General features: G+C 59.8%; 115 protein-coding genes, 4 tRNA genes and 1 rRNA gene (1 of these 120 running past the window's edge). 38 read left to right on the top strand and 82 right to left on the bottom strand.

What is annotated here, in order from left to right; genetic code table 11:
• On the top strand, window positions 1–429 hold the 3' end of the coding sequence (locus tag J5M72_RS05955; RefSeq protein WP_207864625.1) for a hypothetical protein. It extends 2172 nt beyond the left edge of the window; only the last 429 of its 2601 coding nucleotides appear in the window; its start codon lies beyond the left edge, outside the window; the stop codon is at window positions 427–429.
• Window positions 430–472: 43 nt separating this feature from the next.
• Here J5M72_RS05955 and J5M72_RS05950 read toward each other — a convergent pair whose 3' ends face one another.
• The 4 genes from J5M72_RS05950 to J5M72_RS05935 all read right to left on the bottom strand — a co-directional run bounded on the left by J5M72_RS05950 (window position 473) and on the right by J5M72_RS05935 (window position 4826).
• Window positions 473–757, bottom strand: a complete 285-nt coding sequence (locus tag J5M72_RS05950; protein ID WP_169432080.1) for a YceK/YidQ family lipoprotein — start codon at window positions 755–757, stop codon at window positions 473–475.
• On the bottom strand, window positions 750–1397 hold the full coding sequence (gene ubiX / locus J5M72_RS05945; RefSeq protein WP_207864623.1) for a flavin prenyltransferase UbiX: 648 nt from the start codon (window positions 1395–1397) through the stop codon (window positions 750–752). Before ubiX ends, J5M72_RS05950 begins: the two co-directional genes overlap by 8 nt.
• The gene (gene mpl, locus J5M72_RS05940; protein ID WP_007958628.1) at window positions 1394–2743 is read right to left on the bottom strand and encodes a UDP-N-acetylmuramate:L-alanyl-gamma-D-glutamyl-meso-diaminopimelate ligase; all 1350 of its coding nucleotides are present in this window, start codon (window positions 2741–2743) and stop codon (window positions 1394–1396) included. Before mpl ends, ubiX begins: the two co-directional genes overlap by 4 nt.
• Before the next feature lie 166 nt (window positions 2744–2909).
• Window positions 2910–4826, bottom strand: a complete 1917-nt coding sequence (locus tag J5M72_RS05935) for a sigma-54-dependent Fis family transcriptional regulator (RefSeq protein WP_207864621.1) — start codon at window positions 4824–4826, stop codon at window positions 2910–2912.
• Between the two features lie 298 nt (window positions 4827–5124).
• Between J5M72_RS05935 and J5M72_RS05930 the strand changes: the two genes are divergently transcribed.
• From J5M72_RS05930 to J5M72_RS05885, 10 genes are all read left to right on the top strand, one after another.
• Complete coding sequence (locus tag J5M72_RS05930; RefSeq protein WP_134020938.1) at window positions 5125–6645, top strand: aldehyde dehydrogenase family protein; 1521 nt, start codon at window positions 5125–5127, stop codon at window positions 6643–6645.
• Window positions 6646–6878: 233 nt separating this feature from the next.
• Entirely contained in the window at window positions 6879–8249 is a 1371-nt protein-coding gene (gene eat, locus J5M72_RS05925) for an ethanolamine permease (protein WP_207864619.1), read from the top strand.
• Between the two features lie 102 nt (window positions 8250–8351).
• A complete protein-coding gene (locus J5M72_RS05920) occupies window positions 8352–9746 on the top strand; it encodes an ethanolamine ammonia-lyase subunit EutB (RefSeq protein WP_169432083.1) in 1395 nt (464 codons plus the stop codon).
• A gap of 5 nt (window positions 9747–9751) precedes the next feature.
• On the top strand, window positions 9752–10576 hold the full coding sequence (eutC, locus tag J5M72_RS05915) for an ethanolamine ammonia-lyase subunit EutC (protein WP_207864617.1): 825 nt from the start codon (window positions 9752–9754) through the stop codon (window positions 10574–10576).
• A 115-nt stretch (window positions 10577–10691) separates the two neighbouring features.
• Window positions 10692–11153, top strand: coding sequence for a GNAT family N-acetyltransferase (locus J5M72_RS05910; RefSeq protein ID WP_207864615.1), 462 nt, complete (start codon window positions 10692–10694; stop codon window positions 11151–11153).
• Between the two features lie 237 nt (window positions 11154–11390).
• Window positions 11391–12041 (top strand): DedA family protein, encoded by a 651-nt coding sequence (locus J5M72_RS05905; RefSeq protein ID WP_169432086.1) that lies wholly within the window; start codon window positions 11391–11393, stop codon window positions 12039–12041.
• A gap of 4 nt (window positions 12042–12045) precedes the next feature.
• A complete protein-coding gene (locus tag J5M72_RS05900) occupies window positions 12046–12858 on the top strand; it encodes a zinc-dependent peptidase (RefSeq protein ID WP_207864613.1) in 813 nt (270 codons plus the stop codon).
• Between the two features lie 112 nt (window positions 12859–12970).
• On the top strand, window positions 12971–13498 hold the full coding sequence (gene ppa, locus J5M72_RS05895; RefSeq protein WP_007933577.1) for an inorganic diphosphatase: 528 nt from the start codon (window positions 12971–12973) through the stop codon (window positions 13496–13498).
• Window positions 13499–13719: 221 nt separating this feature from the next.
• Complete coding sequence (locus tag J5M72_RS05890; protein WP_169432088.1) at window positions 13720–14460, top strand: helix-turn-helix transcriptional regulator; 741 nt, start codon at window positions 13720–13722, stop codon at window positions 14458–14460.
• A 439-nt stretch (window positions 14461–14899) separates the two neighbouring features.
• Window positions 14900–15388, top strand: coding sequence for a hypothetical protein (locus J5M72_RS05885; protein ID WP_347709515.1), 489 nt, complete (start codon window positions 14900–14902; stop codon window positions 15386–15388).
• 9 nt (window positions 15389–15397) lie between these two features.
• Here the strand turns inward: J5M72_RS05885 and J5M72_RS05880 are convergent, their stop codons facing one another.
• The 6 genes from J5M72_RS05880 to J5M72_RS05855 are packed head-to-tail and all read right to left on the bottom strand — an operon-like array spanning window position 15398 to window position 25587.
• Complete coding sequence (locus J5M72_RS05880) at window positions 15398–16210, bottom strand: DUF2135 domain-containing protein (protein WP_207864611.1); 813 nt, start codon at window positions 16208–16210, stop codon at window positions 15398–15400.
• A 3-nt stretch (window positions 16211–16213) separates the two neighbouring features.
• On the bottom strand, window positions 16214–17833 hold the full coding sequence (locus J5M72_RS05875) for a DUF2300 domain-containing protein (RefSeq protein WP_207864609.1): 1620 nt from the start codon (window positions 17831–17833) through the stop codon (window positions 16214–16216).
• A gap of 1 nt (window position 17834) precedes the next feature.
• Window positions 17835–22400 carry an alpha-2-macroglobulin gene (locus J5M72_RS05870; RefSeq protein WP_207864607.1) on the bottom strand — a complete coding sequence of 1522 codons (4566 nt, stop codon included), beginning with the start codon at window positions 22398–22400 and terminating at the stop codon, window positions 17835–17837.
• Window positions 22397–23062 carry a DUF1175 family protein gene (locus J5M72_RS05865; protein ID WP_207864605.1) on the bottom strand — a complete coding sequence of 222 codons (666 nt, stop codon included), beginning with the start codon at window positions 23060–23062 and terminating at the stop codon, window positions 22397–22399. Before J5M72_RS05865 ends, J5M72_RS05870 begins: the two co-directional genes overlap by 4 nt.
• A complete protein-coding gene (locus tag J5M72_RS05860) occupies window positions 23032–24744 on the bottom strand; it encodes a DUF2138 domain-containing protein (protein WP_207864603.1) in 1713 nt (570 codons plus the stop codon). The genes J5M72_RS05865 and J5M72_RS05860 overlap by 31 nt, the downstream gene beginning before the upstream one ends.
• Before the next feature lie 51 nt (window positions 24745–24795).
• Complete coding sequence (locus tag J5M72_RS05855; RefSeq protein ID WP_102716662.1) at window positions 24796–25587, bottom strand: DUF2135 domain-containing protein; 792 nt, start codon at window positions 25585–25587, stop codon at window positions 24796–24798.
• Between the two features lie 276 nt (window positions 25588–25863).
• Between J5M72_RS05855 and J5M72_RS05850 the strand changes: the two genes are divergently transcribed.
• The 5 genes from J5M72_RS05850 to J5M72_RS05830 all read left to right on the top strand — a co-directional run bounded on the left by J5M72_RS05850 (window position 25864) and on the right by J5M72_RS05830 (window position 32250).
• Entirely contained in the window at window positions 25864–27009 is a 1146-nt protein-coding gene (locus tag J5M72_RS05850) for a Fic family protein (RefSeq protein WP_207864601.1), read from the top strand.
• Between the two features lie 88 nt (window positions 27010–27097).
• Entirely contained in the window at window positions 27098–27340 is a 243-nt protein-coding gene (locus tag J5M72_RS05845) for an exodeoxyribonuclease VII small subunit (protein WP_007894317.1), read from the top strand.
• Window positions 27337–28224 (top strand): (2E,6E)-farnesyl diphosphate synthase, encoded by an 888-nt coding sequence (ispA, locus tag J5M72_RS05840; protein WP_207864599.1) that lies wholly within the window; start codon window positions 27337–27339, stop codon window positions 28222–28224. The genes J5M72_RS05845 and ispA overlap by 4 nt, the downstream gene beginning before the upstream one ends.
• Window positions 28225–28315: 91 nt before the next feature.
• Window positions 28316–30214 carry a 1-deoxy-D-xylulose-5-phosphate synthase gene (gene dxs / locus J5M72_RS05835; protein ID WP_169432096.1) on the top strand — a complete coding sequence of 633 codons (1899 nt, stop codon included), beginning with the start codon at window positions 28316–28318 and terminating at the stop codon, window positions 30212–30214.
• A 152-nt stretch (window positions 30215–30366) separates the two neighbouring features.
• The gene (locus J5M72_RS05830) at window positions 30367–32250 is read left to right on the top strand and encodes a TonB-dependent receptor (protein ID WP_207864597.1); all 1884 of its coding nucleotides are present in this window, start codon (window positions 30367–30369) and stop codon (window positions 32248–32250) included.
• A 111-nt stretch (window positions 32251–32361) separates the two neighbouring features.
• Here J5M72_RS05830 and J5M72_RS05825 read toward each other — a convergent pair whose 3' ends face one another.
• The 12 genes from J5M72_RS05825 to nrdR form a co-directional block, all read right to left on the bottom strand.
• Window positions 32362–33162 (bottom strand): cobalamin-binding protein, encoded by an 801-nt coding sequence (locus J5M72_RS05825; protein WP_207864595.1) that lies wholly within the window; start codon window positions 33160–33162, stop codon window positions 32362–32364.
• Window positions 33162–33581 (bottom strand): MFS transporter, encoded by a 420-nt coding sequence (locus J5M72_RS05820; RefSeq protein WP_114885795.1) that lies wholly within the window; start codon window positions 33579–33581, stop codon window positions 33162–33164. The genes J5M72_RS05825 and J5M72_RS05820 overlap by 1 nt, the downstream gene beginning before the upstream one ends.
• Window positions 33578–34195 (bottom strand): GTP cyclohydrolase II, encoded by a 618-nt coding sequence (ribA, locus tag J5M72_RS05815; RefSeq protein ID WP_207864593.1) that lies wholly within the window; start codon window positions 34193–34195, stop codon window positions 33578–33580. Before ribA ends, J5M72_RS05820 begins: the two co-directional genes overlap by 4 nt.
• A 123-nt stretch (window positions 34196–34318) precedes the next feature.
• Window positions 34319–35053, bottom strand: coding sequence for a transporter substrate-binding domain-containing protein (locus J5M72_RS05810; RefSeq protein WP_169432099.1), 735 nt, complete (start codon window positions 35051–35053; stop codon window positions 34319–34321).
• Between the two features lie 28 nt (window positions 35054–35081).
• A complete protein-coding gene (locus J5M72_RS05805) occupies window positions 35082–35585 on the bottom strand; it encodes a phosphatidylglycerophosphatase A (RefSeq protein WP_169432100.1) in 504 nt (167 codons plus the stop codon).
• Entirely contained in the window at window positions 35582–36547 is a 966-nt protein-coding gene (thiL, locus tag J5M72_RS05800) for a thiamine-phosphate kinase (protein ID WP_207864591.1), read from the bottom strand. Before thiL ends, J5M72_RS05805 begins: the two co-directional genes overlap by 4 nt.
• 27 nt (window positions 36548–36574) lie before the next feature.
• Window positions 36575–37075, bottom strand: coding sequence for a transcription antitermination factor NusB (gene nusB / locus J5M72_RS05795; RefSeq protein WP_169432102.1), 501 nt, complete (start codon window positions 37073–37075; stop codon window positions 36575–36577).
• Entirely contained in the window at window positions 37072–37548 is a 477-nt protein-coding gene (ribE, locus tag J5M72_RS05790; protein WP_003228649.1) for a 6,7-dimethyl-8-ribityllumazine synthase, read from the bottom strand. Before ribE ends, nusB begins: the two co-directional genes overlap by 4 nt.
• 91 nt (window positions 37549–37639) lie before the next feature.
• Window positions 37640–38731, bottom strand: coding sequence for a bifunctional 3,4-dihydroxy-2-butanone-4-phosphate synthase/GTP cyclohydrolase II (gene ribBA, locus J5M72_RS05785; RefSeq protein ID WP_169432103.1), 1092 nt, complete (start codon window positions 38729–38731; stop codon window positions 37640–37642).
• Between the two features lie 16 nt (window positions 38732–38747).
• Window positions 38748–39410 carry a riboflavin synthase gene (locus J5M72_RS05780; RefSeq protein WP_085712322.1) on the bottom strand — a complete coding sequence of 221 codons (663 nt, stop codon included), beginning with the start codon at window positions 39408–39410 and terminating at the stop codon, window positions 38748–38750.
• A 47-nt stretch (window positions 39411–39457) separates the two neighbouring features.
• On the bottom strand, window positions 39458–40591 hold the full coding sequence (gene ribD / locus J5M72_RS05775; RefSeq protein WP_207864589.1) for a bifunctional diaminohydroxyphosphoribosylaminopyrimidine deaminase/5-amino-6-(5-phosphoribosylamino)uracil reductase RibD: 1134 nt from the start codon (window positions 40589–40591) through the stop codon (window positions 39458–39460).
• A complete protein-coding gene (gene nrdR, locus J5M72_RS05770) occupies window positions 40588–41052 on the bottom strand; it encodes a transcriptional regulator NrdR (RefSeq protein WP_003228656.1) in 465 nt (154 codons plus the stop codon). Before nrdR ends, ribD begins: the two co-directional genes overlap by 4 nt.
• A gap of 128 nt (window positions 41053–41180) precedes the next feature.
• Between nrdR and J5M72_RS05765 the strand changes: the two genes are divergently transcribed.
• The 3 genes from J5M72_RS05765 to trxA are packed head-to-tail and all read left to right on the top strand — an operon-like array spanning window position 41181 to window position 43210.
• Window positions 41181–41645: a YbaY family lipoprotein gene (locus J5M72_RS05765; RefSeq protein WP_169432105.1), complete on the top strand. Its 465-nt coding sequence runs from the start codon at window positions 41181–41183 to the stop codon at window positions 41643–41645.
• Window positions 41642–42298, top strand: a complete 657-nt coding sequence (locus tag J5M72_RS05760; RefSeq protein ID WP_169432106.1) for a 50S ribosomal protein L11 methyltransferase — start codon at window positions 41642–41644, stop codon at window positions 42296–42298. The genes J5M72_RS05765 and J5M72_RS05760 overlap by 4 nt, the downstream gene beginning before the upstream one ends.
• Before the next feature lie 39 nt (window positions 42299–42337).
• The gene (gene trxA / locus J5M72_RS05755) at window positions 42338–43210 is read left to right on the top strand and encodes a thioredoxin (RefSeq protein ID WP_207864587.1); all 873 of its coding nucleotides are present in this window, start codon (window positions 42338–42340) and stop codon (window positions 43208–43210) included.
• A gap of 4 nt (window positions 43211–43214) precedes the next feature.
• Here trxA and J5M72_RS05750 read toward each other — a convergent pair whose 3' ends face one another.
• The gene (locus J5M72_RS05750) at window positions 43215–43574 is read right to left on the bottom strand and encodes a hypothetical protein (RefSeq protein ID WP_169432107.1); all 360 of its coding nucleotides are present in this window, start codon (window positions 43572–43574) and stop codon (window positions 43215–43217) included.
• 135 nt (window positions 43575–43709) lie between these two features.
• Here J5M72_RS05750 and J5M72_RS05745 point away from each other — a divergent pair, with 135 nt between their 5' ends.
• The 5 genes from J5M72_RS05745 (at window position 43710) to J5M72_RS05725 (ending at window position 47757) form a co-directional block, all read left to right on the top strand.
• Window positions 43710–44312 carry a DUF2796 domain-containing protein gene (locus J5M72_RS05745; RefSeq protein WP_169432108.1) on the top strand — a complete coding sequence of 201 codons (603 nt, stop codon included), beginning with the start codon at window positions 43710–43712 and terminating at the stop codon, window positions 44310–44312.
• Between the two features lie 14 nt (window positions 44313–44326).
• The gene (locus J5M72_RS05740) at window positions 44327–45037 is read left to right on the top strand and encodes an ABC transporter ATP-binding protein (protein WP_169432109.1); all 711 of its coding nucleotides are present in this window, start codon (window positions 44327–44329) and stop codon (window positions 45035–45037) included.
• A 1-nt stretch (window position 45038) separates the two neighbouring features.
• The gene (locus J5M72_RS05735) at window positions 45039–46304 is read left to right on the top strand and encodes an ABC transporter permease (protein WP_074691637.1); all 1266 of its coding nucleotides are present in this window, start codon (window positions 45039–45041) and stop codon (window positions 46302–46304) included.
• Between the two features lie 11 nt (window positions 46305–46315).
• A complete protein-coding gene (locus J5M72_RS05730; protein ID WP_207864585.1) occupies window positions 46316–46834 on the top strand; it encodes a DUF3299 domain-containing protein in 519 nt (172 codons plus the stop codon).
• 224 nt (window positions 46835–47058) lie between these two features.
• Window positions 47059–47757 carry an OmpW family outer membrane protein gene (locus tag J5M72_RS05725; protein ID WP_169432111.1) on the top strand — a complete coding sequence of 233 codons (699 nt, stop codon included), beginning with the start codon at window positions 47059–47061 and terminating at the stop codon, window positions 47755–47757.
• 189 nt (window positions 47758–47946) lie between these two features.
• Here J5M72_RS05725 and J5M72_RS05720 read toward each other — a convergent pair whose 3' ends face one another.
• Together J5M72_RS05720 and J5M72_RS05715 are read right to left on the bottom strand one after the other, a co-directional pair.
• Complete coding sequence (locus tag J5M72_RS05720; RefSeq protein ID WP_207864583.1) at window positions 47947–48876, bottom strand: NAD-dependent epimerase/dehydratase family protein; 930 nt, start codon at window positions 48874–48876, stop codon at window positions 47947–47949.
• Window positions 48869–49753, bottom strand: a complete 885-nt coding sequence (locus tag J5M72_RS05715; RefSeq protein ID WP_169432113.1) for a sugar nucleotide-binding protein — start codon at window positions 49751–49753, stop codon at window positions 48869–48871. The genes J5M72_RS05720 and J5M72_RS05715 overlap by 8 nt, the downstream gene beginning before the upstream one ends.
• Before the next feature lie 178 nt (window positions 49754–49931).
• Here J5M72_RS05715 and J5M72_RS05710 point away from each other — a divergent pair, with 178 nt between their 5' ends.
• Window positions 49932–54227, top strand: coding sequence for a DEAD/DEAH box helicase (locus J5M72_RS05710; RefSeq protein WP_207864581.1), 4296 nt, complete (start codon window positions 49932–49934; stop codon window positions 54225–54227).
• A 152-nt stretch (window positions 54228–54379) separates the two neighbouring features.
• On the opposite strand, the gene J5M72_RS05705 is transcribed toward J5M72_RS05710, so the two are convergent.
• Window positions 54380–56485 carry a mechanosensitive ion channel domain-containing protein gene (locus J5M72_RS05705; protein ID WP_207864579.1) on the bottom strand — a complete coding sequence of 702 codons (2106 nt, stop codon included), beginning with the start codon at window positions 56483–56485 and terminating at the stop codon, window positions 54380–54382.
• Between the two features lie 189 nt (window positions 56486–56674).
• Between J5M72_RS05705 and J5M72_RS05700 the strand changes: the two genes are divergently transcribed.
• The 5 genes from J5M72_RS05700 (at window position 56675) to J5M72_RS05680 (ending at window position 61976) form a co-directional block, all read left to right on the top strand.
• Window positions 56675–57886: an MFS transporter gene (locus tag J5M72_RS05700; protein ID WP_169432116.1), complete on the top strand. Its 1212-nt coding sequence runs from the start codon at window positions 56675–56677 to the stop codon at window positions 57884–57886.
• A 103-nt stretch (window positions 57887–57989) separates the two neighbouring features.
• The gene (locus tag J5M72_RS05695; RefSeq protein ID WP_169432117.1) at window positions 57990–58916 is read left to right on the top strand and encodes a DUF72 domain-containing protein; all 927 of its coding nucleotides are present in this window, start codon (window positions 57990–57992) and stop codon (window positions 58914–58916) included.
• Window positions 58913–59710, top strand: coding sequence for an endonuclease/exonuclease/phosphatase family protein (locus J5M72_RS05690; protein ID WP_169432118.1), 798 nt, complete (start codon window positions 58913–58915; stop codon window positions 59708–59710). The genes J5M72_RS05695 and J5M72_RS05690 overlap by 4 nt, the downstream gene beginning before the upstream one ends.
• Window positions 59707–60993 carry a cardiolipin synthase ClsB gene (gene clsB / locus J5M72_RS05685; protein ID WP_207864576.1) on the top strand — a complete coding sequence of 429 codons (1287 nt, stop codon included), beginning with the start codon at window positions 59707–59709 and terminating at the stop codon, window positions 60991–60993. Before J5M72_RS05690 ends, clsB begins: the two co-directional genes overlap by 4 nt.
• On the top strand, window positions 60990–61976 hold the full coding sequence (locus tag J5M72_RS05680) for a lysylphosphatidylglycerol synthase domain-containing protein (RefSeq protein ID WP_207864573.1): 987 nt from the start codon (window positions 60990–60992) through the stop codon (window positions 61974–61976). The genes clsB and J5M72_RS05680 overlap by 4 nt, the downstream gene beginning before the upstream one ends.
• Before the next feature lie 114 nt (window positions 61977–62090).
• Here the strand turns inward: J5M72_RS05680 and J5M72_RS05675 are convergent, their stop codons facing one another.
• From J5M72_RS05675 to J5M72_RS05665, 3 genes are all read right to left on the bottom strand, one after another.
• Window positions 62091–62849, bottom strand: coding sequence for an alpha/beta fold hydrolase (locus tag J5M72_RS05675; RefSeq protein WP_039771958.1), 759 nt, complete (start codon window positions 62847–62849; stop codon window positions 62091–62093).
• Entirely contained in the window at window positions 62839–63948 is a 1110-nt protein-coding gene (locus J5M72_RS05670; protein WP_207864571.1) for a DUF3182 family protein, read from the bottom strand. Before J5M72_RS05670 ends, J5M72_RS05675 begins: the two co-directional genes overlap by 11 nt.
• Window positions 63949–64126: 178 nt before the next feature.
• Window positions 64127–65122, bottom strand: coding sequence for a GlxA family transcriptional regulator (locus J5M72_RS05665; protein ID WP_207864569.1), 996 nt, complete (start codon window positions 65120–65122; stop codon window positions 64127–64129).
• Window positions 65123–65222: 100 nt separating this feature from the next.
• On the opposite strand from J5M72_RS05665, the gene J5M72_RS05660 reads away from it, so the two are divergent.
• From J5M72_RS05660 to J5M72_RS05630, 7 genes are all read left to right on the top strand, one after another.
• Window positions 65223–65777 carry a cysteine hydrolase family protein gene (locus J5M72_RS05660; protein WP_207864567.1) on the top strand — a complete coding sequence of 185 codons (555 nt, stop codon included), beginning with the start codon at window positions 65223–65225 and terminating at the stop codon, window positions 65775–65777.
• Between the two features lie 154 nt (window positions 65778–65931).
• Entirely contained in the window at window positions 65932–66600 is a 669-nt protein-coding gene (locus tag J5M72_RS05655; RefSeq protein WP_169432125.1) for a YjfI family protein, read from the top strand.
• A gap of 17 nt (window positions 66601–66617) precedes the next feature.
• Complete coding sequence (locus J5M72_RS05650) at window positions 66618–67316, top strand: PspA/IM30 family protein (protein ID WP_169432126.1); 699 nt, start codon at window positions 66618–66620, stop codon at window positions 67314–67316.
• 124 nt (window positions 67317–67440) lie between these two features.
• A complete protein-coding gene (locus tag J5M72_RS05645; protein ID WP_207864565.1) occupies window positions 67441–68079 on the top strand; it encodes a DUF2491 family protein in 639 nt (212 codons plus the stop codon).
• A 13-nt stretch (window positions 68080–68092) separates the two neighbouring features.
• A complete protein-coding gene (locus J5M72_RS05640; RefSeq protein ID WP_207864563.1) occupies window positions 68093–68518 on the top strand; it encodes a DUF350 domain-containing protein in 426 nt (141 codons plus the stop codon).
• 17 nt (window positions 68519–68535) lie between these two features.
• On the top strand, window positions 68536–69222 hold the full coding sequence (locus J5M72_RS05635) for a DUF1190 domain-containing protein (RefSeq protein WP_207864561.1): 687 nt from the start codon (window positions 68536–68538) through the stop codon (window positions 69220–69222).
• The gene (locus tag J5M72_RS05630; protein WP_207864559.1) at window positions 69222–70379 is read left to right on the top strand and encodes a glutathionylspermidine synthase family protein; all 1158 of its coding nucleotides are present in this window, start codon (window positions 69222–69224) and stop codon (window positions 70377–70379) included. Before J5M72_RS05635 ends, J5M72_RS05630 begins: the two co-directional genes overlap by 1 nt.
• Window positions 70380–70454: 75 nt before the next feature.
• Here J5M72_RS05630 and J5M72_RS05625 read toward each other — a convergent pair whose 3' ends face one another.
• The gene (locus tag J5M72_RS05625; protein WP_003228709.1) at window positions 70455–70973 is read right to left on the bottom strand and encodes a single-stranded DNA-binding protein; all 519 of its coding nucleotides are present in this window, start codon (window positions 70971–70973) and stop codon (window positions 70455–70457) included.
• A 9-nt stretch (window positions 70974–70982) separates the two neighbouring features.
• Window positions 70983–72380 carry an MFS transporter gene (locus tag J5M72_RS05620; protein WP_207864557.1) on the bottom strand — a complete coding sequence of 466 codons (1398 nt, stop codon included), beginning with the start codon at window positions 72378–72380 and terminating at the stop codon, window positions 70983–70985.
• Window positions 72381–72571: 191 nt separating this feature from the next.
• Here J5M72_RS05620 and uvrA point away from each other — a divergent pair, with 191 nt between their 5' ends.
• A complete protein-coding gene (uvrA, locus tag J5M72_RS05615; RefSeq protein ID WP_207864555.1) occupies window positions 72572–75406 on the top strand; it encodes an excinuclease ABC subunit UvrA in 2835 nt (944 codons plus the stop codon).
• 65 nt (window positions 75407–75471) lie between these two features.
• On the opposite strand, the gene bfr is transcribed toward uvrA, so the two are convergent.
• The 51 genes from bfr to rrf form a co-directional block, all read right to left on the bottom strand.
• Window positions 75472–75939: a bacterioferritin gene (gene bfr, locus J5M72_RS05610; protein WP_065259514.1), complete on the bottom strand. Its 468-nt coding sequence runs from the start codon at window positions 75937–75939 to the stop codon at window positions 75472–75474.
• A 149-nt stretch (window positions 75940–76088) separates the two neighbouring features.
• Window positions 76089–77543, bottom strand: a complete 1455-nt coding sequence (locus J5M72_RS05605) for a catalase (protein ID WP_207864546.1) — start codon at window positions 77541–77543, stop codon at window positions 76089–76091.
• A 237-nt stretch (window positions 77544–77780) separates the two neighbouring features.
• A complete protein-coding gene (gene rplQ / locus J5M72_RS05600) occupies window positions 77781–78167 on the bottom strand; it encodes a 50S ribosomal protein L17 (RefSeq protein WP_007955635.1) in 387 nt (128 codons plus the stop codon).
• 42 nt (window positions 78168–78209) lie between these two features.
• On the bottom strand, window positions 78210–79211 hold the full coding sequence (rpoA, locus tag J5M72_RS05595; RefSeq protein ID WP_003186012.1) for a DNA-directed RNA polymerase subunit alpha: 1002 nt from the start codon (window positions 79209–79211) through the stop codon (window positions 78210–78212).
• A gap of 22 nt (window positions 79212–79233) precedes the next feature.
• A complete protein-coding gene (gene rpsD / locus J5M72_RS05590) occupies window positions 79234–79854 on the bottom strand; it encodes a 30S ribosomal protein S4 (RefSeq protein ID WP_003176404.1) in 621 nt (206 codons plus the stop codon).
• 18 nt (window positions 79855–79872) lie between these two features.
• Window positions 79873–80262 (bottom strand): 30S ribosomal protein S11, encoded by a 390-nt coding sequence (gene rpsK / locus J5M72_RS05585; RefSeq protein WP_002555466.1) that lies wholly within the window; start codon window positions 80260–80262, stop codon window positions 79873–79875.
• Between the two features lie 30 nt (window positions 80263–80292).
• A complete protein-coding gene (gene rpsM, locus J5M72_RS05580) occupies window positions 80293–80649 on the bottom strand; it encodes a 30S ribosomal protein S13 (RefSeq protein WP_003186020.1) in 357 nt (118 codons plus the stop codon).
• A gap of 130 nt (window positions 80650–80779) precedes the next feature.
• On the bottom strand, window positions 80780–80896 hold the full coding sequence (gene rpmJ, locus J5M72_RS05575; RefSeq protein ID WP_002555468.1) for a 50S ribosomal protein L36: 117 nt from the start codon (window positions 80894–80896) through the stop codon (window positions 80780–80782).
• A gap of 27 nt (window positions 80897–80923) precedes the next feature.
• Window positions 80924–82252 carry a preprotein translocase subunit SecY gene (gene secY, locus J5M72_RS05570; protein WP_003228718.1) on the bottom strand — a complete coding sequence of 443 codons (1329 nt, stop codon included), beginning with the start codon at window positions 82250–82252 and terminating at the stop codon, window positions 80924–80926.
• Window positions 82253–82690: a 50S ribosomal protein L15 gene (gene rplO / locus J5M72_RS05565; RefSeq protein ID WP_003228720.1), complete on the bottom strand. Its 438-nt coding sequence runs from the start codon at window positions 82688–82690 to the stop codon at window positions 82253–82255.
• Between the two features lie 3 nt (window positions 82691–82693).
• Window positions 82694–82870: a 50S ribosomal protein L30 gene (gene rpmD, locus J5M72_RS05560; protein WP_003176408.1), complete on the bottom strand. Its 177-nt coding sequence runs from the start codon at window positions 82868–82870 to the stop codon at window positions 82694–82696.
• 2 nt (window positions 82871–82872) lie between these two features.
• Entirely contained in the window at window positions 82873–83373 is a 501-nt protein-coding gene (rpsE, locus tag J5M72_RS05555; protein WP_007955637.1) for a 30S ribosomal protein S5, read from the bottom strand.
• Window positions 83374–83376: 3 nt separating this feature from the next.
• Complete coding sequence (gene rplR / locus J5M72_RS05550) at window positions 83377–83727, bottom strand: 50S ribosomal protein L18 (protein ID WP_003186037.1); 351 nt, start codon at window positions 83725–83727, stop codon at window positions 83377–83379.
• Between the two features lie 10 nt (window positions 83728–83737).
• Complete coding sequence (gene rplF, locus J5M72_RS05545) at window positions 83738–84271, bottom strand: 50S ribosomal protein L6 (RefSeq protein ID WP_065259511.1); 534 nt, start codon at window positions 84269–84271, stop codon at window positions 83738–83740.
• 12 nt (window positions 84272–84283) lie between these two features.
• Window positions 84284–84676, bottom strand: a complete 393-nt coding sequence (rpsH, locus tag J5M72_RS05540; RefSeq protein WP_011336171.1) for a 30S ribosomal protein S8 — start codon at window positions 84674–84676, stop codon at window positions 84284–84286.
• A gap of 208 nt (window positions 84677–84884) precedes the next feature.
• Complete coding sequence (gene rpsN / locus J5M72_RS05535; RefSeq protein WP_003228726.1) at window positions 84885–85190, bottom strand: 30S ribosomal protein S14; 306 nt, start codon at window positions 85188–85190, stop codon at window positions 84885–84887.
• A gap of 13 nt (window positions 85191–85203) precedes the next feature.
• Window positions 85204–85743, bottom strand: coding sequence for a 50S ribosomal protein L5 (gene rplE, locus J5M72_RS05530; RefSeq protein WP_003210069.1), 540 nt, complete (start codon window positions 85741–85743; stop codon window positions 85204–85206).
• 20 nt (window positions 85744–85763) lie between these two features.
• Window positions 85764–86078, bottom strand: coding sequence for a 50S ribosomal protein L24 (rplX, locus tag J5M72_RS05525; protein ID WP_003186046.1), 315 nt, complete (start codon window positions 86076–86078; stop codon window positions 85764–85766).
• Window positions 86079–86089: 11 nt separating this feature from the next.
• A complete protein-coding gene (gene rplN / locus J5M72_RS05520) occupies window positions 86090–86458 on the bottom strand; it encodes a 50S ribosomal protein L14 (protein WP_002555479.1) in 369 nt (122 codons plus the stop codon).
• Window positions 86459–86481: 23 nt separating this feature from the next.
• Window positions 86482–86748, bottom strand: a complete 267-nt coding sequence (gene rpsQ / locus J5M72_RS05515) for a 30S ribosomal protein S17 (protein ID WP_003194644.1) — start codon at window positions 86746–86748, stop codon at window positions 86482–86484.
• Between the two features lie 2 nt (window positions 86749–86750).
• Window positions 86751–86942, bottom strand: coding sequence for a 50S ribosomal protein L29 (rpmC, locus tag J5M72_RS05510; protein ID WP_002555481.1), 192 nt, complete (start codon window positions 86940–86942; stop codon window positions 86751–86753).
• A complete protein-coding gene (gene rplP, locus J5M72_RS05505) occupies window positions 86942–87355 on the bottom strand; it encodes a 50S ribosomal protein L16 (RefSeq protein WP_003228729.1) in 414 nt (137 codons plus the stop codon). The genes rpmC and rplP overlap by 1 nt, the downstream gene beginning before the upstream one ends.
• Before the next feature lie 12 nt (window positions 87356–87367).
• Window positions 87368–88054: a 30S ribosomal protein S3 gene (gene rpsC / locus J5M72_RS05500; protein ID WP_085688068.1), complete on the bottom strand. Its 687-nt coding sequence runs from the start codon at window positions 88052–88054 to the stop codon at window positions 87368–87370.
• 13 nt (window positions 88055–88067) lie between these two features.
• The gene (gene rplV / locus J5M72_RS05495; RefSeq protein ID WP_003103908.1) at window positions 88068–88400 is read right to left on the bottom strand and encodes a 50S ribosomal protein L22; all 333 of its coding nucleotides are present in this window, start codon (window positions 88398–88400) and stop codon (window positions 88068–88070) included.
• A gap of 11 nt (window positions 88401–88411) precedes the next feature.
• Complete coding sequence (gene rpsS, locus J5M72_RS05490; protein ID WP_011336172.1) at window positions 88412–88687, bottom strand: 30S ribosomal protein S19; 276 nt, start codon at window positions 88685–88687, stop codon at window positions 88412–88414.
• Window positions 88688–88703: 16 nt separating this feature from the next.
• Entirely contained in the window at window positions 88704–89528 is an 825-nt protein-coding gene (gene rplB, locus J5M72_RS05485) for a 50S ribosomal protein L2 (RefSeq protein WP_016772943.1), read from the bottom strand.
• Between the two features lie 14 nt (window positions 89529–89542).
• Window positions 89543–89842 (bottom strand): 50S ribosomal protein L23, encoded by a 300-nt coding sequence (gene rplW / locus J5M72_RS05480; protein WP_002555488.1) that lies wholly within the window; start codon window positions 89840–89842, stop codon window positions 89543–89545.
• Window positions 89839–90441: a 50S ribosomal protein L4 gene (rplD, locus tag J5M72_RS05475; RefSeq protein WP_003228735.1), complete on the bottom strand. Its 603-nt coding sequence runs from the start codon at window positions 90439–90441 to the stop codon at window positions 89839–89841. Before rplD ends, rplW begins: the two co-directional genes overlap by 4 nt.
• A gap of 12 nt (window positions 90442–90453) precedes the next feature.
• Window positions 90454–91089 (bottom strand): 50S ribosomal protein L3, encoded by a 636-nt coding sequence (gene rplC, locus J5M72_RS05470; protein ID WP_007955641.1) that lies wholly within the window; start codon window positions 91087–91089, stop codon window positions 90454–90456.
• Window positions 91090–91169: 80 nt separating this feature from the next.
• Window positions 91170–91481 carry a 30S ribosomal protein S10 gene (gene rpsJ, locus J5M72_RS05465; protein ID WP_003186070.1) on the bottom strand — a complete coding sequence of 104 codons (312 nt, stop codon included), beginning with the start codon at window positions 91479–91481 and terminating at the stop codon, window positions 91170–91172.
• A gap of 157 nt (window positions 91482–91638) precedes the next feature.
• The gene (gene tuf, locus J5M72_RS05460; RefSeq protein WP_207864544.1) at window positions 91639–92832 is read right to left on the bottom strand and encodes an elongation factor Tu; all 1194 of its coding nucleotides are present in this window, start codon (window positions 92830–92832) and stop codon (window positions 91639–91641) included.
• A 31-nt stretch (window positions 92833–92863) separates the two neighbouring features.
• Window positions 92864–94969: an elongation factor G gene (gene fusA / locus J5M72_RS05455; protein ID WP_085712351.1), complete on the bottom strand. Its 2106-nt coding sequence runs from the start codon at window positions 94967–94969 to the stop codon at window positions 92864–92866.
• A 30-nt stretch (window positions 94970–94999) separates the two neighbouring features.
• Complete coding sequence (gene rpsG, locus J5M72_RS05450; protein WP_007957592.1) at window positions 95000–95473, bottom strand: 30S ribosomal protein S7; 474 nt, start codon at window positions 95471–95473, stop codon at window positions 95000–95002.
• Window positions 95474–95582: 109 nt separating this feature from the next.
• Window positions 95583–95954 carry a 30S ribosomal protein S12 gene (rpsL, locus tag J5M72_RS05445; protein ID WP_003186084.1) on the bottom strand — a complete coding sequence of 124 codons (372 nt, stop codon included), beginning with the start codon at window positions 95952–95954 and terminating at the stop codon, window positions 95583–95585.
• Window positions 95955–96169: 215 nt separating this feature from the next.
• Entirely contained in the window at window positions 96170–100369 is a 4200-nt protein-coding gene (rpoC, locus tag J5M72_RS05440; protein ID WP_169432134.1) for a DNA-directed RNA polymerase subunit beta', read from the bottom strand.
• A gap of 63 nt (window positions 100370–100432) precedes the next feature.
• Complete coding sequence (gene rpoB / locus J5M72_RS05435; RefSeq protein ID WP_169432135.1) at window positions 100433–104506, bottom strand: DNA-directed RNA polymerase subunit beta; 4074 nt, start codon at window positions 104504–104506, stop codon at window positions 100433–100435.
• Window positions 104507–104727: 221 nt separating this feature from the next.
• Complete coding sequence (gene rplL / locus J5M72_RS05430; protein ID WP_007957596.1) at window positions 104728–105093, bottom strand: 50S ribosomal protein L7/L12; 366 nt, start codon at window positions 105091–105093, stop codon at window positions 104728–104730.
• Window positions 105094–105172: 79 nt separating this feature from the next.
• Window positions 105173–105673 (bottom strand): 50S ribosomal protein L10, encoded by a 501-nt coding sequence (gene rplJ, locus J5M72_RS05425; RefSeq protein WP_169432136.1) that lies wholly within the window; start codon window positions 105671–105673, stop codon window positions 105173–105175.
• A gap of 198 nt (window positions 105674–105871) precedes the next feature.
• Window positions 105872–106567, bottom strand: coding sequence for a 50S ribosomal protein L1 (rplA, locus tag J5M72_RS05420; protein WP_207864542.1), 696 nt, complete (start codon window positions 106565–106567; stop codon window positions 105872–105874).
• A complete protein-coding gene (rplK, locus tag J5M72_RS05415) occupies window positions 106567–106998 on the bottom strand; it encodes a 50S ribosomal protein L11 (RefSeq protein WP_003228756.1) in 432 nt (143 codons plus the stop codon). The genes rplA and rplK overlap by 1 nt, the downstream gene beginning before the upstream one ends.
• A 117-nt stretch (window positions 106999–107115) precedes the next feature.
• A complete protein-coding gene (gene nusG / locus J5M72_RS05410; RefSeq protein ID WP_007957598.1) occupies window positions 107116–107649 on the bottom strand; it encodes a transcription termination/antitermination protein NusG in 534 nt (177 codons plus the stop codon).
• 9 nt (window positions 107650–107658) lie between these two features.
• Window positions 107659–108027, bottom strand: coding sequence for a preprotein translocase subunit SecE (gene secE / locus J5M72_RS05405; protein ID WP_007916493.1), 369 nt, complete (start codon window positions 108025–108027; stop codon window positions 107659–107661).
• A 45-nt stretch (window positions 108028–108072) separates the two neighbouring features.
• Window positions 108073–108148 (bottom strand) — tRNA-Trp (locus J5M72_RS05400).
• 53 nt (window positions 108149–108201) lie between these two features.
• Window positions 108202–109395 carry an elongation factor Tu gene (gene tuf, locus J5M72_RS05395; protein WP_010220303.1) on the bottom strand — a complete coding sequence of 398 codons (1194 nt, stop codon included), beginning with the start codon at window positions 109393–109395 and terminating at the stop codon, window positions 108202–108204.
• A gap of 84 nt (window positions 109396–109479) precedes the next feature.
• Window positions 109480–109555: transfer RNA gene (locus J5M72_RS05390), tRNA-Thr, on the bottom strand.
• Window positions 109556–109581: 26 nt separating this feature from the next.
• Window positions 109582–109655 (bottom strand) — tRNA-Gly (locus J5M72_RS05385).
• Between the two features lie 25 nt (window positions 109656–109680).
• Window positions 109681–109765, bottom strand: a tRNA-Tyr gene (locus J5M72_RS05380).
• Between the two features lie 142 nt (window positions 109766–109907).
• Entirely contained in the window at window positions 109908–110345 is a 438-nt protein-coding gene (locus J5M72_RS05375; RefSeq protein WP_169432137.1) for a hypothetical protein, read from the bottom strand.
• Between the two features lie 7 nt (window positions 110346–110352).
• Window positions 110353–111102 (bottom strand): pantothenate kinase, encoded by a 750-nt coding sequence (locus J5M72_RS05370; protein WP_207864540.1) that lies wholly within the window; start codon window positions 111100–111102, stop codon window positions 110353–110355.
• Window positions 111092–112045, bottom strand: a complete 954-nt coding sequence (gene birA, locus J5M72_RS05365) for a bifunctional biotin--[acetyl-CoA-carboxylase] ligase/biotin operon repressor BirA (RefSeq protein WP_169432139.1) — start codon at window positions 112043–112045, stop codon at window positions 111092–111094. The genes J5M72_RS05370 and birA overlap by 11 nt, the downstream gene beginning before the upstream one ends.
• 131 nt (window positions 112046–112176) lie before the next feature.
• Window positions 112177–112292, bottom strand: a 5S ribosomal RNA gene (gene rrf / locus J5M72_RS05360).
• Between the last annotated feature and the right edge of the window lie 9 nt (window positions 112293–112301).

The raw sequence follows: 112301 nt of genomic DNA, 5'->3' as shown, positions 1-112301 counted from the left end.
TACCTGCTCGACACTCGCAATGTGGAGGTCGTTCCGGGACAGGAAAATCGCGCCTACAATCCAATGCGGCCCAACCAGAGCCTCGCTGACGGCAAAATCCTGTTCCCGAGCATGAAAATGGAGGGGCATGTCTCGACGTCTCCGATCGGGCTCACCTCCAGACGCGTCTGGCTCGTCAACTCGACCATGACCCGCGCGGCCACCGTGGAGGATATCTATCTGCAGGCACAGTCACGCGCCACCGGATCGAATCAGAACCACACTGACGCCATCGAGGCCCGCACGCGTGCAGGAGACTTGAACCGTGACGAATATGACGCGCTGATCGATGAAGTGGCGAGCGCCGGCAAGCGCGTTATCGAGTTGCCGACGGGACAGGACATCTTCTCCGACGACATCGTCTTTCCACCCGAAACGATCACGTTGTAGGCAGTTTCAATGGCTCGATCCTGCGTGGTCGAGCCATTGATTTTCACAGCCCGCCAGTGGCCTGAAACCCTACGCCCAGCACCGTCAGCAACGACAACGGCAACAGCAGCGTATCGAGCAATGCGCTGGCCGGCAGATCCACTGCGGGATAGCTCGGCGCTTCGGCGCCGAATCGATCCATCGCGCAACAGCCACCATTCATGGCGTACAAGTCCAGTCGGGTGCCGGAATACACCACCGGCGCGCCGGGCTTGGCGGCATCGAGCGTGCGCGCCGTGGCACAGCCGGTCAGTTGCAAGATCAGCAGGATCGCCAGCAGCTTATTCATCGCTGCTCAGATGGTGTTCGCCCCAACGCGGCAGCATGTCCTGGGGAATGCCCAGCAGATTGAGAATCCGCGCCACCACGAAATCGATCAGGTCATCGATGGTCTGCGGCTGGTGATAGAAACCTGGCGAGGCCGGCAGGATGGTCACGCCCATGTTCGACAGCTTGAGCATGTGCTCCAGATGAATGCTCGAATACGGCGCTTCGCGTGGCACCAGAATCAACTGGCGACGTTCCTTCAGCGTCACGTCTGCTGCCCGTTCGATCAGGTTGTTGCAGGCGCCGGTGGCGATGGCCGACAGCGTACCCGTCGAGCACGGCACCACCACCATCGCCGCCGGTGCCCCGGATCCCGAGGCCACCGGCGACATCCAGTCTTCCTTGCCGTACACGCGGATCTGCCCGGCAGCGGCACCGGTGTATTCAGTGAGGAACGCCTGCATCAACTGCGGCTTGGCCGGCAGCGACACATCGGTCTCGGTGGCCATGACCAGTTGCGCGGCCCTGGAGATCAGGAAATGCACCTCGCGATCCTCGCGCACCAGACAATCCAGCAGGCGCAAGCCGTACTGGGCGCCGGACGCGCCGGTCATCGCCAGCGTGATGCGTTCAGGGCCATTGCTCTGCAGACGAGTGTTCATTTCAGCGCCTCGGCGAGTTTGCCGTGCAGGCCGCCGAAGCCGCCGTTGCTCATGATCACTACATGAGTGCCGGGCTGGGCCTGGCTCTTGACGCGTTCGATGATGCCTTCCAGCGAATCGCTGACGATCGACGGCACAGTGCACAACGCGGCGGTGCCTGCCAGATCCCAGCCGAGGTTGGCCGGGGCGTACCAGATCACTTGATCGGCATCGACCACGCTGTCCGGCAGGCCGTCACGGTGCGCGCCGAGCTTCATCGAGTTGGAGCGCGGTTCGATGATCGCGATCAGCGGCGCATCGCCAATGCGTTTGCGTAGACCGTCGAGGGTGGTGGCAATCGCGGTCGGGTGGTGAGCGAAATCGTCGTAGATGGTGATGCCGCGCACTTCCGCGACTTTTTCCATCCGGCGTTTGACGCTCTTGAACGCACTCAAACCGGCAATACCCATCGACGGCACAACCCCGACGTGACGCGCGGCGGCCAGAGTGGCCAAAGCGTTGGCGACGTTGTGCTGCCCCGTCAACTCCCACTCGACGACGCCTTGGGACACGCCCTCGAACATCACTTCGAACGCCGAGCCGTCGTCTTTGAGCAATTTGACCTGCCACTGACCGCCGGCACCGGTGGTTTGCACCGGGGTCCAGCAGCCCATCTCGATCACGCGCTGCAAGGCCGGCTCGGTGGTCGGGTGGATCACCAGGCCTTCGCTCGGAATGGTCCGCACCAAGTGGTGGAACTGCCGCTCGATGGCCGGCAGGTCAGGGAAGATGTCAGCGTGATCGAACTCGAGGTTATTGAGGATCGCCGTGCGCGGACGGTAATGGACGAACTTCGAACGCTTGTCGAAGAACGCGCTGTCGTATTCGTCGGCCTCGATCACGAAGAACGGCGTGCCGCCCAGACGCGCCGACACCGAGAAGTTCTGCGGAACGCCACCGATCAGGAAGCCCGGGCTCATGCCGGCATGCTCCAGTACCCAGGCGAGCATGCTGCTGGTGGTGGTCTTGCCATGAGTACCGGCAACCGCCAGCACCCAGCGACCTTGCAACACGTGATCCGCCAGCCACTGCGGGCCGGATACATACGGCAGGCCTTTGTTCAGCACATATTCCACTGCCGGGTTGCCGCGGGACATGGCATTGCCGATCACCACCAGATCCGGTGCCGGATCAAGCTGGGCCGGGTCGTACCCCTGAGTCAGCTGAATGCCCTGGGCTTCGAGCTGGGTGCTCATCGGCGGATAGACGTTGGCATCGGAGCCGGTCACGTGATGGCCCAGCTCTTTGGCCAGAACCGCCATCGAGCCCATGAAAGTCCCGCAGATACCCAGAATATGAATGTGCATAGTCGACCTCGTAAAACATGGCCGCAGGTTAGCGCAGGGAGGGGGAAATCGCACTCTTTAGCTGATCACCCGACATGATCGTTCCCACGCTCTGCGTGGGAATGCAGCACAGGACGCTCTGCGTCCAAAAGCGGACGCAGAGCGTGGGAGCGATCGGCAGGAGTATTCAGGCGGTTCGGGCAATCCCGTGCTTGCGCAACTTTCTATAGAGCGTATTGCGGCTCACGCCGAGCTGTTGCGCCGTGTGGGTCATGTGCCAGCGCGTGTGTTCCAGCGCATTGAGCAACGCCAGCCGCTCGGCATCTTCCAGTGGATGTTCGGACGACGCTTCATCGACGTTGACCAGCAGCGGCTGCACCTGCCGGAGCATCGCCGGCAAGTCCTCCAGCCCGATCCGCCCTTCATCGCACAACGCCGCCAGTGTGCGCAGCACATTGCGCATCTGCCGCACATTGCCCGGCCAGTTGAACCCGAGCAAAGCCCGGCGCGCCGGCTCGTCAATCAGGATCCTTTCCCCGCCCGCCTCTTCGGCCAGCAGAAAATCCAGCAACTGCGACTTGTCACTGCGCTCGCGCAACGGCGGCAGCGCCACTTCCAGCCCGTTGAGCCGGTAATACAAATCCTCCCGGAAACTGCCGCCGCCAACCCGTTCCAGCAAATTGCGGTGAGTGGCACTGATGATCCGCACGTTGACCGCTTCGGGCTCGCCACCGATCGGCACCACCTGCCGGTCTTCCAGCACTCGCAACAGCCGGGTTTGCAGTGCCAGCGGCATGTCGCCGATTTCATCGAGAAACAACGTACCGCCATCGGCCTGCTGCAGCTTGCCGCGCATGCCGTCCTTGCGCGCACCGGTGAAACTGCCGCCGCGATAGCCGAACAACTCGCTCTCGATCAGGCTTTCAGGTATCGCTGCGCAGTTGAGGGCAACGAAAGCCTTGCTCGCACGCTGACTGGCCTGATGCACAGCCTTGGCAAATGCTTCCTTGCCGGAGCCTGTCTCGCCATTGATCAGCAGCGGCACGTCGCGCTCGAACACCCGCAGGGCCTTGCGAAAAGCCGCTTGCAGCCCGGCGTCGCCCAGGCAAATGCCGGACAGGCGCGGCGCCTCGGGAACTGCCGGTTTCGGCAGCACGGGAGACGGCTTGCGCGCTTCTGCGCGCAACACCGCAAACAGATGCCGCCCGTCTCGGGTGCGCAGCGGCCAGCTTGCGCTGGCATGGGCACTGGCGCGCCCCAGCAACTCATCCAGCGAACAATCGAAAAACGCCTCCACCGGTTTACCGAGCAAACCACCACGAATGTGTCCCAGCAGATTCAATGCGCTCTGATTGACCGCACTGATCCGCCCTTCCCCGTCAAACGCCAGCAGCCCTTCGCTGAACAGCCCGACGGATTCGGCCTGGAGATGGAAACGCAGCAACCATTGATTATCGAAACAGCGCAGGAAATAGCAGCTCTCGATCATCTTCGCCGACAGATTGACCAGCGCCATGGTGTGGAACTGGCTCTGGCGCGAAACGTCCGGCCGCGCCGAGGACACGTCGAGCACCGCCAGCAAGTCGCCGTGGGGGTCGAACACCGGGCTCGCCGAGCAAGTCAGGCCGGTGTGGCGCCCGCGAAAGTGTTCGTCCTGATGGATGGTCAAAGCCTGACGTTCAACCAGGCAAGTGCCGATACCGTTGGTGCCTTCGCAGGCCTCGCTCCAGTCGGAACCCAGCCAGAGGCCGGCGCGTTCGAAGATCTTGCGTTCGGCGGGAGCCGTGACGCAGTTGAGGATCACCCCGCGCGCATCGGTCAGCAGCACCGCGTGTCCGGCGCCGGAGAGTTGTTGATGCAGGCTGCTCATTTCGTTGCCGGCGATCTGCAACACCTGCTGCAGCCGTTCGCGGCTTTCGAGGACGCGTCCGTGCTCGAGCACGGTCGGCGCCATGGTCAGGGCCGGGTCGAGGTGATAGTCCTCAAGACAACGCAGCCACGAGCGGGCAATCGACGGGTCGGCACCGGGGCCATGCAGGTGCGGCTTGCCCTGGGTGACGGTAAGAACCTGTTGGGCATGGCGACTCAAATGGTTGTCGTGCATTTCTTATTATTCTCCCCGAGGCTCATCGGCCCATGCGTGAAGTGGTGCCCAGCATCCTCCACCCCACCGGTCTTTGCAATGCTGGCAAGACCGCCCGGTCACGGGTTGTGCCAGAAGCGGTACAAACTGTCACTCAAGCTGTACCGATACCGTCACAGACGCTTGCCACTTGTCCGACACAAACCTCGCAAGGCCTTGATTTGCCTGACCTGCACGGCAGTGGCCCGCCCTTTGCTCTACGCTTATGGCAAGCGCTCATGCGCGTTTCTCTAATAAGTACAAAGCCAAGGAGAACATCATGCGTTACGCCCACCCCGGTACTGAAGGCGCCAAAGTCTCGTTCAAGAGCAAGTACGGTAACTACATCGGCGGCGAGTTCGTCGCGCCTGTCAAAGGTCAGTACTTCACCAATACCTCGCCAGTGAATGGCCAGCCGATTGCCGAATTCCCGCGCTCCACGGCCGAAGACATCGAAAAGGCCCTGGACGCCGCCCACGCCGCTGCCGATGCCTGGGGCTCCACTTCCGCCCAGGCCCGCTCGCTGATTCTGCTGAAAATCGCCGACCGCATCGAACAGAACCTCGAAACCCTGGCGATCACCGAAACCTGGGACAACGGCAAAGCCATCCGCGAAACCCTCAACGCCGACATCCCGCTGGCCGCCGACCACTTCCGCTATTTCGCCGGGTGCCTGCGCGCCCAGGAAGGCAGCGCTGCCGAGATCGATGGCAATACCGTCGCTTATCACATCCATGAACCGCTGGGCGTGGTCGGCCAGATCATCCCGTGGAACTTCCCGATCCTGATGGCCGCGTGGAAACTCGCCCCGGCCCTGGCCGCCGGCAACTGCGTGGTGCTCAAACCTGCCGAGCAAACCCCGCTGGGTATCAGTGTGCTGCTGGAGCTGATCGGCGACCTGCTGCCGCCGGGCGTGCTCAACGTGGTGCAAGGGTTCGGCAAGGAAGCCGGCGAAGCCCTGGCCACCAGCAAGCGCATCGCCAAGATCGCGTTCACCGGCTCGACGCCGGTCGGCTCGCACATCATGAAGTGCGCCGCCGAAAACATCATTCCGTCCACCGTGGAACTGGGCGGCAAGTCGCCGAACATCTTCTTCGAAGACATCATGCAGGCCGAGCCAAGCTTCATTGAAAAAGCCGCCGAAGGCCTGGTGCTGGCGTTCTTCAACCAGGGCGAAGTCTGCACCTGCCCGTCCCGTGCACTGGTTCAGGAATCGATCTATCCGCAGTTCATGGAAGCGGTGATGAAGAAGGTCAGCCAGATCAAACGTGGCGACCCGCTCGACACCGACACCATGGTCGGCGCCCAGGCGTCCGAACAGCAATTCGACAAGATCCTGTCGTACCTGGAAATCGCCAAGGGCGAAGGTGCCGAGTTGCTGACCGGCGGCAAGGTGGAAAAACTCGAGGGCAGCCTGGCGACCGGGTATTACATCCAGCCGACCCTGCTCAAGGGCACCAACAAGATGCGTGTGTTCCAGGAAGAAATCTTCGGCCCGGTGGTGAGCATCACCACCTTCAAGGACGAAGCCGAAGCCCTGGCCATCGCCAACGACACCGAGTTCGGCCTCGGCGCCGGCCTCTGGACCCGCGACATCAACCGCGCCTATCGCATGGGCCGCGCCATCAAGGCCGGTCGTGTGTGGACCAACTGCTACCACCTTTACCCGGCGCATGCCGCGTTCGGCGGGTACAAGAAGTCCGGCGTCGGCCGTGAAACCCACAAGATGATGCTCGACCACTACCAGCAGACCAAAAACCTGCTGGTGAGCTACGACATCAATCCGCTGGGCTTCTTCTAAAAAACCGGGCGACACCGAACTATCGGTGTCGCCCTTTTAATTGCTATCGCTGGCAAGCCAGCGATGGCGTCCTTAATGACACAACACGAAGCCTGGCCGCTCTGGCACGGGCCTTGCGTACCCGTCATTCAGGATTTGCCTGAACACCGCCGCTGCGTGAACAGCATCCATCCACTCAAACCCTGCACCCGAAAGTCCAACAGATCGAACAATAAAAAAGACAGAGAGGACTTATGACTTCCACCACACAGCTCAAACCCACACTCGGCACCCTGCATCTGTGGGGCATCGCCGTCGGCCTGGTGATTTCCGGCGAATACTTCGGCTGGAGTTACGGCTGGGGCACGGCGGGAACCCTGGGTTTCCTGGTCACGGCCCTGATGGTTGCGACCATGTACACCTGCTTCATCTTCAGTTTCACCGAACTGACCACCGCGATTCCCCACGCGGGCGGGCCGTTTGCCTACAGCCGCCGGGCCTTTGGCGAGAAAGGCGGGTTGATCGCCGGGATCGCCACGCTGATCGAATTCGTGTTCGCCCCGCCGGCCATCGCCATGGCCATCGGCGCCTATCTCAATGTGCAATACCCGGAGCTTGATCCGAAAGTCGCGGCGGTCGGCGCGTATTTCGTGTTCATGACCCTGAACATCCTCGGCGTCAGCATCGCCGCGACGTTTGAGTTGGTGGTCACCGTGCTGGCCGTTGCTGAATTGCTGGTGTTCATGGGCGTCGTTGCACCGGGCTTCAGCTTCAGCAATTTCGTGCTCAATGGCTGGTCGGGCTCCAGCGAGTTCAGCCTCGGCTCGATTCCCGGGATCTTCGCCGCCATTCCCTTCGCGATCTGGTTTTTCCTCGCCATCGAAGGCGCAGCCATGGCGGCCGAGGAAGCCAAGGACCCGAAACGCACGATTCCCAAGGCTTATGTCAGCGGCATCCTGACCCTGGTGTTCCTGGCCATCGGCGTGATGGTGATGGCCGGCGGTGTCGGCGACTGGCGACAACTGGCGAACATCAACGATCCGCTGCCCCAGGCAATGAAAGCGGTAGTCGGCAACAACTCGACGTGGATGCACATGCTGGTGTGGATCGGTCTGTTCGGGCTGGTGGCGAGTTTCCACGGGATCATTCTGGGCTACTCACGGCAGTTCTTTGCCCTGGCCCGGGCCGGTTACCTGCCGAAAAGTCTGGCCAAACTCTCGCGTTTCCAGACCCCTCACCGGGCGATCCTGGCCGGTGGCGTGATCGGCATTGCTGCGATCTACAGCGACGGCCTGGTCAATCTGCAAGGCATGACCCTCACGGCGGCGATGATCACCATGTCGGTGTTCGGCGCCATCGTGATGTACATCATCAGCATGCTCAGCCTGTTCAAACTGCGCAAAACCGAGCCGAACCTTGAGCGTACCTTCCGCGCCCCGGGTTATCCGATCGTGCCGGGGATCGCGTTGTTTCTGGCGCTGGTGTGCCTGGTGGCGATGGCTTGGTTCAACACGCTGATCGGTTGTGTGTTCCTCGGGTTCATGGCCGCCGGTTACCTGTACTTCCATCTGACCGCCAAGCAACGCTCCGAAGCACCGGCAGACGCTATGCTCGAAGGTATCTAGTTGCACCGGCACCGGGCGTTTCGCCCGGTGCCCGCTATATAGAAGTGCATAAAGATCCAATGTGGGATCGAGTTATCCACAGAATCAAGAGGACACCGCCCCATGGCCGCATTTGCCCATACCGTCGGCGCCCAGACCTACCGCTTCGACAGCCTCAAGGATGTGATGGCCAAGGCCAGCCCGGCGCGCTCCGGGGATTTCCTCGCTGGAGTCGCTGCGCTCAACGATGGCGAGCGGGTCGCCGCGCAAATGGCGCTGGCCGACATCCCGCTTACGCATTTCCTGCAGGAAGCGCTGATTCCTTACGAGTCCGATGAAGTCACCCGGCTGATCATCGACAGCCACGACAAACAGGCTTTCGCCGTGGTCAGCCACCTTACCGTCGGTGGTTTTCGCGACTGGCTGCTCAGCGAAGCGGCCGACGAGTCCAGCCTGCGCGCCCTCGCCCCCGGCCTGACGCCGGAAATGGTCGCCGCCGTGTCGAAGATCATGCGCGTGCAGGATCTGGTGCTGGTAGCGCAGAAGATCCGCGTCGTCACGAAGTTTCGCGGCACCCTTGGCCTGCGCGGACGGTTATCCACAAGGCTGCAACCCAATCACCCGACCGACGAGCCGTCCGGCATCGCCGCGAGCATTCTCGACGGTCTGTTGTACGGCAACGGCGACGCCATGATCGGCATCAACCCGGCCACCGACAGCATCGCCTCGATCTGCGCGATGCTGGAAATGCTCGACGCAATCATCCAGCGCTACGACATTCCGACCCAGGCCTGTGTGCTGACCCACGTCACCACCTCTATAGAAGCAATCAATCGTGGCGTGCCGCTGGATCTGGTGTTCCAGTCGATTGCCGGCACCGAAGCGGCCAATGCCAGTTTCGGTATCAACCTCAACATCTTGCAGGAGGGTTATGAAGCGGGCCTGAGCCTCAATCGCGGCACACTCGGGCAGAACCTGATGTATTTCGAAACCGGCCAGGGCAGCGCACTGTCGGCCAACGCCCACCACGGCGTCGATCAACAGACCTGCGAGACCCGGGCCTATGCCGTGGCGCGGCATTTCAAGCCGTTTCTGGTGAACACCGTCGTAGGCTTCATCGGCCCGGAATACCTCTACAACGGCAAACAGATCATCCGCGCCGGCCTCGAAGACCACTTCTGCGGCAAGTTGCTCGGCGTGCCGATGGGTTGCGACATCTGCTACACCAACCACGCCGAAGCCGACCAGGATGACATGGACACCCTGCTGACCCTGTTGGGCGTGGCGGGGATCAACTTCATCATGGGCATCCCCGGCTCCGACGACATCATGCTCAACTACCAGACCACCTCGTTCCACGACGCCCTCTACGCCCGCCAGACCCTGGGCCTGAAACCGGCGCCGGAGTTCGAACAGTGGCTGGCGAACATGGGCATCTTCACCCAGGCGGACGGCAAGGTCCGCTTCGGCAACAACCTGCCGCCGGCGTTTCGCCAGGCGTTGGCGCAACTGGGATGAGTCAGATGGAAAAACCGCCCGTCGATCCACAAAACCCGTGGCTGGAGCTGCGTCGTCTGACCCCGGCGCGCATAGCCCTTGGCCGCACCGGCACCAGCCTGCCGACCCATGCGCAACTGGATTTCCAGTACGCCCACGCCCAGGCGCGGGACGCGGTGCATTTGCCGTTCGATCACGCCGGGCTCCGCGCCCAACTGACCGGGCGCCAGCGCGACAGCCTGCTGCTGCACAGCGCGGCGGTGGATCGCAACAGTTACCTGCAACGCCCGGATCTGGGGCGCAAGTTGAGCGATCAATCGGCGCAAGCCCTGCGCGAATACGCGCTGGCGCATCCGGGCGGGGTGGATCTGGTGATCGTGGTGGCTGATGGTCTCTCGGCGCTGGCGGTGCATCGGCATACCCTGCCGTTTCTCACCCGTCTGGAAGAACAGATGAGCGCCGACGAATGGTCGACAGCGCCGGTAGTGCTGGTGGAACAGGGCCGAGTGGCGATTGGCGATGAAATCGGCCAGTTGCTGGGCGCGAAAATGGTCGTGATGCTGATTGGAGAGCGCCCCGGCCTCAGCTCACCGGACAGCCTGGGTTTATATTTCACCTACAATCCAAAGATCGGCCTCACGGATGCTTACCGCAACTGCATCTCCAATGTGCGGCTGGAAGGGCTCAGTTACGGCATGGCGGCGCATCGCTTGCTGTACCTGATGCGCGAAGCCTGTCGGCGACAGCTGTCGGGCGTCAATCTGAAGGACGAGGCGCAGGTGCAGACGCTGGAATCGGAAGCCGGTGCAGACATGAAGAGTAATTTCCTGCTCGATCCGCCCCCCGCCTGAACCGTTTCCGCATTGCGTTTCTGCGCCGGTTTCAGGCAGGATCGATGCACGGCCGCCCGGGTTTCCCATCGCCGTCAGAGCAGTTGAAGACAGCCACTTGAAGACGAGACCTATCATGCGGATTATTCAAGCGACCCTCGAACACCTGGACCTGCTGGCCCCGCTGTTCGTCAAATATCGCGAGTTCTACGGTTCCCTGCCCTATCCGGACTCGTCCCGGGCATTCCTCGAAAAACGCCTGCGGCGCAAGGAATCGGTGATTTACCTGGCCTTGGCCGATGACGACGACAAGAAGCTGATGGGTTTCTGCCAGCTCTACCCGAGCTTTTCCTCACTGTCGCTCAAGCGGGTGTGGATCCTCAATGACATCTACGTCGCCGAAGATGCCCGCCGTCAACTGGTCGCCGACAACCTGATCCGCACCGCCAAGCGCATGGCCAAGGAAACCCAGGCTGTGCGCATGCGCGTTTCCACCAGCAGCGACAACGAAGTGGCGCAAAAAACCTACGAATCCATCGGATTCAAGGAAGACACCGAGTTCAAGAACTACGTGCTGCCGATCAGCGACGAACTCTGATTTTTTCTAACAGTGTGGATGCAGGCCTTTGTGAAGAAGGTGCAACACCCTCGCCACAAAGGCCTGCACCTCACTCCGCCCTCGAAACGCCCCGCTACAAAACCAACGCGCTTTTCACCTGTCAGATCGTATAATCCTGTGCTTTCCGGCTTGTAAGAAAAACTACAACCGCTTGTAGGCTTACACCGAATCATCCGCACAGGCCTGCCGAGTCGGGCCATCACCACAGGTGCCCACATGGATTTCAACCCGATCGATATCATCCTGCATCTCGACGTCTACCTCGACATGCTGGTGAACAACTATGGGACCTGGATCTACGCCATCCTGTTTCTGGTCATTTTTTGCGAAACCGGCCTGGTGGTCACACCGTTCCTGCCGGGTGATTCGTTGCTGTTCATCGCCGGGGCAGTCGCTGCAGGCGGCGGCATGGACCCGGTACTGCTGGCCGGTCTGTTGATGCTGGCGGCAATCCTCGGAGACAGCACCAACTACGTGATCGGACGAACCGCCGGCGAGAAGCTGTTCAGCAATCCGAATTCGAAGATCTTCCGTCGCGACTATCTGCAACAGACCCACGACTTCTATGACAAGCACGGCGGCAAAACCGTGACCCTGGCGCGCTTCCTGCCGATCATCCGCACCTTTGCCCCGTTCGTCGCCGGTGTCGCGAAGATGCCTTACCCGCGCTTCTTCGGCTTCAGCGTGTTCGGTACCGTCCTGTGGGTCGGCGGTCTCGTAACGCTGGGTTACTTCTTCGGCAACGTGCCGTTCATCAAGAAGAACCTGTCGCTGCTGGTGGTCGGCATCATCCTGCTGTCGCTGGTGCCGATGATCATTGGCATGCTGCGCAGCCGTCTCGGCGGCGCCAAAGCCCAATCGCACTAATTCGATGTGGTCACTGAGCGCCTGGCGACGCCGGCGCACTCTGGCGAAGCATCCGATTGCCGATGACATGTGGCAGCGGGTGCGTCACCACTTGAGTTTCCTTGACGGCATCAGCGCCGCGGAAGATCAGTGGCTGCGCGAAGCCTGCGTACTGTTTCTCGAAGACAAGCACCTGACTGCCCTGCCCGGCGTCGAGCTGCATCAGGAACAACGCCTGCTGCTCGCCGCTCAGGCGCAATTGCCGCTGCTGCACCTTGGCGATTTGAACTGGTATCAGGGCTTCCACGAAATCATTCTGTACCCCGACGACTTCCTCAGCCCCCAGCGTCATCGCGATGCCAGTGGCGTCGAGCATGAGTGGGACGGCGAACACAGCGGTGAAGCCTGGCAACAAGGGCCGATCATCCTTGCCTGGCCCGGAGTGATGGCCAGTGGTGGCTGGGAAGGTTACAACCTGGTGATCCACGAACTGGCGCACAAACTCGACATGCTCAACGGTGACGCCAACGGCCTGCCACCGCTGCACGCCGACATGCGGGTAAAAGACTGGGCCCAAGTGATGCAGGCGGCGTACGACGACCTCAATCGCCAGCTCGACCGCCATCCCGACGCCGAAACCGCCATCGACCCGTATGCCGCCGAGAACCCGGCCGAGTTCTTCGCCGTCACCAGCGAGTACTTTTTCAGCGCCCCGGATCTGCTGCAGGAGGCTTATCCACAGGTGTATGCGCAGCTGCAGCTTTTCTACCGACAGGATCCCCTGGCACGACTGAAGCAACTTCAGGCCACGGACCCGGTCTATCAGGCACACGAGTAAGGCCTGGTCGACCTTCGGTGCATGGCATCGCGGGTGGAATATGCCTATAATCGCCGCCACTTTTTGGTCAATCCGGCCAAGTGTTTTGGTCTACTAACGGGGGCAACGCCCAATGAGCTACAGCAAGATTCCGGCTGGCAAAGACCTGCCGAACGACATCTACGTCGCGATCGAGATCCCGGCCAACCACGCGCCGATCAAATACGAAATCGACAAAGACAGCGATTGCCTGTTCGTTGACCGTTTCATGGCCACCCCGATGTTCTACCCGGCCAACTACGGTTACATCCCGAACACCCTGGCTGACGACGGTGATCCCCTGGACGTGCTGGTCGTAACCCCTTACCCGGTTGCTCCAGGTTCGGTGATCCGCGCGCGTCCGGTCGGCATCCTGAACATGACCGACGACGGCGGCGGCGATGCCAAAGTCATCGCAGTTCCACACGACAAGCTGTCGCAGCTGTACGTGGACGTGAAGGAATACACCGACCTGCCAGCCCTGCTGATCCAGCAGATCGAGCACTTCTTCGCGAACTACAAAGATCTCGAAAAAGGCAAATGGGTGAAAATCGAAGGCTGGGACGGCGCTGACGCTGCCCGTGCCGCGATCACCAAGTCGGTTGCCGCCTACAAAGGCTAAGCCTCGCGACCTGCGACACGCTTGAAGAAAACCCCGGTTGATCCGGGGTTTTTTGTGCCTGGGCGGCAAGGGCCTAAACAGCTTGTTTATGACGGCCTACAGAAAAGTTTTAGTGTGTGTAATTTCCCACAAGAACGCCTTACATCTCGTCGCAAAATTTGCCTCGATTTTGAACGCAAGGTTTATTCAAACCGCTCTGGGCCGGCCTTAGACTCGTGTTTATGAGAAAGAACACTAGTGGTCCAAGATTCAAGGCACTCCTGGAAGCTGCGAACATCACCACCACGGGATTCGCAAAGTTCTGGGGCACGGAAGCCCAAAACGTTCATAACTGGTACACCCGGGGCGTACCCGCGTACCGCATGGAAGAGGTCTCGCGCCTGCTGTCCGTCAACAGCCAATGGCTGAAGACCGGCGAAGGCCCGAAAGAAGCCCCGCGGTTGCACACAGATCCGGGTCAGACGTTCGATACCCAAGCCATCAGTGGCGTCTACACGGTGCTCGAATCCAACGACATCGCACTGCCGCTCTACAAGGAAGCGCCCACGACTGCCGGCTCCGGCAAGACCCACGTCATCAAGGACCCGGAGCAAACCGTCCGCCTGCCCCGCAGCCACCTCGAAACCCTGAACATCCACCCCACCGACGCCATCTGCACCCACATGATCGGCAACAGCATGGCGGAGAAAATCGAAGACGGCTCCACCCTCGCCATCGACCGCAGCCTCACCCAGGTGGTGGACGGCGAAATCTACGCCATCGAACACGACGGCATGCTGCGCATCAAATACCTGCACCGCATGCCCGGCAACGCCCTGCGCCTGCGCAGCCACAACAGCGCCGAATACCCGGACGAGATCTTCCGCGCGGCGCAGATCGAGGAGCAGAGGATTCATGTGCTGGGGTGGGTATTCTGGTGGTCGACACTGAACAAGCGGCGGCCGGTGGTGCCGTTTCTCTGACCCTCCATCACTCTGTGCCCCTGCACAGAACCGGGTGAGAGCGGGCTTGGTCCGGGCGGCGATCCGACGAAGAGGCCCGGATACACGGTACAAATTCCTGCGTCCTGCCGCACAAATCGCTCTATTACGCACTTGAGACTGGGCATCCCCAACAAAACTCAGTATCCTGCGCCCCACATTCGCGCATCGACCCGCCAAGCGGCCCAGATGACGCCTGACGCGGCAGACCACTGTCTGACCAAGTCCCACAGCCGGACGCAAGATCCGGATGTACGTTTTGAAGGCTGGCGCGGTTTACCAAAAATAAACCAAGCCAGTCCCCGAGAAGCCGGCCACAAGCCGGCTTTTTAATGCCTGTTGGAAAAGTGATTTTCGAGAGGCATTCAGCCAATTTCTGATCAACACCAAATTGTGCGGCAGGTACTTGCACAATTGTTCAGTGAAAAAGCTCTTGGCAACTTCGATGCTCAATACACTACAAGGACGTTCAAGATTGTTCCCATCTGCCCTGAATTCACGCCTGAAATCCGTCGGACTGGTTTCGACCATATGCCTCAGCCTGGCAGCTTGCGTGGGAGTAGGCATCTCCCTCCCGGAAAAAGTCACACTGAAAACCGACGCCTACAGAGCGCAAAGTTACCGCTCATTCACCCCGCAGATCACCCGAACAGCAAGATCAACTCCCACCCGCGAATGGTGCGGGATCACTGTCTGGGCGCTGGTGATCCCGGTGCCGTTGAAACTGCCGGTGTGCAATTCGTACTACGAGCAATCCTTTGGCAGCGACGAATTCGGCAGGGAAGTCGTCCTCCTCAACACGCAACAAACCGTGCCCTCCCCGCTCTACGCCTGCGGCCCACTCATGGTGCTGGGACCAATCGTTCACGGTTACGAAGGCAATGCCCTGTGCGGTGTTTTTCCTAAATGAACAGATGATTCATGGATAACTAAACGACTTCACCAACGTCAACTCCCCCACCGCCCGCATCGGCACCACGAACGTCTCCATCTTCTCGCTCGGCGTCCCTTCCTCGGTAATCACCGTCACCTGTGCGGTAGTCAACGGCTGCACCGCCTCTTCCCCACCCTCGTCATCCCCGCGATAGCCACCGCCGAAGTAGTTCACATACACCAGATACTGCCCCTTGATCGGCGCCGGCATGGCGAAGATCTCCGGGCCGTAGCCGGTGGTCACGTCGACGTCCAAAGCCGCACCATTGGGGGCGACGCGGTCGCCGTACCAGATGTGCGCGCCGTCAGGCGTGATCAGGTGCAGGTCAAGGTCGGTGCCGTCGCTGTCCCAGGACAGCAGCACGCGCAGTTTGGCCGGGGTGGCGCCGCCGCTGGCGTTGAGGAATTGGGTGCGATGGCGTTGCTGGCCGTCCGGGCTGCGGACTTCGACGCTGTTGCTGCCGTTGGGAAACGAGAACGGGCGGTCGAAGCGGCCGCTGTCGTCGATTTTCAGCGGCATGCTGACGCCGTTGACGATCAGGCGGCCGGGCTCTTTGTTTTTCGGGGTGGCTTTGATTTCGCCGCTGATGCGGGCGGTGTTGGCCTGACCGACCGGGGTGTTGACCGAGGAGGCCGGGTAGTTGACAGTCTGGCGGAAACTTTCACCCTCGCCTTCGGCCGCACCGGTGCGCCAGCCGCCGACCGGGGTGTCGAGTTTGACGCCGTCAGCGGCAATCACCGGCGAAGCAGCGGCAAATACGCAGAGCAACAGCAAGACCTGTGGATAACGGAGTGTCATGGTCTATTCCAGCAAAAGGTGACGGGCGAGCCCTTCGATATAGGTTTCATCCTGACCGTTGGGGTGTGCTTCAAAGGCCAGGTGCAGGTATTCGTGAGTCAGGTCGAGGCGATCCTGCAAGGACAGCACGCCGCGCACATAGATGCGCTGGCGTTCGCGGTCGACGAAGGGGCGGCCGAAGGCGAGTTTGCACACGGCGAACTTGCTGACTTCGTTGTAGCCGGTTTCGCTTTCCAGCTTCGGACGCCAGCCACGCCGCTGTTTTTGCAGCCAGTCCTGCGCGGCAGGCAACGCTTCGCAGGACGCCACCGGGTTATCCCAGCGACTGAGGCTGGCGCGTGGATAGGCGTGCAGCAGAATCGCGTCGTAACGCTGGCCGGCATGGGCTTGTTCGACGGCCTGCTGCCAGGCGAGTTTGTCGGGCCCGGGTTGATCGGAGTGATAGGTAACGGTGCTGCCGGCCAATACCAGATCCGCCGTCCAGGCGGCGATGCTGCGCGATTCGGCGGAAGCAGGACGCGGGGCGACACGCTGGCGGGTGCTGCTGTCATCGATGCTCAAACATTCGCCATTGCGCGTGGCGTTTTGCAGCAGATACGTGCGGATTGCCACGGCCAACGCTTTAGCCGCTTCGGCCGGTTCCGGTTTCGCTTCACGCTCCAACACACGGGCGACGTATTCTTCGCGATCCAGTCGTGCCACAAGCTTGTCGTTGAGCAGAAACAGTTCACCGTCGCTGTGGATATCCAGCGCATTGCCGTTGGCGAATTCGACGCGGTAATCGCCCTGCAACGGGCCCGAAGTCACCGCCCGATCACCGGCCAGAACCCGGGTAACGGGATAACGCGAAAACAGACCCACCTCGACACATCGCCCGCCGTCCGCCGGCCAGGAAGCAGGCAACACCGTCGCCAACGCCGAACCGTAATGCCGCAGAACCATCTGACTGGTACCCCGACCACCGGCCCAGATCGGCGAGCCGTCCGCCGTCCAGCCGGCGAATCCGCCCTGGCGTGATTGAGGGTCCTGATCGCCGAGCCAGCTCCAGGTTTTCACCCGCAGGCGCCCGCCGAGTTCACCGACGACATTGCCGTCCGACGCGTTCAGCACTACGTCGAGCAGCACACGACGCATCTGATCCTGGGCCGGCAGCCACGCCAAAACCTTCAGCAAGTCAGCCACGGAAACCCGAGTAGCCGGTTGCACCGATGGCAAATCCAGCAACCACGACGGCGCCTGTCGCGCCTGCCAATAGGTTCTCCAATCGCCAGCGGTTATGCCCAACCGCGCCGGCTCGAAATACAATCCGCACGATTTCACCAGCGCCTGATCACGCTCGATCTTGCCGCCCGCGGTGCAGCAATAAACCTCTTCCTTCGACTGCCCTCGACATTCATAAGCCGGTTCCCGCGCACCGGTATCCACCAGCCACGCGTAAACGAACACCTTCCACAGACTGCCCAGCGGCGTATCCAGAGACGAAGGCAGCGGCTCGCGAGCAGTCAGTTGCGTAGTGTTCAGCGACAGCAACTCGCCCTTGTAGGCCACGCGCAGCGGTTCATCCTGCGCCGTCGCCAGCGCAGGAATCACACACATCAGCAGCCACACCAGCGGCCGGGTCATGTCAGTTGACCGTGACCTGACCGAGGGCCGCTTTCGCTTCCTGAGCCTGATGCTGCGGCGCGTAGACCTGAGTGAAGCGCACTGGCGGCAGTTTGAACTGACCCTTCTGCGAGAAGCGCACCAGATGGCGCAGACGCAATTCACCGCTCAGCGCATCCACCGGCACCGCGTAGGCCAGTTGGCCCGGTTCGAACCGCGCCTTCTCCAGCGCGGTCGGCTCGGTGCCGTCCTTGCCCTGCAACTTGATGCCCCACGTAGTTCGCTCGACATCCGCGCCCGGCGGCAGCGGCACTTCGAGCATGCCGTAGCGCAGCGGTTTCGGTGCCTTGCTGGTGAGGATCACTTCGTCCAGGTACAGGCTGTCGCTGGACAGTGGTTTAGTACCGACCGGCTCCAGTTTGAAGGTGAAGGCTTCGTCACCCGGTACCAGACGCGACAGGCGCCGAGTGATGGTCACGGCCATCGGATCGACCGCCGGCTGCTGGGTCTGGAAGCTCAGCGCCGCTCGCAGCGGACGCTCCTGAGTGCCCGACACCGTCAACACGCTCGGTACCGGCGCAGCACCCTGCCACGTCCAGTACATCTCACCGGTCGCGCCGTAGTTTTTCTTCCAGCCTTCGCCGGGGGCCAGCGCGATGGTCGGCGACGCCTGGGCGATGCTGCGTTGCAGCCAGGTCAGCGCCAACGCACGTTCAAGGGTCGATTGCTGCGGCAACAGGCGTTGCAACAACGCCGTCGCACGCGCCTGATCGAACGGTTGCAGCGACAGGTTCAGCGCTTCGGCAAACGGCTGCGAACTGACGGCCAAGCGCTGTTGCGCAGCACCCAGCTGACGATTGAACGCGTCCGGCAAAGCAACTTTCGACTGGGTGGCCAGCGATGCGGTCAAGGCCCGCGCCGCCGCCAGACCGAGCGCCGAATCCGGGTCGCTCATCACCAGACTGTCTTCGCCGTCGTCCATCAGGGTTTCGGCATTGCCTTCACCAGCCTTCGCCAGATCGTCCATCAAGCCGCTGAGCAGCGTGTTGACCGGCAAGTGCATCTGTTTGGCGAACGACAGGATCAGCGCCCGTTGCAGCAACGGCGTGTTCGGCGCTTGCTTGGCGTAAACCTCCAGCACCCGCTGCCAATGCTCCGGCGGCAGAGTCAGATCCAGCACCTGGCTGGCGTTCCAGTCGGCGTAGTAGGCGTAAGCGGTGAGGAACGCATCCGGCTCGCCGTCGAAGCCCCACCAGGTGAAGCTCGCCGACGGCCCGGCCATTTGCACCAGCCGCAGACGGCTGTTCTGCATGATCAGACGCAAGCGGTCGCGGATCTGCGGGCTCGACGCCAGCGACGGATAAGCGATGCTCAGCGGCAGCAAACGGCTGGCGGTCTGCTCGACGCCGCCGTACGGATAGCTGAGCAGATCGTCGAGGGCCGAACGGAACAACGCTTGCGGGCTGTCATCCAGACGCAGGCGAATGTCGGTGGCGTCCGCCGGCAGGCTCAACGGTGTGTCGCCGCTGGCCACGTCGAGGCCTTGGGTCTGCGTCACTTGCCAGCCTTCGCCAGTGGCGGTCAGGCGCACCGCGAGGGCGTCGGCGGTTTTGCCGTCCTGCACCAGCTCGGCGGTCCATTCGCCGGTGGCCAATGCGAAGGCCGGTAGCGGCAGATAGTTGATGCCGTTGTTGAGAGTCACCGGCAGACGCTGTTCGGCGCCGGCGTAGTGCGTCACCAACTCGGCCTTGACCGGTTTCTCGGCCTGGCTGAAGGCGAACACGCCGAGTTGCGGCTGATCGCCCTTGCGGAATTTGCTCGGCCCGCTCCACTTCAGGTACAGCGGTTTTTCCGAGCGGACGAACTGCTTCTTCTGCCCGACCTGACCGTCATCGGCAATCGCCCGCGCGGTGATGCGCCAGCGGGTCAGTGAGTCCGGCATCTTGAAGGTGAAACGGGTCTTGCCGTCGGCGTCGGTCAGCAATTCCGGCTGCCATGCAGCGGTGTCGACGTCTTCGCGACGCGGCCGCTCCAGCACTTTCACCCCACGCTCGCTGCGGTTGGCCTTGCCCGGTGCGCCGGGGCTGCCCGGCAATGCCACGTCGTAGCTGATGAACGACAGGCTGGCGCTGGTGCGCACATTGTTACGGCGTGGGTGGTAGAAGAACTGGTCGATGGTCGGCGCGACTTCCGGTTGCAGCGCATAGACCATTTCATCCACGACGCTGACCGTCAGGTGCGCCGGCACAGCCTTGCCGGCGAACTGCGTGGTCAGATCAACCGTCACGGTATCGCCCGGCTGATACGTCTCTTTGTCGGTCTTGATCGCCACATCGATCTGCGGCGCGACGACCTTGATCCCGGCGTTCTGGAAGCTGTACTGACCGCCCTTGGTGTAGAGCACCGAGAACGTCAGGTTCGGCGCGAAGTTGTCCTTCACCGGGATGCGTGCGCGGTATTGGGTGTCGCTGAGTTTTTCCAGTTTCAGCCAGTCGCCGCCCTTGGCCAGCAGCGCAGTGGCTTCGACCTTGTCGCGCTCCAGCGACAGCAGTGCATCGCTGACTGGCTCCGGGAATGTGATCAGCGCCAGCGCTTCGTCGCCGGCCTTGTATTCGGGTTTATCGAGGACGATTTCCACGGTGCCCGGCACCGCCTTGACGCCGTCGCCGGTGACCGAATGACCGGTCGCACCGAGCACTCGACCGTGCTGATCCTTCAACGACAGGTTGTAGGTCCCCGGACGATCGAACGCCACGCTGAAGCCTTTGTCTTTCGCCGCCAGTTTGCCCTCGCCGGTGGTCTGGTCTTCCAGACGCACCCAGCTGTAGCTGCTCGGCACCACGGCCTGCGCCTGTTGGCTGCCGCCCTCGTTGGCGTAGCTGAACGCGACCTTGTCACCGACCGCGCTGAAACGCTGTGGCGCGGTCAGACGGAAGCTGGCAGCGCCGCGGTCGATGAGGATTTCCTTGGTGGTCTTGACCCGATACGCCGCGCCGTCGCTGGCAAACACGGTGAGCATGTAGCGGCTAGGCTTTTCGGCGGCCGGCAGGTCGAGGGTCGCGTTGCCCTTGCTGTCGGTGGTCAGTTCGGTGCTGGTCAGCTCCACCGGGAATTGCCCGAGGTATTGCAGCTCGTTGTCGACCATCGACAGTTGCTGGGCACGCAGGCTCAGGGTCAGTTTGGCGTTGGCCACCGGTTTGCCGTCCGGGTACAGCAGCACCAGGCTGCCTTTCACCGGATCGCCGGTGCGGTAATCCTGCTTGGCCAGGTTCAGCGAGATTTCGAAGTGCGGCTTGATGTACTCCGCCACCCGGAACGCGCTGCTGTAGGCCTGATCCTTGTAATTGAAACGCAGCTCGTAACCGCCGGCCACCGCGTTGTCCGGCAACTGGAAACGGCCCTGGGTGCCGGCCTTGGAGTCGAGTTTCAGATCAAGACGCTGCAACTCGGTGCCGGTGGCATCGAGCACGCTGACATTGACGTCCGCCGCCCCCGGCAACACCGAGTCCCGCGCATTCTTGAATTCGCGCCCAACGATTTTCAGTGACACCCAATCACCCGGGCGATACAGCGGCCGATCGGTGAAGGCGTAGAGTTTGGTGTCGTAGATTTCGCTGTCGTAATAGAAGTTTTCCGAGACGAATACGCCGCCCTCTTCGTCCTCGCCGATCACGAACGAACGCTCCGGGCTGACGTGTTTCAGGCGCAGCAGACCGTCGGTATCGGTGGCGCCGCTGCTCATTACGCCGAGGCCGTCGGTCCACAGCACATTGACCTTCGGCACCGAGCTGCCTTCGTGTTTGCGCGCGGCCCACACCAGCAATTCATCACCGGCAATCTTGCTTACCGCGACGGTGTTGGAAACGAAAACCATGGTGGTCGCACGGTATTTGCCGATCAGCGCTTCAACCAGATACAGACCCGGTTTCAGATTGCCCAGCGGGATGTAGACGTTGCCCGGCGCAACACTGACGAACTCGCTGGAAGACCCGGCCAGATTGACCCCGGTCGGTGGCTGGATCGGTTTGGCCTGCCACAGCGGATAACGGAACTGGCTGACCACCGGCAGACCCGGAATCAGGGCGAACTGCGGTTGCGCGTCGTACGGCGTCGGCGCGGCGATGGCATTGCCCATCTTCAGCTCCGGCACTTCCTCGGTGACTTGCTGGCGCGACTCGTAAGAGAACGCACGCTGCATCACCCGACGGGATTTGCGGTACCAGTTGTCCCACAGGTACGCCAAGGTGTTCGACAGGCCTTCGCCCTTGAACTGGCCGTCGCTGACCACGCGGTGCAGGTTCTTCTGGCGCTTGAGGAAGTCCAGCGGCTTGTCGATCTTGTACACGCGGATATCGGCGCCGCCGTACGGTTCCATGCGGAAGCGACGATAGTCACGGCCCGGCGCTTCGAGGCGTACCACCGCCTGTTCGTCGGCGGCGAAACTGCTGTCGGCCAGCAGGAAAAAGCTTTCACCGGACACCGGCGTGTAGCCGCTTGGCTCCACGGTGTCTTCGGCATTGACGGCCGAAAACGGCAGGGTCAACAGCAACAGAAAAGGCAGTAAACGCAGCATGCGGGCACCGGTCATTGGGAGAGAAAATTCAGTCGATAGACGCCGATGAAGTTGGGGTTGGCTGCGTCGGGTATCCATCGGGTGTCCTTCCATGTCATGAGTTGCTGCAGGCTTGCCGAACGCATGCCGTTATCGGTTGGGGTGGTCGTACCGGTGTGATAGGCGATGTAGCGGCCCATCCAGATCATCAGGTGCTGGTCGTCGCCCTGATCGAAAAACATCAGATCGCCGGGCCGTGCCTGGGACACGTCGCGGCCAATCAGATGGCTGTTGAACTGAATCAGTTTGATCGCGTTGACGTAAGGCCCGACCTTGCCGCCGCCCTGCTGCCATTGCTGGGCGAGCTTGCGCTGATCGGCGCTCAGGTCCAGCTCCGGCGGCAGGTAGCGGTTGGACACGCCATTGCTGCGCAGCCATTTGTCGTCATGGACTTTCAGCGCTTCGTTGGCGGCGAAACGCACCAGTCCCGCGCAGTCCTGCTGATACCAGCGCGGGCTCGGACCTTTGCTCAATTGTTCCTGGGCGATGCGCACGAACCAGGCGCGAAAGACCTGGGATTGCTGCGGATCGAGGGCCGGGGCCTCAACGGCTCGGGCGCCCGCGCTGAGCAAAAGCGCCAGCAAGCCGAGGCTGCGAATCAGTCCGGTCACAGCGCTTTCCACTCCAGAGGCAGCCATTGCCAGTGCCCGTCAGGCTCGCTGCCTTCCGGCAAAGTCAGGGCGTATTTGCCCATGCCGCCGAGGGTGCGCAGTTTCGGGATCAGGTAGGTTTGCGCGGCGTTGTAGAACACCGGCTCCATGTCCTGCGGCAGGCTGTCGAGGGTTTCCTGCTGGATCAGTTGCGCCATCGAATCCGGGCCGAAGTAGATCGGCATCAGCACATCTTTGGGCAACACATCGGCCATCGGCGGGAAGCGTTTGTCGAGGGTGCCGAGGGCCTTGTCGACCAGTTTGTCGTCGAGGGAAAACAGCAGCGTCGAACCATGGCGTGCCAGGCTGACTTTCATGAACGCACGGCCGGTGATCGCGTCCGGATTCTCGGCATCCTTTGCCGCATACGGACCGAAATTGGAACTGACCTGACGCTGCCAGAGATGGCTCTGGCCTTCCTGTTTCTCGACCACCGGGAACGCGTGCTCTTCGACGTTGCCTTCATAGGCGCCGACCATCGAATCGAACAGCGTGCCGATATCCGCGTCGAGTTTGCCGTTGTCTTCATCGTTCAGACTGGCCACCAGCAAGGGCGTGTACAGCCGCGAATCGGCGTACCAGCACAGGCCCGCCGCGCCGGCCACGTGTTCGGTGAGTTTCTGCGCCACCGCTTCTTCGGCGCCGAGTTTCACCAGCAGCGGTTTTTGCGGCTCGGCCGCAATCGGCAAGGTCACGCAGGCACTGGCGCCCAGCGGCATGGCTTGCCAGACCGGTTTGAAATCGAAGTCCGGCTGGTTCTCCAGCTCGTCCATCGCGAGATAGCTGTGCCAGCCCTTGTCGTCCATGTCGAAACGCAGACCGGCGAAATTCGGGATGAAACGCTGGTAACCCATGGCCAGGACGCTGGAATTGACTGACAGACGCTGCTTGGTTTCAGGTGTCTTGGCCGTGAGCCCGAATGCCTCGGGGAACAGTTTTTCGCCGTTGAGCAAAGCCGCCAGCGCTTGCGGCGAAACGTGGCCGGATTCCTCGGAAGCGCCACTTTCCGGGTCGTAGAACTTGCTCGGGTTGGACAGCACCACCAGTTTGTCGCCACGGGAAGCAAACAACAGGGATTTGCTGGCGTTGTAGGTCAGCTGATACAGCGGCACTTCGTCACCGCCGACTTTCAGGGTGCTTAACACGCTCAGTTGCGAATCATCCAGGGCGACTTTCGCCAGCGGCTCCAGCAGCTTGGCCAGACCGCCGCGATCCATCACCAGCAGGAAGTCCTTGAGGCGACCATCGGCGCCACGCCACAGCGCGACGTCTGCCGGTTGATCGAAGAGTTGCTCGATCAGGCTGTCCTGCAGCTTCAAGTCATGCTCGTAGATGATCCGCCGCAGACTGCCGATCAACCCGAGGCGGTCGGCGTGGGTTTCGTAATAGAAGACGAAATCCTCGGTGAGCGTGGCCTTGAGGAACGGCACCGTCAGCAGGTCCTTGGGCAACTGGCTCAGGGAGCGGGTCTCCAGCAGCGCATCCGGGCGGCTCAGACCGAGTTTGTCGCTGGCCAGTGCCGCCGCCGGTAGCTTGGGCTTGTGCATCAGCCAGCCGAGCCCGCCCGCCACGCCGGCCACCAGGCACAGCCCGGCCACCAGCAACGGCCAGCGCCGGGAAGGTTTGGCGGTGGGTGCGGCGGTCGCCGGGGTCTCAGTGTTTTCGCTCATCTTCTCGCTCATGTTCCCAAAGCTCGGCAGTTCATCCGTGGTGCGGGATGCTTAATAGTTGAAAGTCTTGACCAGCAACAGATCACCGATGGCCCGCAGGGGCACGATGAACGTTTCGCGTTTTTCGTCGACAGTGTTTTCGTTGAGCACCAGCGTTATCTGCGAGGTGATGACCTCGTTCTGGTTGCTGGTCTCCTCGAAGTTATAGCCGCCGTTACCGAAGTTGCCCCAATAGTTGACGTAAACCAGATAGGTGCCATGCAGCGGCGCGGTCATGGTGAACATTTCCGGGCCGGGACCATCGACACCGTCCGGATCGAGCCCGCCGCCGTTGCTCATCGCCGGTCGCGCCCAGAAGGCGTGCTGGCCGTCAGGCGTAATGACGTGCAGGTCGAGTTCGGCTTTAGGGTCATCCCAGCCGAGCACCACGCGGATCCGCGCCGGCGTGCGCAGGTTATTGGCTTCGTAGAATTGAACGCGCTTGAGCGACTGGCCGTCGGCACTGATCACCTCGACGCTGTTGGAACCGGCGCCGAACGCGTACGGCCGGGCGAAACGGCCCTGGTCGTCGGTGTATAGATTCAGAGGATTGCCATTCACCGCCAGGCTGTGGGGCGGGCGCAGATGCCCGATTGCCTTGAGCTGGCCCTCGATCATCGTGCGATTGCGCTGGATGCCGCGATCAATCGGCGGCGTGGGATAGGCGACCTGCGGGTTTTCCGTGCGATCGAGCAGCCCGTGATAGCGCCAGCCGCCCACCGGCTCCGACAGCTCCGCGCTCGGCGCCGCCAGCAGCGCGGGCGCGCAAGCCAAGCCGATCAGCAGCAAAAGAAGTGAACGCATGTGATGCCTCCTGCCATGCCTGACGAAACCTTGCACCCGATCCTCGGCGCTTCACAGTGGGCGATACTGCGTTTCGTCTGAAAGACCCGTGACTGTCGGGTCGTAGAAGGCGCGAAGGTTAGCGATTCGGCAGTTTTTTAACAATCGGATACATCTGGATTTGCGGTGGGAATCACGGCGCCCAGTGGACGATGAGCCGAATAGGCGTCATATTCGGCTCACGAAATGAGCCGAATAGCATTTCTATTCGGCTCACGCACTCAGGAATGGCATTGCATGGCAACTCATTGGATCTGGCAACAGCCCGATTGGCCCGACTTCAACTGGCAGTCAGAGCGTCTCACTGCACTGTTGCGCGAATGCGTTCAGGCGCAGGGACAATTGATGGGCATGGCGGGATCAGTGGGCAATTCACTGAGCGCTCAGACTGAGCTGGACGCGTTGCTGCAAAACATCGTGACCTCCTCGGCCATCGAGGGGGAACAGTTGAATGTTGAATCCGTGCGCTCCTCATTGGCACGACGTCTGGGGCTGGAATCGCCTGATGGCGAGCACGTCAGCAAGCGCAGCGAGGGGCTGGCACAGCTGATGCTCGATGCCACTCAGCGCTTTGCCGAACCGCTGACGCTGGAACGATTGCTGGAATGGAATTCATGGCTGTTTCCAGAACAGGAGAGTGGTTTCCTTTCGCGAGCAATCAATGTCGGCACATTACGCGGCGATGAGCCAATGCAGGTGGTTTCCGGACGAATCGAGCGTCCGACCGTGCATTTCGAAGCGCCACCGCGACAGGGCCTCGAGCGGCAACTCGACAGTTTTCTTAAATGGTTCGACGCCAGTCAGCATCAGGCGGGCCTCGATCCTTTACTGCGAGCCGGTATCGCACACTTCTGGTTCGTCACCTTGCACCCATTCGACGACGGCAATGGGCGCCTGACTCGCACCCTCACCGATCTGGCACTGGCTCAGGGCGAAGCGCAGGCGATTCGTTTTTATGCGATGTCCGCCAGCATCCTCGATGATCGTGCGGGCTATTACCGGATTCTCGAATCCAGCCAGAAAGCCACGCTGGACATTACCGACTGGCTCATATGGTTCCTGCAAACCTTGCTGCGCAGCCTGCAGCAGGCCATCGCGCGGATTGAAAGTGTGTTGGGAAAATCACGCTTCTGGCAGGCGCACCGGGAATCCGGGCTGTCGGCGGAGCAGATCAAAGTGCTCAATCGTTTGCTCGACGGTGGTGAGCGCGGTTTCGAGCACGGTATCAGTGCAGCGCAATACCAGAGTGTGGCCAAGGTCTCCAAAGCCACGGCCACCCGACATCTGGCGGAGCTGCTGGAAAAGGGTTGCCTGCAACGTCTTCCGGGCGGCGGACGCAGCACTCGGTATCAGATTCAATATCCGGGCGAATCGACCGACTGACACCCTTGTCCGTCGGCCCGCTCATTTGCCCATACCCCCCCTATCTGCTAGTGTCGCGCCGGTTTAACGTCAACCGGAATTAGCCGCCATGGCCCGCAAAAAAGCTGCACTGGATTTCGAACAGTCCCTCGCCGACCTGCAAACACTGGTCGAGCGTCTGGAGAACGGTGAATTGTCGCTGGAAGACTCGCTGACCGCTTTCGAGCAGGGCATCGGCCTGACCCGTGACTGCCAGGCGGCGCTGGCCCAGGCCGAGCAGAAGGTCCAGGTGTTGCTGGAGCGCGATGGCGAACTCGCCGAGGAACCCTTCGACGCGGATCAGCCAGAATGATTGCAGCGTATTCGGCCACCAGCCAGGCGCGGGTCAACGCGGCACTGGAAACCCTGTTCAATGCCCCGCTGCCGGAACTGGCGCGCCTCTATGAAGCCATGCGCTACAGCGTGATGAACGGCGGCAAACGCGTGCGTCCACTGCTGACCTACGCGGCGTGCGAAGCCCTTGGCGGCAAGGCCGAACAGGCCAACGGTGCGGCCTGCGCAGTTGAGCTGATCCACGCGTATTCGCTGGTGCACGACGATTTGCCGGCGATGGACGACGACGATCTGCGTCGTGGCCAGCCGACTACTCACAAGAAATTCGACGAAGCCTGCGCGATTCTGGCCGGCGACGGCTTGCAGAGCCTGGCCTTTAGCGCCCTGCTCGACCCGCGCCTGAGCGACCTGAGTGCGGACATCCGCCTGCAACAGGTCACGGCGCTGGCGCACGCGGCGGGCCCGGCCGGCATGGTCGGCGGTCAGGCCATCGACCTCGGTTCGGTCGGCCTCAAGCTCGATCAGAAAGCCCTCGAACAGATGCACCGGCACAAGACTGGCGCGCTGATCGAGGTCAGCGTCAAGCTCGGCGCCCTGGCCAGCGGCCGCGCCGAGAAGGATGAACTCAAGGCTCTGCAAAGTTATGCACAGGCCATTGGCCTGGCATTCCAGGTGCAGGACGACATCCTCGACGTCGAAAGCGATACCGAAACCCTCGGCAAACGCCAGGGCGCCGACATCGCCCGCGACAAGCCGACCTATCCGGCCCTGCTCGGCCTCGACGCCGCCAAGGCCTATGCCCTGGAACTGCGCGATCAGGCCCTGCACGCGCTGCGACCGTTTGACGCGGCCGCCGAGCCATTGCGCGATCTGGCCCGGTATATCGTCGACCGGCGCAACTAAAGGCTAATCAGCCAAAAAAGCCCAACGCGTGGGCAGGGGACGATGCATCAGGTAAACTGCCGCATCTTTTATACCTATAACGATTCGCCTGATGCCCACGACGTTTCATGAGATTCCCCGCAAGCGCCCGACCACGCCCCTGCTCGACCGCGCTAACACGCCGGACGGCCTGCGCCGGTTAGGCGAAGCCGAGCTGGAAACCCTGGCTGATGAGTTGCGCCTGGAATTGCTCTACACGGTCGGCCAGACCGGCGGGCATTTCGGTGCCGGCCTGGGCGTCATCGAGCTGACCATCGCGTTGCACTACGTCTTCGACACCCCGGACGACCGGCTGGTGTGGGACGTCGGTCATCAGGCCTATCCGCACAAGATCCTCACCGGTCGTCGCGAGCGCATGGAAACCCTGCGTCAGAAGGACGGCATCGCCGCTTTCCCGCGCCGCTCCGAGAGCGAGTACGACACCTTTGGCGTCGGCCACTCCAGCACCTCGATCAGTGCCGCGCTGGGCATGGCCATCGCCGCCCGCCTGCAGAACAGTGATCGCAAGGCGATTGCCGTGATCGGTGACGGCGCGCTGACCGCCGGCATGGCCTTCGAAGCGCTGAACCATGCGCCGGAAGTGGACGCCAACATGCTGGTGATCCTCAACGACAACGACATGTCGATCTCGCGCAACGTCGGCGGTCTGTCGAACTATCTGGCGAAGATCCTTTCCAGCCGCACCTACGCGAGCATGCGCGAAGGCAGCAAAAAAGTGCTGTCGCGCCTGCCTGGCGCCTGGGAAATTGCCCGTCGTACCGAAGAATATGCCAAAGGCATGCTGGTTCCCGGCACCCTGTTCGAAGAGCTGGGCTGGAACTACATCGGCCCGATCGACGGCCACGACCTGCCGACCCTGATCGCCACCCTGCGCAACATGCGCGATCTGAAAGGTCCGCAGTTCCTGCACATCGTCACCAAGAAAGGCAAAGGCTTCGCCCCGGCGGAAGTCGACCCGATCGGTTACCACGCCATCACCAAGCTGGAGCCGCTGGACGCCCCGGCCGCCGCACCGAAGAAGGCCGGCGGGCCGAAGTACTCCGGCGTATTCGGTGAATGGCTGTGCGACATGGCCGCTGCCGATCCGCGCCTGGTGGGCATCACCCCGGCGATGAAGGAAGGTTCGGATCTGGTGGCGTTCAGCGAACGCTTCCCGCTGCGCTATTTCGACGTGGCGATTGCCGAGCAGCACGCCGTGACCCTTGCGGCCGGCATGGCCTGCGAAGGCGCCAAACCGGTGGTGGCGATCTACTCGACGTTCCTGCAGCGCGGTTACGACCAGTTGGTGCATGACGTCGCGGTGCAGAACCTCGACGTGCTGTTCGCCATCGACCGCGCCGGTCTGGTGGGCGAAGACGGCCCGACCCACGCCGGCAGCTTCGACCTGTCTTATCTGCGCTGCATCCCGGGCATGGTCATCATGACCCCGAGCGATGAAAACGAACTGCGCAAGATGCTCACCACCGGCCACCTGTACAACGGCCCGGCGGCGGTGCGTTACCCGCGCGGCACCGGCCCGAACGCAACCATCGAGAAAAACCTCGAACCGATCGAGATCGGCAAGGGTGTGATTCGTCGTCAGGGCGGCAAGGTCGCCCTGCTGGTGTTCGGCGTGCAGCTGGCCGAAGCGCTGATTGTCGCTGAAACGCTGGACGCCACCGTGGTCGACATGCGTTTCGTCAAACCGATGGACGAAGCGTTGGTGCGTGAAGTGGCCGCCAGCCACGACCTGCTGGTGACCATCGAGGAGAACGCGATCATGGGCGGCGCCGGCGGCGCGGTCAGCGAATTCCTCGCCCGTGAAAATATCCTCAAATCAGTGCTGCACCTGGGTTTGCCGGACGTTTACGTCGAGCACGCCAAGCCGGCGCAGATGCTGGCCGAGTGCGGGCTGGATGCGGCCGGGATCGAAGCGGCGGTGCGTGAGCGCCTGGACCTGCTTAACCGCTGACTCGCTGGATAAACGCAAAACCCCATGTGGGAGCGGGCTTGCTCGCGAAGGCGTCGGACCAGTCGACAATGAGTTGACTGACACACCGCCTTCGCGAGCAAGCCCGCTCCCACATTTGATTTGTGTACACCTGAAAGACCTACGGAATGCCGATGAACCTCTCGCGCCTCGCCCTGCCCTTCTTGCTGCTGCCCTGCGCCAACGCCCTCGCCGACACCTTCGAACGTGACCAGGCCCTGAAGCTGCCGGACATGCTGATCAGCGCCAACCGCCAGGTCGAAGCACGCAACGACAGCAGCGCCGCCAACACCGTGTTCACCCGCGAAGACATTGAGCGCCTGCAACCACGCAGCGTTACCGACCTGCTGCAACGGGTACCCGGCGTGCAAGTGGCGCAAACCGGCGGACGCGGCAGTCTGCCGGGAATCTACATTCGCGGCACACAGTCGGCGCAAAGTCTGGTGCTGGTGGACGGCCAGCGCATCGGCAACTCCACCTCCGGCGACAGCAACCTGCAACACCTGAACATCGAGCAGATCGAACGCGTCGAAGTGCTGCGCGGTTCGCGCTCGGTGATCTACGGCAGTGATGCCATTGGCGGGGTGATTCAGATCTTCACCCGGCGCGGCGGCGAACAAGGCTTGCAGCCACGGATGCATGTGGGCTTCGGCAGCAACCAGACCTGGGAGCGAAGTGTCGGCCTGTCCGGTGGCGATGAGAAAACCCGCTTCAACCTCGGCGCGAGTCTCGATGAAACCGCCGGGATCGACCGCACCCACGAGTCGTATCCCAGCGACAGCGATCATGATGCCTACCGCAACAAATCCGTCAGCCTGAGCCTCAGCCATGCGCTGACCGATGACATCGAAGTCGGCGCCAACCTGCTGGATAACCGTGGCAAAAGCGAGTTCGACAACCCGTTCGGCCGCTTCGACCCGGTGACCTTCGACTCCCTCCAGCAGCAGCCTTACAGCGATTTCACCGTCAGCAGTTTCAGCAGCTACATTGATGCGCGGGTCAACGAGCGCTGGAAGTCGCGCCTGGAACTCGGCCACAGCGAAAACCGCGAGAAGTCCTTCGACAAGCTCAGCGACGAACGCTCGGTGTTCAACACCTACCGCGACTCGGTGACCTGGCAGAACGACCTGACGCTGGATGCGCGCAACAGCCTGATCCTTGGCGGCGACTGGTACGAAGACCGGATCAACAGCAGCACCGCGTTCGATGAAGACAGCCGCTGGAATCGCGCCGCGTTCATCCAGCATCGCTTCCAGGCCGACAGTTTCTCCACCGAACTGGGCCTGCGTCGCGACGACAACCAGCAGTTCGGCGGCCAGAACAGCTGGAGCGGCACGCTGACGTTGCCGGTCAATCCGGACAACGATCTGCTGCTCAGCTACAGCGAAGGCTTCCGTGCGCCGACCTTCAACGATCTGTACTACCCGGACTTCAGCAACCCCGACCTGAAACCGGAAACTTCGAAAAGCTACGAGCTGCAATGGCGCAGCCAGTTGAGCGACAGTAGCCGTCTCGAAGCCTCGCTGTATCGGACCGATCTGGAAGACGCGATCATCTTCGGCAGCAACTCACGCCCGGAAAACGTCGCTTCGGCACGGATCAACGGCTTCGAAGCCGCCCTGAAACAGGAGCTGCTGGGCTGGCAGAGCAATCTCGGCGTGGCAATCATCGATCCCCGCGACCGCGACACCGGCCACACCCTGGCGCGGCGTGCCCGGCGCACCTTGAGCTGGGATCTGGATCGGCAATTCGATCGCCTCGGCCTCGGCGCCAGTTGGCAGGCCGTCAGCAGCAGCTATGACGACCTGAACAATCAACAACCATTGGGTGGTTATGCGCTGCTCGGACTGCGCAGCAGCTGGGCGCTGAACCGTGAGATCAAGCTGGACTTCAAAGTGGATAACCTGCTGGACAAGGGTTACAGCCGGGCGCTGTACAGCCATGACGGCAGTCAGTATGGCTATCGCGAGGAAGGTCGGGCATTCATGTTCGGCGTGACCTGGACGCCGCAACTCTGATCCAGAATTTGCGCTGCATTGACTGGCCTCTTCGCGAGCAAGCCCGCTCCCACAGGAGGAACGCATTCCAAATGTGGGAGCGGGCTTGCTCGCGAAGAATTCACCTCGGTCTCAGCGGTCTGGCGCGATCAACTGGCAGAGCTTGGCGGTCGCCTCGATCATCTGCCCGCTCGGGCGTTCCAGACCTTTGTCGGTGACCAGCAGCAACTGCCTTTGCTTGACCGCTGCCACCTGCGGCCAGGTATTCCACGCATCCAGTTGCGGCTGATCGCTGGCCAGAATCACTTCGGGATCACGCTGTAAAACCGCTTCGATGCTCACCTGCGGCGCCGGCAGGCTCAGGTCGCCGAACACATTGCGTGCGCCGCACACTTCAAGCGCATCGCTGATGATCTGCCCGCCGCCGATGGTGTACAGCGGCTTGTCCCAGACCTGATAGAACACCCGCTGCGGCGCTTCACGGCGGTAGCGCTGGCGCAGCTCATCGAGGTTTTGCCGCAACTCTCTGGCTCGCTCAGTCCCACGCTCAGGACGACCAAGCTGTGTCGCGATGGCCTCAATCTGCGCGGTCAGCTGTTCGAAACTGTGGGGTTCGGCAACGAAGGTCGGGATGTTCAAACGCTTGAGCTGATCGCGCTGGGCCGGGCCGACACTGCCGGGCCATAACAGCAACAAGTCAGGCTTGAGGCTGAGCAGCCGCTCCATGTCGAGCTGGCCATAACGGCCCACAGAAGGGAGATCCTTGATCGCAGGTGGCCGGTCACCGGCATCCAGCACGCCCACCAGCAAGTCGGCCGAATTCAGCTCCACGACAATTTCAGACAGGGATGGCGCGAGGCTGACCACTCGCAGGGCGGCCAGGGTTTCGCTGCTGACGGCCAGCAGCAGAACCGCCAGCCAGAGACGGCGCATCAACCGAGTTGACGCGGGATACGATAGAGGTAGAACAGCACCGCCGTGGACAGCGCCAGCAGCATCAACGGCACCGCTTCGAGGCCGACGAACACTGCCAGTGCGCCGATCCATGCCGGTAATCCCGCCGCCAGAAACGCCGTGCGCCGACGAGCCGCGAGAGCGATCCAGGCAGCGGGTTCATCCGGCGTATCGAGTGCTTTTTGTGTGGCGATCAGCGCATGTTTGTAGCGGCCGAAAAACTTCAGACTGACAAACATCGAGGCCACACCGGCAATGAACAACGGCATCGCCAACACCGGCATGATCGCTTCGCTCTCGCCGAACACGGCGTTAAGCACGAACAGCGGCACCAATGCCAGCGCCAGGTATTTCCACCAGGCGACCGACAGGCGGCGGCGCACCTGACCGCGGGTCACGCCCGGTCTACCTCGCCCTGATGTTCGTTGCCCATCATGTGGTCGAGCTTGCTGGCCTTGGTCGCCAGATAGAGTTTGTTGTGCGGGTTATGACCGGTGTGCAGCGGCACGCGCTCGGTGACGACGATGCCCATGTCGGTCAAGGCTTTGACCTTGCGCGGGTTGTTGGTCATCAGGCGCAGGGACTTCACGCCCAGATGCTCCAGCATCGGCAGGCACATGGCGTAGTCACGCTGGTCGGCGGCAAAGCCCAGACGCTCGTTGGCTTCAACGGTATCGGCACCGCCGTCCTGCAATTCGTAGGCGCGGATCTTGTTCAAAAGACCGATGCCACGACCTTCCTGACGCAGGTACAGCAACACGCCACGGCCTTCACGGGCGATCGCCTTGAGGGCGGCCTCCAGTTGCGAGCCGCAGTCGCAACGCTGGCTGAACAAGGCATCGCCGGTCAGGCATTCGGAGTGCAAACGGCCGAGTACCGGGGCACCGTCGGCAATCTCACCCAGGCTCAGCACGACGTGCTCGCGGCCAGTGGCTTCATCGAGAAAACCGTGCATGGTGAATTGCGCAAAAGGCGTTGGCAGCTTGGAAGCGGCGACAAAAACGACAGGCACCGGTGTGCTCCTGATCTAAAAAGTCCGAGATTCGCTGGGCGGCATTGTAACAGCAGGTTCCTGCAGACGCTTAGGCTGAATTATCGGCCATAACGATCAAAAAGTTTGATGGCAGGCCTGCCTTCATTGCCCTCGCTCGAACGGATACGGCTGTTTCCAGCGTTCGAAGATGGGCTTCAATTCGCCGCTTTTCACCAGTTGATCCATGCGCTGGTCGTAGATCGACATCAGTGCACGGGCCTGAGGGGTGTCGGCGAAACCAAGGTAAAGGGGCAACTCCGCCAGATGCGAGTAACGGTATTGCGAAGGATCGGCAGCATTTCTCACCACCGCTTCGATTTCCGTCAGCGCGTCGATGTAGTAATCCGCCCGCCCCTGCTTGAGCATCGACAGGATTCCCGTACGACGTTCGATCTGGTTGTAGCGCTTGACGTTCGGCAGGTAGGTCTCATAACGATAACCTCGCACCCAGGCCAGCCGGTACTTGTCGAGGGTGGCCTCGGTCGGTGCCGGATTACTGGCCAGGCCCAGTGCGTAGATGTGATCGGAATCGAAGTTCCAGCGCGGATACAGCACTTGTTCGGCTTCCCCGCGATAGGAACCGACCAGCGCGTCGACTTCCTTCAACTGCACCAGCCCCACCGAGCGGGTGTACGGCACGGTGCGGATGTCCAGGGTCACGCCGGCAGGTTCGAACACCTTGCGCAGAACGTCCCAGCCCAGGCCGTGGCCGTCGGCTGCGGTGTAGTCTTCCCAATCTTCGCTGGCCAGATGAATGACCGTCGGCGGCGCCTCCTGTGCCAGGGCCGTCGCACCGAGCAGAGTGAAAACCAGAATCGCCAACCAGCGTCGAGCCATCCCTGTGTCCCTCATCCACACCTAGAAATCAGGCGAAAACCCACACCAGTCCCTGCATCGCCAGCCAGGCGAACACGCCCGCCAGCACGTCGTCGAGCATGATGCCGACACCGCCATGTACATGCCGGTCGATCCAGCGGATCGGCCACGGCTTGAGGATGTCGAAAAAGCGGAACATCAAAAACCCGGCGAGCAACCAGTACCAGCCTTCCGGTACCAGCCACAGGGTGATCCACATTCCGACCATCTCGTCCCAGACGATGCCTTCATGGTCATGCACCCGCAGATCGTCGGCCACCTTGCCGCACAGCCAGAAGCCGAACAGCATGGTGATCCCGAGCATCAGCCAGTAACCCCAGTCGGGCAACATCTGCCACAACGGAATAAAGGGTAGCGCAACTAACGAGCCCCACGTGCCCGGTGCTTTCGGCAAGGTGCCCGAACCGAAGCCGAACGCAATGAAATGCCAGGGATTGCGCCAGACCGACGGCGGAACGAATTCGCCGGGAACCTGTTTCGGGTGATCTGTCACGGTGACTCCTGAAAATGTTGATAACCCCGGATTTGCGGGGTGATGTCGTGCCCTTCGCGGTCCAGCAGCACCACGCCCTGCCCCTCTGCCACGCGCCCGATCACATGGACCGGCCAGCCGTCGGCCAGCAACGTCGGTAACTCGACGGACGGCAAGGTGAAGGCCAGCACGTAATCATCGCCACCGCTCAACGCCGCACGCTCGGCGCCGCGCTGACCGAGAAACGCCACCAGCGCCTCCGACAACGGGACACGCTCGCGCTCGACTTCGAGGCGAACCTTCGAAGCCAGTGCGATATGGCCGCAATCGGCGAGCAGGCCATCGGAAATGTCCAGCGCCGAGGTGGCCTTGCCCCGCAAGGCCTGACCGAGAGCAAGCTGCGGCTGCGGCGACCAGTAATGTTCGAGCAGCGGCTGGGCGATGTGCGGCTCGGTGTCACGCTGACCCAGCACCAGCGGCAAGGCCCCGGCGGCATTGCCCAGCTCACCGCCGACACACAGCAGATCGCCGGGCTGCGCGCCGCTGCGGGTCAGGGCCTGGCCGGCCGGGACGCGGCCGAACACGGTGACGGTCAGGCTCAACGGCCCGCGTGTCGTATCGCCGCCGATCAGCGCCACGCCGCAGCTCTGCGCCATGCGGTTCAAACCGCGGGCATAGGCTTGCAGCCAATCGGCAGTCACCGTCGGCAAGGTCAGGGCAAGGGTAAAGGCGACGGGCGTGGCGCCCATGGCAGCGAGGTCGCTGACCGCCACGGCCAGCGAGCGCTGACCGAGCAGAAACGGATCACAGGGATCGGCGAAATGCACGCCGGCCACCAGCGTATCGGTGGAAATTGCCAACTGCTCCCCTGAGGGAACAGCAAGCAAGGCGCAGTCATCGCCGATCCCCAGTGCAACGCCCTCGCCGCCCTGCGCACAAGGCGCGGCGGCGAAGAAATTGCGGATCAGCTCAAACTCGCCCATGGCTGAGAAAAAGTATTCAAGCGCGGATCAGCGCTTGAACGCCTTCACTTCAGCTTCACGCAGGCGCGGGGCCAACTTGTCGAGCACGCCGTTGACGAACTTGTGGCCGTCGGTGGAACCGAAGACCTTGGCCAGTTCGATACCTTCGTTGATCACAACGCGGTACGGCACGTCGACGCGCTTGAGCAGTTCCCAGGTGGACAGGCGCAGAACCGCCAGTTCAACCGGGTCCAGCTCTTCGATCGCCAGGTCCAGGCAAGGCGTGAGCGCGGTGTCGATTTCGGTACGGTTGGCCGGAACCCCATGGAGGATTTCACGGAAGTACGCGCCATCGACATCGGTGAAATCGTTATCGACCCGGAACTGCGCTTCGATCTCGTTCAGCGAAGCCTTGGCCATGTGCCATTGATACAGGGCCTGAGTCGCGAGCTGACGGGCTTCGCGGCGCTTGGCGCTTTTCGATGGCTTGCCGGCATCCGCAGGTTTCGGATCGCGCGGGTTGAAACGATCGCTATCGTCGCTAATCACTTGGCCTCCAACTGCGCCAGCAGGCTGACCATTTCCAGAGCGGACAGGGCAGCTTCAGCACCTTTGTTGCCGGCCTTGGTGCCGGAACGTTCGATGGCTTGCTCGATGGAATCAACGGTCAGGACGCCGAAAGCGACCGGTACGCCGAACTCCATGGACACCTGGGCCAGGCCCTTGGTGCACTCGCCAGCCACGTATTCGAAGTGCGGAGTGCCGCCACGAATGACCGCGCCCAGGGCGATGATTGCTGCGAACTCGCCTTTCTGGGCGACTTTCTGCGCAACCAGCGGGATTTCGAAGGCGCCAGGTGCGCGGATGATGGTGATGTCGCTTTCGCTCACGCCGTGGCGAACCAGGGCATCAACTGCACCGCTGACCAGGCTTTCAACCACGAAGCTGTTGAAACGGCCCACTACCAAAGCGTAGCGGCCTTTAGGGGCGATGAAGGTACCTTCGATGGTCTTCAGGGTCATTCGTCAGATCTCTTAAAGAGCCGGGACGCGTCTGTTTCGCGTCCCTCAGTGATTTATTTGCCGCGAATTCGGAGCCGGAAACAACCGGTCATTATTCGGAGGGCACGTATTCTACAACTTCCAGATCGAAACCGGATATCGCATTGAACTTCATCGGCGCCGACATCAGGCGCATTTTGCGCACGCCGAGGTCGCGCAGGATCTGCGAACCGGCACCGACGATGCTGTAGGTGGTCGGTTTTTTCGGCGCGGCCTGATCGCCGGTTTCGCGGATATGCGCCAGCAGCACGTCGCCATCCAGTGGGTGACCGAGCAGCAACACCACACCGCTGCCGGCCTCGGCGACCGCAGCCATGGCGGCGCGCAGGCTCCAGCGGCCCGGTTGCTTGACCATCAACAGGTCGCGCAACGGGTCCATGTTGTGCACGCGAACCAGGGTCGGCTCTTCGGCGCAAACGGTGCCCAGGGTCAGTGCCATGTGCACGTCGCCTTCCACGGAATCACGATAGGTCACCAGGTTGAATTGGCCCAGTTCGCTGTCCAGTGGCTGCTCGGCAATCCGCTGAACGGTACGTTCGTGGATCATCCGGTAGTGAATCAGGTCGGCGATGGTGCCGATCTTGATGTTGTGTTCAGCGGCGAAGGCTTCCAGTTCGGCGCGACGGGACATGGTGCCGTCGTCGTTCATCACTTCGCAGATCACGCCGCTCGGCTCGAAACCGGCCATGCGCGCCAGGTCGCAGGCGGCTTCGGTGTGGCCGGCGCGGGCCAGGGTGCCACCGGCCTGGGCCATCAACGGGAAGATGTGGCCCGGGCTGACGATGTCTTCGGCTTTCGCGTCTTTCGCGGCCGCCGCTTGCACGGTGCGTGCGCGGTCGGCGGCGGAGATGCCGGTGGTCACGCCTTCGGCCGCTTCGATCGAGACGGTGAACTTGGTGCCGAAACCGGAACCGTTGCGCGGTGCCATCAGCGGCAGCTTCAGGGTTTCGCAGCGCTCGCGGCTCATCGGCATGCAAATCAGGCCACGGGCGTGCTTGGCCATGAAGTTGATGTGCTCGGCCTTGCAGCATTCGGCGGCCATGATCAGGTCGCCTTCGTTCTCGCGGTCTTCGTCATCCATGAGGATGACCATCTTGCCTTGGCGGATGTCTTCTACCAGTTCTTCGATGCTATTGAGCGCCACAAGGCACCCCCTTCAGTCAGGATTTGAGGTAGCCGTTGGCGGCCAGAAAGCTTTCGGTGATGCCACCGGACGTCGGCTCAGCGGCCTTGTCGCCCAACAGCAGGCGCTCGAGATAACGCGCCAGCAAGTCGACTTCCAGGTTCACCCGGCGACCTGGCTTGTAGGACGCCATGATGGTTTCGCTCAGGGTGTGCGGAATGATCGTCAGCAGGAATTCGGCGCCATCGACCGCGTTCACGGTCAGGCTGGTGCCGTCGACGGTGATCGAGCCTTTGTGGGCGATGTACTTGGCCAGCTCTTTTGGCGCGCGGATGCGAAATTCCACGGCGCGGGCATTGTCGCTGCGCGAAACCACTTCGCCGACACCGTCGACGTGACCGCTGACCAGATGGCCGCCGAGACGGGTGGTCGGGGTCAGGGCTTTTTCCAGGTTGACCGGGCTGCCGCTTTTCAGATCATTCATGGCGGTGCAGTCGAGGGTTTCGCGACTGACGTCGGCGGCAAAGCCGTCGCCCGGCAGTTCCACGGCGGTCAGGCACACGCCGTTGACCGCGATGCTGTCGCCGAGTTTGACGTCGCTCAGGTCGAGCTTGCCGGTTTCGACATGCACCCGCACATCACCGCCCTTTGGGGTCAGTGCGCGGATACTGCCGATGGATTCGATGATGCCGGTAAACATGGGGTTCTCCTTGAGAACGAAGCCAGCGCTAACGCGATGGCCGGGAATTATACGCTCGCCGATGAGACAGGGATTGCAGTGACTCGCCAGTCATCGCCAACCGCGCGAATTTCAGTGATTTTCAGCTCCGGCGCATCCTTCATACAGGCCAGCGGCCAGTCCAGCAGCGGACGCGCCGTGGAGCCGAGGAACTTGCCGGCGATGAAGATCACGAACTCGTCCACCAGACCAAGCTGGGCAAACGCGCCGGCCAGTCGCGGACCGGCCTCGACCAGCACTTCGTTGACGCCACGGTTGGCCAGTTCGATCAGCAACTGGTGCAGATCGACCTGACCGTCATCGCCCGGCACGATCAGGCATTCCGGGCCGTGGGCGTACTGTTCTTCGATGGCCACGCAGGTGGCGACCAGCGCCGGGCCGGCCTTGAAGAACGGTGCATCCAGCGGCACTCGCAGACGCCCGTCGATCAGCACCCGCAGCGGCGGACGGCTCAGGGCCAGCGCGGTTTGTTCGGCATCCAGCCCCAGCTCTTCGGCGCGCACGGTCAGGCGTGCGCCATCGGCCAGCACCGTGTCGGCGCCGGTCAGCACCACGCTGGCCTGGGCGCGCAACCGCTGCACCGCCGAACGCGCGGCAGGGCCGGTGATCCATTGGCTCTCGCCGCTTTCCATCGCCGTGCGGCCGTCGAGGCTCATGGCCAGCTTGACCCGCACGAACGGCAAGCCGTGTTCCATGCGTTTCAGAAAACCTTGATTGAGCTTGCGCGCCTCAGTTTCCAGCACACCGCTTTCGGTGGCGATGCCGGCATCGGCCAGACGCTGCAAACCGCGCCCGGCGACCTGCGGATTGGGATCGTGCATCGCCGCGACCACCCGGCCAACACTGGCATTCACCAGCGCATCGGCGCAGGGCGGTGTACGGCCGTGGTGGCTGCAGGGCTCGAGGGTCACGTAAGCCGTGGCACCCCGGGCCAATTCACCGGCGGCGCGCAGGGCGTGGACTTCGGCATGGGGTTCGCCGGCACGTTCATGCCAGCCTTCACCGACAATCTGCCCGTCACGCACGATCACGCAGCCAACCCGTGGATTGGGATGAGTCGTGTAGTGCCCCTTGCGCGCCAGCTCCAGGGCCCGGGCCATGAAGTGGGCGTCGAGGATGGCCTGCTCGGCGGTGGTGGTCATTCTTTCACCGGTTCGCGGGCGAGGCGATCGATCTCTTCGCGGAATTCGTTGAGGTCCTGGAAGCGGCGGTATACGGAGGCGAAACGGATGTAGGCCACTTCATCGAGCTTTTGCAGCTCGGCCATCACCAGTTCGCCGACCACGAGGGATTTGACCTCACGCTCGCCGGTGGCGCGCAGCTTGTGTTTGATATGGACCAGCGAGGATTCGAGACGCTCGACGCTCACCGGACGTTTCTCCAGGGCGCGCTGCATGCCGGCGCGGAGCTTTTCTTCGTCGAACGGTTGGCGGCTGCCGTCGGTTTTGATCAGGCGCGGCAACACCAGTTCGGCCGTCTCGAACGTCGTGAAACGTTCGCCGCAGGCCAGGCATTCACGCCGGCGGCGCACCTGTTCGCCCTCGGCGACCAGACGCGAGTCGATGACCTTGGTGTCGTTGGCACCGCAGAAGGGACAGTGCATGGTGGCTGGCAACAAAAAAAGGGAGGGCCATGGTAGCGCATCCCGGTGGCAAGACAAGCCATAGGCTTTGCGGTATACAGACTGCCATGATCGTTTGATCCATGGATTTCATTTTGACGGAGCCACCAATGTCGTTACGACCGCTCGTTTTGCTCAGTGTTTTCAGCCTGCTGGTGGCCTGCGGCAGCGACGCACCCAAGCCGCAGCCGCCAACGCCGGGCCCGGCGCCGCAACAGGCGCAGAAAAAGGCCAAAGAAGCTGCCGACCTCGGCCCGCTGCCTGCGTATCAACGTGAACTGAGCGGCACCCTGCAAGGCGTGCCGACGGGCGCCGAAGTCGAACTGGCACTGCTGGTGATCGATGAGAAAGGTCGCCCGCAACAATTGCTCGCCAGCTCCAGCCTGATCGGCAACAACCAGGTTCTGCCGTTTCGCCTGCGCTTCAACCCCGACGCGTTCCCGGCCGGGGCGCGGGTCGAACTGCGTGGCCGCGCCACACAGTCCGGCCAGTTGATCCTGCATCTGCCGTCGCAGACCATCAGCCAGCCGACCACCCAGGCCCTGGGCCAAATGCAATTTGTCAAAGCGCCATGAATGCACCGCTGGACCTGCAACAGGCGTTGGGCGAGTTGCTCGGCGATGCCCGACTGGTGACCTGCCCACTGCCGGACACTGATTTGAAGCTGTGGCTGATCGACGGCGACAACATGGCCCGGGAGTTCAGCCCGGAGGAAACCCGGCGAATCCTGCACGAACCGCCGTACTGGAGTTTCTGCTGGGCCAGCGGCCTGGCGGTGGCGAGGTATCTGGCGGAGTTTCCTGAGTGGGTTCGAGGCAAACGCGTGCTGGATTTCGGCGCCGGTTCCGGGATTGCCGGCATCGCGGCGGTGAAGGCCGGTGCGCTGGAGGTGGTGGCTTGCGACCTCGACCCGCTGGCGATTGCCGCCTGCCGGGCCAACGCCGAACTCAATGACGTACAGATGAGCTATTCCACGGACTTCTTCGCCGAGGCCGATCGCTTCGATCTGATCCTGGTGGCCGACGTTCTCTACGACCGGGAAAACCTGCCGCTGCTCGACGCGTTTCTCAGTCGCGGTCGCGAAGCGCTGGTGGCTGATTCGCGGGTTCGGGATTTCCGTCATCCGCTGTACCGGCGCATCGAAATGCTCGAAGCCATGACCCTGCCGGATCTGGCCGAGCCCGAAGAGTTTCGCCATGTCAGCCTCTACCACGCGGCCCGCGCCTGACCGTATAGTTGCCCCATTCACGCTTTTACGAGAGACCCCATGAGTCAGCAAACGCCGTACATCTTCGACGCCACGACGGCCGACTTCGACCAGTCGGTGATCGAGGCTTCCTTTCAAAAACCGGTGCTGGTGGATTTCTGGGCCGAATGGTGTGCGCCGTGCAAGGCGTTGATGCCGATGCTGCAAGGGATCGCCGAGAGCTATCAGGGCGAGTTGCTGCTGGCCAAGGTCAATTGCGATATCGAACAGGACATCGTCGCCCGCTTCGGCATCCGCAGCCTGCCGACCGTGGTGCTGTTCAAGGACGGTCAACCGGTGGACGGTTTTGCCGGGGCCCAGCCTGAATCCGCCGTGCGCGCCCTGCTCGAACCTCACGTAAAAATGCCACCACCGGCAGCGGCTGATCCGTTCGAGCAAGCCCAGGCGCTGTTCGATGACGGCCGTTACGCCGATGCCGAAGCCGCGCTGGTGGTGATGCTCAACGAAGACAACACCAACGCCAAGGCGCTGATTCTCTACGCCCGATGCCTGACCGAACGCGGCGAGCTGGGCGAAGCGCAAACCGTGCTCGACGCGGTCAAGAGCGACGAACACAAGGCTGCACTGGCGGGCGCCAAGGCGCAGATCAAGTTCCTCGGCCTGGCCCGTGACCTGCCGGATGCCGCCGACCTGAAAAGCCGTCTGGCGCAGAACCCGCAGGATGATGAGGCGGTGTATCAACTGGCGATCCAGCAACTGGCCCGTCAGCAATACGAAGCAGCACTGGACGCCCTGCTCAAGCTGTTCATCCGCAACCGCAGCTACGGCGAAGGCCTGCCGCACAAGACCTTGCTGCAAGTGTTCGAACTGCTGGGCAACGATCACCCGCTGGTGACTGCCTACCGGCGCAAGATGTTTGCCGCGCTGTACTAAGCGCTTACTCGATCCAGCTGTAGAGCGGCGTATCCCCGCCGCTCGCCACTTTCACGTCCGACGAATGCCGCAGGCGCACCAGCAGGCGCTTGCCCGCCGCCGCGCTGCCGGTCAGCCCTTCGAGCTGATCCAGCAACTCCGGCCCGCTGAGTTTTCCGGCCTTGCGCAACAGATCCCTGGCGACCTGCCACAACGCGTCATCCTGATTGACCGGTTTCGCCACAGGCGCCGCTGCGGCTGTCTGCGGCTGGTTGGCCTGCACCTGCACGCCGAACTGCGAACCGAGCCGCGCCCAATCGCTTTCATCCAGTTCCAGGGTCAAATCCACCGGCAATTCGCCGACGGTTCCGCGTATCCGCAACATAAGCTTTTCTCCCGCACATTTCTGACCTGCATGCTCCCATGGGACTTGTGTAACGCCAAGCGGGCGGGCAAACTCTGCGCACTTTCGTTATAAGATTACATAACAAACTCTTCACTTTACTTCCCGGAGTTCGCCATGCGTCGTCTGCTGCTCGCTTTGCCGTTTGCCCTGTTGCCGCTGGCCATCGCCCAGGCTGCCGATGAACATGACCACGATCATGAACACGGCAGCCTCGGTGCCCACGAACATGGCGTCGGTCGCCTGAACGCCGCGCTCGATGGCCAGACACTCGAACTGGAGCTGGAAAGCCCGGCGATGAACCTGGTCGGCTTCGAACACGTCGCCACCAGTGATGCCGACAAGGCCAAGGTCGCCGCCGCCCGCGCACAGCTGGAAAAACCATTGGCGCTGTTCAGCCTGCCGGCCGCCGCCGGTTGCAAAGTCGTCAGTCAGAAACTGGAAAGCCCACTGTTCGGCGACAAGCCGGATGCCGACGATCACGACGATGATGACCACGACGAAGACGCCAAAGGTGGCGACGCCCATCACCACGATCACAGCGAAATCCACGCCCACTATCAGTTCACCTGCGCAGCGCCGGGTGCCTTGAATACGCTGGATCTGGCCAATATTTTCAATACCTTCCCGGCCACCCAGAAAATTCAGGTACAACTGATCGGACCGAGCGGCCAGCAAGGCACCGAAGTGACGGCCAAGGCCGCCGCCCTGAAATTCTGATCACGAACGGCGCCATGACCCAAGCACTCATCGAACTGTCCGACCTGGGCTTCAACTGGCCCGGTCACCCGCCGCTGCTGGACATCCCGGCGTTTCGACTGGAACCGGGTGAAACCCTGTTCCTCAAGGGCCCCAGCGGCAGCGGCAAGACCACGCTGCTCGGGCTGCTCGGCGGCGTGCAGAAACCCGGTCGCGGCAGCATTCGCCTGCTCGGCCAGGAACTGACCGAACTGGGTGCCGGCGCCCGTGATCGCTTTCGCGTCGATCACACCGGCTACATTTTCCAGCAGTTCAACCTGCTGCCGTTTCTCTCGGTGCGCGAGAACGTCGAGTTGCCCTGCCACTTTTCAAAGCTGCGTGCTGAACGTGCCAAGCAACGTCACGGCAGCGTCGATCAGGCAGCGGCGACGCTGCTCGCTCACCTGGGTTTGAAGGACGAAAGCATTCTTGGCCGTCGCGCCGATTCGCTGTCGATCGGTCAGCAGCAACGGGTCGCCGCTGCGCGTGCATTGATCGGTCAACCGGAACTGGTGATCGCCGACGAACCGACTTCGGCACTGGATTACGACGCCCGGGAAAACTTCATTCGCCTGTTGTTCGCCGAGTGCCGCGAGGCCGGTTCGAGCCTGTTGTTCGTCAGCCACGACCAGAGTCTGGCGCCGCTGTTCGACCGTCATCTGTCCCTGGCCGAACTCAATCGCGCCGCCACGCCTGCCGAGGTCTGAGATGTATCTGTTCCGTCTGGCCATGGCCAGCCTCGCCAACCGCCGTTTCACCGCCCTGCTCACCGCGTTCGCCATCGCCCTCTCCGTCTGCCTGCTGCTGGCGGTTGAGCGGGTGCGCACCGAAGCCAAGGCCAGTTTCGCCAGCACCATCAGCGGCACCGACCTGATCGTCGGCGCCCGTTCCGGTTCGGTGAACCTGTTGCTGTATTCGGTGTTTCGCATTGGCAACGCCACCAACAACATCCGTTGGGACAGCTTCGAGCACTTCGCCAGCAACCCGAAAGTGAAGTGGGCGATTCCGATGTCCCTCGGTGATTCCCATCGCGGCTACCGGGTGATGGGCACCACCGAAGCCTATTTCGAGCATTACCAGTACGGTCGCCAGCAGCACCTGGAACTGGCGGACGGCCGCGCCTTCGCCACCGATCCGTTCGAAGTGGTGCTCGGTGCCGAAGTGGCCGAAGCGTTGCATTACAAGCTCGGCGACAAACTGGTGCTCGCCCACGGCGTGGCGGCGATCAGTCTGGTCAAGCACGACGACAAACCGTTCACCGTGGTCGGCATTCTCAAGCGCACCGGCACCCCGGTAGACCGCACCTTGCACATCAGCCTCGGCGGCATGGAGGCGATCCACATCGACTGGCACAACGGTGTGCCGGCCCGTGGCAACGGACGGATCAGCGCCGATCAGGCACGCAACATGGACCTGACGCCGCAAGCGATCACCGCGTTCATGCTCGGCCTCAACAGCAAGATTTCGACCTTCGCCCTGCAACGGGAGATCAACGAATTCCGTGGCGAGCCGATGCTGGCAATCCTGCCGGGCGTGGCCTTGCAGGAGTTGTGGAGCCTGATGAGCACCGCCGAAAAAGCGTTGTTCGTGGTGTCGTTGTTCGTGGTGCTCACCGGATTGATCGGCATGCTCACAGCGATTCTCACCAGCCTCAACGAGCGTCGCCGCGAAATGGCGATTCTGCGTTCGGTCGGTGCGCGGCCGTGGCACATCGCAAGCCTGCTGGTGCTGGAAGCCTTCGCCCTGGCGCTGACCGGAGTCATCGCCGGGCTGGCGTTGCTGTACCTCGGCATTGCCGCCGCTCAGGGTTATGTGCAGGCCAATTACGGGTTGTATCTGCCGCTGGCGTGGCCAAGCGAGTATGAATGGACGCTGCTCGGTGGCATTCTGGCGGCCGCGCTGCTGATGGGCAGCGTGCCGGCCTGGCGCGCGTATCGCCAATCCCTGGCCGATGGCCTGTCAATCCGTTTATGAGGATGTTCACCATGCCCCGCGCTGTACTCGCGCTGCTGTTGCTCGTCGCTCTGCCCGTCTGGGCAGCAGCGCCGAAAGACCTGACCTGGTCGGAGATGATCCCGCCGGACGCGGCGCCCGAAGTGCCGAACATGACGCCGCTGCATGACCTCTCGAAGATGAGCGATGCGCTGTCCGCCGAGTCGGCACCAGCAGCCAAGCAAGACCTGCCCAACGCCCCGGTGGTGCAAAGCCTCGACGGCCAGAACATCCGTCTGCCGGGCTACATCGTGCCGCTGGAAGTCAGCGAGGAAGGCCGCACCACGGACTTCCTGCTGGTGCCGTACTTCGGCGCCTGCATCCACGTGCCGCCACCGCCGTCGAACCAGATCGTGCACGTGAAAAGCGAAGTCGGCGTGAAACTCGACGAGCTGTATCAGCCGTACTGGGTCGAAGGGCCGTTGCAGGTCAAGCCGTCCACCAGCGAACTGGCTGACGCCGGGTATCAGATGGAAGCGGACAAGATTTATGTGTACGAACTGCCGGAGTAAATCCCGATAGTTTTGTACCGGTTGATCAATCGCTTTCGCGAGCAAGCCCGCTCCCACATTTGGAATGCATTCACCTGTGGGAGCGAGCCTGCTCGCGAAGGGGCCGGCAAAGGTTCCACAAATAAACCCGCCATCACTGTTTCATTGAGCTGAGTCAAAAGACCGTATCAGACGGATTCGTACCATAGGACATCAAACATTTTTAACGTCCTTTGGGAGCTTCCATGAACAAGTCCTTGCTCAGCGCTTCGCTGTTTGCCCTCGCGCTCGCAGCCCCGCTCGCCCACGCCCACGAAGCCGGCGACATCATCGTTCGTGCCGGTGCGATCACCGTCAACCCGAAGGCCGACAGCTCCAGCGTCAAGGTCGATCAGGGTCCGCTGAGCGGCACCAACCTGGGCGGCAAGGCAACCATGAGCAGCGACACCCAACTGGGTCTGAACTTCGCCTACATGCTGACCAACAACATCGGCATCGAGCTGTTGGCCGCCTCGCCGTTCGAGCATGACGTGAAGCTCAAGGGCACAGCCCTGCCGGCTGCCAACGGCAAACTCGGCACCCTCAAACACCTGCCGCCAACCCTGAGCGTCGTCTACTACCCGCTGGACGCGAAGTCGCCGTTCCAGCCGTACATCGGTGGCGGTATCAACTACACCTGGATCTACGACGAGCACGTCGGCAGCGAAGCCCAGTCCAACGGCTTCAGCAACTTCAAGGCGAAAAACTCCTGGGGCTTGGCCTGGCAGGTCGGCGCCGACTACATGCTGACCGACAACATCATGCTCAACGCCCAGGTGCGCTACATCGACATCGACACCCGCGCCACCGTCGAGAACAACGCCGTGGCCCCGGGCACTCGCGCAAAAGTGAACGTCGACGTCGATCCATTTGTGTACATGGTCGGTCTGGGCTACAAGTTCTAAGCGAGCAATCAAAGAACGTTCACGTGGTGGTGAATGAGGCTTGGTGGCGGGCTGACTCAGAACTGACGGCGATGTTACGCCATCGACCGGGGAGCAAGCTCCCTCGCTACAGGAAACCGGTTTGAAACCCGATTTCCGGCCGTGAAAAAGGCGCCTGTCAAAGGCGCCTTTTTCATGTCTGCGAGAAGCTCAGCGGCCGAGCAGACGTGCCAGGCCAACGCTCATCGGCGTTGGCGTCGGGCACTTGAAGCGCTCGAGCAAGCGACCGTTGTTCGCCCGCGAATGACGGATGTCACCGGAACGCGCCGGGCCATAACTGACCGGCGGCAGCTCACCGACCACCGCTTCCAGCGCGGCCAGCATCTGCTTGAGGTTGGTCGCCTGATTCCAGCCGACGTTCACCGCACCGACATCCACTTGCGGCTTTTCCAGAGCCTGCACCAGCACATCGACCAGATCTTCGACGTACATGAAGTCCCGGGTCTGCTCGCCATCGCCGAACACGGTGATCGGCAAACCTTTCTGCGCGCGTTCGCTGAAGATGCTGATCACGCCGGAGTATGGCGAGGACGGATCCTGACGCGGGCCGAAGATGTTGAAGAAGCGGAAGATCGCCGGTTCCAGACCATGCTGGCGTCGGTAGAAATCGAAGTAATGTTCGCCCGCCAGCTTGTCCGAGGCGTACGGTGTCAACGGCGCCTTCGGCGTGTCCTCGTCGATCGACTCGCCCTCGCCATTGTTGCCGTAGACCGCTGCGCTGGAAGCGAACAGCACGCGCTTCACGCCGGCCTCGCGCATGGCTTCGCAAACGTTGAGCGTACCGATGAAGTTGCTCTGGTGAGTTTTCACCGGATCATCCACCGACGCCTGCACCGAGGCCACGGCGGCCAGGTGCGCGACTGCGCTGCAACCTTGCATCGCACGGGCGACCAAAGCGGCATCGGCGACATCACCGACGATCAGTTCGACCTTGGGATTGTCCAGCGGCAGGTTGCTGCGTTTGCCGGTCGACAGGTCATCGAGGATCCGTACCGAATGGCCGTTGGCGAGCAACGCGTCAGTCAGGTGCGAACCGATGAAGCCGGCGCCGCCAGTGATTAAAACAGGGCCTTCAGCCATGACGATAAAACCTATCCAGTAAGCCCGGGAGTGCGGCACGCCAGGCGCGCGGCTTGATCCCGAAAGTGTGCAGAATCTTCTTGCAGGCCAGCACCGCGTGTTGCGGTTCTTCGGCGGCATCCTCACGCGCGGCGTGAGCCTGGGCGGTCGGTTCTTCGATCGCCAGCGGATGCAGGCTGCGAGCCTCGGAGAGAATCGCCTGCCCCAGCGCCAGCGGCGTGGTCGCCTCATGGCCGGCGTAGTGGTAAGTGCCCCACAGCGGCGCGGCGCAATCGAGTTGTTTGAGTACCGAGATGATCACCCGGGCCGCATCGTCGACCGGGGTCGGGTTGCCGCGACGGTCGTCGGCCAGCAGCAATTCGTCCGGCTTTTCAGCACGAGCGAGGAAGCGGCCGAGGATGCCTTCCGGGCTGTCGTCCAACAACCAGCCGAAACGCAGTAGCACGTGTTGCGGACAAGTGGCCCGCACGCTCTGCTCGATCCGCCACAGCGCCTGACCACGCAGGCCCAGCGGCACCGGCTCGTCCTTTTCGCTGTAGGCGGTGGCGCGGGAACCGTCGAATACCCGGTAGCTGGAGGGCTGCACCAGCACGATATTGTGGTGCTGGCACAGTTCGGCCAGACGCTCGATGGCGCGTTCCTGACCCGACAGACGGCTTTCACTGACGGTCTCGGCCTGGAACCAGTCGAAATAGTAGGCAAGGTTGATCAACGCATCGGGACGAGTGTCGTCGAGCAGTTGAGTCAGGCTCGCGGCATCCCAGCCGTCTTCGGGAGGGCGGGGGGCGAGGAAACCGATGTCTTCCTCCGCACCGAGGCGAATCAGCGCCTGCCCAAGGGCATTTCCGCCGCCCAGTAACATAAGGCGCATTCGCATAGAGTCAGCAGGCCCAGTCTGATTGGAACGATGGCTTTGGCGACGATGTTTGGTACAGCGTCGTCGATAATTGCCGGAATCGTTGCATTTTGCGGGTTTAGTGCGCAACCGTCACCCGTAAAGTGTAGATCTCCAGCGGTACTTGCAACTTCGCCCGCCCACCCGCATAACTGCAGACATGAATCTGCCCATCCCCAAGGACGCGGCGCTGGCAGGCTTTCACCCCGCCGTCAGCGCCTGGTTCAGCCGCACATTTGCGACGGTCACCGCCGCCCAGGCCCGCGCATGGCCGTTGATCCGCCAACGCTGTTCGACGCTGATCGCCGCACCCACCGGCTCCGGCAAGACCCTCACCGCGTTTCTCGCGGTACTCGACGATCTGGTTCACCGTGGCCTGGAAACCCCGGACGGTCTGCCGAACGAAACGCTGGTGGTCTACGTTTCGCCGCTCAAGGCGTTGTCCAACGACATCCGCATCAACCTGCAGAATCCGCTGGCGGGAATCACCGAACAGTTACGCCAAATGGATCTGCCGGCGCTGGAAATCACCACCGCCGTGCGTACCGGCGACACCCCGCAAAAAGACCGCGCCGCCATGCGCAAGAGCGCGCCACACATTCTGGTGACGACTCCGGAATCGCTCTACGTGCTGCTCGGTTCCGAGTCCGGCCGCAAGATGCTTGGCACCACGCGTACTGTCATCGTCGATGAAATACACGCCATCGCCGCCGGCAAGCGTGGCAGCCACCTGGCCTTGAGTCTCGAACGCTTGCAGGCGTTGTGCGCCGAACCGCTGACCCGCATCGGCCTGTCGGCCACGCAAAAACCGATCGATGCGGTCGCACGGTTTCTGGTCGGCCATGAGCGCCCCTGCGAAATCATCGACATCGGCCACGCGCGCCCACGGGATCTGGGCATCGAAGTACCGCCGGTGCCGTTGTCCGCCGTAATGGCCAATGACGTCTGGGAACTGGTCTACGACCGTCTCGCCACGCTGGCCCGTGAACACCGCACCACGCTGATTTTCGTCAACACCCGACGCTTGGCCGAACGCCTGAGCCGACATCTGAGCGAACGCCTCGGCAAACACGCGGTGGCGGCGCACCACGGCAGTCTGGCCAAAGAGTTTCGGCTCGATGCGGAACAGCGACTCAAGCGTGGCGAGCTGCAAGTGCTGATCGCCACCGCGTCGCTGGAACTGGGGATAGACATCGGCGAAGTCGACCTCGTGTGCCAGATCGCCTCGCCGCGCTCGATTGCCGGTTTTCTGCAACGGGTCGGCCGCTCGGGACACCAGGTCGGCGGCACGCCCAAGGGGCGCCTGTTCGCCACCACCCGCGACGACCTGATCGAATGCGCCGCGCTGCTCGACTGCGTGCGCCGGGGTGAACTCGATACGCTGCACATCCCCCAAGCGCCGCTGGACGTGCTGGCGCAACAGATCATCGCCGAGGTCAGTTGCCAGGAATGGGGCGAGGACGATTTGCTCGCACTGTTCCGCCGGGCCGAGCCCTACGCCCGCCTCGACGAAAAACATTATCAGGCGCTGCTGGGCATGCTCGCCGAGGGTTACAACGGCCGTCAGGGCATCCGCAGCGCCTACCTGCACCGCGACGCGGTGAGCCGAACCCTGCGTGGGCGGCGCGGTGCGCGGCTGACAGCGGTCACCAGTGGCGGCACCATCCCGGACAACGCCGACTACAGCGTACTGCTGGAACCCCAAAGCCTGAACATCGGCAGCGTCAACGAAGACTTCGCCGTGGAAAGCATTGCCGGTGATGTGTTCCAGCTCGGCAATACTTCCTACCGAATCCTGCGGGTGGAAACCGGCAAGGTGCGGGTCGAGGATGCCCAAGGCCAGCCGCCGACCATTCCGTTCTGGCTCGGCGAGGCCCCGGGGCGCAGCGATGAACTGTCGGCGGCCGTGGCTCGGCTGCACGCGCAACTCGATCAATTGCTCAGTGCCAGCCCCGGCAATCTGCAACCTGCCCTCGACTGGCTGACCGACACCCTCGGCCTGAACCTGGCCAGCGCCGAACAGCTCGTGGATTATCTAGCCCGTACCCGCCTCGCCCTCGGCGCCCTGCCGTCCCGGGACACGCTGCTGATGGAGCGGTTTTTCGACGAGTCCGGCGGCACCCAACTGATCATCCATTCGCCGTTCGGCAGCCGCATCAACCGTGCCTGGGGTCTGGCCCTGCGCAAGCGTTTCTGCCGCACCTTCAACTTCGAATTGCAGGCCGCCGCCAGTGAAGACGCCATCGTCCTGTCGCTGTCCACCAGCCACAGTTTCGAGCTCGATGACGTCTGGCGTTATCTGCACAGCAACAGCGCCGAGCACATCCTGATTCAGGCGGTGCTGGATGCACCGCTGTTCGGTGTACGCTGGCGCTGGAATGCCGGGGTGGCGCTGGCCCTGCCGCGCTACACGGGCGGGCGCAAAGTCGCGCCGCAGTTGCAGCGAATGAAAAGCGAAGACCTCATCGCCAGCGTGTTTCCCGATCAGATCGCCTGCCTGGAAAATCTCGCCGGCGAACGGGAAATTCCCGAGCATCCGCTGGTGGAACAGACCCTCGACGATTGCCTGCACGAGGCGATGGACTGCGAAGGCTGGCTGCAATTGCTGCGGCGCATGGAATGCGGCGAAGTGCGGCTGATCGCTCGCGACCTGCCGGCGCCCTCGCCGCTGGCGGCGGAAATCCTCAGTGCCCGCCCCTACACCTTTCTTGACGATGCACCACTGGAAGAGCGGCGGACCCAGGCCGTGCTGAATCGCCGCTGGAGCGATCCGCAATCCACCGATGACCTCGGCGCGCTGGACGCCGACGCGATCGACGCCGTGCGCGAAGAGGCGTGGCCGACGCCGAACAGCGCCGATGAAATGCATGAAGCGCTGATGAGCCTGGCCTGCATCAGCGGCCGCGAAGTCGAGGCCAACCTGCATTGGCGCGACTGGCTGAATGCGTTGGCCGAGACCGGGCGAGCCTGCCAACTGCAAATCGATCCCGAGCATTCGCTGTGGCTGGCGCGGGAACGCCTGACCTGTCTGCAAGCGCTTTATCCACAGGCGTCTTCGGCACTGCCAGCACTGCCAGGTTTCGATGAAGCCTGGACCACCGACGATGCCTTGGTGGAAGTCATCCGCGCACGACTGAGTGCATTCGGCCCCCTGCCACTGGAGGCCATCGCACAACCGCTGTCATTGCCGCCCGCACACGTCCATCAAGCCCTCGCCCAACTGGAACGTGAAGGCTATGTGCTGCGCGGTCGGTTCACCCCGGGGCTGACGATTGAAGAATGGTGCGAACGGCATCTGCTGGCGCGCATTCACCGCTACACGGTCAAGCGCCTGCGCCGGGAAATCGAGCCGGTGGCGTTGCAGGATTTCATGCGGTTTCTGTTCGACTGGCAGCACTTGTCCCCGTCCACCCGTGGTCAGGGCAGCGCCGTGTTGCCGGCGATTATCGGTCAGTTCGAAGGCTACCCGGCAGCGGCATCGGCGTGGGACAGTGACATTCTTCCGGCCAGGCTCAAGGATTATTCACCGAGCTGGCTGGATGATCTGTGCCGCAGTGGAAAACAGGTGTGGATGCGACTCAGCGCCCGGCAGAAAACCAGCGGAACGGCGCTTCGCAGCACACCGATCGTGTTGCTGCCGCGCAGTCAGGTCGGGTTATGGAGTGCGCTGGCCGAGCAGACACCCGCCAGCGAACTGTCACCCAAGACGCACAAAGTCTTCGAGGCCCTCAGCCAGCATGGGGCGCTGTTTTTCGATGAGCTGATTCATGAAGCGCACCTGCTGCGCACCGAACTGGAAATCGCCTTGCAGGAATTGGTCGGCGCCGGTCTGGTGAATGCCGACAGCTTTGCCGGATTGCGAGCGCTGATCACCCCGGCGAGCAAGCGCCAGCAACGCAGCAGTCGACGCGGGCGCGGGGCGTTTGTCGGCGGCATGGACGATGCCGGTCGCTGGGCGCTTTTACGTCGCGGGCCGGTGGTGGAAAACCGTCAACCGCCGTCGCCCGAAGCCCTCGAACACATCGCCATGACCTTGTTGCGCCGCTATGGCGTGGTGTTCTGGCGTCTGTTGGAACGCGAAGCCGATTGGCTGCCCAGCTGGCGCGAACTGCTGCGCACGTTCCATCGGCTGGAGGCGCGGGGCGAGATTCGTGGCGGGCGATTTGTCAGCGGTCTGGCCGGCGAGCAATTCGCCCTGCCTGAGGCGATACCGCTCCTGCGCGAAGTCCGCCGTCGCCCTCCTGACGGCAGCCTGATCGCCGTGTGCGGGGTCGATCCGCTGAACCTCGTCGGCACCCTGCTACCAGGCACGAAAGTGCCGGCGCTGGCGAGCAATCGGCTGGTGTATCGCGACGGGTTGCCGGTGGCTGCCGAGGTCGCGGGCAAGCCGCAATTCTGGGTGGAACCGGACCAGGTTTCCATGGAGCAGCTACGCAGCAAACTGATCCGACATTGATGTAAACCGGTCTGGCCTCTTCGTCGGATCGCCGCCCGGACCAAGCCCGCCCCCACAATGGTTTGTGGTGCGGCTGCTATTTCGGCATCACACCGAGTCCTGTGGGAGCGGGCTTGCCCGCGAAGAGGCCGGTACATGCACCACAAGAACTCCTACTGAGTCGGCGATTGCGCTGGCAACACCACCGACGAATGCGCCGCTGGCGCCTCGTCTTCCTGTCGCCTGGGCAACAAGACCTGCTGTGGATAAGTCTGCGCGAAATGCACCCACGGGCTGTTATCCACAAGCTTTTTCAAACGCTGGTTGAACGCGCGACTCACCGCGTATTGCCCGCCCGACACCGTGCGGAACTGTGCGGTCAGCACCACGCCGTTCAGGTCCATCCTGTCCACGCCGAACACGTCCAGCGGACCTTGCAGGTTGTACTTGAGGAACGGGTCTTCGCGAATCGAATCCCCGGCCTGACGAATCAGCTCGATGGCCTTGTCGACATCGGTGTCGTAGGTGAACTGCACCGAGAAAAACGCGAACGCAAACTGCCGCGATTGGTTGGTCACGGCCTTGATCTGACCGAACGGCACCGAATGCACGAAGCCCTTGCCGTCACGCAGGCGCAGGGTGCGAATGGTCAGGCCTTCGACCGTGCCGGCATGCCCGGAATCGAGCACCACCCAATCACCGATCGACAGGGTGTCCTCAATGATGATGAACAGCCCGGTGATCACGTCCTGCACCAGCTGTTGCGAGCCGAAACCGATGGCCAGACCGACCACCCCGGCACCGGCCAGCAGCGGTGCGACGTTGATCCCCAGATTGGCCATGGTGGTGATCGCACAGATCACCACCAGGATGATTTTGATCGCGTTGCGCAGCAGCGGCAGGATGGTTTTCACCCGGGTGCTGGGCTGGCGCGCCGAGCGTTTGCTGACCGGCGGTTTCAGCGCTTCCTGAATCGCCGTGTCGAGCACTACCCACAACAGCCACGTCACGAGAAAGATCAGGCCGATGCTGCTCAAGGCGTTGCTGATCGCCCGGCCGACCGCGCTGCTTTGTGCGAAGTCGATCAGTGACACGCCCCAGATCCGCCCGAGGATATCGATGAACGCAATCGCGATGACGATCCGCAGCAAGGCGTGCAACAGGCTGAGAAAGCGTTCCTTGTAGGCACTGCTACGCTGGATCGCCTCGGCCCGGCGCGACTTGAACAGGTGTTGCAGCACGGTGCTGAGAAATACCGTGCCGATCAGCAACACCGTGGTGAGCAACGCGCAGCGCAGGGCTTTCTGGTTGTCCTCGCCGATACCGATCAGATTGACCGCCGAGACCAGCACCATCAGCACGATCGGCCAGTACCAGAGCCCGGAAAAAATCCGCAGCGATTCCTGCAGCGACGGTTGTTTCAGGCGCTGGGCCAGCGGGCGATTACGGATCAGGTGCGCCACCGGCCGGCGCAAACGAATCACCAGCAGACCGAAGATGATCGACGCCAGCAGACCGGTGAACACCGCGATGCTGCTGGTGATGTTGCCGCCCAGTTGCCGGGCGATCTGCGGGCTGGTCAACGCATCACTCAACGCAGCGAGAAAGCCGATCAGGAACAGCGGTTTCGGGCAGTAGTCGCGAATGATCTGCGCAGCTCGTCGCTTGTGGCCGGTGTTGAACATCACCACCACGCACAACAGCATCGACGTGGAAAATATCCCGCTGCTGGTGGCGTAGGCAAAACACAGCGCCAGCGCCCGACCGACCGAGGCCGACAGAAAATGGCTGACGTACAGGGTCAGCGGCAGACAGATGAGCGCGGGCAGCGTGTAGGGCAACAGGTAACCGAGCAGATCCTGGCTGCGCTGGCGGGTACGCAGCCAGCGGCCCTCGCGCATCCGCTTGGCCAGAACGCTGCCAAGCACCGTCAACACAGCAAAGGTGCCGAGCCACACGCCGGACAGCATCATGAAATCTCCGGCCACGCTCCACCCCGAGCGATCCGATGGCTGATTGACCAGCCTGTCGACTTCATCCGCCGCCCGGTCGGCGCGCAGGCGCCAGGCGTCGACCAGATGCTCGTTGAGATCGAGTTTGTCCTGCACGTCGTCGATGCTGGAACTGATGGCACCGAGCAGACCGCCCTGCACGATCGGCTCCGGTTTGGCCGGCTCTTCAATGGCCGCCGGAACGCCCGGCAGGCTGGCTGCTTGCACGGCATGGCCGCCGAACAACAGCAATGCCCCCAATAGAATCGCGATCCTGAACCTGGTCAAAACGCAGAGCTCCTTGGTTGAACCTGTAAGGAACTGATCGGTTTTGGCTTGGCAAAGTTCAAGAACGCCTTGAGAGCCGCATTTCGATCTTTGCTCTCAGGTCAAATATCAAATGCCCATCCCTGTATTTTTCCACCCTCAGCAAACCCCGACACTGCGCTCCATTCAAACCTCAACCGGAGTGCCGTCATGCCCATTGCCCTGCTCGCGCTGACCCTCAGCGCATTCGCCATCGGGACGACCGAGTTCGTCATCGTTGGCCTGCTTCCCACCATCGGCGCCGATCTTGGCGTCAGTCTGCCTTCCGCCGGTCTGCTGGTCAGTCTGTATGCCCTCGGCGTAGCCATCGGTGCGCCGGTGCTGACCGCCCTCACCGGCAAAGTCCCGCGCAAACTGTTGCTGCTGTCGCTGATGGTGCTGTTCACCCTCGGCAACCTGCTGGCCTGGCTGGCGCCAAGTTATGAATCGCTGGTGCTGGCGCGGATCGTCACGGGTCTGGCCCATGGCGTGTTCTTCTCCATCGGCTCGACCATCGCCACCAGCCTGGTGCCCAAGGAAAAAGCCGCCAGTGCGATTGCGATCATGTTCACCGGCCTGACCGTGGCACTGGTCACTGGCGTGCCGCTGGGCACGTTCATCGGTCAGCATTTCGGCTGGCGTGAAACCTTCCTCGCGGTGTCGGCACTCGGCGTGATCGCGTTCATCGGCAGCCTGCTTTACGTGCCGAACAACATCGCTCACAGCAAACCGGCGTCGCTGTTGCAGCAATTGCAGGTGCTCAAGCAACCGCGCCTGTTGCTGGTGTACGCCATGACCGCCATCGGTTACGGCGGCTCGTTCATCGCCTTCACGTTCCTGGCACCGATCCTTCAGGACCTCTCCGGCTTCAGCGCCGGCACGGTCAGCCTGGTGTTGCTGGTGTATGGCGTGTCGGTGGCCGTCGGCAATATCTGGGGCGGCAAACTGGCAGACAAACGCGGGCCGATCAGTGCCCTGAAAATCATCTTCACCCTGCTCGCCGCCGTGCTGTTCGTGCTCACCTTCACCGCCGCCAACCCGTGGCTGGCACTGGCCACCGTACTGGTCTGGGGCGCCGTCGCCTTCGGCAACGTGCCCGGCCTGCAGGTATATGTGGTGCGTCAGGCTGAACATCACACACCACAAGCCGTGGACGTTGCATCGGGCCTGAACATTGCCGCGTTCAACCTCGGGATTGCCGGCGGTGCGTGGGGTGGCGGGTTGATTGTCGAGCACATCGGCCTGATCCACACCGCATGGATCGGCGGGATGGTGGTGCTGGTGGCCTTGGCCCTGACAGCCTTGAGCGGTCGCCTCGACCGACTGGGCCCGGTGTATGCCGACCCCACGGGCGGTTCTACCCGGGTCGTCACTGGCCACTGATCCTGCGAATACCGACCGCCCGTACTCCCGTCGAAACTTTCCCGAACCGTCTGCAGTCATCCACAGACAGAGGCAACACGGGGACTTTCGACGGGAGGGCGGGATGGCGACGATTCACATCGGTATTTCAGGCTGGCGCTACGCCCCGTGGCGCGGGGATTTCTACCCCCGGGGACTGGCTCAGAAACGCGAACTGCAGTTCGCCTCGCGGGCGGTCAACAGCATCGAGATCAATGGCTCGTTCTATGCGCTGCAACGACCGGAACGCTACGCCCAGTGGTATGCCGAGACGCCGAAAGGTTTCGTGTTCAGCGTCAAGGCACCGCGTTTCATCACGCACATCCGTCGATTGCGCGAGATCGAAAAACCCCTGGCGAATTTCTTTGCCTCCGGGATTCTCGAACTGAAGGAAAAGCTCGGGCCGATCCTCTGGCAGTTTCCGCCCAGCTTCAAATTCGATCCGTCCCTCTTCGAACACTTCCTTGCCCAACTGCCCCACGACACCGAAGCTGCCGCCGCGCTCGCCCGCCGGCATGACTCCCACCTGCATGGCCATGCCAGCCTGAAGGCCTACGGCAAGAAGCCTTTGCGCCATGCCGTGGAAATCCGCCATGACAGTTTCATCGACGTCGATTTCGTGCGCCTGCTCAAACGCTATAACACTGCTCTGGTGATCGCCGATACCGCAGGCAAGTGGCCGTATCATGAAGACCTCACCAGCGATTTCGTCTACCTGCGTCTGCACGGTGCACAAGAGCTCTATGCCAGCGGCTACACCGAGCCCGCCATCAAGCGCTGGGCCGAACGTATCGACGCCTGGCACCATGGCCGGCAACCGGGCGACGCCCATCTGATCGCCCCGCGCCTGAAGCCTCGGGCGCGCAAATCCCGCGAGGTTTTCTGCTACTTCGACAATGACATCAAGGTCCGCGCGCCTTTCGATGCCCGCAGGCTGTTGCAGCATTTCGAGCTGGATAAAAACCTCGAAACCGTGCCCGGCGAACCGGCCGCCGAAGGAGTACTCGCATGAGCATTCCCGAGCCGCTCGGCTTCACCGACGAGCAGTCCACGGTCATCACCACCGAGCGCCGTTTCACCGTGCTGACGGTGAACACCCACAAGGGCTTCACCGCCCTGAACCGGCGCTTCATCCTGCCGGAACTGCGCGAAGCGGTGCGCAGCGTGTCCGCCGACGTGGTGTTTCTTCAGGAAGTCCACGGCACCCACGAGCACCATCCCAAACGCTATGACAACTGGCCGACGATGCCGCAGTACGAGTTTCTCGCCGACAGCCTCTGGCCGCAGTTCGCCTACGGACGCAACGCGGTGTACCCGGAGGGCGATCACGGCAATGCACTGCTGTCGAAATTCCAGATCGTGCGCCATGACAACCTCGACGTTTCGATCAGCGGCCACGAAAACCGCGGCCTGTTGCACTGCGTACTGCGCCTGCCGGGAGACGACCGTGAAGTGCATGCGATCTGCGTCCATCTGGGCCTGCGCGAAAGCCATCGCAACGACCAGTTGCGCCTGCTGCGCGAGCGCCTGGCCGAACTGCCCGATGATGCGCCGGTGATCGTCGCCGGCGATTTCAACGACTGGCGCCAGCGTGCTGACGGATTGCTTGAACCCTGTGGCCTGCGCGAAGTGTTTGTGGCGCATCAAGGCAAACCGGCACGCAGTTTTCCGGCCCGCCTGCCGCTGCTGCGCCTGGATCGGATCTACGTACGCAACCTCAAGGCCAGTCAGCCCAAAGTGCTGGCGAACCGTCCCTGGTCACACCTTTCCGACCACGTCCCGCTGTCGGTGGAGATTGAACTATGAGCAGCGCACCGCTGGAGAAATCCGCCGTGGAGCCCGTCAGCATGACCCCGCCCGTGCGCGAGCCCGGCACCGTCGATGTCGAGTATCGCTGGCAGGGCAACAACCGCGTCGAGTTGCTGGAAAACGGCGAGGAGTATTTCCCCCGAGTGTTCGAAGCGATGCGCGCAGCGAAAAGCGAAATCCTGCTGGAGACTTTCATCGTCTTCGAGGACAAGGTCGGCAAGGAATTGCAGGAGATTCTTATCGATGCCGCCCGGCGTGGGGTGCGCACCACCGTCAGCTTCGACGGCTTCGGTTGCGGCGAATTGAGCACCGGTTACCTCACCGCCCTGAGCGACGCCGGCGTGCACCTGCAGATCTTCGATCCGGCCCCCAAGCGCCTGGGTATCCGCACCAACTGGTTCCGCCGCCTGCATCGCAAGATCGTGGTAGTCGACGGCTTGATCGCGTTCATCGGCGGGATCAATTTTTCCGGCGATCACCTGGCCGATTTCGGCCCCGAAGCGAAGCAGGATTACTCGGTGGAGATTCAAGGCCCGGCGGTGACCGACATCCATCATTTCGCCCTGCTGCAAAGCGGCCGACCGGGACGCGCAAGGTTCTGGTGGCAACGGCGACGGCAGCGGCGTGCCGAGATGGCGTTCGATGATCACGATGGTCAGGTGCGTCTGGTGTTTCGCGACAACGACCACCACCACACCGATATCGAAGACGTCTATTTGCAAGTGCTGCGCCGCGCCCAACGGCGGGTGGTGATCGCCAACGCGTACTTCTTTCCCGGCTATCGCCTGCTGCGCGAGATCCGCAACGCCGCCCGGCGCGGGGTCGAGGTGCGGCTGATTCTGCAGGGGCAACCGGACATGCTGGTGGCCAAACTCGCCGCGCGCATGACCTACGACTACCTGCTCAAGGCAGGGGTGCAGATTCATGAATATTGCGAGCGCCCGCTGCACGGCAAAGTGGCGCTGGTGGACGAGGAATGGAGCACCGTCGGCTCGAGCAATCTTGATCCGCTGAGCCTTTCGCTGAACCTGGAAGCCAACGTGCTGATCCGCGACCGCGCCTTCAATCGCCACTTGTTCGAACGCCTCGAAGACCTCAGCCACAACCACTGCAAGGCGATGGACGCCGCGAAATCGCCACGCGGGCGGATCTGGCACATGACCGTGGGTTTTCTGGTGTTTCACTTCCTGCGCCATTTTCCGGCCATGGCCGGCTGGCTGCCGGCGCACAAACCACGGCTCAAACCCTTTACCCCTGCCGCTGGGAGCGATCCTTCATGAGCCATTCCGAAGCCCACGCGGCGGTGCATCCGGCAACGGCGGGCAAGTCCCGCTGGAGTCGCTGGAAGCGTCCGCTGACCCTGCTGTTCTTTCTCGCGCTGATCGTTCTGCTGACGATGTTCGCCAGCCGCATCGAATGGGCCGAGGTGTTGCAAACCCTCGCCGATTTCAAGGTGCGCACGCTGATCATCGCCTCCAGCCTGACGCTGCTGAGTTTTCTGGTGTACGCCAGTTTCGATCTGATCGGCCGCACTTACATTCGTCAGGACCTGACCTGGAAACAGATCCTGCCGGTGGGCGTCATCAGCTATGCGTTCAACCTTAATTTGAGCGCCTGGGTCGGCGGGATCGCCATGCGTTATCGGTTGTACTCGCGGCTCGGCGTGAGCAAAAGCAACATCGCCAAGATCCTCGGCCTGAGCCTGGCGACCAACTGGTTCGGCTACATGACCATCGCGGGTGTGGTGTTCAGCAGCGGACTGGTGCGCATGCCACCGGGCTGGAAAGTCAGCAGCGATGCGTTGCAAGGCATTGGTGTATTGCTGCTGTTGGTGAGTGCCGGGTACCTGGTCGCCTGCCAGTTTTCCCGGCGGCGCGAGTGGTCGATTCGTGGGGTGGAAATCAACCTGCCGTCGCTGCGCATGGCGGTCCTGCAGTTACTGCTCGGGGCGCTGAACTGGTCGCTGATGGCAGCGGTGATTTTCACTTTGCTGCCGAGCAAGCTCGACTACCCGCTGGTGCTCGGGGTGCTGTTGATCAGTGCGATTGCCGGCGTCATCACCCACATTCCCGCCGGGCTCGGCGTGCTGGAAGCGGTGTTCGTGGCGCTGCTGCAACACGAGGCTTCACGCGGCAGCCTGGTGGCGGGGCTGCTGGCGTATCGGGCGATCTATTTCCTGTTGCCGCTGCTGATCACCGTGCTGATGTACCTGGTGGTGGAAGCCAAGGCCAAGGCGCTGCGGATCGAGAAGAAGCCGTCCTGATTTTTTTGTTATGGCTGGTGGCCCCTTCGCGAGCAAGCCCGCTCCCACAGGCAGAACGCATTTCAAATGTGGGAGCGGGCTTGCTCGCGAAGGCGTCCGAAGAGACACCACAAATCATGTGGACTGAATGATGCTCAACCGCTCGCCCACCACCATTTCGGTGATCCAGTCGACGAGGATCGAGGTGTAGGCCTGCTGTGAGGTTGGATCGCTCAGGGCATGGTCGGCACCGTCGATGATGCGGTGGGTCAGCGAGTGGGTCTGCTGGCACGCAGCGCGGTAACTCATGATCGTCGCGTGGGGCACGTAGTCATCGGTTTCCGACTGCACCAGCAGCACATCCCCGGTGAATTGCGAGCAGGCGTGCAAGGCACGGTTGCTGTCGGCGCGTATCAGCGTGCTGCGATAATCGCGCAGGTCGGCCTTGTCCAGATCGCGCTTGGGCGTGTGCCATTGTTCGTCGCGGTACAGCGCCGGCACTCGCAGCGCCAACCAGCGCACCGGGCGCAATGAGGTGAGGATCGAGGCGAGATAACCGCCATAGCTGGTGCCCACCACCGCGATGGCCGAAGTGTCCAGCGCCGGGTGGGCGAGCAGCCGGTCGTAGGCCGCCAGCAAGTCACGCAGGTTATCTTCGCGGGTGACCCGGCTCAGCGGAATGCCGGTGCCGCCGGTGTGCCCGCGCAGGTCGAACGTCAGGCACACACAGCCCAGGCCGGCGATGCCTTTGGCCCGTTCCAGATCCCGCTCCTGACTGCCGCCCCAGCCGTGCACGAACAATACGCCGGGGACTTTCGATTTGGGACTGAGGAATGTCCCGCTCATCTGCTCGTCATCAATGTCGATTTGAATGCTTTCACTTCTAGCCGTCATAGGATTGGACCGTTACGTATTTGAGAAGAAAGTCGCTGTTCTCGGCCGGGCCGCGATAGACCTCGATGGCGTCCGCCGGCAGGGCACGGTCGATATAGGTTTCCACCGACGAGACGCGGATCGCGCGCATCGAAGGGTCGTTGACGAAACTCTGCAACGCCGCCACTTCGGCACTGCTGGCGCCGCCCATGCGCCAGGACTGTTCGAGGACGCCGCTGCGCGGCTGGCCTTCATTGTCCAGGCCCTGGGCGATGTCATAGTTGCGTCGCGAAGCGTAGAACCGTGGATAGGCTTCATCCGCCGCCCGGTCAAAAACCTGTGCCTGCTCGATGGCCAACCGCACATCGTCCGGCAGATCCAGTTTCAGCAAGTCGTCATAACCGCCCTGCACCACCAGCAGGTTTGAACCGCCATAGACCTCTTCGCCGCGGGCATCTTCGGTCAAGTATTGATCACCACAGTAACTGAGCACCCGGTCGCCGATGAACGACTGGCCGACGCTGTGGGTGACGACCTGGCTCAGGTCCTGCTCCAGCACCACGCCTTCACTGAACAGCGTTGCAGCCTCGGGTCGGGCGAGGATTTCGTCGAACGCATCCAGGCTCTTGACCACTTCCTGACCGCGCCCGGCACAGGCGTGGATCGGCTTGAGGCGAATCGGCCCGCTGTAGAGCAAATGTTCGGCGGCAGGTCGTGCATCTTCCAGGGCGAACACACTGAGCCCGTCGAGCACGACATTGCGAATGCGTTCGGAAAACAGTGGCGACCAGCCTTGCGGTGCTTTGGCCTGATGGCTGCGCAAGCCATGGCTGATGGCTTTGGTGCAGATGAAATCGTGTTCGACGAAACCGCCCCACAGATCGTCCGGGCCCTTGATCCCCATTTCCAGAGCTTTGGCGGCGCCGACGATGGTTTGGGTCGGCAACAGATACAGGTCACGGCCCTTGTGCTTTTGCGCGTCGTAACTGCCGCCGAATTTCAGCCCGAGAATCTGCGCCAGCCAACGGGCCAGCGCCTTGTTGGTCTGCACTTCGTGTTGCGGCGCGTCGGGGCGTACGGAATGGGCGACCACTATTTTGTTGCGAGGTATCGGGGTCATGCGCCCCCCTTCCAGCGGCTCGGTGAATGTAGGGGAGAGGGTGCAGAGATCAGGCCAACCGACGGCAGCGGCAAAACCCTTGCAGATCAGTCAATTAGTCTTTTCGTACTGGCCTTGCGCCCGTTTCAATCTGCACGATGGCCGCCATGATCGCGGCATTTTGCACGACCGCGTGGTGCTATCTCGCCAGCGCCGGCGGCGGGCTCACGCCGAACCGATTGCGGTAGTCACTCGGCGCCAGCCCGGTGATTTTCTTGAAGATGGCGCGAAACGCTCCCGGATCCTGATACCCCACCGTCCACGCGATGTGGTCGATGGTGCCGTTGGTGAACTCGAGCATTTCCCGGGCCTTGCCAACCCGCAGGTGCTGGCAGTACTCGGTGGGTTTCAGGCCGGTCGCGGCCCGGAACCGGCGCAGAAAGGTGCGTTCTTCCAGGCCCGAGCGCCCGGCCATCGCCGCCAGCGACACGTCGGTCGCGCCGGTACTTTGCAGCCAGTGCTGGACCTTGAGAATCGCGGCATCGCCATGACTGAGAATCGGCGCAAAATTGCTGCCGCAGGCACTGGCGCTGTCGCTGTGATCCATCACCAGAAACCGCGCGGTGGCGCTGGCGATGCTCGGCCCCAACAAACGATCAACCAGCCGCAACCCCAATTCCGACCAGGCCATCAGACCGGCCGTGGTGATCAGGTCGCCATCATCGACAATCGGTGTATCCGCCTTGAGATTGATATCCGGATAGCGCTCGGCAAAGGCCTTGGCCGAGGTCCAGTGAGTGGTGGCACTGCGACCATTGAGCAGTCCGCTTTCAGCCAGCAACCACGAGCCTACGCAAACGCCACCCAGCGTCGCACCACGGGCATGCTGGGCGCGCAGCCATTGCAGCAGCCCAGCCGATGCCTGCTCTGCGCTGAACCCGGCGATCGAAGGTGGGATCAGCACCGCCAGCAAACCCGTTTCTTCCGCGGGATGACTGTCGTAAACCCTGACCGGAGCCTGCTCGTTCTCGACCTGCCAGTGACTTACGCGCAGCCGCGGCAATTGTACGGTCTGATGCTCGACAGCGATCCGGTCGGCCACGCCGAACAGGTCGGTCAAGCCATGCACCGCCGCCATTTGCGCGCCGGGATAAATCAGCACGCCCAGCTCGGCAACGGCCCTTTCAACGCCCATTGTCAGTTTTCCCCTGTCTATTGTCGGTGCGGCCAATCCTCGAAACCGTGACCAGCGCCAATACTCAATCCACTGCCAACAACACTTCGAGGACACCCCCATGGCCAGGCAAGCACTCATCGTAGTCGATATCCAGAACGACTACTTCCCCCAAGGCAAGTGGCCGCTGACAGGCGTCGATGCCGCCGCCGACAATGCCGCCCGACTGATCGCCGCGTTCCGTGAAGCGGGTGATCCGGTGATCCACATCCGTCACGAATTCACCTCGGCGGATGCCCCGTTCTTTACCCCGGGCTCCGAGGGCGCAAGGCTGCACCCCAAGGTACTCAACCGCGCCGATGAACCCGTGGTGCTCAAGCACTTCGTCAACGCGTTCCGCGAAACCGAGCTGCAATCGATCCTGGACGAACAAGACATCAAGGAACTGGTGGTGGTCGGCAGCATGAGCCACATGTGCATCGACGGCGTGGTCCGGGCAGCGGCAGACCTGGGCTATACGGTCACAGTGATCCACGATGCCTGCGCCACCCGCGACCTGGAATTCAATGGCCTGACCGTGCCGGCCGCTCAGGTGCATGCGGCATTCATGTCTTCGCTGGCGTTCGCCTACGCCAGTGTGGTTTGCGCGCAGGAGTTCCTCTCCAACAGTCGTTGAGTGCCTGTCGCACGTTTGTGAAATGAAACCCGGCCCGCCCTGTTACGGGCTTTTTTTCGTGGGCTGAGAAAATCTCACGCGTGAGCCATTGATGGCACTTTGAATTGATTGTAGTGTGGCTCACGCGTGAGATGTTCATAACGGAGTCATCGCCATGAAAAGCAACTCCCCGCCAACAAAATCGGAGAGCCCGAAGGGAGTGCGCTCGACAACGTCCGTGAAAAAACCATCCAGCTTCTACATGAAGCAGATGCGCGCGGGCCTGGCTGCCGCCGGTTATGTGAAACACGAAACTTGGGTGCTTCCCGAAAACCGAAGCTTGCTCAAGCAAATGGAGCAACAGCTACGCCAACCGATTCTGGCTGGCTCATTCATGTCGGAGAATTACATGAGCGCAGGCAACAACTGGAACATCGATAGCCTCTACAACGCTTTCAAGGCACTGGACGAGGTGGCTTCGCAAGAGATCACGCTGTCCCTGATCCAGAGCTCCGAACCCAGCCTCAAGCTGGAAATGAACGAATTCGGCGGCCTGCCGATTCATATCGCCATCGCGGGTCAGCAGATCATCGTCGACACCGTACTGGTGGACATCGATTCGATCACCGACGTGCGCGCCTTCAACGACGCGGTACTGCGCAGCCGGGAAATGTTCCCACTGTCGTCGATCGGCATCGAAACCATGCCCAACGGCCAGACCGTCTACAACATGTTCGGCGCGCTGAGTGCGGATTCGAGCCTGACCAACGTGGTCACCGAGGTGAAAACCCTGGTCGATAACGTGCAGCGCGCCAGCGAAGCCTTCGAACACTTCTTCAAGTAATCAACAGGGAAAATCCAATGACTCAGTCCATCTGGAGCAAGTTGTTCACCGCACTGCGCGGCGGCGCCAATGAAGTCGGCGAAGCGATTGTCGACCAACAAGCCCTGCGCATCCTCGATCAGGAAATCCGTGACGCCGACAGCGCCCTGTCCAACGCTCGTCGCGAACTGGTCACCATCATGGCCAAGCACAAACTGTCCGCCGATCGCGTGAGCGAGTACGACGCCAAGATCAAGGACCTGGAAGCCAAGGCGGTCTCCGCCCTGAATGCCGGCCGTGAAGACCTGGCGATGGAAGTGGCCGAAGCGATTTCGACCCTGACCAACGACCTGGCCACCGAGAAAGCCCAGAGCGACGAGTTCGGTACCTACGCCGACAACATGCGCAAGGACATCAACAAGGCCGAAGCGCGGATCAAGAGCCTGCGTCAGCAAGTGGACATGGCCAAGGCCCGTGACAGCGTGCAGAAAGCGCAGGTCAGCGCATCCATCGCCAGCGGCGGCGCCAATGGCAAGCTGGAAACGGCGGTCGGCACCCTGAACCGTCTGCAAGAAAAGCAAAAGCAGCGCGCCGCCGAGCTGAACGCTCAGGACGAACTGGCCGATGCCACGACCGGCAACGATCTGGAGCGCAAACTGCGCGAGGCCGGCATCACGCCGAACGAGGGCAGCGCCAACGCAATCCTCGAACGCCTGAAGCAGAAGTCGGCCCAGTAAGGGCAGCCAGAAGAAAAGAAGGGCACCGGGTGCCCTTCTTTTTTGCCTGCTCGTTCGTCGCGAGGCCGTTACACTAGCGGCGTTTTGCCAACGAACACTTCCACCCGCTTCAAGGAATGTACCCATGGGATGGTTAAAGAACTTGCTCGGCACCGGCTCGACACCCGCACGCGAGGCGGCCAGCGGCCCGCTGGGTCTGGCGCAGGGCAAGGCGATCCGCTTCGATACGACCCTCGCTCTGCTGCTCGACGGCAGCACCTCGGTACGGGTTCCCGATGCCCAGGCGATCTGGAGCGCCGGCTGGATCGACCTCGGCCAGTCGAACAAGCTGTATCGCTATTACCTGAACAACGAAGACTTCTGGCTGCAGGTCCATGTCACCGGCGACGATCAGATCGAATCAGTGACGCTGTTCAATTACCTCAGCTACGTCACGGTCAACAGCGATGCCGAGCTGCAGCGCCTGGCGGGCCCGAACAGCCTGATCGGCCTGCCGGCCTACACCCATGACGGCGTGTCCTTCACCCGGGAATGGGGCACCGAACGCGGCCAGACCGAACTGGTCCCGCTCACCGAGCAGGTGATCAATCCCGACGAGTCCTACACCATCGAACACCATTCGATGCTGTATGCCCGGGAAACCGGCCTGACCGACCGTCGCGAACTGCTGCTGTTCTCCGTCGAACAGGATGAAGAAGGCACTGTCAGCCTGAGCACATCGCTGGGCATCTCGCTGTACACCACCGATCTGAGCACCATTTAAAAGGAAGTTCCCCATGCTGGAAGTGTTGTCCGTTTCCCTGAACAAGGCCGCGCTGATCGGATTCGCCGCCTACCTGATCGGCGCCGTGCTGCTGTTCATGCTGTTTCAATTCGTCTACACGCGCATTACGCCGCACAAGGAATTCGAGCTGATTCGCTCCGGCAACAACGCAGCGGCCATTGCCCTGTCGGGTGCGATCATCGGTTTCGCGATACCGGCAAGCAACATCATCGCCCACTCGATCAACGTCCTCGACTTCGTCCTCTGGGCCGTGATTGCGGCCGCGGTACAACTGCTGGCATTTCTGGCCACCGGGCTGGTGCTCAAGGGCACGTCCCAGCGCATCGCCAACGGTGAAGTGGCCGCCGGCATCTACGTGGCAGCGGTGGCGATCAGCGTCGGCATGCTCAACGCCGCCTGCATGACCCCGTCCTACTGATCGGCAGGAAGCCCGAGATGAAACGAAGCAAGTACGTTCAACTGTCCCTGGCCGCTTCGGTGGCCCTGGCGATTTCCGGTGAAGCGGCCGCGCAGGAACAACAGCGCACCTTCCAGAGCGTGGAACAGTGCGTCGACGCCGAAGTGGCAGCCGATGCCTGCTCGAATGCCTACGTCGCGGCCCTGGCCGAGCACCGGCGCATCGCCCCGGCCTATGACGACAAAGCGAAGTGCGACGCAGACTTTGCCGCCGGCTGGTGTCAGAAGAATTCCGACGGCCGCTTTGCACCGAAACTCGGTGGTTTCAAGGTGGCGCAAAATTCCGAACCGGCACAGAACCTCGATGCGATTGCCAATGCGCAGATGCCGGCGGGCAATGCCGAACCTGCCCAGACAACTCAGAGCACGACCCACGTTTCCAGCGGTGGCGGGTCGAGCAACGGCTGGCTCACCGGATGGCTGATCGGCAATGCCATGAGCAACAACTCGCGGACGGTGTATCGCGACCGCGATACGCGTCAGACGTACGACACTTCGACGCTGAACCGGCGTATCGAATCGGCGCCGACCACTCGCAGCAATTCGGACTACACCAGCTCCCGGAGCAAACCGGTCAACGTGGCGTCCTCTACTTCCCGTGGTGGTTTCGGCAGCCAGTCCAGCGCACGCAGCGGTTGGGGCGGCTGGGGCAGTTCGAGCAGCTGATGAAGAAGATCCATTGCGCCGAGCGCCACGACTGGAAACAGACGGCCGAAAGCCTCGGCTTTCTGTTCCACACCATCGACGATGAGCCTTACTGGGAAGAGCGCGCGTATTATCAGTTCACGCTCGCACAGATCGAAAACGATCTCGAGGATCCGACCGCCGAACTGCACGAGATGTGCATGGATCTGGTGGACCGGGTCGTGCACAGCGAGGAACTGCTCGATCGCCTGAGCATCCCCGCGCCGTACTACGACATGATCCGAACGTCGTGGCTGGAAGGTCATCCGCATCTGTATGGGCGCATGGACTTCTCCTACAACGGCACCGGGCCGGCGAAGTTGCTGGAGCTCAACTACGACACCCCCACCAGCCTGTACGAGGCCGCGGCGTTCCAGTGGGGCTGGCTGGAACAATGCATCGAGCGCGGGATGCTGCCGCGCCATGCCGACCAGTTCAACAGCATCGATACCCGACTGCATGAAGCCTTTGCCGCGCTGAAACTCAAGCGCCCGTTCTACTTTGCCTCGATGAAAGGCTCCGTCGAGGACAAGGGCACCACCGACTATCTGCGCCTGATCGCGGAGAAGGTCGGCATCGAATCCCGACACATCGATATCGAAGACATCGGCCTGACAGCCGATGGACGCTTCGTCGATCTCGAACATCGCTGGATCCCGCATCTGTTCAAGCTGCATGCCTGGGAGTTCATCTTCCACGAACCGTTCGGTGCGGCCATTGCCGATTGCGATACGCAGTTTTTCGAACCGGCGTGGAAGGCCATTCTTTCCAATAAAGGCGCCCTGCCTCTGCTCTGGGAATTGCACAAGGGCCATCCGAATCTGCTGGCCGCCCATCTCGATCCGAATCCGGGCAGCGCTGTACCGAAAGGCTGGGTGCGCAAACCGTACTTCTCCCGCGAAGGTGCCAACATCGAGTTGCAAACAGCCGAAGGCCTGATCGTCAAAGAGGACGGCCCCTACACGGATGCGCCTTTCATCCTGCAGGAATTTGCGCCGCTGCCGAAGTTCGATGACAGCTACACGCTGATCGGTTCCTGGGTCATAGGCGATCAGGCGGCGGGGATTGGCGTGCGCGAAGACAACAGCTTGATCACCAAGGATTCGAGCCGGTTCTTGCCACACCTGATTCTTGACTGAAAAACCTGCGCCCATGAAAAAGGCCCGTCGTGTTCAGCGACGGGCCTTTTTATTCAAAGCGGATACAGCGAAGAATCAGAACGGAATGTCGTCATCGAAGCTGTCGAAATCCGGGGCTGGTTGCGGTGCGGCTTGCTGTGGAGCCGGGGCCGAACGCTGCTGAGGAGCCGACTGCTGCGGACGCGGAGCCTGTTGGCGTGGCGCCTGCTGCTGATAGTTGTTGCCACCGCCTTGCTGGTCGCCCTGCTGTGGACGGCCGCCGAGCAGTTGCATGGTGCCTTGCATGTCGACCACGATTTCGGTGGTGTAACGCTTGATACCGTCTTTTTCCCACTCGCGGGTCTGCAGCTTGCCTTCGATGTACACCTGCGAACCCTTGCGCAGGTATTCGCCGGCGATTTCGGCAACCTTGCCGAACATCGATACGCGGTGCCACTCGGTCTTCTCGACCTTCTGACCAGTCTGCTTGTCGGTCCACTGTTCGCTGGTTGCCAGACTCAGGTTGGTCACGGCGTTACCGTTAGGCAAGTAGCGAACTTCGGGATCCTGGCCGCAAGTGCCGACCAATATGACTTTGTTAACCCCACGGGCCATAACGTTCTCCTAGGCTTCGCAAGCAGCCTCGGCCGGGTTGTTCACCAGGCGTTCGAGGGTGTCGCGATCCACTAATTCTTTATCCAGTTTGATGTAAACAGCCGCTTCATCGGCGACTATCACTGCATCTGTTACCCCCACGAGGGCCCTGAGGCGCTCGACCAGACCCGCTTCGCGGATCGCCTCGGGCGACAACGGCAAGCGCAGGCTCGTCACGTAGGGAGGTTCGCGCATGGTAACAGCAAAGGCCAGCCAGATGGCAGCCAGCCCGGCACATCCGAGGAACACAACCGACAGACCGCCATGCTGGAACATCCAGCCGCCGAGAATCCCGCCGAGTGCCGAACCGAGGAACTGGCTGGTGGAGTACACGCCCATCGCCGTGCCCTTGCCACCTGCCGGTGAAACCTTGCTGATCAGCGACGGCAGCGAAGCTTCCAGCAGATTGAACGCGGTAAAGAACACCACCGTCCCGATCACCAGAGCCCGCAGGCTGTCACCGAACTGCCAGAAGAATAGCTCAGTGAGCATCAACGTCATGACGGCGCCGAGCAAAACTCGTTTCATTTTGCGTTTCTTCTCGCCGTAGATGATGAACGGGATCATGGCGAAGAACGAGATCAGCAAGGCTGTGAGGTAGACCCACCAGTGCTGTTCCTTGGGCAGCCCGGCTTTTTCCACCAGGGCCAGGGGCAGCGCGACGAAGCTCGACATCAACATCGCATGTAACACAAAAATGCCCAGATCCAGGCGCAGCAGGTCCGGGTGCTTGAGCGTCGGCATCAATGCCTGACGCGCCACACCGGATTCCCGATGACTCAGCGGCCCGGTGGACTTCGGCACCATGAACAGCACGATCACGATCCCGACCAGCGCCATGCCGCCGGTGGCCAGGAACAGGCCGGAAAGACCAAATGCGCGAGTCAGCAACGGGCCGACCACCATGGCCACGGCAAACGACAGGCCGATGGTCATGCCGATCATCGCCATCGCTTTGGTGCGGTGCTGTTCGCGGGTCAGGTCGGAAAGCAGTGCCATGACCGCAGCGGAAATCGCCCCGGCGCCTTGCAGGACACGACCGGCGATCACGCCCCAGATCGAATCGGCCTGGGCCGCCAGCACGCTGCCGAGGGCGAAGACGATCAGTCCCAGGTAAATCACCGGACGACGGCCGATACGGTCGGAAATGATCCCGAACGGAATCTGGAAAAGCGCCTGGGTCAGGCCGTAAGCGCCAATCGCCAGCCCGATGAGGGCCGGGGTCGCTCCCGCCAGATCCATGCCATAGGTTGCCAGTACCGGCAGCACCATGAACATGCCAAGCATACGGAAGGCGAACACCAGGGCCAGACCGCTCGCCGCGCGGGTCTCGCTGCCACTCATGCGTTCGCTGTGGGGATCGTGCATGGAAAAACCTCGTGTGAACCGGCGGCGATTCTACCAGTCCCATCGAAAGACGGGGTATATCGCGACGCTATGACGCGTATAGATGAAACTCTCTTCATGCAAGGCAGAAAACCCTTCATTTGATAGTGTGCATCCATCCAGTATTTGGCCGTATACTCCTGTGTTTTCGACGCCCGCCGAGCGAGGCCATTTTGGACAAGATCCTGATTCGTGGGGCCCGCACCCACAACCTGAAGAACATCGACCTGACCCTGCCACGGGACAAACTGATCGTCATCACCGGCCTGTCCGGATCCGGCAAGTCGTCCCTGGCCTTCGACACGCTGTACGCCGAAGGTCAGCGCCGCTATGTCGAATCCCTGTCGGCCTATGCCCGGCAGTTCCTGTCGATGATGGAAAAACCCGACGTCGACACCATCGAAGGCCTGTCGCCGGCGATCTCCATCGAACAGAAGTCGACCTCGCACAACCCGCGTTCCACGGTCGGCACCATCACCGAAATCTACGACTACCTGCGTCTGCTTTATGCCCGCGTCGGTACACCGCGCTGCCCGGATCACGACATTCCGCTGGAAGCGCAGACCGTCAGCCAGATGGTCGACCTGGTGCTGGCCCAGCCGGAAGGCAGCAAGCTGATGTTGCTGGCGCCGGTGATCCGCGAGCGCAAGGGCGAGCATCTGTCAGTGTTCGAAGAGCTGCGTGCCCAGGGATTCGTCCGCGCCAGGGTCAACGGCCGGCTCTGCGAGCTGGACGAGCTGCCGAAACTGGACAAACAGAAGAAGCACTCGATCGAGGTGGTAGTCGACCGTTTCAAGGTTCGCGCCGATCTGCAGCAACGTCTGGCCGAATCCTTCGAGACCGCACTGAAACTGGCGGACGGCATCGCTCTCGTGGCACCGATGGACGACGAGCCGGGCGAAGAGATGATCTTCTCCGCGCGCTTCGCCTGCCCGATCTGCGGCCATGCGATCAGCGAGCTGGAACCCAAGCTGTTTTCCTTCAACAACCCGGCCGGTGCCTGTCCGACCTGCGACGGTCTGGGGGTGAAACAGTTCTTCGACATCAAACGACTGGTCAACGGTGAACTGACGCTGGCCGAAGGCGCAATACGCGGCTGGGACCGGCGCAACGTCTATTACTTCCAGATGCTCGGCTCTTTGGCCGCGCACTACGGTTTCAGCCTGGAGCAGCCGTTCAACGAACTGCCAGCCGATCAACAGAAATACATCCTGCACGGCAGCGGCTCGCAGAACGTCGACTTCAAATACCTCAACGACCGGGGCGACATCGTCAAGCGCTCGCACCCGTTCGAAGGCATCGTGCCGAACCTCGAGCGTCGCTACCGCGAAACCGAATCGGCGAGCGTACGCGAAGAACTGGCGAAGTTCCTCAGCACCCAGTCGTGCCCGGACTGTCGCGGCACGCGCCTGCGTCGTGAAGCGCGACATGTGTGGGTTGGCGAGAAAACCCTGCCGGCGGTGACCAACCTGCCGATCGGCGATGCCTGCAACTACTTCGGCGAGCTGAAGATGACCGGCCGCCGTGGCGAAATCGCCGACAAGATTCTCAAGGAAATCCGCGAGCGTCTGCAGTTCCTGGTCAACGTGGGCCTGGACTACCTGTCGCTGGATCGCAGCGCCGACACACTGTCCGGCGGCGAGGCACAGCGGATTCGTCTGGCCAGTCAGATCGGCGCGGGCCTGGTCGGGGTGCTGTACATCCTCGATGAGCCGTCCATCGGCCTGCACCAGCGTGACAACGATCGCCTGCTCGGCACCCTCAAGCATCTGCGCGATATCGGTAACACGGTGATCGTGGTCGAGCACGATGAAGACGCAATCCGTCTGGCCGACTACGTAGTGGATATCGGCCCTGGCGCCGGGGTCCATGGCGGGCAAATCGTCGCCGAAGGCACACCGGACGAAGTCATGGCCCACCCGGACTCGCTCACCGGCAAATACCTGTCGGGCCGAGTGAAGATCGAAGTGCCGGCCAAGCGCACACCGCGCAACAAGAAGCAGGTGCTGTCGCTCAAGGGCGCGCGGGGCAACAACCTGCGCAATGTCGACCTGGAGATCCCGATCGGCTTGCTGACTTGCGTGACCGGCGTTTCCGGCTCAGGCAAATCGACATTGATCAACAACACGCTGTTCCCGCTAAGCGCCACGGCACTCAATGGCGCAACCACTCTCGAAGCTGCAGCCCACGACAGCATCAAGGGCCTGGAGCATCTGGACAAGGTCGTCGATATCGACCAGAGCCCGATCGGTCGTACGCCACGCTCCAACCCGGCGACCTACACCGGCCTGTTCACGCCGATTCGCGAACTGTTTGCCGGCGTGCCGGAATCCCGCTCTCGTGGTTATGGCCCGGGGCGCTTTTCGTTCAACGTCAAGGGCGGTCGTTGCGAGGCTTGCCAGGGCGACGGTCTGATCAAGGTTGAAATGCACTTCCTGCCGGACATCTACGTCCCGTGCGACGTGTGCAAGAGCAAGCGCTATAACCGCGAAACCCTGGAGATCAAATACAAGGGCAAGAGCATCCACGAAACCCTCGAGATGACGATCGAGGAAGCGCGGGAGTTCTTCGACGCGGTGCCGGCACTGGCGCGCAAACTGCAGACGCTGATGGATGTGGGCCTGTCGTACATCAAGCTCGGGCAATCAGCCACGACACTGTCTGGTGGCGAAGCACAGCGGGTCAAGTTGTCCCGCGAGCTGTCCAAGCGCGATACCGGCAAGACCCTGTACATCCTCGACGAGCCGACCACCGGTCTGCACTTCGCGGATATCCAGCAACTGCTCGACGTACTGCATCGCCTGCGCGACCACGGCAACACCGTGGTGGTGATCGAGCACAACCTCGACGTGATCAAGACCGCCGACTGGCTGGTGGACCTTGGCCCCGAGGGAGGTTCGAAAGGTGGACAGATCATCGCCACCGGTACGCCGGAGGAAGTAGCCGAGATGAAACAGTCTCATACAGGTCATTACCTCAAGCCCCTGCTGATCCGCGATCGGGCCTGATCGCCGGGCATGAAAAAGCCCCTGTCACTTCGTCAGTGACAGGGGCTTTTTTGTATCTGACGCAATCAGGATGTGTGAGATTGCAGGTAGTTCTGAATGCCGATCAGCTTGATCAGGCCCAACTGCTTTTCAAGCCAGTAGGTGTGATCTTCTTCAGTGTCGTGCAACTGAAGCTTGAGGATGTCACGGCTGACGTAGTCGCCATGCTTCTCGCACAGCTCGATGCCTTTGCACAGTGCAGCACGCACCTTGTACTCAAGACGCAGATCCGCTTCGAGCATGGTTTCCACTGTGGTGCCGACATCCAGATCATCCGGACGCATGCGCGGGGTGCCTTCGAGCATCAGAATCCGGCGCATCAGCGCATCGGCATGACCGGCTTCCTCTTCCATCTCGTGGTTGATTCGTTCGTAGAGCTTGGTGAATCCCCAGTCCTCATACATCCGCGAGTGAACGAAATATTGGTCACGGGCGGCCAGTTCGCCGGTCAGCAACGTGTTGAGGTAATCGATAACGTCTGGGTGGCCTTGCATCGCCCTACATCTCCCTTCTTGAAAGTCTGTAGTTTGAACCAACATGACTGCAAGGTCACTCACTTCGCGCAATAAAAGCGAAGATATTCTGAGAAAAGCAGGTTAAATAACGCAAAACCCGCCCTAATGAGGGCGGTTCTGCTTCTCGTTTAGACTTCGTTAAGCTGTACGTTGAGCAGCTTTGCGATTGCTTCTCCATACGCCGGATCGGCCTTGTGGAAATGCTGTAACTGGCGGTCGATGACATCACTGGAAACACCCGCCATGGCACCTGCGATATTGCCCACCAGCAAAGCTTTCTGCTCGTCGCTCATCAAACGGAACAGCGCGCCCGCATGGCTGTAGTAGTCGGCGTCTTCGCGATGATCGTAACGGTCAGCCGCACCGCTCAAGGCCAGTGCAGGTTCGGCGTAGTGTGGCGCTTGTTTCGGCGACTCTACGTAGCTGTTCGGCTCGTAGTTCGGTGCCGCGCCACCGTTACTGCCAAAAGCCATCGAACCATCACGCTGGTAGGTGTTGACCGGGCTGCGCGGGGCGTTTACCGGCAGTTGCTGGTGATTGGTGCCTACGCGATAGCGATGCGCATCGGCATAGGCGAACACGCGACCTTGCAACATGCGGTCCGGTGAAAGACCGACACCCGGAACCATGTTGCTTGGACCGAACGCCGCCTGCTCGACTTCAGCAAAGTAGTTCAGCGGGTTGCGATTCAACTCCAGCTCACCGACTTCGATCAGCGGGAACTCTTTCTGCGACCAGGTCTTGGTCACGTCGAACGGGTTCTCGTAATGCGCCGCGGCCTGGGCTTCGGTCATGATCTGGATGCACACACGCCATTTCGGAAAATCACCGCGCTCGATAGCCTCGAACAGGTCACGCTGCGCGTAATCCGGATCAGTGCCCGCCAGGCGCGCTGCCTCAGCCGGCGCAAGGTTCTTGATCCCTTGCTTGGTCTTGTAATGCCACTTCACCCAGTGACGCTCGCCTTGAGCGTTGATCAGGCTGTACGTGTGACTGCCGAAACCGTGCATGTGGCGATAGCCGTCAGGAATGCCTCGGTCAGAAAACAGAATGGTGACCTGATGCAGCGCCTCGGGCGAGTGCGACCACAAATCCCACATCATCTGCGCACTTTTCAGGTTGCTTTGCGGCAGGCGTTTCTGGGTGTGGATAAAGTCAGGGAATTTCAGCGGATCGCGAATGAAGAACACCGGTGTGTTGTTGCCAACAATGTCCCAGTTGCCTTCTTCAGTGTAGAACTTCAGGGCGAATCCACGAGGGTCACGCTCGGTGTCGGCCGATCCGCGCTCACCGCCTACTGTGGAAAATCGCAGGAAAGTCGGGGTCTGCTTGCCTACAGCAGAGAACAGCCTGGCGCTGGAGTACTGCGTGATATCGCGAGTGACGGTGAAAGTACCGTAGGCGCCCGAACCCTTGGCATGCACGCGGCGCTCAGGAATGTTTTCGCGATTGAAATGGGCAAGCTTCTCGATCAAGTGAAAGTCATCGAGCAACAACGGACCACGCGGCCCAGCGGAGCGGGAGTTCTGGTTGTCGGCGACTGGCGCGCCGCTGGCAGTCGTAAGCGTCTTGTTCTGGCTCATGCGATCTTCGTCCTCTGTAGTCTTGAACTGCCGGCTAATCGGCTTGTTGGGGAGTATCGATCATCAACATGACAGCCACAAATTCATTAACTTATGGCAGTCAATAGAAAAAAACTAACGAAAGATCCCCACACATAGTGCAGACCCAGACAGGGTAGAAGCTTGTACGAACCGCACATTTCTTACGGGCACAAAAAACCGGGCACTAGGCCCGGTTCTTTGTTTCAGACTGACGTCTTACTCAGCGGATACAGCTTCGCCGCCAACAGCACGATCAACCAGTTCGACGTACGCCATAGGCGCGTTGTCGCCAGCGCGGAAACCGCACTTGAGGATGCGCAGGTAGCCACCCTCACGGGTAGCGTAACGCTTGCCCAGGTCGTTGAAGAGCTTACCAACGATAGCTTTCGAACGAGTACGGTCGAAAGCCAGACGACGGTTAGCAACGCTGTCTGTCTTGGCCAGAGTGATCAGCGGCTCGGCAACGCGGCGCAGTTCTTTGGCTTTTGGCAGAGTAGTTTTGATCAGCTCGTGCTCGAACAGCGACACAGCCATGTTTTGGAACATGGCCTTGCGGTGCGAGCTGGTGCGGCTCAGGTGGCGACCACTTTTACGATGACGCATGGTTCATTCCTTACCAAACACTACGTTCGGTGATTACGACGATCAGGCAGTCGCCTTGTCGTCCTTCTTAAGACTTGCAGGCGGCCAGTTGTCGAGGCGCATGCCGAGGGACAGACCGCGGGAGGCCAGAACGTCCTTGATTTCAGTCAAGGATTTCTTGCCCAGGTTCGGAGTCTTCAACAGCTCTACTTCGGTACGCTGAATCAGGTCACCGATGTAGTAGATGTTTTCCGCCTTAAGGCAGTTAGCCGAACGTACAGTCAGTTCCAGATCGTCAACCGGGCGAAGCAGGATCGGATCGATCTCGTCTTCCTGCTCGACAACCACTGGCTCACTGTCACCTTTGAGGTCGACGAACGCAGCCAACTGCTGTTGCAGAATGGTTGCAGCACGACGGATAGCCTCTTCAGGATCCAGAGTACCGTTGGTTTCCAGATCAATAACCAGCTTGTCCAGGTTGGTACGCTGTTCGACACGGGCGTTTTCCACCACGTATGCGATACGGCGAACCGGGCTGAACGAAGAGTCGAGCTGCAAGCGACCGATGCTGCGGCTTTCGTCTTCATCGCTCTGACGCGAGTCGGCTGGTTCATAACCACGACCACGAGCTACGGTGAGCTTCATGTTCAGGGCGCCGTTAGACGCCAGGTTAGCGATTACGTGATCGGGATTAACGATCTCGACATCATGATCCAGCTGAATATCGGCAGCGGTAACCACCCCCGAACCCTTCTTCGACAAGGTCAGCGTAACTTCGTCACGGCCGTGCAGCTTGATAGCCAGACCTTTAAGGTTCAACAGGATTTCAATTACGTCTTCCTGTACACCTTCGATGGCGCTGTACTCGTGGAGCACACCGTCAATCTCGGCCTCGACTACTGCGCAGCCGGGCATTGAGGACAACAGGATGCGGCGCAGCGCGTTGCCCAGGGTGTGGCCGAAACCACGCTCGAGAGGCTCGAGAGTGATCTTGGCGCGGGTTGGACTGACAACCTGCACATCAATATGGCGGGGTGTCAGGAACTCATTTACCGAAATCTGCATGGATGCACCTATTTTCTAGCCCTTACTTGGAGTAGAGCTCGACAATCAGGCTTTCGTTGATGTCGGCGGACAGATCACTGCGAGCAGGAACGTTCTTGAAAACGCCCGACTTCTTCTCAGTGTCTACTTCTACCCACTCTACGCGGCCACGTTGAGCACACAGATCGAGAGCTTGGACAATGCGAAGTTGATTTTTTGCTTTCTCGCGAACAGCGACCACGTCACCAGCACGAACCTGGTACGAAGGAACGTTTACGGTCTGACCGTTAACGCTGATCGACTTGTGCGATACCAGCTGACGGGATTCGGCACGAGTCGAACCAAAGCCCATACGGTATACGACGTTGTCCAGACGGCATTCGAGCAGTTGCAGCAGGTTTTCACCGGTTGCACCTTTCTTGCCAGCAGCTTCTTTGTAGTAGCCGCTGAACTGACGCTCGAGAACGCCGTAGATACGACGAACCTTCTGCTTCTCACGCAGTTGGGTGCCGTAGTCGGACTGGCGACCGCGGCGTTGGCCGTGGATACCAGGTGCTGCTTCAATGTTGCACTTCGATTCGATCGCGCGCACGCCGCTCTTCAGGAAGAGATCGGTGCCTTCGCGACGAGCGAGTTTGCATTTTGGACCAATGTAACGAGCCATTCTTTACAATCTCCTGGATTACACGCGGCGCTTCTTCGGCGGACGGCACCCGTTGTGCGGGATTGGCGTCACGTCGGTGATGCTGGCGATCTTGTAGCCACAGCCGTTCAAAGCGCGGACTGCGGATTCACGACCTGGACCTGGGCCCTTGACGTTTACGTCGAGGTTTTTCAGGCCGTATTCCAGCGCAGCTTGACCAGCACGCTCAGCAGCTACTTGAGCAGCGAACGGGGTGGACTTGCGGGAACCGCGGAAACCCGAACCACCGGAGGTAGCCCAGGAAAGAGCGTTACCTTGACGGTCGGTAATGGTCACGATGGTGTTGTTAAAAGAAGCATGGATGTGGGCGATGCCATCAACCACTGTCTTTTTAACTTTTTTACGAGGACGAGCAGCAGGTTTTGCCATGATTAAATTCCTGTCGATTCGCTGGGGCGATTACTTGCGGATCGGCTTACGCGGACCTTTACGGGTACGCGCGTTGGTCTTGGTACGCTGACCGCGTACTGGCAGACCACGACGATGACGCAGACCGCGATAGCAACCGAGGTCCATCAAGCGCTTGATTTTCATGTTGATTTCGCGACGCAGGTCACCTTCAGTGGTGAACTTCGCCACTTCGCCACGCAGCTGTTCAATTTGCTCGTCGCTCAGATCCTTGATCTTTGCTGCTGGGTTTACCCCAGTCACTGCACAGATTTTCTGCGCAGTAGTGCGACCAACACCATAGATGTAGGTCAGCGAGATAACAGTATGCTTGTTATCTGGAATGTTAACGCCTGCAATACGGGCCATTCAGTGGGACTCCAATTGACAGCTACCTACGCCCCGGAAGCCAAGAAATAGGGCGCGAGATAATATCGCTGTAATAACAAATAATCAACCCGGCAGCGCACTAGCTGCCGGGCTTGAAGCACAATCACACTCAGCCTTGGCGCTGTTTGTGACGCGGTTCCGCGCTGCAAATTACTCGAACAACACCTTCGCGGCGAATAATCTTGCAGTTACGGCACAGCTTTTTCACCGATGCACGAACTTTCATCACCAACTCCTCGAACCTTATGGGTACTCAGCGCAACATGCCGCTGCCGTAACCCTTCAGGTTGGCTTTCTTCATCAGGGATTCGTACTGGTGCGAAACGAGGTGCGATTGTACTTGGGACATGAAGTCCATCACAACCACGACCACGATCAGCAACGAGGTCCCGCCAAGGTAGAACGGAACGTTTGCTGCAACCACCAGGAACTGGGGCAACAGGCACACGGCCGTCATGTAAAGAGCACCGAACATGGTCAAGCGAGTCAGAACGCCATCAATGTAGCGCGCAGACTGCTCACCTGGACGGATGCCCGGAATAAAGGCACCGGACTTCTTCAGGTTTTCCGCTACGTCTTTCGGATTGAACATCAACGCCGTATAGAAGAAGCAGAAGAAAATAATCCCTGCACTAAACAGCAGAATATTCAACGGCTGACCAGGAGCGATCGACTGCGAGATGTCCTGCAACCAGCCCATACCTTCAGACTGACCAAACCAGGCACCCAACGAAGCCGGGAACAGCAAAATGCTGCTCGCGAAAATAGCCGGAATAACACCGGCCATGTTCACCTTCAGCGGCAAGTGGCTAGTCTGCGCAGCGAAAACCTTGCGGCCTTGCTGACGCTTGGCGTAGTGAACAGCGATACGACGCTGACCACGCTCAATGAACACCACGAAACCGATAATCGCTACTGCCAGCAAACCGATGGCAACCAGGGCGAAGATATTGATATCACCCTGACGCGCAGACTCGAAAGACTGCCCGATTGCTCTCGGAAGACCGGCGACGATACCCGAAAAAATCAACATCGAGATACCGTTGCCTACACCACGCTCAGTAATCTGCTCACCCAGCCACATCATGAACATCGCACCAGCCACAAACGTGGATACCGCGACGAAATGGAAGCCAAAGTCACCAGTGAACGCAACGCCCTGCCCTGCCAGACCAATGGACATGCCAATGGCCTGGACGAGAGCGAGGACGACGGTGCCGTAGCGGGTGTACTGGCTGATCTTGCGACGGCCAGCTTCACCTTCCTTCTTCAACTGCTCCAGCTGCGGGCTGACGGCAGTCATCAGTTGCATGATGATCGATGCCGAAATGTACGGCATGATCCCCAGTGCAAAGATGCTCATCCGCTCCAGCGCGCCGCCGGAAAACATGTTGAACAAGCTAAGAATGGTCCCCTCATTCTGTCGAAACAGGTCCGCGAGTCGGTCCGGGTTGATACCTGGAACCGGGATGTGTGCGCCTATTCGGTAGACGATAATCGCCAGGAACAGAAAACGCAGACGAGCCCAGAGTTCAGACATACCGCCTTTGCCGAGCGCAGAGAGAGCACCTTGCTTAGCCATTTATTCCTCGAACTTGCCGCCAGCTGCTTCGATAGCCGCACGCGCACCTTTGGTGGCGCCGATTCCCTTGCCGATAGTGACAGCGCGAGTCACTTCACCGGACAGCATGATTTTCACACGCTGTACGTTGACGTTGATCACGTTGGCATCTTTCAGGGACTGCACAGTGACGATGTCGCCTTCCACTTTAGCCAGCTCGGACAGACGCACTTCTGCGCGATCCATGGCCTTCAGGGAAACGAAACCGAACTTCGGCAGGCGACGATGCAGCGGCTGTTGACCGCCTTCAAAGCCTGGAGCAATGGTGCCACCGGAGCGAGAGGTCTGACCTTTGTGACCACGGCCACCAGTCTTACCCAAACCACTACCGATACCACGGCCCGGACGATGCTTTTCGCGACGGGAACCCGGCGCTGGACTCAGATCATTGAGTTTCATCGATTAACCCTCGACACGCAGCATGTAGTAAGCCTTGTTGATCATCCCGCGATTCTCGGGAGTATCCTGGACTTCTACAGTGTGACCGATGCGACGCAGACCCAGACCCTTAACGCACAGTTTGTGGTTAGGGATGCGGCCGGTCATGCTTTTGATCAGCGTAACTTTAACGGTAGCCATGATTACTTGATCTCCTCAACACGCAGGCCACGCTTGGCTGCAATGGATTCAGGAGACTGCATGGCTTTCAGACCCTTGAAAGTGGCGTGAACCACGTTTACAGGGTTAGTCGAGCCGTAGCACTTGGCCAGAACGTTCTGAACGCCAGCAACTTCGAGGACAGCACGCATAGCGCCGCCAGCGATGATACCGGTACCTTCAGAAGCAGGCTGCATGTACACCTTCGAAGCGCCGTGAGCGGACTTCATTGCGTACTGCAGGGTAGTGCCGTTCAGATCAACCTGGATCATGTTGCGGCGAGCAGCTTCCATTGCCTTCTGGATCGCAGCAGGCACTTCACGCGACTTGCCACGGCCGAAGCCAACACGGCCCTTACCATCACCAACCACGGTCAACGCGGTGAAAGTGAAGATACGGCCGCCTTTAACGGTTTTGGCTACGCGGTTAACTTGAACCAGCTTCTCGATGTAGCCTTCGTCGCGCTTTTGGTCGTTATTTGACATAACTTAGAACTCCAGCCCAGCTTCACGAGCAGCATCAGCCAGCGCTTTTACGCGGCCGTGGTACTTGAAGCCAGAGCGGTCGAAAGCCACCTGCGAGACGCCAGCGGCCTTAGCACGCGTAGCGACCAGCTGGCCAACCTTAGTGGCCGCGTCGATGTTGCCAGTGGCGCCATCACGCAGTTCTTTATCCAAAGTCGAGGCGCTTGCCAGGACTTTGTTGCCGTCGGCCGAAATGACCTGGGCGTAGATGTGCTGCGAAGAGCGGAACACGCAGAGACGCACGACTTCGAGTTCGTGCATTTTCAGGCGTGCTTTGCGAGCGCGACGCAGTCGAGTAACTTTTTTGTCGGTCATTTGCTATGCCCTACTTCTTCTTGGCTTCTTTACGACGGACGACTTCGTCCGCGTAGCGCACACCTTTGCCTTTGTACGGCTCTGGTGGACGGAAGTCGCGGATCTCGGCGGCCACTTGACCTACCAGCTGCTTGTCGATGCCCTTGATCAGGATATCGGTCTGGCTAGGAGTCTCAGCGGTGATGCCTTCCGGCAGTTCGTAATCCACTGGGTGCGAGAAGCCAAGAGCCAGGTTCAGCACCTGACCTTTTGCTTGCGCCTTGTAACCAACACCGACCAGCTGGAGCTTGCGCTCGAAGCCTTGGCTTACGCCCTGGACCATGTTGTTTACCAACGCACGAGTGGTACCGGCCATTGCGCGAGTCTGTTGATCGCCATTGCGAGCAGCAAAACGCAGCTCACCGGCTTCTTCAACGATCTCAACGGACGAATGGACGTTCAGTTCAAGAGTACCCTTGGCACCCTTCACCGAAAGCTGTTGGCCTGCGAATTTTACTTCGACACCGGCTGGCAGCTTAACGGGGTTCTTAGCGACGCGAGACATGCTTATCCCCCCTTAGAACACAGTGCAAAGAACTTCGCCGCCGACACCGGCAGCGCGCGCAGCACGATCAGTCATCACACCTTTGTTGGTGGAGACGATAGACACGCCGAGACCGCCACGTACTTTTGGCAGCTCTTCGACGGACTTGTACTGACGCAGGCCTGGACGGCTAACGCGCTTGACTTCTTCGATAACCGGACGGCCTTCGAAATATTTCAGCTCGATAGACAGCAGTGGTTTGGTTTCGCTGCTGATCTGATAACCCGCGATGTAACCTTCGTCCTTCAGGACTTTAGCTACAGCCACCTTCAACGTGGAAGAAGGCATGCTTACGACGGACTTTTCAGCCATCTGGGCATTACGGATTCGAGTTAGCATGTCCGCTAACGGGTCCTGCATACTCATGGGCTAGACGCTCCTAATACAGAAAAATTAGCCTTGCGGCTACTACTTGTCGCCGAGAAATTCCGGGCAGAAAAACACGGGCTCAGGCGAGCCGGTCATTCTAGACACACCCCAGAAATGAATCAAGCCCCAAAAGGGGCTTGATTCATGTTCAAGGCCACCGATGGTCAGGTTCTTGCGATCCTGACCATCGAGACTTTGACAGCAATTACCAGCTGGCTTTAACCAGACCTGGAACGTCACCACGCATGGCAGCTTCACGCAGCTTGTTACGGCCCAGGCCGAACTTGCGGTAAACGCCGTGCGGACGACCAGTCAGGCGGCAGCGGTTACGCATGCGCGAGGCGCTTGCGTCACGTGGCTGCTTCTGCAGAGCTACGGTAGCTTCCCAACGCGCTTCTGGACTTGCGTTCAGATCAACGATGATAGCTTTCAGCGCTGCACGCTTGGTGGCGTACTTGGCAACGGTGAGCTGACGCTTCAGCTCACGGTTTTTCATGCTCTTCTTGGCCATTTTCCTACTCCAATCAGTTGCGGAACGGGAATTTGAAAGCACGCAGCAGAGCGCGGCCTTCGTCATCGTTCTTGGCAGTGGTGGTCAGGGTAATGTCCAGACCGCGGAGAGCATCGATCTTGTCGTAGTCGATTTCCGGGAAAATGATCTGCTCTTTCACGCCCATGCTGTAGTTGCCACGACCATCGAAGGACTTGGCATTCAGGCCGCGGAAGTCGCGAACCCGAGGCAGGGAGATCGACAGCAGACGATCCAGGAACTCGTACATACGCTCACGGCGCAGGGTCACTTTGACGCCGATCGGCCAACCTTCACGGACTTTAAAGCCAGCGATGGATTTGCGAGCGTAGGTCACAACGACTTTCTGGCCGGTGATCTTTTCCAGGTCAGCAACAGCGTGCTCGATGACTTTTTTGTCGCCGATCGCTTCGCCCAGACCCATGTTCAGGGTGATTTTGGTAACGCGCGGAACTTCCATCACGTTCGAAAGCTTAAGTTCTTCCTTAAGTTTCGGTGCGATTTCCTTCCGGTAAATCTCTTTTAGTCGTGCCATGGTCTTCTACCTAGCAGTGTTCAAGCATCAACCGCTTTTTGGGTCGACTTGAAGACACGAATTTTCTTACCGTCTTCTACTTTGAAACCAACGCGGTCAGCCTTGTTGGTTTCGCCGTTGAAGATGGCGACGTTGGAAGCGTGCAGTGGCGCTTCTTTCTCGACGATACCGCCCTGTACGCCCGACATCGGGTTAGGCTTGGTATGACGCTTGACCAGGTTCAGACCACCAACAACCAGACGGTTGTCAGCAAGAACCTTCAGCACCTTACCGCGCTTACCTTTGTCTTTGCCGGCGATCACGATGATCTCGTCGTCACGACGAATCTTTTGCATGTCGGATCTCCTTACAGCACTTCTGGGGCGAGCGAGACGATCTTCATGAACTTCTCAGTACGAAGTTCACGGGTCACTGGCCCAAAGATACGGGTGCCGATCGGCTCTTGCTTGTTGTTCAGAAGAACAGCAGCGTTGCCATCAAAGCGGATAATGGAGCCATCAGCACGACGTACGCCGTGACGAGTGCGGACTACGACAGCAGTCATCACTTGGCCTTTTTTCACCTTACCGCGAGGAATTGCTTCCTTCACGGTAACTTTGATGATGTCACCGATACCAGCGTAACGACGATGGGAGCCACCCAGCACCTTGATGCACATAACACGGCGAGCGCCGCTGTTATCGGCCACATCGAGCATGGATTGAGTCTGAATCATATAATTTCTCCGACCCCTAGCCCTTAGACTTCCACAGCGCGTTCGAGAACATCAACCAGCGCCCAAGACTTGGTCTTGGCCATCGGACGAGTTTCACGAATAGTGACTTTGTCGCCGATGTGGCACTGATTGGTTTCGTCGTGCGCGTGCAGCTTAGTCGAACGCTTAACGTATTTACCGTAGATCGGGTGCTTAACGCGACGCTCGATCAGAACGGTGATGGTTTTGTCCATCTTGTCGCTGACAACACGGCCAGTCAGCGTACGGACAGTTTTTTCGGCTTCAGCCATGATCACTTACCTGCCTGCTGGTTGAGCACAGTCTTCACGCGAGCGATGTCACGCTTAACTTGCGAGAGCAGATGAGACTGCCCCAACTGGCCAGTTGCTTTCTGCATGCGCAGATTGAACTGGTCGCGCAGCAAGCCGAGCAGTTGCTCGTTCAGCTGCTGTGCGGATTTTTCACGAAGTTCATTCGCTTTCATCACATCACCGTCCGTTTAACAAAGGAGGTGGCGAGCGGCAGCTTTGCAGCAGCCAGGGCGAAAGCCTCACGCGCCAGCTCTTCAGAAACACCCTCGATTTCATACAGGACTTTGCCTGGCTGAATCTGGGCAACCCAGTACTCCACGTTACCCTTACCTTTACCCATACGAACCTCGAGAGGTTTCTTGGAGATCGGCTTGTCCGGGAATACACGGATCCAGATCTTGCCGCCACGTTTTACGTGACGGGTCAGAGCACGACGCGCTGACTCGATCTGACGAGCGGTGAGACGACCACGAGCAACAGACTTCAGCGCGAACTCGCCGAAGCTGACTTTGCTACCGCGCAGTGCCAGACCACGGTTGTGGCCGGTCATCTGCTTGCGGAACTTCGTACGCTTTGGTTGCAACATTTGGCGTACCCCTTACTTAGCAGCTTTTTTACGAGGCGCTGGTGCTTGTGGTTTCAGTTCTTCTTGGCGACCACCAATTACTTCGCCTTTGAAGATCCAAACCTTTACACCGATCACACCGTAAGTGGTGTGAGCTTCGTAGGTGGCATAGTCGATATCGGCACGCAAGGTGTGCAGTGGCACACGACCTTCGCGATACCATTCAGTACGTGCGATTTCAGCACCGCCGAGACGACCGCTCACTTGGATTTTGATGCCTTTGGCACCAATGCGCATGGCGTTCTGTACGGCGCGCTTCATGGCGCGACGGAACATCACACGACGCTCCAGCTGCTGAGCTACGCTCTGGGCAACCAGCATACCGTCGAGTTCCGGCTTGCGGATCTCTTCGATATTGATGTGCACAGGCACACCCATTTGCTTGGTCAGGTCCTGACGCAGTTTTTCAACATCTTCACCTTTCTTCCCGATAACGATACCTGGACGAGCGGTGTGGATGGTGATGCGTGCAGTTTGAGCCGGACGATGGATATCGATACGGCTTACGGACGCGCTTTTTAGTTTGTCTTGGAGATACTCACGCACCTTCAGATCTGCGAGCAAATAGTCCGCATAAGTCCGACCGTCTGCGTACCAGACGGAGGTGTGCTCCTTGACGATTCCCAGGCGAATGCCAATGGGATGTACTTTCTGACCCATCTCTTCGACTCCGTTACTTGTCAGCAACCTTGACAGTGATATGGCAAGACCGCTTGACGATGCGATCAGCACGGCCTTTGGCACGTGGCATGATGCGCTTCAGCGAACGCCCTTCGTTGACGAAAACGGTGCTGACCTTCAGGTCATCAACGTCTGCGCCTTCGTTATGCTCGGCGTTGGCTACGGCCGACTCCAGCACTTTTTTCATGATCTCGGCGGCTTTCTTACTGCTGAAAGCCAACAGGTTGAGCGCTTCGCCCACCTTCTTCCCGCGGATCTGGTCGGCGACCAAGCGGGCTTTCTGGGCGGAGATTCGAGCGCCCGACAACTTAGCGGCTACTTCCATTTCCTTACCCCTTAACGCTTGGCTTTCTTGTCTGCCACGTGCCCGCGATAGTTGCGGGTACCGGCGAACTCGCCCAGTTTGTGGCCGACCATGTCTTCGTTAACGAGAACTGGGACGTGCTGACGACCGTTGTGTACTGCGATGGTCAGACCGACCATTTGTGGCAGGATCATCGAACGGCGCGACCAAGTCTTAATTGGTTTGCGATCGTTCTTTTCCGCCGCCACTTCGATCTTCTTCAGTAGGTGAAGATCAATAAAAGGACCTTTTTTCAGAGAACGTGGCACTGTCGTATCCCTCTATTTACTTGCGACGACGGACGATCATTTTGTCGGTACGCTTATTACCACGAGTCTTCGCGCCCTTAGTCGGGAAGCCCCATGGCGATACCGGATGACGACCACCAGAGGTACGACCTTCACCACCACCATGTGGGTGGTCAACCGGGTTCATGGCAACACCACGAACGGTTGGGCGAACGCCACGCCAGCGCTTGGCACCAGCTTTACCCAGCGAACGCAGGCTGTGCTCGGAGTTCGAGACTTCGCCCAGGGTCGCACGGCACTCAGCCAGCACTTTACGCATTTCACCGGAACGCAGACGCAGGGTAACGTACACACCTTCACGAGCGATCAGCTGAGCCGAAGCACCAGCGGAGCGAGCGATCTGTGCGCCTTTACCTGGCTTCAGTTCGATGCCGTGTACGGTAGAACCGACTGGAATGTTGCGCAGTTGCAGAGCGTTGCCTGGCTTGATTGGAGCCAGAGCGCCTGCGATCAGCTGGTCGCCAGCACTCACGCCTTTAGGGGCAATGATGTAGCGGCGCTCGCCGTCTGCGTAGCACAGCAGTGCGATGTGAGCAGTACGGTTTGGATCGTATTCGATACGCTCGACAGTGGCGACGATGCCATCTTTGTCGTTGCGACGAAAATCGACCATACGGTAATGCTGCTTATGACCACCACCGATGTGACGAGTGGTAATACGGCCATTGTTGTTACGACCACCAGACTTCGATTTTTTCTCGAGCAGCGGTGCGTGAGGAGCGCCTTTATGCAGCTCCTGGTTGACCACCTTGACCACAAAACGGCGGCCAGGGGAAGTCGGTTTGCATTTAACGATTGCCATGATGCACCCCTTCCTTACTCAGCACTGCTGCTGAAATCGAGATCTTGGCCTGGCTGAAGGGAGATAACTGCCTTCTTCCAGTCATTACGCTTGCCCAGACCGCGAGCGGTGCGCTTGCTCTTACCCAGAACGTTCAGGGTAGTAACACGCTCAACTTTCACGCTGAACAGGCTTTCGACGGCCTTCTTGATTTCCAGCTTGGTTGCATCAGTAGCAACCTTGAAAACGAACTGGCCTTTCTTGTCTGCCAGAACCGTAGCCTTCTCGGAAACGTGCGGGCCAAGCAGAACTTTAAATACGCGTTCCTGGTTCATCCCAGCAGCTCCTCGAATTTCTTCACGGCCGACACGGTGATCAACACCTTGTCGTATGCGATCAGACTAACTGGATCGGAACCTTGCACGTCACGTACATCTACGTGTGGCAGGTTGCGAGCAGCCAGGTACAGGTTCTGATCAACAGCGTCAGACACGATCAGAACGTCGGTCAGGCTCATGTTGTTCAGTTTGCCCAACAGGTCTTTGGTTTTCGGAGTTTCAACTGCGAAATCCTGAACCACGACCAGACGATCAGTACGCACCAGCTCAGCAAGGATGGAACGCATTGCTGCGCGATACATCTTCTTGTTCAGCTTCTGGGAGTGATCTTGTGGACGAGCTGCGAAAGTGGTGCCGCCGCCGCGCCAGATTGGGCTACGGATAGTACCGGCACGAGCACGGCCAGTACCTTTCTGACGCCATGGGCGCTTACCGCCACCACGAACGTCGGAACGGGTCTTTTGCTGCTTGCTACCTTGACGGCCGCCAGCCATGTAGGCCACGACTGCTTGGTGAACCAGCGTCTCGTTGAACTCGCCGCCAAATGTCAGTTCGGAAACTTCGATCGCTTGAGCGTCATTTACATTTAATTGCATGTCAGCTTCCCCTTAACCGCGAGCCTTGGCTGCTGGACGTACAACCAGGTTGCCGCCAGTAGCGCCAGGAACAGCACCCTTGACCAACAACAGATTGCGTTCAGCGTCCACGCGCACTACTTCCAGGGACTGCACGGTCACGCGCTCAGCGCCCATATGACCGGACATTTTTTTGCCCTTGAATACACGACCAGGAGTCTGGCACTGGCCGATAGAGCCTGGGACGCGGTGGGATACGGAGTTACCGTGGGTGTTATCTTGCCCGCGGAAGTTCCAACGCTTGATCGTACCCTGGAAGCCTTTACCTTTGGACTGACCGGTTACATCAACCAGTTGACCAGCAGCGAAGATTTCAGCGTTGATCAGATCGCCGGCCTGGTACTCGCCTTCTTCAAGACGGAATTCCATTACGGTACGACCAGCGGCAACGTTCGCCTTGGCGAAGTGGCCAGCCTGAGCAGCTGTTACACGGGAAGCACGACGCTCGCCGACAGTGACTTGCACTGCACGATAGCCATCGGTTTCTTCAGTTTTGAACTGGGTGACGCGATTCGGCTCGATCTCAATGACCGTGACCGGAATGGAGACACCTTCTTCGGTGAAAATACGGGTCATACCCGCTTTACGACCGACTACACCAATAGTCATGTTGTAAACCTCATGAGTGTACGGGGCTTTCACCCGCTATGGCCGCCCATTTCAGAGCGTTACACGACCAAGACCGAGTCTTAGCCGAGGCTGATCTGCACTTCCACACCGGCCGCAAGATCAAGCTTCATAAGTGCATCAACGGTTTTATCCGTTGGCTGGACGATGTCCAGAACGCGCTTATGAGTGCGGATTTCGTACTGGTCACGCGCGTCTTTGTTGACGTGCGGGGAAACCAGAACGGTGAACCGCTCTTTACGGGTAGGCAGTGGAATTGGACCACGCACTTGAGCACCAGTACGTTTCGCGGTTTCCACGATTTCCTGGGTTGATTGGTCGATCAGGCGATGGTCAAAAGCCTTCAACCTGATACGGATTTGCTGATTTTGCATTGGATTTCAGACTCCGGCTGCTATTCCCACCGGGCGCAATACGCCCGTTAAAAGGAGGCGCAATTCTATAGACGCCCCAGATAGGTGTCAACCCAATAAAAAAGCCCCCGCTAAGCGGGGGCTTTTTCAACTCATCGAAGCTATCTCAAAAAAGAGATTACTCGATGATTTTGGCTACGACGCCAGCGCCGACGGTACGACCGCCTTCACGGATAGCGAAACGCAGACCGTCTTCCATCGCGATGGTTTTGATCAGGGTAACAGTCATCTGAATGTTGTCACCTGGCATTACCATTTCAACGCCTTCTGGCAGCTCGCAGTTACCGGTCACGTCAGTAGTACGGAAGTAGAACTGCGGACGGTAGCCTTTGAAGAACGGAGTGTGACGACCGCCTTCTTCCTTGCTCAGAACGTAAACTTCTGCGGTGAACTTGGTGTGCGGCTTAACCGAACCCGGCTTAACCAGAACCTGACCACGCTCAACGTCGTCACGCTTGGTACCACGCAGCAGAACGCCGCAGTTCTCACCAGCACGACCTTCGTCCAGCAGCTTGCGGAACATCTCAACACCGGTGCAGGTGGTGGTGGTGGTGTCACGCAGACCAACGATTTCCAGGGCATCTTGAACGCGAACGATACCGCGCTCGATACGACCGGTCACAACAGTACCGCGACCCGAGATCGAGAACACGTCTTCGATTGGCATCAGGAAAGGCTTGTCGATAGCACGCTCTGGCTCTGGGATGTAGCTGTCCAGAGTGTCCACCAGCTTCTTAACAGCAGTGGTGCCCATTTCGTTGTCGGCTTTGCCTTCCAGCGCCATACGAGCCGAACCGATGATGATCGGAGTGTCGTCGCCTGGGAAGTCGTAGGTGGACAGCAGGTCGCGAACTTCCATCTCAACCAGTTCCAGCAGCTCAGCGTCGTCTACCAGGTCTGCCTTGTTCAGGAAAACCACGATGTACGGAACGCCTACCTGACGGGACAGCAGGATGTGCTCACGGGTTTGTGGCATCGGACCATCAGCGGCCGAGCAAACCAGGATCGCGCCGTCCATCTGGGCAGCACCAGTGATCATGTTCTTCACGTAGTCAGCGTGACCTGGGCAGTCAACGTGAGCGTAGTGACGAATGTTCGAGTTGTACTCAACGTGCGCGGTGTTGATGGTGATACCGCGAGCTTTTTCTTCTGGAGCGCTGTCGATCTTGTCGAATTCAACTACGGCCGAACCGAAAACTTCGGAGCAGACGCGAGTCAGAGCAGCGGTCAGAGTGGTTTTACCGTGGTCAACGTGGCCGATGGTGCCAACGTTTACGTGCGGTAGGGAACGATCAAATTTTTCTTTAGCCACGACAATTAACTCCTAGCCTAAAGGGGCTGAATCAGCCTTGTTTTTTGGTAACGGATTCGACGATGTGCGACGGAGCCGTATCGTATTTTTTGAATTCCATAGAGTAGCTTGCGCGACCCTGGGACATGGAGCGAACGTCGGTCGCATAACCGAACATCTCACCCAGTGGAACCTCGGCACGGATAACCTTGCCGGACACTGTGTCTTCCATACCCTGGATCATGCCGCGACGACGGTTAAGGTCGCCCATCACATCACCCATATAGTCTTCAGGCGTAACAACCTCTACCGCCATGATCGGCTCGAGCAACTCACCACCGCCCTTCTGGGCCAGTTGCTTGGTCGCCATGGAAGCAGCCACTTTAAACGCCATCTCGTTGGAGTCGACGTCGTGGTAAGAACCATCGAACACGGTAGCCTTCAGGCCGATCAGCGGATAGCCGGCAACAACGCCGTTCTTCATCTGCTCTTCGATACCCTTCTGGATAGCCGGGATGTATTCCTTAGGAACCACACCACCCACTACTTCGTTCAGGAATTGCAGACCTTCCTGACCTTCGTCAGCAGGAGCAAAGCGAATCCAGCAGTGACCGAACTGGCCACGACCGCCGGACTGACGAACGAACTTGCCTTCGATTTCGCAGTTCTTCGTGATGCGCTCACGGTACGAAACCTGTGGCTTGCCGATGTTGGCTTCGACGTTGAACTCACGGCGCATCCGGTCAACCAGGATGTCCAGGTGCAACTCGCCCATGCCGGAGATGATCGTTTGACCAGTCTCTTCATCAGTTTTGACGCGGAAAGACGGGTCTTCCTGAGCAAGCTTGCCCAGAGCGATACCCATTTTCTCCTGGTCATCCTTGGTCTTAGGCTCTACGGCAACCGAAATAACCGGCTCCGGGAAGTCCATGCGAACCAGGATGATTGGCTTGTCAGCGTTGCAGAGGGTTTCACCAGTGGTGACGTCCTTCATGCCGATCAGGGCCGCGATGTCGCCAGCGCGCACTTCCTTGATCTCTTCACGGGCGTTTGCGTGCATTTGCACCATACGACCCACGCGCTCTTTCTTGCCTTTAACCGAGTTGATCACGCCGTCGCCGGAGTTCAACACGCCCGAGTAAACGCGGACGAAGGTCAAGGTACCCACGAATGGGTCGGTAGCGATCTTGAACGCCAAGGCCGCGAACGGCTCGTCGTCGCTTGCATGACGCTCCATCTCTTCTTCCTCGTTATCAGGGTTGGAACCCTTGATAGCAGGAATGTCGGTCGGAGCAGGCAGGAAGTCGATAACGGCGTCGAGAACCAGGGGAACACCCTTGTTCTTGAACGAAGAACCGCAAACAGCCAGAACGATTTCGCCAGCGATAGTACGCTGACGCAGAGCTGCCTTGATCTCGGCGATCGACAGTTCTTCACCTTCCAGGTACTTGTTCATCAGCTCTTCGCTGGCTTCGGCCGCAGCCTCAACCATGTTGCTGCGCCACTCAGTAGCCAGCTCGAGCATGTCCGCAGGGATTTCCTTGCGAACCGGAACCATACCCTTGTCAGAGTCGTTCCAGTAGACAGCTTGCATGTTGATCAGGTCGATCTGGCCCTGGAAGTTGTCTTCCGAACCGATAGCCAGCTGGATCGGCACCGGAGTGTGACCCAGACGCTGCTTGATCTGACCGATCACGCGCAGGAAGTTGGCACCAGCACGGTCCATCTTGTTTACGTAAACAAGACGTGGAACGCCGTATTTGTTGGCCTGACGCCATACGGTTTCCGACTGAGGCTCAACACCCGAAGTACCGCAGAACACAACGACAGCGCCGTCGAGTACGCGCAGCGAACGTTCTACTTCAATGGTGAAGTCCACGTGGCCCGGGGTATCGATTACGTTGAAGCGATGCTCGTGTGGGTACTGCTTCTCGGAACCTTTCCAGAAGGCGGTAATGGCAGCAGAAGTAATGGTAATACCACGCTCCTGCTCCTGAACCATCCAGTCTGTGGTCGCGGCGCCGTCATGCACCTCGCCCATTTTGTGACTTTTGCCAGTGTAAAAAAGGACGCGCTCGGTGGTGGTGGTTTTACCAGCATCCACGTGAGCGACGATACCGATGTTACGGTAGCGACTAATCGGAGTAGTACGAGCCATAAAGCCCTCGCAAAATTAGTGAAGCTAAAATTAGAAGCGGTAGTGCGAGAAAGCTTTGTTAGCTTCGGCCATACGGTGCACGTCTTCACGCTTCTTAACAGCAGCACCTTTACCTTCAGCAGCATCCAGCAGCTCGCCAGCCAAGCGCAGAGCCATAGACTTCTCGCCACGCTTGCGGGCGAAGTCTACCAACCAGCGCATTGCCAGAGCGTTACGACGGGACGGACGAACTTCGACCGGAACCTGGTAAGTAGCACCGCCAACGCGGCGCGACTTCACTTCGACCAGCGGAGCGATGGCGTCGAGTGCTTTTTCGAAGAGTTCCAGGGGATCGGTGCCGGTCTTGCGAGCCGCAACGGTTTCCAGGGCACCATAAACGATACGCTCGGCAACGGCTTTCTTGCCGCTTTCCATAACGTGGTTCATGAATTTGGCGAGGATTTGGCTTCCGTATTTCGGATCGTCCAGAATCTCACGCTTTGCTGCTACGCGACGTCTTGGCATTGATAAGCCCTCAAACGGTCTTCAGGTTAGTTCGGGACAGATCCTTGAGGATTCGCGCCCGACCTTACTCTTATCGACTCAATAAAATGAAAATCTGCAAAACGGCCGATTACTTCGGACGCTTGGTACCGTACTTCGAACGACCCTGGTTACGGCCCTTAACGCCGGAAGTATCCAAGGAGCCGCGAACGGTGTGGTAACGAACACCTGGCAAGTCTTTTACACGACCGCCGCGGATCAGTACCACGCTGTGCTCTTGCAGGTTGTGGCCTTCACCACCGATGTACGAGGAAACCTCGAAACCGTTGGTCAGACGCACACGGCATACTTTACGCAGTGCCGAGTTAGGTTTTTTCGGCGTAGTGGTGTACACACGGGTGCACACGCCACGACGTTGCGGGCAGTTCTGCAGCGCAGGTACGTCGGATTTCTCGACGATACGCTTACGCGGCTGACGTACCAGCTGGTTGATAGTTGCCATCTACTAGCTCCACTGTTGTCTTGCGACGCTATTGTCTTGCAAGAAAAGCAAAATGGCAGGAACGGATTCCCGCCAAATTTAGGGGATCAAGAGTCTAAAGAGGATCTTGCCCCCAGTCAAGGCAAGGCCCCGACCTCCCCGCTCGTCGAACCTCGACAAATTGTCTCGATTCGATGAACGGCGCGATCAGGGCCTCAGCTCATTTATCGCAGAACTCAGTTACCGCTCGAGTTCAGCGCTTCGGTCAGTGCAGCTTCCACTTCACTGGCGCTTACGCGCAACGGTTTGTCTGCATCACGACGACGCTTGCGCTCGCTGTGATAAGCCAGACCGGTACCGGCCGGGATCAGACGACCCACGACCACGTTTTCCTTCAGGCCGCGCAGGTAATCGCGCTTGCCGGTTACGGCCGCTTCGGTCAGTACACGGGTGGTTTCCTGGAAGGAAGCCGCCGAGATGAACGACTCGGTCGACAACGACGCCTTGGTGATACCCAGCAGAACGCGGGTGAACTTGGCGACAAACTTGTCTTCCGCGTTCAGACGCTCGTTCTCTACCAGCACGTGAGTCAGTTCCATCTGGTCGCCCTTGATGAAGCTGGAATCGCCGGATTCGGAGATCTCAACCTTACGCAGCATCTGACGCAGAATGGTCTCGATGTGCTTGTCGTTGATCTTCACGCCTTGCAGACGGTAAACGTCCTGGATCTCGTTCACGATGTACTTGGCCAGCGCGCTAACACCCAACAAACGCAGGATGTCGTGCGGATCGCTCGGACCGTCGGAGATAACTTCGCCGCGGTTTACCTGTTCGCCTTCGAACACGTTCAGGTGACGCCACTTCGGAATCAGCTCTTCGTACGGATCGCTACCGTCGTTCGGGGTGATGACCAGACGGCGCTTGCCCTTGGTCTCTTTACCGAACGCGATGGTGCCGCTGACTTCAGCCAGAATCGACGCCTCTTTCGGACGACGGGCTTCGAACAGGTCGGCAACACGCGGCAGACCACCGGTGATGTCACGAGTCTTCGAAGTTTCCTGCGGGATACGAGCGATAACATCACCGATCGCAATCTTCGCACCGTCCGCAACGCCGACCAGGGCGTTGGCTGGCAGGAAGTACTGAGCAATAACGTCAGTGCCTGGCAGCAACAGATCCTTGCCGTTGTCATCGACCATCTTCACAGCAGGACGAATGTCTTTGCCGGCAGCCGGACGATCTTTCGGATCAAGTACTTCAATGTTGGTCATACCGGTCAATTCGTCAGTCTGACGCTTGATCGTGATGCCTTCTTCCATGCCCACGTAGGTCACGGTACCTTTCATTTCGGTAACGATCGGGTGAGTGTGCGGATCCCACTTGGCCACGATGGCGCCAGCGTCGACCTTGTCACCTTCTTTAACCGAAATCACGGCACCGTACGGCAGCTTGTAACGCTCGCGCTCACGACCGAAGTCGTCAGCAATCGCCAGCTCACCGGAACGGGACACGGCAACCAGGTTGCCATCCACACGCTCAACGTGCTTCAGGTTGTGCAAACGGACGGTACCGCCATTCTTCACCTGAACGCTGTCGGCTGCGGAAGTACGGCTTGCCGCACCACCGATGTGGAACGTACGCATCGTCAGCTGAGTACCCGGTTCACCGATGGACTGGGCAGCGATTACGCCGACCGACTCACCGATGTTCACCTGGTGACCACGAGCCAGGTCACGGCCGTAGCACTTGGCGCAGATGCCGTAGCGGGTTTCACAGCTGATCGGCGAACGCACGATCACTTCGTCGATGCTGTTCAGCTCGATGAACTCGACCCACTTCTCGTCTACCAGAGTGCCTGCAGGAACGATGACGTCCTCGGTACCCGGCTTGAACACGTCACGGGCAATGACACGACCCAATACGCGCTCACCCAACGGCTCTACAACGTCACCGCCTTCAATGTGCGGAGTCATCAGCAGGCCGTGTTCGGTGCCGCAATCGATCTCGGTCACGACCAGATCCTGCGCCACGTCTACCAGACGACGAGTCAGGTAACCGGAGTTCGCGGTTTTCAACGCGGTATCCGCCAGACCTTTACGAGCACCGTGAGTCGAGATGAAGTACTGGAGTACGCTCAGACCTTCACGGAAGTTCGCAGTAATCGGCGTTTCAATGATGGAACCGTCCGGCTTGGCCATCAGACCACGCATACCGGCCAGCTGACGAATCTGTGCTGCGGAACCCCGCGCACCCGAGTCGGCCATCATGTACATCGAGTTGAACGATTCTTGATCGACTTCGACGCCGTGACGGTCGATGACTTTCTCTTTCGAGAGGTTGGCCATCATCGCCTTGGAGACTTCGTCGTTCGCTTTCGACCAAAGGTCGATCACTTTGTTGTACTTCTCGCCCTGGGTTACCAGGCCGGAGGCGTACTGGCTCTCGATCTCTTTCACTTCGTCGGTGGCTGCACCGATGATGCGGGCTTTTTCATCCGGGATAACGAAGTCGTTAACACCGATGGAAACGCCGGAAATGGTCGAGTAGGCAAAACCGGTGTACATCAACTGGTCGGCAAAGATCACGGTCTCTTTCAGACCAACCACGCGGTAGCACTGGTTGATCAGCTTGGAGATCGCCTTCTTCTTCATCGGCAGGTTGACGACGTCGAACGACAGACCTTTTGGCACAACCTGGAACAGCAGCGCACGACCGACAGTAGTGTCGACGATACGAGTGTTGTTCACGCTGTTGCCGTCACGATCGTTCACGGTTTCGTTGATACGAACCTTGACCTTGGCGTGCAGTGCGGCTTCGCCGGCACGGAACACACGGTCAACTTCCTGCAGATCCGCGAACACACGACCTTCGCCCTTGGCGTTGATCGCTTCGCGAGTCATGTAGTACAGACCCAATACAACGTCCTGCGACGGAACGATGATTGGCTCACCGTTGGCTGGCGACAGAATGTTGTTGGTCGACATCATCAACGCACGCGCTTCGAGCTGGGCTTCCAGCGTCAGCGGTACGTGCACGGCCATTTGGTCGCCGTCGAAGTCGGCGTTGTACGCGGCGCAGACCAGAGGGTGCAGCTGGATAGCCTTGCCTTCGATCAGTACCGGCTCAAACGCCTGGATACCCAGACGGTGAAGGGTTGGTGCACGGTTGAGAAGAACCGGGTGTTCGCGAATCACTTCAGCGAGAACGTCCCAAACTTCCGGCAGCTCACGCTCGACCATTTTCTTGGCCGCTTTGATGGTGGTCGCCAGACCACGCATTTCCAGCTTGCCGAAAATGAACGGTTTGAACAGCTCGAGAGCCATCTTCTTCGGCAGACCGCACTGATGCAGACGCAGGGTCGGACCTACGGTAATTACCGAACGACCGGAGTAGTCAACACGCTTACCGAGCAAGTTCTGACGGAAACGACCTTGCTTACCCTTGATCATGTCAGCCAGGGATTTCAGAGGACGCTTGTTGGAACCGGTGATAGCGCGGCCACGACGACCGTTGTCGAGCAGTGCATCGACAGCTTCCTGCAACATGCGCTTTTCGTTGCGCACGATGATGTCCGGAGCGGACAGATCCAGCAGGCGCTTCAAACGGTTGTTACGGTTGATCACTCGACGATACAAATCGTTGAGGTCGGAAGTCGCGAAACGACCGCCATCCAGCGGAACCAGTGGACGCAGATCCGGCGGCAGAACCGGCAGAACCGTCAGTACCATCCACTCTGGCAGGTTGCCGGAACCCTGGAAGGCTTCCATCAACTTCAGACGCTTGGACAGCTTCTTGATCTTGGTTTCGGAGTTGGTTTGCGGAATTTCTTCACGCAGACGGCCAATCTCGTGTTCCAGGTCGATAGCGTGCAGCAGTTCGCGGACAGCTTCGGCACCCATGCGGGCGTCGAAATCGTCACCGAACTCTTCCAGCGCTTCGAAGTACTGCTCGTCGTTCAGCAGCTGACCTTTTTCAAGAGTGGTCATGCCCGGATCGATAACGACATAGCTCTCGAAGTAGAGAACGCGTTCGATATCACGCAGGGTCATGTCCATCAGCAGGCCGATACGGGACGGCAGCGATTTCAGGAACCAGATGTGGGCAACCGGCGAAGCCAGTTCGATGTGCGCCATGCGCTCACGACGAACCTTGGCCAGTGCAACTTCAACGCCGCACTTCTCGCAGATCACACCACGGTGCTTCAAGCGCTTGTACTTACCGCACAGGCACTCGTAATCCTTTACCGGGCCAAAGATCTTGGCGCAGAACAGACCGTCACGCTCAGGCTTGAACGTACGATAGTTGATGGTTTCCGGCTTTTTAACTTCACCGAACGACCACGAGCGGATCATCTCAGGCGAGGCCAATCCGATACGGATGGCGTCGAACTCTTCGACTTGACCCTGGTTTTTCAGCAAATTCAGTAGGTCTTTCAAGGCCTTTCCTCCTGGCGGAGCAGAGAGCGGGCAATCCTGCCCCGCTCTCGATCGCGTCACGTGTTATTCGGTTTCCAGATCGATATCGATGCCGAGGGAACGAATTTCCTTGATCAACACGTTGAAGGACTCGGGCATGCCCGGCTCCATACGGTGATCGCCGTCCACGATGTTTTTGTACATCTTGGTCCGGCCGTTCACATCGTCCGACTTCACTGTGAGCATTTCTTGCAGAGTGTAAGCAGCACCGTATGCTTCCAGTGCCCAGACCTCCATCTCCCCGAAACGCTGACCACCGAACTGCGCCTTACCACCCAGCGGCTGCTGGGTAACCAGGCTGTACGAACCGGTAGAACGCGCGTGCATCTTGTCGTCTACCAAGTGGTTCAGCTTCAGCATGTACATGTAGCCAACGGTAACTGGACGCTCGAACTTGTTGCCGGTACGACCGTCGGTCAGCTGCATCTGGCCGCTTTCTGGCAGGTCCGCCAGTTTCAGCATGGCCTTGATTTCGCTTTCCTTGGCACCGTCGAACACTGGAGTGGCCATTGGAACGCCGCCACGCAGGTTCTTCGCCAGATCGAGGATTTCCTGATCGGAGAAGCTGTCCAGATCTTCGTTACGACCGCCGATCTGGTTGTAGATCTCGTCCAGGAAGGTGCGCAGTTCGGCGACCTTGCGCTGCTCTTCGACCATCCGGTTGATCTTCTCGCCCAGACCTTTGGCCGCGAGACCCAGGTGGGTTTCAAGGATCTGACCAACGTTCATACGCGAAGGTACGCCCAGCGGGTTGAGGACCACGTCGACCGGGGTGCCATTGGCATCGTGCGGCATGTCTTCAACCGGCATGATCACAGAGACCACACCCTTGTTACCGTGACGACCGGCCATCTTGTCGCCCGGCTGGATGCGACGACGGATTGCCAGGTAAACCTTGACGATCTTCAGCACGCCTGGAGCCAGGTCATCGCCCTGCTGCAGTTTGCGCTTCTTGTCTTCGAACTTGTCGTCCAGCAGACGGCGACGATCAACGATATAGGCCTGAGCCTTCTCGAGCTGCTCGTTCAGAGCATCTTCAGCCATGCGCAGTTTGAACCACTGACCATGCTCAAGACCGTCGAGTACTTCGTCGGTGATGTCCTGACCTTTCTTCAGACCTGCGCCGCCTTCAGCCTTGTGGCCTACCAGAGCGGAACGCAGACGTTCGAAGGTCGCGCCTTCAACGATGCGGAACTCTTCGTTCAGATCCTTGCGGATCTCGTCCAGCTGGGACTTCTCGATCGACAGTGCACGAGCATCACGCTCAACGCCGTCGCGAGTGAAGACCTGCACGTCGATGACCGTACCTTTGGTACCGGTAGGTACGCGCAGGGAAGTGTCTTTAACGTCGCTGGCTTTTTCACCGAAGATCGCACGCAGCAGTTTTTCTTCCGGGGTCAGTTGGGTCTCGCCTTTCGGAGTGACCTTGCCTACCAGGATGTCGCCTGCGCCAACTTCGGCACCTACATAAACGATACCGGCTTCGTCCAGCTTGTTCAGTGCAGCTTCACCCACGTTCGGGATGTCCGCAGTGATTTCCTCTGGGCCAAGCTTGGTGTCACGAGCCACACAGGTCAGTTCCTGGATGTGGATCGTGGTAAAGCGGTCTTCCTGAACCACACGCTCGGACAGGCAGATGGAGTCTTCGAAGTTGAAGCCGTTCCACGCCATGAACGCGATGCGCATGTTCTGACCCAGAGCCAGCTCACCCATGTCGGTGGACGGGCCGTCAGCCATGATGTCACTACGCTGAACGCGATCACCTTTGCTCACCAGCGGACGCTGGTTGATGCAGGTGTTCTGGTTCGAGCGGGTGTACTTGGTCAGGTTGTAGATGTCGACACCAGCTTCACCGGTTTCAACTTCGTCATCGGCAACACGAACCACGATACGGCTGGCATCAACGGAGTCGATCACGCCGCCACGACGAGCCACGACGCAAACGCCGGAGTCGCGAGCCACGTTACGCTCCATGCCGGTACCTACCAGCGGCTTGTCGGCACGCAGGGTTGGTACAGCCTGACGCTGCATGTTCGAACCCATCAACGCACGGTTGGCGTCGTCGTGCTCGAGGAACGGAATCAACGACGCTGCAACCGAAACTACCTGCTTCGGCGAAACGTCCATCAAGGTGACTTCTTCAGGCGCCTTGACGGTGAATTCGTTCAGGTGACGTACGGCTACCAGTTCGTCGACCAGGACTTTCTGCTCGTTCATGGTCGCCGAAGCCTGCGCGATCACGTGATCGGCTTCTTCGATAGCGGACAGGAACACGATATCGTCGGTGACCACACCCTCTTTCACCACACGGTACGGGCTCTCAAGGAAGCCGTACTGGTTGGTACGCGCATAAGCGGCGAGGGAGTTGATCAGACCGATGTTCGGACCTTCCGGCGTTTCAATCGGGCAGACACGACCGTAGTGAGTCGGGTGTACGTCACGGACTTCGAAGCCTGCGCGCTCACGAGTCAGACCGCCAGGGCCGAGTGCGGAGACACGACGCTTGTGGGTGATCTCGGACAGCGGGTTGTTCTGGTCCATGAACTGCGACAGCTGGCTGGAACCGAAGAACTCTTTCACCGCCGCAGCCACCGGCTTGGCGTTGATCAGGTCTTGCGGCATCAGGCCTTCGCTTTCTGCCATCGACAGACGCTCTTTGACCGCACGCTCAACACGTACCAGGCCAACGCGGAACTGGTTCTCGGCCATTTCGCCTACGCAGCGAACACGACGGTTACCCAGGTGGTCGATGTCATCGACGATGCCTTTACCGTTACGGATGTCGACCAGAGTCTTCAGTACCGCGACGATGTCTTCCTTGCACAGCACGCCCGAACCTTCGATCTCGGTACGACCGATACGACGGTTGAACTTCATCCGACCGACCGCAGACAGGTCATAGCGCTCAGGGCTGAAGAACAGGTTGTTGAACAGGGTCTCGGCAGCATCCTTGGTTGGCGGCTCGCCCGGACGCATCATGCGATAGATTTCGACCAGCGCTTCCAATTGGTTGCTGGTGGAGTCGATCTTCAGTGTGTCGGAGATGAACGGACCGCAGTCGATATCGTTGGTATACAGAGTTTCGATACGAACGACACCGGCCTTGGCGACCTTCGCCAGAACTTCAGTGCTCAGTTCGGTGTTGCACTCTGCCAGGATCTCACCGGTAGCCGGGTGCACGATGGCCTTGGCGGTGGTACGACCCAGAACGTAATCCAGAGGCACGTCCAGCTCTTTGATCCCGGCTTTTTCCAGCTGGTTGATGTGGCGGGCAGTAATACGACGACCCTGCTCGACAATCACCTTGCCCTTGTCATCCTGGATATCGAGAACAGCAACTTCACCACGCAGGCGCTGAGGCACCAGCTCCAGGCTCAGGCCTTCGCCTTTCACGTGGAATACGTTGGTGGTGTAGAACGCGTCCAACACTTCTTCGGTGGTATAACCGAGCGCGCGCAGCAGTACCGAGGCCGGCAGCTTGCGACGACGGTCGATACGCACGAATACGCAGTCTTTCGGGTCGAACTCGAAGTCCAGCCACGAACCGCGGTAAGGAATGATGCGCGCGGAGTACAGCAGTTTGCCGGAGCTGTGCGTCTTGCCACGGTCGTGGTCGAAGAACACGCCCGGGGAGCGGTGCAACTGGGAAACGATCACACGCTCGGTACCGTTGATTACGAAGGTACCGTTCTCAGTCATCAATGGGATTTCACCCATGTAGACTTCTTGCTCTTTGATGTCCTTGATCGCTTTGTTCGACGATTCTTTGTCGAAAATGATCAGGCGCACTTTTACCCGCAAAGGTACGGCGAAAGTTACACCGCGCAATACGCATTCTTTGACATCAAATGCCGGTTCGCCCAGGCGATAACCGACGTACTCCAGCGCAGCATTGCCGGAGTAGCTGATGATCGGGAAAACGGATTTGAAGGCCGCATGCAGGCCCACGTCGCGGAACTGATCTTTAGTCGCTCCCGCTTGCAAGAATTCACGATACGAATCCAGCTGGATGGCCAGGAGGTAAGGCACATCCATGACGTCCGGCAACTTGCTAAAGTCCTTGCGGATACGTTTTTTCTCAGTATATGAGTAAGCCATCAGCGTTCCCCAGCTTGGTCACCTGCTTGTTTGGCCCCTCCCGACGGGAGCAGCCAGAAAATCGTGCAAACCCCATGGTTTGCGCCACCGCATCGGGTGGTTACAGCGCCTTTATCAGCACCGACCCAGTCGGCTGCCAATAACGGAAAAAGGCCGGTGGCAAGAGCCACCAGCCATCAGCCTGTCGCTTGACGCTCGGGCTGGAGGAGCAAAGTCGATGCTTACTTCAGCTCGACTTTAGCGCCTGCTTCTTCCAGCTTCTTCTTGGCGTCTTCAGCAGCTTCTTTCGAAACGCCTTCAGCTACAACCTGAGGAGCGCCGTCGACTTTCTCTTTGGCTTCTTTCAGGCCCAGACCGGTCAGCTCACGAACTGCCTTGATCACGTTTACTTTCTTCTCGCCGGCTTCAACCAGAACAACGTTGAACTCGGTTTGCTCTTCAACAACAGCGGCAGCAGCAGCTGGACCAGCAGCAGCAACAGCAGCGGTCACGCCGAAGGTTTCTTCCATTGCTTTGATCAGCTCAACAACTTCCAGAACGGTTTTCTGGCCGATTGCTTCGATGATTTGTTCGTTAGTCAGAGACATGACTCAATTCCTGATTTGGTGGACAGCCTGTACGGCCGTCGAAATAAACAAAAATACGCGAGAGTGGAAACGCTCAGCCTCAGGCTGCAGCTGCTTCTTTCTGATCGCGAATTGCCGCCAGAGTACGAGCCAGCTTGCTGGTAGCGCCTTGAATCACGCTCATCAGTTTCGCAATAGCTTCGTCGCGAGTTGGCAGGCTTGCCAGCACGTCGATCTCATTCGCTGCGAGGAACTTGCCCTCGAACGAAGCTGCCTTGATCTCGAACTTGTCCTGACCCTTGGCAAATTCCTTGAACAGACGAGCAGCAGCGCCCGGGTGTTCGTTGGAGAATGCAATCAGGGTCGGGCCGGTGAACACGTCGTTGAGGACACTGTATTGAGTGTCAGCAACAGCGCGCTTGAGCAGGGTGTTACGTACAACACGTACGTAAACGCCAGCTTCACGAGCCTCTTTACGGAGTCCGGTCATTGCGCCTACTGTTACGCCACGGGCATCAACCACGACAGCGGACAGAGCGACTTTGGCAGCCTCGTTGACTTCAGCGACGATGGCCTTCTTGTCTTCGAGATTAATTGCCACGGGTTTAACTCCTGCTTGTTACCGTTTCATTCGATCGAAACCGAATGTCGTTTTGGTGTCTGATTCGGTAAGGAACCGGGAGCACCATCTGCGTAGGCTTGAGGTTTAAGACTTGCGTCGCCTACGGTCTTGGATAGCCCCCGCCAGGCAGGGACCCCAATCTTTCAATTGGCGCAGTCAACTGCGCCAATTCTTGTCTTACGCGTCCAGCGAGCTCTGGTCGATGACCAGACCTGGGCCCATAGTGGTGCTCAGGGTAACGCGCTTGACGTAGATACCTTTCGAGGAAGCTGGCTTGATACGCTTCAGATCAGCGATCAGGGCTTCAACGTTTTCCTTCAGCTTGACGGCATCGAAGCCGATCTTGCCAACGGAAGTGTGGATGATGCCGTTTTTGTCGGTGCGATAACGAACCTGACCAGCCTTGGCATTTTTAACCGCGGTAGCGACGTCTGGGGTAACAGTGCCGACTTTCGGGTTAGGCATCAGACCACGTGGACCGAGGATCTGACCCAGCTGACCTACAACACGCATGGCATCCGGGGATGCGATCACTACGTCATAGTTCAGGTCGCCGCCTTTCATTTCGGCAGCCAGTTCGTCCATACCTACACGGTCAGCGCCGGCAGCCAGAGCGGCCTCAGCAGCTGGACCCTGGGTGAACACAGCAACGCGAACAGTCTTGCCAGTACCGTGTGGCAGCACAGTAGCGCTACGAACGACCTGGTCGGATTTACGCGGGTCTACGCCCAGGTTTACAGCTAAGTCGAACGACTCGACGAATTTGGCAGCTGGCAGCGAAGCCAGCAGAGTTGCGGCCTCTTCGAAGTTGTAGGACTTGCCCGCTTCGATTTTTTCAGCGATAGCCTTTTGGCGCTTGGTCAGCTTAGCCATTACACACCCTCCACGTTAAGGCCCATGCTACGAGCAGAACCGGCGATAGTGCGCACGGCTGCATCCATATCAGCTGCAGTCAGATCCGCGTTTTTGGTTTTCGCGATTTCTTCCAGCTGAGCACGGGTAACAGTGCCAACCTTAACGGTGTTCGGACGAGCGGAACCGCTGGTCAGACCGGCCGCTTTCTTCAGCAGAACCGAAGCAGGGGTGGATTTGGTTTCGAAAGTGAAGCTACGGTCGCTGTAGACAGTGATGATCACTGGAGTCGGCAGACCAGCTTCCAGACCCTGGGTACGGGCGTTGAAAGCTTTGCAGAATTCCATGATGTTCACGCCGTGCTGACCCAGAGCAGGACCAACAGGTGGGCTTGGGTTAGCCTGAGCGGCCTTCACTTGCAGCTTGATGTAAGCGGTAATCTTCTTGGCCATGAGGCACTCCAATTACGGGTTCGAACGCCTCGAAAGGCTCCCCGGTTACTTGCGCGTTTATCCCAGTGACGACAAAACCCCACAGCCTAGGGCTGCGGGGTTGGGATGCTTGTTCAGCTAGACCTTTTCGACCTGACTGAACTCCAACTCTACCGGAGTAGAGCGTCCGAAAATGAGCACCGCCACTTGGATCCGGCTCTTTTCGTAGTTAACTTCTTCAACAACACCGTTAAAGTCAGCGAACGGGCCGTCATTGACTCGAACGGTTTCGCCTGGCTCGAACAACGTCTTCGGCTTCGGCTTGTCGCTACCGTCAGCAACGCGACGCAGGATCGCCTCTGCTTCTTTATCAGTGATTGGCGCAGGCTTGTCAGCAGTACCGCCGATAAAACCCATCACCCGAGGAGTATCCTTGACCAAGTGCCAAGTACCCTCGTTCATATCCATCTGTACCAGCACATAACCAGGGAAGAACTTGCGTTCGCTTTTGCGCTTCTGGCCATTACGCATCTCAACCACTTCTTCAGTGGGAACCAGAATTTCGCCGAAGCCATCTTCCATGCCAGCCAGCTTTACGCGCTCGATCAACGAACGCATGACATGCTTCTCGTAACCCGAGTAAGCATGCACAACGTACCAACGCTTAGCCACGGGACACCCTTAGCCGACAATCAAGGAAACAAGCCAGCCGAGCAGGGAATCGAGCCCCCACAACAGCAACGCCATAACCAGAACAACAGCCACAACAATAAGCGTGGTCTGCGTGGTTTCTTGGCGAGTTGGCCATACGACTTTACGAATCTCGGTACGAGCTTCCTTAACCAGTACAAAGAAAGACTTGCCCTTGGCAGTCTGCAGGCCTACAAAGGCAGCTACAGCAGCAATGACAAGCAATGCGAGTACACGGTACAGGATCGGCGAAGCAGAGTAATACTGATTGCCTACAACGCCAACCACCACCAAAGCGACCACTACAAGCCACTTGAGCAGATCGAAGCGAGAGCCTTGAGCTTCAGCCTTAGGAGTCATCTATGAAGATCCTGTGAAAAGAAAGCCAGACACACCGAGTGAATCTGGCAGGTCAGGAGGGAATCGAACCCCCAACCTACGGTTTTGGAGACCGTCGCTCTGCCAATTGAGCTACTGACCTAAAACAAAATCAGGCCGACCATTATGCCGGCCCGAAAAATACATTACAACTACTTACTCGATGATTTTGGCTACGACGCCAGCGCCGACGGTACGACCGCCTTCACGGATAGCGAAACGCAGACCGTCTTCCATCGCGATGGTTTTGATCAGGGTAACAGTCATCTGAATGTTGTCACCTGGCATTACCATTTCAACGCCTTCTGGCAGCTCGCAGTTACCGGTCACGTCAGTAGTACGGAAGTAGAACTGCGGACGGTAGCCTTTGAAGAACGGAGTGTGACGACCGCCTTCTTCCTTGCTCAGAACGTAAACTTCTGCGGTGAACTTGGTGTGCGGCTTAACCGAACCCGGCTTAACCAGAACCTGACCACGCTCAACGTCGTCACGCTTGGTACCACGCAGCAGAACGCCGCAGTTCTCACCAGCACGACCTTCGTCCAGCAGCTTGCGGAACATCTCAACACCGGTGCAGGTGGTGGTGGTGGTGTCACGCAGACCAACGATTTCCAGGGCATCTTGAACGCGAACGATACCGCGCTCGATACGACCGGTCACAACAGTACCGCGACCCGAGATCGAGAACACGTCTTCGATTGGCATCAGGAAAGGCTTGTCGATAGCACGCTCTGGCTCTGGGATGTAGCTGTCCAGAGTTTCCACCAGCTTCTTAACAGCAGTGGTGCCCATTTCGTTGTCGTCTTTGCCTTCCAGCGCCATACGAGCCGAACCGATGATGATCGGAGTGTCGTCGCCTGGGAAGTCGTAGGTGGACAGCAGGTCGCGAACTTCCATCTCAACCAGTTCCAGCAGCTCAGCGTCGTCTACCAGGTCTGCCTTGTTCAGGAAAACCACGATGTACGGAACGCCTACCTGACGGGACAGCAGGATGTGCTCACGGGTTTGTGGCATCGGACCATCAGCGGCCGAGCAAACCAGGATCGCGCCGTCCATCTGGGCAGCACCAGTGATCATGTTCTTCACGTAGTCAGCGTGACCTGGGCAGTCAACGTGAGCGTAGTGACGAATGTTCGAGTTGTACTCAACGTGCGCGGTGTTGATGGTGATACCGCGAGCTTTTTCTTCTGGAGCGCTGTCGATCTTGTCGAATTCAACTACGGCCGAACCGAAAACTTCGGAGCAGACGCGAGTCAGAGCAGCGGTCAGAGTGGTTTTACCGTGGTCAACGTGACCGATAGTTCCGACGTTGACGTGCGGTAGGGAACGATCAAATTTTTCCTTAGCCATCGATATCACCCCTAACAGAAGAAATAAGCAAACAACCCTAGCCATTAAAACAAAGGCAGATATTTTCATATCTGCCTTGTTATATGGAGCTCTTGAGCGGATTTGAACCGCTGACCTCACCCTTACCAAGGGTGTGCTCTACCAACTGAGCTACAAGAGCGTAACGCCTTGCACAACCTGCAAACTTGGAGCGGGTAGCGGGAATCGAACCCGCATCATCAGCTTGGAAGGCTGAGGTTCTACCACTAAACTATACCCGCGGAGCCTGCAGCTCACGCTAAAATCTGGTGGAGGGAGAAGGATTCGAACCTTCGAAGTCGTAGACGTCAGATTTACAGTCTGATCCCTTTGGCCGCTCGGGAACCCCTCCTAATCAGGCCGGCATTCTATACTATGCCAACCCCCTGTCAAGCATTTTCTCATTTAAAAACCTGAGGTTAGCTGCATTGACATCGCTCTGCCGCGTTAACCTATTTGGTCTTCGCTGTGGAGCGGGCGCCATTCTATGCAAACTATTCCGCAGGTGCAACCCCCTCGCACAGCATTATTTTGTGTTTTAACTCATTGAATTCCTTGGAAAGGTTTTGCAATTGGACATCCCCCAACAAACGCTGGGTTTCGGACGAAACTCGGAACCAGTACAGCCCCCCGGAAAGCTCTCTGGATACCGGCAACGCCTTCGCCCCAAGTTCTGTCAAACGCTGCTCCAACGCCTGAGCGGAGTCAGGGCGCGCCAAACCACCTATATATAGACACTGCCCGTCGACCTTCCCGCCAGATCGTCTTTCACGCGAAGCATCGCTCGTCTCGCTCAACAAACGAATATCCTGCTGCGAACCCCGATAGAGACTGAGAGGTGTCACATCCTTTGCGCGCAGAGGTGCTTCTTGCTGATGCCAGACGTAATAAAAAATATTGAGTACCAGAAGCAGGAGGAACAACCAACGCATACAAACCTCAGGATAAAGGACACGCCATAGCCAAACCCACGAACACCAGATCGGAGACGACCCGAGCCCCTGGCGCAACATCAGAAACCAGCTCTGCGTCCCCACCAGTGATGAAAACAGTGAAGGAGTCCCCCCAATAGGACCGCGCCATTTCCAGTTGAGTCAAAACGAACCCTCTCAACATCAGCAAACAACCGCGCTCCACTGCTTCAACCGTGTTTCGCCCTGGAGCCTGACTGGCCAATGCCTGCTCCGCAGCTTGATCCCCATAGCGAATCTTGCGCGTGTGCGTACGTAACTGGTTTCGCATCAGCGGCATGCCGGGACAAATGAAGCCCCCCAGATGCTCACCATCCGGCGAAATGAAATCTGCCGTCACTGCAGTTCCGAAATCCAGGACCACACAAGCGCCATTGGCCAAATGAAAACCACCCAGCATAGCCAGCCAGCGATCGAGTCCAAGACGCTCGTAGTCTTCATAACCATTCTTGACACCGGACATCTCACGGGCGGGCGCCGCACAAACAACGGAAATACCGAACTCCCGCTTGAGTAGCGCAATAAGATCACCGGTCTCCTCGTCAGTTCTTACGCTGACAAGGCGACACTTACTCAACGAGAGCTTCACTGGCGAGCGAAGCGCATCAACCAATGCCTTATCAGTGTCAACCACACCCTCAGCGATCAAAGCACCGACTTCAGCGCGCAACACCCGCCATTTGATAAAGCTGTTACCGCAATCGAGCTCAAGAATCATCACGCAACCTCAAGCTGAGCTCACCGCCACTAAAGACTTTTTCCACACCATCAACCTTCAGCCGCAACGCACCCTGATTATCGATACCCAGGACCACACCATCCACCTGAGTGACACCCGCCGTTAGCGAAACTGGCTGTGCTTGCCAGAGATGATTCGCTTCCCACTCTGCCTGAAGCGAAGTAAAACCATCTGACTGATGGCGCTGCAAATAGAGCTGCAACTGCTTGCTCAACTCCACTACCAGATTATTACGATCGCAATTTCGACCCGATTCCAAGCGAACCGAAGTCCACTGCTGATCGACCTCATCAGTGGCCTGCATATTCACGTTGATACCAACCCCCAGCACCACGTGACACACATCTGCCGGATCCCCTACGAGCTCGAGCAGAATCCCGGCGATCTTTTTTCGACCGACGAGAACGTCATTAGGCCATTTCAACCCGGCACCAGAGACCCCAACCGAGCGCAGGGTTTGCATGACAGCGAGCCCCACGACCAGGCTCAAGCCCTCGAGCTGACGCATTCCGCCATCAATGCGCAATACGAGACTGTAATAAAGATTTTCGGCAAATGGGCTGACCCACTTTCGCCCCCTGCGCCCACGCCCGGCAATCTGTCGCTCAGCTAAAACTAGAAAAGGCGCCACTTGGCCACGATCGACCGCGCGTAATGATTCGGCGTTAGTAGAGTCGATTGAGTCAAAGAGGCTGATAGGCCAGCCGGCAAGATTCGCCTCAATTCTGTGCAAATCAAGCAAGGTGAGAGGCGCAGCCAATTGGTAACCCCGACCTCGAACTTTATGTATGGTCAATCCGAGCTCGGCCTCCAAGTGCTGTAGCTGCTTCCAGACTGCACTTCGACTAATACCCAGGGCAACTCCCAGAGCCTGACCAGAATGGAATCGACCATCCTTCAGAAGGTTCAACAACGTCAGCATGCAGGTCTCGCCTCACAATGAGGCCCGAATAATAGCCATGCACCGAGCCGTTGCATAGAAATCAAACAGCCGTTTTTTTGCGGGCAAAACAAAACCCCAACTGCTTTCGCAATTGGGGTTTCGGAATTCAATCTTGACGATGACCTACTCTCACATGGGGAAACCCCACACTACCATCGGCGATGCATCGTTTCACTTCTGAGTTCGGGATGGGATCAGGTGGTTCCAACGCTCTATGGTCGTCAAGAAATTCGGG

Source organism: Pseudomonas sp. 58(2021), assembly GCF_017491585.1.
In the GTDB taxonomy this organism is placed as follows: domain Bacteria; phylum Pseudomonadota; class Gammaproteobacteria; order Pseudomonadales; family Pseudomonadaceae; genus Aquipseudomonas; species Aquipseudomonas fluorescens_BT.
Note: the sequence above shows the minus strand (reverse complement) of the source record. Positions and strands in the feature narration are given on the sequence as shown.

Excerpts from the sequence above, each read along its gene's own strand:
- J5M72_RS05890 (WP_169432088.1), top strand. The coding sequence starts at position 13,720 with ATGAGAAAGAACACTAGTGGTCCAAGATTCAAGGCACTCCTGGAAGCT.
- J5M72_RS05865 (WP_207864605.1), bottom strand. The coding sequence starts at position 23,062 with ATGGCTGCCTCTGGAGTGGAAAGCGCTGTGACCGGACTGATTCGCAGC.
- J5M72_RS05720 (WP_207864583.1), bottom strand. The coding sequence starts at position 48,876 with ATGGCTGAAGGCCCTGTTTTAATCACTGGCGGCGCCGGCTTCATCGGT.
- birA (WP_169432139.1), bottom strand. The coding sequence starts at position 112,045 with ATGCTGACGTTGTTGAACCTTCTGAAGGATGGTCGATTCCATTCTGGT.
- J5M72_RS05900 (WP_207864613.1), top strand. The coding sequence starts at position 12,046 with ATGTGGTCACTGAGCGCCTGGCGACGCCGGCGCACTCTGGCGAAGCAT.
- J5M72_RS05375 (WP_169432137.1), bottom strand. The coding sequence starts at position 110,345 with ATGCGTTGGTTGTTCCTCCTGCTTCTGGTACTCAATATTTTTTATTAC.
- rplC (WP_007955641.1), bottom strand. The coding sequence starts at position 91,089 with ATGACTATTGGTGTAGTCGGTCGTAAAGCGGGTATGACCCGTATTTTC.
- J5M72_RS05760 (WP_169432106.1), top strand. The coding sequence starts at position 41,642 with ATGAATGCACCGCTGGACCTGCAACAGGCGTTGGGCGAGTTGCTCGGC.
- J5M72_RS05640 (WP_207864563.1), top strand. The coding sequence starts at position 68,093 with ATGCTGGAAGTGTTGTCCGTTTCCCTGAACAAGGCCGCGCTGATCGGA.
- rpsH (WP_011336171.1), bottom strand. The coding sequence starts at position 84,676 with ATGAGTATGCAGGACCCGTTAGCGGACATGCTAACTCGAATCCGTAAT.
- rplD (WP_003228735.1), bottom strand. The coding sequence starts at position 90,441 with ATGCAATTAAATGTAAATGACGCTCAAGCGATCGAAGTTTCCGAACTG.
- rplO (WP_003228720.1), bottom strand. The coding sequence starts at position 82,690 with ATGAAACTCAATGATCTGAGTCCAGCGCCGGGTTCCCGTCGCGAAAAG.
- eat (WP_207864619.1), top strand. The coding sequence starts at position 6,879 with ATGACTTCCACCACACAGCTCAAACCCACACTCGGCACCCTGCATCTG.
- ribE (WP_003228649.1), bottom strand. The coding sequence starts at position 37,548 with ATGACCCTGAAGACCATCGAAGGTACCTTCATCGCCCCTAAAGGCCGC.
- J5M72_RS05635 (WP_207864561.1), top strand. The coding sequence starts at position 68,536 with ATGAAACGAAGCAAGTACGTTCAACTGTCCCTGGCCGCTTCGGTGGCC.
- J5M72_RS05740 (WP_169432109.1), top strand. The coding sequence starts at position 44,327 with ATGACCCAAGCACTCATCGAACTGTCCGACCTGGGCTTCAACTGGCCC.
- rpmC (WP_002555481.1), bottom strand. The coding sequence starts at position 86,942 with ATGAAAGCGAATGAACTTCGTGAAAAATCCGCACAGCAGCTGAACGAG.
- J5M72_RS05830 (WP_207864597.1), top strand. The coding sequence starts at position 30,367 with ATGAACCTCTCGCGCCTCGCCCTGCCCTTCTTGCTGCTGCCCTGCGCC.
- rplF (WP_065259511.1), bottom strand. The coding sequence starts at position 84,271 with ATGTCTCGCGTCGCTAAGAACCCCGTTAAGCTGCCAGCCGGTGTCGAA.
- J5M72_RS05780 (WP_085712322.1), bottom strand. The coding sequence starts at position 39,410 with ATGTTTACCGGCATCATCGAATCCATCGGCAGTATCCGCGCACTGACC.
- secE (WP_007916493.1), bottom strand. The coding sequence starts at position 108,027 with ATGACTCCTAAGGCTGAAGCTCAAGGCTCTCGCTTCGATCTGCTCAAG.
- rplR (WP_003186037.1), bottom strand. The coding sequence starts at position 83,727 with ATGACCGACAAAAAAGTTACTCGACTGCGTCGCGCTCGCAAAGCACGC.
- J5M72_RS05845 (WP_007894317.1), top strand. The coding sequence starts at position 27,098 with ATGGCCCGCAAAAAAGCTGCACTGGATTTCGAACAGTCCCTCGCCGAC.
- ispA (WP_207864599.1), top strand. The coding sequence starts at position 27,337 with ATGATTGCAGCGTATTCGGCCACCAGCCAGGCGCGGGTCAACGCGGCA.
- J5M72_RS05655 (WP_169432125.1), top strand. The coding sequence starts at position 65,932 with ATGAAAAGCAACTCCCCGCCAACAAAATCGGAGAGCCCGAAGGGAGTG.
- J5M72_RS05695 (WP_169432117.1), top strand. The coding sequence starts at position 57,990 with ATGGCGACGATTCACATCGGTATTTCAGGCTGGCGCTACGCCCCGTGG.
- rpmJ (WP_002555468.1), bottom strand. The coding sequence starts at position 80,896 with ATGAAAGTTCGTGCATCGGTGAAAAAGCTGTGCCGTAACTGCAAGATT.
- rplP (WP_003228729.1), bottom strand. The coding sequence starts at position 87,355 with ATGTTGCAACCAAAGCGTACGAAGTTCCGCAAGCAGATGACCGGCCAC.
- J5M72_RS05370 (WP_207864540.1), bottom strand. The coding sequence starts at position 111,102 with ATGATTCTTGAGCTCGATTGCGGTAACAGCTTTATCAAATGGCGGGTG.
- J5M72_RS05725 (WP_169432111.1), top strand. The coding sequence starts at position 47,059 with ATGAACAAGTCCTTGCTCAGCGCTTCGCTGTTTGCCCTCGCGCTCGCA.
- J5M72_RS05735 (WP_074691637.1), top strand. The coding sequence starts at position 45,039 with ATGTATCTGTTCCGTCTGGCCATGGCCAGCCTCGCCAACCGCCGTTTC.
- J5M72_RS05860 (WP_207864603.1), bottom strand. The coding sequence starts at position 24,744 with ATGAGCGAAAACACTGAGACCCCGGCGACCGCCGCACCCACCGCCAAA.
- J5M72_RS05950 (WP_169432080.1), bottom strand. The coding sequence starts at position 757 with ATGAATAAGCTGCTGGCGATCCTGCTGATCTTGCAACTGACCGGCTGT.
- rpsC (WP_085688068.1), bottom strand. The coding sequence starts at position 88,054 with ATGGGTCAGAAAGTACATCCCATTGGCATTCGCCTGGGAATCGTCAAG.
- rplQ (WP_007955635.1), bottom strand. The coding sequence starts at position 78,167 with ATGCGTCATCGTAAAAGTGGTCGCCACCTGAGCCGCACCAGCTCGCAC.
- mpl (WP_007958628.1), bottom strand. The coding sequence starts at position 2,743 with ATGCACATTCATATTCTGGGTATCTGCGGGACTTTCATGGGCTCGATG.
- J5M72_RS05905 (WP_169432086.1), top strand. The coding sequence starts at position 11,391 with ATGGATTTCAACCCGATCGATATCATCCTGCATCTCGACGTCTACCTC.
- J5M72_RS05825 (WP_207864595.1), bottom strand. The coding sequence starts at position 33,162 with ATGCGCCGTCTCTGGCTGGCGGTTCTGCTGCTGGCCGTCAGCAGCGAA.
- rpsJ (WP_003186070.1), bottom strand. The coding sequence starts at position 91,481 with ATGCAAAATCAGCAAATCCGTATCAGGTTGAAGGCTTTTGACCATCGC.
- J5M72_RS05750 (WP_169432107.1), bottom strand. The coding sequence starts at position 43,574 with ATGTTGCGGATACGCGGAACCGTCGGCGAATTGCCGGTGGATTTGACC.
- rplX (WP_003186046.1), bottom strand. The coding sequence starts at position 86,078 with ATGCAAAAGATTCGTCGTGACGACGAGATCATCGTGATCGCCGGCAAA.
- J5M72_RS05625 (WP_003228709.1), bottom strand. The coding sequence starts at position 70,973 with ATGGCCCGTGGGGTTAACAAAGTCATATTGGTCGGCACTTGCGGCCAG.
- rplW (WP_002555488.1), bottom strand. The coding sequence starts at position 89,842 with ATGAACCAGGAACGCGTATTTAAAGTTCTGCTTGGCCCGCACGTTTCC.
- rpsD (WP_003176404.1), bottom strand. The coding sequence starts at position 79,854 with ATGGCTCGTTACATTGGTCCAAAATGCAAACTCGCTCGTCGCGAAGGC.
- J5M72_RS05715 (WP_169432113.1), bottom strand. The coding sequence starts at position 49,753 with ATGCGAATGCGCCTTATGTTACTGGGCGGCGGAAATGCCCTTGGGCAG.
- J5M72_RS05620 (WP_207864557.1), bottom strand. The coding sequence starts at position 72,380 with ATGCACGATCCCCACAGCGAACGCATGAGTGGCAGCGAGACCCGCGCG.
- J5M72_RS05700 (WP_169432116.1), top strand. The coding sequence starts at position 56,675 with ATGCCCATTGCCCTGCTCGCGCTGACCCTCAGCGCATTCGCCATCGGG.
- J5M72_RS05670 (WP_207864571.1), bottom strand. The coding sequence starts at position 63,948 with ATGACCCCGATACCTCGCAACAAAATAGTGGTCGCCCATTCCGTACGC.
- J5M72_RS05870 (WP_207864607.1), bottom strand. The coding sequence starts at position 22,400 with ATGACCGGTGCCCGCATGCTGCGTTTACTGCCTTTTCTGTTGCTGTTG.
- thiL (WP_207864591.1), bottom strand. The coding sequence starts at position 36,547 with ATGGGCGAGTTTGAGCTGATCCGCAATTTCTTCGCCGCCGCGCCTTGT.
- J5M72_RS05665 (WP_207864569.1), bottom strand. The coding sequence starts at position 65,122 with ATGGGCGTTGAAAGGGCCGTTGCCGAGCTGGGCGTGCTGATTTATCCC.
- rpsL (WP_003186084.1), bottom strand. The coding sequence starts at position 95,954 with ATGGCAACTATCAACCAGCTGGTACGTCAGCCGCGTAAGCGTATCGTC.
- rpsK (WP_002555466.1), bottom strand. The coding sequence starts at position 80,262 with ATGGCAAAACCTGCTGCTCGTCCTCGTAAAAAAGTTAAAAAGACAGTG.
- rpsG (WP_007957592.1), bottom strand. The coding sequence starts at position 95,473 with ATGCCAAGACGTCGCGTAGCAGCAAAGCGTGAGATTCTGGACGATCCG.
- eutC (WP_207864617.1), top strand. The coding sequence starts at position 9,752 with ATGGAAAAACCGCCCGTCGATCCACAAAACCCGTGGCTGGAGCTGCGT.
- J5M72_RS05645 (WP_207864565.1), top strand. The coding sequence starts at position 67,441 with ATGGGATGGTTAAAGAACTTGCTCGGCACCGGCTCGACACCCGCACGC.
- J5M72_RS05680 (WP_207864573.1), top strand. The coding sequence starts at position 60,990 with ATGAGCCATTCCGAAGCCCACGCGGCGGTGCATCCGGCAACGGCGGGC.
- J5M72_RS05910 (WP_207864615.1), top strand. The coding sequence starts at position 10,692 with ATGCGGATTATTCAAGCGACCCTCGAACACCTGGACCTGCTGGCCCCG.
- J5M72_RS05875 (WP_207864609.1), bottom strand. The coding sequence starts at position 17,833 with ATGACCCGGCCGCTGGTGTGGCTGCTGATGTGTGTGATTCCTGCGCTG.
- J5M72_RS05935 (WP_207864621.1), bottom strand. The coding sequence starts at position 4,826 with ATGCACGACAACCATTTGAGTCGCCATGCCCAACAGGTTCTTACCGTC.
- trxA (WP_207864587.1), top strand. The coding sequence starts at position 42,338 with ATGAGTCAGCAAACGCCGTACATCTTCGACGCCACGACGGCCGACTTC.
- J5M72_RS05710 (WP_207864581.1), top strand. The coding sequence starts at position 49,932 with ATGAATCTGCCCATCCCCAAGGACGCGGCGCTGGCAGGCTTTCACCCC.
- J5M72_RS05745 (WP_169432108.1), top strand. The coding sequence starts at position 43,710 with ATGCGTCGTCTGCTGCTCGCTTTGCCGTTTGCCCTGTTGCCGCTGGCC.
- ubiX (WP_207864623.1), bottom strand. The coding sequence starts at position 1,397 with ATGAACACTCGTCTGCAGAGCAATGGCCCTGAACGCATCACGCTGGCG.
- rplV (WP_003103908.1), bottom strand. The coding sequence starts at position 88,400 with ATGGAAGTAGCCGCTAAGTTGTCGGGCGCTCGAATCTCCGCCCAGAAA.
- J5M72_RS05930 (WP_134020938.1), top strand. The coding sequence starts at position 5,125 with ATGCGTTACGCCCACCCCGGTACTGAAGGCGCCAAAGTCTCGTTCAAG.
- rpoB (WP_169432135.1), bottom strand. The coding sequence starts at position 104,506 with ATGGCTTACTCATATACTGAGAAAAAACGTATCCGCAAGGACTTTAGC.
- J5M72_RS05675 (WP_039771958.1), bottom strand. The coding sequence starts at position 62,849 with ATGACGGCTAGAAGTGAAAGCATTCAAATCGACATTGATGACGAGCAG.
- rpsN (WP_003228726.1), bottom strand. The coding sequence starts at position 85,190 with ATGGCCAAGAAGAGCATGAAAAACCGTGAGCTGAAGCGTCAGCTCACC.
- rplL (WP_007957596.1), bottom strand. The coding sequence starts at position 105,093 with ATGTCTCTGACTAACGAACAAATCATCGAAGCAATCGGCCAGAAAACC.
- secY (WP_003228718.1), bottom strand. The coding sequence starts at position 82,252 with ATGGCTAAGCAAGGTGCTCTCTCTGCGCTCGGCAAAGGCGGTATGTCT.
- nrdR (WP_003228656.1), bottom strand. The coding sequence starts at position 41,052 with ATGCACTGTCCCTTCTGCGGTGCCAACGACACCAAGGTCATCGACTCG.
- J5M72_RS05920 (WP_169432083.1), top strand. The coding sequence starts at position 8,352 with ATGGCCGCATTTGCCCATACCGTCGGCGCCCAGACCTACCGCTTCGAC.
- J5M72_RS05810 (WP_169432099.1), bottom strand. The coding sequence starts at position 35,053 with ATGGCTCGACGCTGGTTGGCGATTCTGGTTTTCACTCTGCTCGGTGCG.
- ribD (WP_207864589.1), bottom strand. The coding sequence starts at position 40,591 with ATGACCACCACCGCCGAGCAGGCCATCCTCGACGCCCACTTCATGGCC.
- J5M72_RS05605 (WP_207864546.1), bottom strand. The coding sequence starts at position 77,543 with ATGAGCCAGAACAAGACGCTTACGACTGCCAGCGGCGCGCCAGTCGCC.
- rplN (WP_002555479.1), bottom strand. The coding sequence starts at position 86,458 with ATGATTCAGACTCAATCCATGCTCGATGTGGCCGATAACAGCGGCGCT.
- tuf (WP_010220303.1), bottom strand. The coding sequence starts at position 109,395 with ATGGCTAAGGAAAAATTTGATCGTTCCCTACCGCACGTCAACGTCGGA.
- rplE (WP_003210069.1), bottom strand. The coding sequence starts at position 85,743 with ATGGCACGACTAAAAGAGATTTACCGGAAGGAAATCGCACCGAAACTT.
- J5M72_RS05880 (WP_207864611.1), bottom strand. The coding sequence starts at position 16,210 with ATGACACTCCGTTATCCACAGGTCTTGCTGTTGCTCTGCGTATTTGCC.
- dxs (WP_169432096.1), top strand. The coding sequence starts at position 28,316 with ATGCCCACGACGTTTCATGAGATTCCCCGCAAGCGCCCGACCACGCCC.
- fusA (WP_085712351.1), bottom strand. The coding sequence starts at position 94,969 with ATGGCTCGTACTACTCCGATTAGTCGCTACCGTAACATCGGTATCGTC.
- J5M72_RS05765 (WP_169432105.1), top strand. The coding sequence starts at position 41,181 with ATGTCGTTACGACCGCTCGTTTTGCTCAGTGTTTTCAGCCTGCTGGTG.
- J5M72_RS05660 (WP_207864567.1), top strand. The coding sequence starts at position 65,223 with ATGGCCAGGCAAGCACTCATCGTAGTCGATATCCAGAACGACTACTTC.
- rpoA (WP_003186012.1), bottom strand. The coding sequence starts at position 79,211 with ATGCAGATTTCGGTAAATGAGTTCCTGACACCCCGCCATATTGATGTG.
- rplB (WP_016772943.1), bottom strand. The coding sequence starts at position 89,528 with ATGGCAATCGTTAAATGCAAACCGACTTCCCCTGGCCGCCGTTTTGTG.
- J5M72_RS05855 (WP_102716662.1), bottom strand. The coding sequence starts at position 25,587 with ATGCGTTCACTTCTTTTGCTGCTGATCGGCTTGGCTTGCGCGCCCGCG.
- rplA (WP_207864542.1), bottom strand. The coding sequence starts at position 106,567 with ATGGCTAAGCTGACCAAGCGCCAAAAGGCTATCGCTGAAAAAATCGAA.
- ppa (WP_007933577.1), top strand. The coding sequence starts at position 12,971 with ATGAGCTACAGCAAGATTCCGGCTGGCAAAGACCTGCCGAACGACATC.
- rpmD (WP_003176408.1), bottom strand. The coding sequence starts at position 82,870 with ATGGCTACCGTTAAAGTTACGCTGATCAAAAGCATGACCGGCCGCATC.
- rpsQ (WP_003194644.1), bottom strand. The coding sequence starts at position 86,748 with ATGGCTGAAGCCGAAAAAACTGTCCGTACGCTGACTGGCCGTGTTGTC.
- bfr (WP_065259514.1), bottom strand. The coding sequence starts at position 75,939 with ATGCAAGGCCACCCAGACGTTATCGATTACCTCAACACGTTGCTGACC.
- rpsM (WP_003186020.1), bottom strand. The coding sequence starts at position 80,649 with ATGGCCCGTATTGCAGGCGTTAACATTCCAGATAACAAGCATACTGTT.
- rplK (WP_003228756.1), bottom strand. The coding sequence starts at position 106,998 with ATGGCCAAGAAGATTACCGCTTACATCAAGCTGCAAGTGAAGGCCGCT.
- rpsE (WP_007955637.1), bottom strand. The coding sequence starts at position 83,373 with ATGTCAAATAACGACCAAAAGCGCGACGAAGGCTACATCGAGAAGCTG.
- J5M72_RS05730 (WP_207864585.1), top strand. The coding sequence starts at position 46,316 with ATGCCCCGCGCTGTACTCGCGCTGCTGTTGCTCGTCGCTCTGCCCGTC.
- J5M72_RS05650 (WP_169432126.1), top strand. The coding sequence starts at position 66,618 with ATGACTCAGTCCATCTGGAGCAAGTTGTTCACCGCACTGCGCGGCGGC.
- J5M72_RS05630 (WP_207864559.1), top strand. The coding sequence starts at position 69,222 with ATGAAGAAGATCCATTGCGCCGAGCGCCACGACTGGAAACAGACGGCC.
- J5M72_RS05850 (WP_207864601.1), top strand. The coding sequence starts at position 25,864 with ATGGCAACTCATTGGATCTGGCAACAGCCCGATTGGCCCGACTTCAAC.
- clsB (WP_207864576.1), top strand. The coding sequence starts at position 59,707 with ATGAGCAGCGCACCGCTGGAGAAATCCGCCGTGGAGCCCGTCAGCATG.
- J5M72_RS05690 (WP_169432118.1), top strand. The coding sequence starts at position 58,913 with ATGAGCATTCCCGAGCCGCTCGGCTTCACCGACGAGCAGTCCACGGTC.